74 protein-coding genes and 3 tRNA genes are annotated in these 80,888 nt (G+C 72.3%); 21 read left to right on the forward strand and 56 right to left on the reverse strand.

The genetic code is table 11. The features are described from left to right. Positions 1-221 precede the first annotated feature (221 nt). The 16 genes from dprA to ftsY form a co-directional block, all read right to left on the reverse strand. Complete coding sequence (dprA, locus tag Q0444_RS05975; RefSeq protein WP_291084535.1) at positions 222-1,421, reverse strand: DNA-processing protein DprA; 1,200 nt, start codon at positions 1,419-1,421, stop codon at positions 222-224. Beyond that, a complete protein-coding gene (locus Q0444_RS05980; protein WP_291084577.1) occupies positions 1,421-2,938 on the reverse strand; it encodes a YifB family Mg chelatase-like AAA ATPase in 1,518 nt (505 codons plus the stop codon). The genes dprA and Q0444_RS05980 overlap by 1 nt, the downstream gene beginning before the upstream one ends. A 2-nt stretch (positions 2,939-2,940) precedes the next feature. After that, positions 2,941-3,342: a YraN family protein gene (locus Q0444_RS05985; RefSeq protein WP_291084538.1), complete on the reverse strand. Its 402-nt coding sequence runs from the start codon at positions 3,340-3,342 to the stop codon at positions 2,941-2,943. A gap of 145 nt (positions 3,343-3,487) precedes the next feature. Then, a complete protein-coding gene (locus tag Q0444_RS05990; RefSeq protein ID WP_291084541.1) occupies positions 3,488-3,793 on the reverse strand; it encodes a DUF2469 domain-containing protein in 306 nt (101 codons plus the stop codon). After that, entirely contained in the window at positions 3,790-4,437 is a 648-nt protein-coding gene (locus Q0444_RS05995) for a ribonuclease HII (protein WP_299022128.1), read from the reverse strand. The genes Q0444_RS05990 and Q0444_RS05995 overlap by 4 nt, the downstream gene beginning before the upstream one ends. Positions 4,438-4,463: 26 nt before the next feature. Further along, positions 4,464-5,174, reverse strand: coding sequence for a signal peptidase I (gene lepB / locus Q0444_RS06000; protein ID WP_291084580.1), 711 nt, complete (start codon positions 5,172-5,174; stop codon positions 4,464-4,466). Between the two features lie 137 nt (positions 5,175-5,311). Beyond that, positions 5,312-5,653 carry a 50S ribosomal protein L19 gene (gene rplS / locus Q0444_RS06005; protein ID WP_291084547.1) on the reverse strand — a complete coding sequence of 114 codons (342 nt, stop codon included), beginning with the start codon at positions 5,651-5,653 and terminating at the stop codon, positions 5,312-5,314. Between the two features lie 131 nt (positions 5,654-5,784). Continuing rightward, positions 5,785-6,579 carry a tRNA (guanosine(37)-N1)-methyltransferase TrmD gene (gene trmD, locus Q0444_RS06010; RefSeq protein WP_299022236.1) on the reverse strand — a complete coding sequence of 265 codons (795 nt, stop codon included), beginning with the start codon at positions 6,577-6,579 and terminating at the stop codon, positions 5,785-5,787. A gap of 32 nt (positions 6,580-6,611) precedes the next feature. Further along, positions 6,612-7,145 (reverse strand): ribosome maturation factor RimM, encoded by a 534-nt coding sequence (gene rimM, locus Q0444_RS06015; RefSeq protein WP_291084551.1) that lies wholly within the window; start codon positions 7,143-7,145, stop codon positions 6,612-6,614. Between the two features lie 36 nt (positions 7,146-7,181). Continuing rightward, positions 7,182-7,424, reverse strand: coding sequence for an RNA-binding protein (locus Q0444_RS06020; RefSeq protein ID WP_291084553.1), 243 nt, complete (start codon positions 7,422-7,424; stop codon positions 7,182-7,184). A 5-nt stretch (positions 7,425-7,429) separates the two neighbouring features. Further along, positions 7,430-7,927, reverse strand: a complete 498-nt coding sequence (rpsP, locus tag Q0444_RS06025; protein WP_291084556.1) for a 30S ribosomal protein S16 — start codon at positions 7,925-7,927, stop codon at positions 7,430-7,432. A gap of 209 nt (positions 7,928-8,136) precedes the next feature. Next, positions 8,137-9,687: a signal recognition particle protein gene (gene ffh, locus Q0444_RS06030; RefSeq protein ID WP_291084559.1), complete on the reverse strand. Its 1,551-nt coding sequence runs from the start codon at positions 9,685-9,687 to the stop codon at positions 8,137-8,139. Between the two features lie 63 nt (positions 9,688-9,750). Further along, positions 9,751-12,126, reverse strand: coding sequence for a [protein-PII] uridylyltransferase (locus Q0444_RS06035; protein ID WP_291084562.1), 2,376 nt, complete (start codon positions 12,124-12,126; stop codon positions 9,751-9,753). 179 nt (positions 12,127-12,305) lie between these two features. Further along, on the reverse strand, positions 12,306-12,644 hold the full coding sequence (locus tag Q0444_RS06040) for a P-II family nitrogen regulator (protein WP_291084565.1): 339 nt from the start codon (positions 12,642-12,644) through the stop codon (positions 12,306-12,308). A 28-nt stretch (positions 12,645-12,672) separates the two neighbouring features. Beyond that, a complete protein-coding gene (locus Q0444_RS06045) occupies positions 12,673-13,968 on the reverse strand; it encodes an ammonium transporter (protein WP_291084586.1) in 1,296 nt (431 codons plus the stop codon). Positions 13,969-14,181: 213 nt separating this feature from the next. Continuing rightward, positions 14,182-15,540 (reverse strand): signal recognition particle-docking protein FtsY, encoded by a 1,359-nt coding sequence (gene ftsY, locus Q0444_RS06050; RefSeq protein WP_299022239.1) that lies wholly within the window; start codon positions 15,538-15,540, stop codon positions 14,182-14,184. Between the two features lie 88 nt (positions 15,541-15,628). On the opposite strand from ftsY, the gene Q0444_RS06055 reads away from it, so the two are divergent. The 3 genes from Q0444_RS06055 to Q0444_RS06065 are packed head-to-tail and all read left to right on the forward strand — an operon-like array spanning position 15,629 to position 19,064. Then, entirely contained in the window at positions 15,629-16,351 is a 723-nt protein-coding gene (locus Q0444_RS06055; RefSeq protein WP_291084568.1) for a succinate dehydrogenase cytochrome b subunit, read from the forward strand. Between the two features lie 47 nt (positions 16,352-16,398). Then, positions 16,399-18,324, forward strand: a complete 1,926-nt coding sequence (locus tag Q0444_RS06060) for a fumarate reductase/succinate dehydrogenase flavoprotein subunit (RefSeq protein ID WP_299022242.1) — start codon at positions 16,399-16,401, stop codon at positions 18,322-18,324. Beyond that, entirely contained in the window at positions 18,321-19,064 is a 744-nt protein-coding gene (locus tag Q0444_RS06065) for a succinate dehydrogenase/fumarate reductase iron-sulfur subunit (RefSeq protein ID WP_291080267.1), read from the forward strand. The genes Q0444_RS06060 and Q0444_RS06065 overlap by 4 nt, the downstream gene beginning before the upstream one ends. A gap of 21 nt (positions 19,065-19,085) precedes the next feature. On the opposite strand, the gene smc is transcribed toward Q0444_RS06065, so the two are convergent. The 11 genes from smc to Q0444_RS06120 all read right to left on the reverse strand — a co-directional run bounded on the left by smc (position 19,086) and on the right by Q0444_RS06120 (position 31,667). Then, the gene (gene smc, locus Q0444_RS06070; RefSeq protein WP_299022137.1) at positions 19,086-22,649 is read right to left on the reverse strand and encodes a chromosome segregation protein SMC; all 3,564 of its coding nucleotides are present in this window, start codon (positions 22,647-22,649) and stop codon (positions 19,086-19,088) included. 16 nt (positions 22,650-22,665) lie between these two features. Continuing rightward, a complete protein-coding gene (locus tag Q0444_RS06075) occupies positions 22,666-22,956 on the reverse strand; it encodes an acylphosphatase (protein WP_291080271.1) in 291 nt (96 codons plus the stop codon). Further along, positions 22,953-23,441, reverse strand: coding sequence for an OsmC family protein (locus Q0444_RS06080; protein ID WP_299022139.1), 489 nt, complete (start codon positions 23,439-23,441; stop codon positions 22,953-22,955). The genes Q0444_RS06075 and Q0444_RS06080 overlap by 4 nt, the downstream gene beginning before the upstream one ends. Before the next feature lie 5 nt (positions 23,442-23,446). Further along, positions 23,447-24,355, reverse strand: a complete 909-nt coding sequence (gene mutM / locus Q0444_RS06085; RefSeq protein WP_299022142.1) for a bifunctional DNA-formamidopyrimidine glycosylase/DNA-(apurinic or apyrimidinic site) lyase — start codon at positions 24,353-24,355, stop codon at positions 23,447-23,449. Position 24,356: 1 nt separating this feature from the next. Next, entirely contained in the window at positions 24,357-25,055 is a 699-nt protein-coding gene (gene rnc / locus Q0444_RS06090) for a ribonuclease III (RefSeq protein ID WP_291080256.1), read from the reverse strand. Further along, positions 25,052-25,642 (reverse strand): DUF177 domain-containing protein, encoded by a 591-nt coding sequence (locus Q0444_RS06095; protein ID WP_291080254.1) that lies wholly within the window; start codon positions 25,640-25,642, stop codon positions 25,052-25,054. The genes rnc and Q0444_RS06095 overlap by 4 nt, the downstream gene beginning before the upstream one ends. Positions 25,643-25,665: 23 nt before the next feature. Continuing rightward, positions 25,666-26,457, reverse strand: a complete 792-nt coding sequence (locus Q0444_RS06100) for a DivIVA domain-containing protein (RefSeq protein WP_299022150.1) — start codon at positions 26,455-26,457, stop codon at positions 25,666-25,668. Positions 26,458-26,575: 118 nt separating this feature from the next. After that, complete coding sequence (gene coaD / locus Q0444_RS06105; RefSeq protein ID WP_291080250.1) at positions 26,576-27,049, reverse strand: pantetheine-phosphate adenylyltransferase; 474 nt, start codon at positions 27,047-27,049, stop codon at positions 26,576-26,578. Beyond that, a complete protein-coding gene (gene rsmD, locus Q0444_RS06110) occupies positions 27,046-27,633 on the reverse strand; it encodes a 16S rRNA (guanine(966)-N(2))-methyltransferase RsmD (RefSeq protein WP_291080248.1) in 588 nt (195 codons plus the stop codon). Before rsmD ends, coaD begins: the two co-directional genes overlap by 4 nt. A 30-nt stretch (positions 27,634-27,663) precedes the next feature. After that, positions 27,664-29,943 (reverse strand): ATP-dependent DNA helicase RecG, encoded by a 2,280-nt coding sequence (recG, locus tag Q0444_RS06115; RefSeq protein ID WP_291080246.1) that lies wholly within the window; start codon positions 29,941-29,943, stop codon positions 27,664-27,666. Further along, entirely contained in the window at positions 29,940-31,667 is a 1,728-nt protein-coding gene (locus Q0444_RS06120) for a DAK2 domain-containing protein (RefSeq protein WP_299022153.1), read from the reverse strand. The genes recG and Q0444_RS06120 overlap by 4 nt, the downstream gene beginning before the upstream one ends. A gap of 127 nt (positions 31,668-31,794) precedes the next feature. On the opposite strand from Q0444_RS06120, the gene Q0444_RS06125 reads away from it, so the two are divergent. Next, positions 31,795-32,589: an enoyl-CoA hydratase/isomerase family protein gene (locus tag Q0444_RS06125; RefSeq protein ID WP_291080242.1), complete on the forward strand. Its 795-nt coding sequence runs from the start codon at positions 31,795-31,797 to the stop codon at positions 32,587-32,589. Between the two features lie 20 nt (positions 32,590-32,609). Here the strand turns inward: Q0444_RS06125 and Q0444_RS06130 are convergent, their stop codons facing one another. The 3 genes from Q0444_RS06130 to thiL are packed head-to-tail and all read right to left on the reverse strand — an operon-like array spanning position 32,610 to position 34,861. Continuing rightward, the gene (locus Q0444_RS06130) at positions 32,610-33,305 is read right to left on the reverse strand and encodes a uracil-DNA glycosylase (RefSeq protein ID WP_291080240.1); all 696 of its coding nucleotides are present in this window, start codon (positions 33,303-33,305) and stop codon (positions 32,610-32,612) included. A 4-nt stretch (positions 33,306-33,309) separates the two neighbouring features. Then, entirely contained in the window at positions 33,310-33,831 is a 522-nt protein-coding gene (locus tag Q0444_RS06135; RefSeq protein WP_291080238.1) for a gamma carbonic anhydrase family protein, read from the reverse strand. A gap of 34 nt (positions 33,832-33,865) precedes the next feature. Then, positions 33,866-34,861 carry a thiamine-phosphate kinase gene (thiL, locus tag Q0444_RS06140; protein ID WP_291080236.1) on the reverse strand — a complete coding sequence of 332 codons (996 nt, stop codon included), beginning with the start codon at positions 34,859-34,861 and terminating at the stop codon, positions 33,866-33,868. A gap of 110 nt (positions 34,862-34,971) precedes the next feature. On the opposite strand from thiL, the gene Q0444_RS06145 reads away from it, so the two are divergent. Continuing rightward, positions 34,972-35,553, forward strand: coding sequence for a DUF3515 domain-containing protein (locus Q0444_RS06145; RefSeq protein ID WP_291080234.1), 582 nt, complete (start codon positions 34,972-34,974; stop codon positions 35,551-35,553). 13 nt (positions 35,554-35,566) lie between these two features. On the opposite strand, the gene Q0444_RS06150 is transcribed toward Q0444_RS06145, so the two are convergent. Continuing rightward, complete coding sequence (locus tag Q0444_RS06150) at positions 35,567-36,673, reverse strand: D-alanine--D-alanine ligase family protein (RefSeq protein ID WP_291080232.1); 1,107 nt, start codon at positions 36,671-36,673, stop codon at positions 35,567-35,569. Positions 36,674-36,683: 10 nt separating this feature from the next. After that, positions 36,684-37,682, reverse strand: a complete 999-nt coding sequence (locus Q0444_RS06155) for an NAD(P)H-dependent glycerol-3-phosphate dehydrogenase (RefSeq protein ID WP_291080264.1) — start codon at positions 37,680-37,682, stop codon at positions 36,684-36,686. Between the two features lie 110 nt (positions 37,683-37,792). Between Q0444_RS06155 and cofC the strand changes: the two genes are divergently transcribed. From cofC to Q0444_RS06170, 3 genes are read left to right on the forward strand one after another with little or no spacing between them, the layout of a single operon-like run. Further along, positions 37,793-38,515, forward strand: a complete 723-nt coding sequence (gene cofC, locus Q0444_RS06160) for a 2-phospho-L-lactate guanylyltransferase (protein ID WP_291080230.1) — start codon at positions 37,793-37,795, stop codon at positions 38,513-38,515. Further along, positions 38,512-40,608: an RNA degradosome polyphosphate kinase gene (locus Q0444_RS06165; protein WP_299022162.1), complete on the forward strand. Its 2,097-nt coding sequence runs from the start codon at positions 38,512-38,514 to the stop codon at positions 40,606-40,608. The genes cofC and Q0444_RS06165 overlap by 4 nt, the downstream gene beginning before the upstream one ends. Then, positions 40,605-41,525 (forward strand): NUDIX domain-containing protein, encoded by a 921-nt coding sequence (locus Q0444_RS06170; protein ID WP_291080226.1) that lies wholly within the window; start codon positions 40,605-40,607, stop codon positions 41,523-41,525. The genes Q0444_RS06165 and Q0444_RS06170 overlap by 4 nt, the downstream gene beginning before the upstream one ends. Here the strand turns inward: Q0444_RS06170 and Q0444_RS06175 are convergent. The 3 genes from Q0444_RS06175 to leuC all read right to left on the reverse strand — a co-directional run bounded on the left by Q0444_RS06175 (position 41,511) and on the right by leuC (position 44,122). After that, positions 41,511-41,921 carry an HU family DNA-binding protein gene (locus tag Q0444_RS06175; protein ID WP_349679607.1) on the reverse strand — a complete coding sequence of 137 codons (411 nt, stop codon included), beginning with the start codon at positions 41,919-41,921 and terminating at the stop codon, positions 41,511-41,513. The two genes, Q0444_RS06170 and Q0444_RS06175, sit on opposite strands and share 15 nt — an antisense overlap. Positions 41,922-42,053: 132 nt before the next feature. Beyond that, complete coding sequence (gene leuD / locus Q0444_RS06180) at positions 42,054-42,650, reverse strand: 3-isopropylmalate dehydratase small subunit (protein WP_291080224.1); 597 nt, start codon at positions 42,648-42,650, stop codon at positions 42,054-42,056. 5 nt (positions 42,651-42,655) lie between these two features. After that, positions 42,656-44,122: a 3-isopropylmalate dehydratase large subunit gene (gene leuC, locus Q0444_RS06185; RefSeq protein WP_291080222.1), complete on the reverse strand. Its 1,467-nt coding sequence runs from the start codon at positions 44,120-44,122 to the stop codon at positions 42,656-42,658. Between the two features lie 69 nt (positions 44,123-44,191). Between leuC and Q0444_RS06190 the strand changes: the two genes are divergently transcribed. Continuing rightward, on the forward strand, positions 44,192-44,893 hold the full coding sequence (locus Q0444_RS06190; RefSeq protein WP_291080220.1) for an IclR family transcriptional regulator: 702 nt from the start codon (positions 44,192-44,194) through the stop codon (positions 44,891-44,893). Between the two features lie 16 nt (positions 44,894-44,909). On the opposite strand, the gene Q0444_RS06195 is transcribed toward Q0444_RS06190, so the two are convergent. Genes Q0444_RS06195 through Q0444_RS06215 form a run of 5 tightly spaced genes read right to left on the reverse strand, consistent with a single transcriptional unit; the run spans position 44,910 to position 50,998 of the window. Beyond that, positions 44,910-45,812 (reverse strand): ABC transporter substrate-binding protein, encoded by a 903-nt coding sequence (locus Q0444_RS06195; RefSeq protein ID WP_299022169.1) that lies wholly within the window; start codon positions 45,810-45,812, stop codon positions 44,910-44,912. 51 nt (positions 45,813-45,863) lie between these two features. Next, complete coding sequence (locus Q0444_RS06200; protein ID WP_291080216.1) at positions 45,864-47,234, reverse strand: NAD-dependent succinate-semialdehyde dehydrogenase; 1,371 nt, start codon at positions 47,232-47,234, stop codon at positions 45,864-45,866. Continuing rightward, positions 47,231-48,301 (reverse strand): alcohol dehydrogenase, encoded by a 1,071-nt coding sequence (locus Q0444_RS06205; protein WP_291080214.1) that lies wholly within the window; start codon positions 48,299-48,301, stop codon positions 47,231-47,233. The genes Q0444_RS06200 and Q0444_RS06205 overlap by 4 nt, the downstream gene beginning before the upstream one ends. Positions 48,302-48,341: 40 nt before the next feature. After that, positions 48,342-49,997: an NAD(P)/FAD-dependent oxidoreductase gene (locus tag Q0444_RS06210; RefSeq protein ID WP_299022174.1), complete on the reverse strand. Its 1,656-nt coding sequence runs from the start codon at positions 49,995-49,997 to the stop codon at positions 48,342-48,344. Positions 49,998-50,044: 47 nt separating this feature from the next. Further along, positions 50,045-50,998 (reverse strand): alpha/beta hydrolase, encoded by a 954-nt coding sequence (locus Q0444_RS06215; protein WP_299022176.1) that lies wholly within the window; start codon positions 50,996-50,998, stop codon positions 50,045-50,047. 281 nt (positions 50,999-51,279) lie between these two features. On the opposite strand from Q0444_RS06215, the gene Q0444_RS06220 reads away from it, so the two are divergent. Both Q0444_RS06220 and Q0444_RS06225 read left to right on the forward strand, forming a co-directional pair. Continuing rightward, positions 51,280-51,870, forward strand: coding sequence for a GAF domain-containing protein (locus tag Q0444_RS06220; RefSeq protein ID WP_299022178.1), 591 nt, complete (start codon positions 51,280-51,282; stop codon positions 51,868-51,870). Between the two features lie 107 nt (positions 51,871-51,977). Then, a complete protein-coding gene (locus Q0444_RS06225; RefSeq protein ID WP_299022181.1) occupies positions 51,978-53,021 on the forward strand; it encodes a helix-turn-helix domain-containing protein in 1,044 nt (347 codons plus the stop codon). 37 nt (positions 53,022-53,058) lie between these two features. Here the strand turns inward: Q0444_RS06225 and Q0444_RS06230 are convergent, their stop codons facing one another. Then, on the reverse strand, positions 53,059-53,964 hold the full coding sequence (locus tag Q0444_RS06230; protein ID WP_291080206.1) for a LysR family transcriptional regulator: 906 nt from the start codon (positions 53,962-53,964) through the stop codon (positions 53,059-53,061). A gap of 112 nt (positions 53,965-54,076) precedes the next feature. Between Q0444_RS06230 and Q0444_RS06235 the strand changes: the two genes are divergently transcribed. Genes Q0444_RS06235 through Q0444_RS06250 form a run of 4 tightly spaced genes read left to right on the forward strand, consistent with a single transcriptional unit; the run spans position 54,077 to position 58,048 of the window. Then, positions 54,077-55,252 (forward strand): acyl-CoA dehydrogenase family protein, encoded by a 1,176-nt coding sequence (locus Q0444_RS06235; RefSeq protein WP_299022186.1) that lies wholly within the window; start codon positions 54,077-54,079, stop codon positions 55,250-55,252. Then, positions 55,252-56,466, forward strand: a complete 1,215-nt coding sequence (locus Q0444_RS06240; RefSeq protein ID WP_299022189.1) for a CaiB/BaiF CoA-transferase family protein — start codon at positions 55,252-55,254, stop codon at positions 56,464-56,466. Before Q0444_RS06235 ends, Q0444_RS06240 begins: the two co-directional genes overlap by 1 nt. Further along, complete coding sequence (locus Q0444_RS06245) at positions 56,463-57,209, forward strand: enoyl-CoA hydratase/isomerase family protein (RefSeq protein ID WP_291080203.1); 747 nt, start codon at positions 56,463-56,465, stop codon at positions 57,207-57,209. Before Q0444_RS06240 ends, Q0444_RS06245 begins: the two co-directional genes overlap by 4 nt. Then, positions 57,206-58,048: a 3-hydroxyacyl-CoA dehydrogenase family protein gene (locus Q0444_RS06250; protein ID WP_291080202.1), complete on the forward strand. Its 843-nt coding sequence runs from the start codon at positions 57,206-57,208 to the stop codon at positions 58,046-58,048. The genes Q0444_RS06245 and Q0444_RS06250 overlap by 4 nt, the downstream gene beginning before the upstream one ends. A gap of 62 nt (positions 58,049-58,110) precedes the next feature. On the opposite strand, the gene Q0444_RS06255 is transcribed toward Q0444_RS06250, so the two are convergent. The 4 genes from Q0444_RS06255 to gltX form a co-directional block, all read right to left on the reverse strand. Next, positions 58,111-58,186 (reverse strand) — tRNA-Glu (locus tag Q0444_RS06255). A 160-nt stretch (positions 58,187-58,346) separates the two neighbouring features. After that, positions 58,347-58,419 (reverse strand) — tRNA-Glu (locus Q0444_RS06260). Between the two features lie 58 nt (positions 58,420-58,477). Then, positions 58,478-58,549 (reverse strand) — tRNA-Gln (locus Q0444_RS06265). 79 nt (positions 58,550-58,628) lie between these two features. Beyond that, positions 58,629-60,113 carry a glutamate--tRNA ligase gene (gltX, locus tag Q0444_RS06270; RefSeq protein ID WP_291080200.1) on the reverse strand — a complete coding sequence of 495 codons (1,485 nt, stop codon included), beginning with the start codon at positions 60,111-60,113 and terminating at the stop codon, positions 58,629-58,631. 123 nt (positions 60,114-60,236) lie between these two features. Here gltX and Q0444_RS06275 point away from each other — a divergent pair, with 123 nt between their 5' ends. Beyond that, positions 60,237-61,367 (forward strand): isochorismate synthase MenF, encoded by a 1,131-nt coding sequence (locus Q0444_RS06275; RefSeq protein ID WP_291080198.1) that lies wholly within the window; start codon positions 60,237-60,239, stop codon positions 61,365-61,367. A gap of 8 nt (positions 61,368-61,375) precedes the next feature. Here the strand turns inward: Q0444_RS06275 and Q0444_RS06280 are convergent, their stop codons facing one another. The 5 genes from Q0444_RS06280 to serA all read right to left on the reverse strand — a co-directional run bounded on the left by Q0444_RS06280 (position 61,376) and on the right by serA (position 67,489). Beyond that, the gene (locus Q0444_RS06280; RefSeq protein WP_299022196.1) at positions 61,376-62,170 is read right to left on the reverse strand and encodes a fumarylacetoacetate hydrolase family protein; all 795 of its coding nucleotides are present in this window, start codon (positions 62,168-62,170) and stop codon (positions 61,376-61,378) included. A gap of 10 nt (positions 62,171-62,180) precedes the next feature. After that, on the reverse strand, positions 62,181-62,894 hold the full coding sequence (locus Q0444_RS06285) for an exonuclease domain-containing protein (RefSeq protein ID WP_299022199.1): 714 nt from the start codon (positions 62,892-62,894) through the stop codon (positions 62,181-62,183). After that, positions 62,894-64,756, reverse strand: coding sequence for a DUF294 nucleotidyltransferase-like domain-containing protein (locus tag Q0444_RS06290; protein WP_299022202.1), 1,863 nt, complete (start codon positions 64,754-64,756; stop codon positions 62,894-62,896). The genes Q0444_RS06285 and Q0444_RS06290 overlap by 1 nt, the downstream gene beginning before the upstream one ends. A 99-nt stretch (positions 64,757-64,855) precedes the next feature. Further along, positions 64,856-65,875 carry a 3-isopropylmalate dehydrogenase gene (locus Q0444_RS06295; protein WP_299022205.1) on the reverse strand — a complete coding sequence of 340 codons (1,020 nt, stop codon included), beginning with the start codon at positions 65,873-65,875 and terminating at the stop codon, positions 64,856-64,858. Positions 65,876-65,896: 21 nt separating this feature from the next. Further along, complete coding sequence (gene serA, locus Q0444_RS06300) at positions 65,897-67,489, reverse strand: phosphoglycerate dehydrogenase (protein ID WP_291080186.1); 1,593 nt, start codon at positions 67,487-67,489, stop codon at positions 65,897-65,899. Positions 67,490-67,632: 143 nt separating this feature from the next. On the opposite strand from serA, the gene Q0444_RS06305 reads away from it, so the two are divergent. Together Q0444_RS06305 and Q0444_RS06310 are read left to right on the forward strand one after the other, a co-directional pair. Next, a complete protein-coding gene (locus Q0444_RS06305) occupies positions 67,633-68,214 on the forward strand; it encodes a hypothetical protein (protein ID WP_291080184.1) in 582 nt (193 codons plus the stop codon). Then, entirely contained in the window at positions 68,211-69,698 is a 1,488-nt protein-coding gene (locus Q0444_RS06310) for an NAD(P)/FAD-dependent oxidoreductase (RefSeq protein WP_299022209.1), read from the forward strand. The genes Q0444_RS06305 and Q0444_RS06310 overlap by 4 nt, the downstream gene beginning before the upstream one ends. Here the strand turns inward: Q0444_RS06310 and Q0444_RS06315 are convergent. From Q0444_RS06315 to Q0444_RS06330, 4 genes are all read right to left on the reverse strand, one after another. Further along, positions 69,689-71,305, reverse strand: a complete 1,617-nt coding sequence (locus Q0444_RS06315) for a hypothetical protein (RefSeq protein ID WP_299022212.1) — start codon at positions 71,303-71,305, stop codon at positions 69,689-69,691. The genes Q0444_RS06310 and Q0444_RS06315 overlap by 10 nt on opposite strands. A 73-nt stretch (positions 71,306-71,378) precedes the next feature. Next, entirely contained in the window at positions 71,379-72,392 is a 1,014-nt protein-coding gene (gene ilvC, locus Q0444_RS06320) for a ketol-acid reductoisomerase (RefSeq protein ID WP_299022215.1), read from the reverse strand. Between the two features lie 36 nt (positions 72,393-72,428). Further along, positions 72,429-72,935, reverse strand: coding sequence for an acetolactate synthase small subunit (gene ilvN / locus Q0444_RS06325; protein ID WP_291085315.1), 507 nt, complete (start codon positions 72,933-72,935; stop codon positions 72,429-72,431). Further along, positions 72,932-74,827, reverse strand: a complete 1,896-nt coding sequence (locus tag Q0444_RS06330; RefSeq protein WP_291085318.1) for an acetolactate synthase large subunit — start codon at positions 74,825-74,827, stop codon at positions 72,932-72,934. The genes ilvN and Q0444_RS06330 overlap by 4 nt, the downstream gene beginning before the upstream one ends. A 278-nt stretch (positions 74,828-75,105) precedes the next feature. Between Q0444_RS06330 and Q0444_RS06335 the strand changes: the two genes are divergently transcribed. Further along, positions 75,106-75,525 carry a PH domain-containing protein gene (locus Q0444_RS06335; protein ID WP_299022219.1) on the forward strand — a complete coding sequence of 140 codons (420 nt, stop codon included), beginning with the start codon at positions 75,106-75,108 and terminating at the stop codon, positions 75,523-75,525. On the opposite strand, the gene Q0444_RS06340 is transcribed toward Q0444_RS06335, so the two are convergent. After that, positions 75,433-76,893 (reverse strand): YhgE/Pip domain-containing protein, encoded by a 1,461-nt coding sequence (locus tag Q0444_RS06340; RefSeq protein WP_299022222.1) that lies wholly within the window; start codon positions 76,891-76,893, stop codon positions 75,433-75,435. The genes Q0444_RS06335 and Q0444_RS06340 overlap by 93 nt on opposite strands. A 133-nt stretch (positions 76,894-77,026) precedes the next feature. Here Q0444_RS06340 and ilvD point away from each other — a divergent pair, with 133 nt between their 5' ends. Further along, positions 77,027-78,865, forward strand: coding sequence for a dihydroxy-acid dehydratase (gene ilvD / locus Q0444_RS06345; protein WP_299022225.1), 1,839 nt, complete (start codon positions 77,027-77,029; stop codon positions 78,863-78,865). A 16-nt stretch (positions 78,866-78,881) separates the two neighbouring features. On the opposite strand, the gene Q0444_RS06350 is transcribed toward ilvD, so the two are convergent. Next, the gene (locus tag Q0444_RS06350) at positions 78,882-79,691 is read right to left on the reverse strand and encodes a DoxX family protein (RefSeq protein WP_299022228.1); all 810 of its coding nucleotides are present in this window, start codon (positions 79,689-79,691) and stop codon (positions 78,882-78,884) included. A 66-nt stretch (positions 79,692-79,757) separates the two neighbouring features. On the opposite strand from Q0444_RS06350, the gene Q0444_RS06355 reads away from it, so the two are divergent. Beyond that, positions 79,758-80,783, forward strand: a complete 1,026-nt coding sequence (locus Q0444_RS06355; protein WP_299022231.1) for an oxidoreductase — start codon at positions 79,758-79,760, stop codon at positions 80,781-80,783. Positions 80,784-80,888 lie beyond the last annotated feature (105 nt).

Genomic DNA, 80,888 nt, shown 5'->3' on the forward strand with positions numbered 1-80,888 from the left:
ACCGATCCGGTGCTGCTTGCGGCTTCGGTTCCGGCGCGGCCGGGCGAGGCGGTTCTGGAACTGGGCTCCGGGGCGGGGGGTGCCCGCCTCCTTCTTTGTGCCCGGGGGGCGGGGCTCCCCCCTGGGGGGGCCCAACTTCCGCCCCCCCCTTCCGCCCCTGGCGCACCGTTTCTCAGTTGCGCCCCCGGCCGGCGCAGGCCGGTGGGGGCCGGCCCCGCCGATCAGACCACGGGAATGGTCATCTGCAGCCCCGCATCCCCCGATCTCCGCCACCCCTCCGGACCCCGGATCACCGCGCCGGTCGAGAGCAGTCGCCCGAGGACCGCCCTCGTGGTGGACGGGGCGATCCCGGCCGAGGCGGCTATCTCCGCCGGTGCCGCCCCGCCGGCGGTGGGCATCGCCTCCAGCACGCGCCTGGTCACGTCGTCCAACCCGTCCCACGAGGTCGGTTCCCCCGTGGGAGGCGGTGCCGTCTCCCCCATGTCCCCGGCCAGTTCCACCACGTCGGCGGTCCGGGCGACGAGCACCGCACCCCGGTCCCGCACCAGCAGATGGCACCCCACCGACGCGACCGAGGTCACCGGACCGGGAACGGCGCCGACCGGGCGGTCCAGCGCCGCGGCCCACGCCGCGGTGCTCAGCGCCCCGCTCCGTGCGGCCGCCTCGACCACCACGGTCGCGCGGGTGAGCGCCGCGATGAGTCGGTTCCTGTCGAGGAACCGGTACCGCGTGACCCCGGTCCCCGGTGCCTGCGCCGAGATCACCGCCCCCGACTCCGCCACCGCTCGGAGAAGCCCGTCGTTGCCCCGCGGATAGAGTCGGTCCACCCCTCCGGCGAGGACGGCTATCGTGCACCCTCCCGCGCCGAGCACGGCCCGGTGGGCGGCCGCATCGATTCCGAACGCACCCCCGGACACCACCGTGAACCCCTCACCCGAGACGCCCGCGCCCAGGTCCGCCGTCACCGCGCGCCCGTACGCCGTGGGTGCCCGGGTCCCCACCACGGCCACCGAACGGCCCAGCGACCCGCCGGGATCCGCGGGTCCGCGCCACCACAGCCCGAGGGGACGGAGCGCGATATCCACCCCCGCCCTGCCACCGCGCCGGCGGCGCCTCGGGCGGTCCAGCGGCTCGAGCGCCTCACCGGGCCACCCCGGGTCACCCGGGACGAGAAGGCGGGCTCCGGTGTCCGCCGCGATGTCCATGAGCGCCGCCCCGTCTACCCGAGCCCGACGCGCCTCGGACTGCCGGACGAGTGCGTCGTCGACCCGTCCGGCGCGGATGCGATCGCGCGCCTCGACCGGACCCACCGCATCCACGAGATCCCACAGTTCGGCGGTCGGCCTCTCGGTGACCGCCCCGAGATACGCGTATGCCCGCCGCACCTCCGGGTCCACGTCCCGCTCGCCCGTTCCGTCCATCAGTCCTCTCCCCTCAAGACCATCGCTTCGGCCACGTGGTGCTCACCCGGCACCTCCGCCCCCGCCAGGTCGGCGATCGTCCACGCGATCCGCAGGCAGCGATCCACGCCGCGCGGGGACAACACCCCGTGCGTCAGTGCACGGTTCAACTGGCGCAGAGCGTCCCGGCTCAACCCGGTCGCGCTCCTCAGCACCCGACCGGGGACATCCGCGTTGGCCCGCGCCCCGGCCGCGTCGGGGTACGCGACCCACCTCGCCGCCGCCGCCGCTCTCGCCGCGGCCACCCGCGCCCGCACCGTCGCGCTGTCCTCCACCTCGTCGGCGGCGAACAGCCCCGATCCGAGGGGCAGGGTCCGCGCGGAGATGTCGATCCGGTCCCGGAGCGGCCCGGTCAGCGCCCTGCCGTACCTGCGCCGGGCATCGGGTGTGCACGAGCACTCGACCGGGCGGGCGCTCCCACACGGGCAGTCGTTGGCCGCCATCACCAGCTGGAAGCGGGTCGGGAAGACCGACAGCTCGTCCCGCCGGGCGATCCGCACCTCGCCGTCCTCCAGCAGCGTCCGCAGACTGTCCAGGACCCTGCCCGAGAACTCGGCGCACTCGTCGAGGAACAACACCCCCCGATGGGCCAGCGTCGCCGCCCCCGGCCGGGGGACGTTGTTCCCGCCCCCGACCAGGGAGGCGGCGGAGGCCGAATGGTGTGGCGCCACGAACGGGGGCCGTCGCAGCAGGGGGTCGGGCCCGAGGAGTCGGCCCATCACCGAATGGATGGCCGTGGCCTCGAGTGCTTCCTGCTCCCCCAGGTCCGGAAGCAACCCGGGCAACCGTCGGGCCAACATCGTCTTGCCCGTTCCCGGCGCCCCCCGCAGGATCATCGCGTGCCCACCCGCGGCCGCGACCTCCACGGCACGACGGCAGTCCTCCTGCCCGCGGACCTCCGCCAGGTCCGTCCCGTCGTCGGCACGACCGCCCACGGCGCGGGGGGCCTCGGCGACCAGACTCCCCGACTGCCGCGCCCACGCCGCGATCATGCGTAGCGACTCCGCTCCCGCGGTGTCGATCCCGCCGACCAGCCTCGCCTCCGCCAGGTTCGCCGCGGGCACGATCGCCCGCGTGAGGCCGGCGTCTCGTGCCGCCAGGACCGCCGGCAGGACCCCCCGTACCGGCCGCACACGGCCGTCGAGCGCGAGCTCGCCCATCAGCAGGGTCCCCTCGAACCCGGCGGCCGGTAGTTCACCGGACGCCGTGAGGGTCCCGATCGCGAGCGGGAGATCGAACCCTGACCCCCTCTTGGGCACCGCCGCGGGAGAGAGGGAGAGGACCACCTTCCCCGGCGGCCAGGTCAACCCCGAATTGACCACCGCCGCCCGCATCCGCTCCCGCGACTGCATGACCGCGCCGTCGCCCATCCCCACGATGGAGACGCCCGGCAACCCCCTCCCGACGTCCGCCTCCACCTCGACCATCTGGCCGCCGACACCTTGCAGCGTGACCGCCCACGTCCGTCCGAGCGCCACGGTCACATCACGTCCTCGAACAGCTCGAGGCGCGGCCGGGAGGGGTCCGCGAGGTCGACCCCGATCACGTCGAAGCAGACCTGCCGCCACACACCGGGGTGCGCGGCCAGCCATTCGCCCGCCAGCGTGCGCACTCGCCGCCGCTTGGCCGCGGTGACGGACTCCGCGGGTGTTCCGAATCCGGTTCCCGTCCGGGTCCGGACCTCGACGAACCGGAGCCGCCCGCGGTCGTCGAGGACCACCAGGTCGAGCTCACCGGTCCGGCTCCGCCAGTTCCGGCTGATCACCACGCCCCCCCGCGCTTCGATCAACCCCGCCGCGTGGGCCTCCCCCGTCGCGCCCGTCCGCCGGCGCCGGTCCCCGTCCCCCGCACCGGCGACCGACCGCGCCCCGTCCCCAGCCATCGCGAACCCCTCCCCGGCGACCCGGCCACTCCGGGCCGCCGCGGATCACCCTGCCCGACGACCGCGGCCCGATCCGCGTGCTGCGGACCGGGCCGGTGCCGCCCTGTGGAGGGGGACGGGGCTGTGGAGGACGAGCCGACGGGCTCTAATCGGGGAGTCGGAGTTCGGGCTTGTCGAGCTCCTCGATGTTGACGTCCTTGAAGGTCAGGACGCGAACGTATTTGACGAAACGCGCAGGCCGGTACATGTCCCACACCCACGCATCGGACATCCGGACGTCGAAGTACACCTCACCGTCGGCGGATCGCGGGATCAGCTCGACCGCGTTGGCGAGGTAGAAACGCCGCTCGGTCTCGACGACATAGGTGAACTGGCCGACGATGTCGCGGTACTCGCGATACAGCGAGAGCTCCATCTCGGTCTCGTAGTTCTCCAGATCCTCGGCGCTCATCTAGTGCTGCTCCTCGAGTGCGCCTGCGCGGCGCGACGGACGTTGGCGTACGACATTCTGTGGATGTCGCTGGGACCGAGCTGCTCGATCGCCCTGGCGTGACCCGAGGTGCCGTACCCCTTGTGCGTTGCGAACCCGTACCCCGGGTACCTCGAGTCGAGGTCCACCATAATCCGATCGCGCGTGACCTTTGCGAGGACACTCGCGGCGGCGATGGATGCGACCACCGCGTCACCCCCGATCACCGAGGTGGACTGGCACCCCAGCCCGTCCACCGCGAACCCGTCGGTGAGGACGAATCCCGGTGTCGGGTCCAGCCTCGCCACCGCCCTCCGCATCCCCTCGAGGTTGCACCGGTGGATCCCCCTGGCGTCGATCCTGTCGGGTTCGATCACCACCACGGACGCCGCGACCGCGTGCCGCAGCACGAGATCGTGAAGCCTCTCCCGGGTGGCGGGTGCGAGCCTCTTCGAGTCGTCGAGCTCCGCCAGGTCTGGGTGGAGTCGCTCCCCGAGCACACACGCCGCCACGACGAGCGGACCCGCGCAGGAACCGCGACCGGCCTCGTCGACGCCGGCGACCGGGCCCAGACCCCGACGGCCGAGCGCCGCCTCGAGGGCCAGGCGACCGTCGCGCCGGGTCACGCGGACCCGCCCCGGACGGACCCGGTTCACCCCGCGTGGATGTCCGGGGAGGAGACCGTTCCGATCCGACCGAACGGCAGGATGATCGCCTGGACCTTCCCGATGATGTTCTCCCCAGGGATCGTGCCCTGGAACTCGTCCCCCATGTGGAAGCGGGAGTCGGCCGAGTTGCCCCGGTTGTCCCCCATCACCCAGTAGTTCCCCTCGGGAACGGTCACGGGCCCGAACGCGCAGTCGAGGGGGTTGCGGCCGGTCGAGGGGTCGGCGTTGAGGTAGGGCTCGACGAGGGGTTCACCGTCCACCAGCAGGTCCCCCTCCGGGGAACACCCGCCGACCGTCTGCCCACCCACCGCGATGACCCGCTTGACCAGGTCGTTCTGGTCGGGCGGGACGATGCCGATCACCCCGCCGATGTCCTGCAGCGTGCGCACGACCGGGTTGTCCGACCGGATCGACTGGTAGCCCTGGTTCCAGGAGTCCGGACCCTCGAACACCACCACGTCCCCGGGTTGCGGATCTCCGAACCGGTACGTGATCTTGTCCACGAAGATGCGGTCACCCGTACACCCGGCGCAACCGTGCAGCGTCGGCTCCATCGATTCCGACGGGATCTGGTAGACGCGACCGACGAAGGTCTGGAACACGAACACCAGCACCAGGGCGATCACGATCAGCATCGGTATCTCGATGTACCAGGGCTGACCCTTGCCCCCGCCGTCCCCCGTGCCGCCGCGCACGCCGCGAGCCGGGGCCCCGTCGTGATGGGGCCCCGGCTCGGTGGGGTTCTGTCCAGGTGTTTCGGTGCTGCTCACCCGGACGAGCGTAGTCGATCCGTCACCGCGCGCGGCGGCCGAGTCGGACCGGCTCTAGACGCTCAGCGCTTCTCCTTGATCTTCGCGGCCTTGCCACGGAGATTGCGGAGGTAGTAGAGCTTCGCGCGGCGGACGTCGCCGCGCACCAGGACGTCGATGTGGTCGATGGTCGGCGAGTGCACCGGGAAGGTGCGCTCGACACCGACGCCGAACGAGACCTTGCGGACGGTGAAGGTCTCGCGGACGCCGCCGCCCTGACGACGGATCACGACGCCCTTGAAGACCTGGATGCGCTCCTTGGAGCCCTCGATGACCTTGACGTGGACGTCGAGCGTGTCACCGGCCCGGAACGCCGGGATGTCGTCGCGGAGCGACTTGTTGTCGATGAAGTCGAGAGTGTTCATGATGTTCCTCGGATGTCAGGAATTGAGGACAGAGGACCCTGGCGCCCACCGCGAGGCGGGTCGACCGGTTCGTGCCCCGGATCGGCGCGACCGTCCGCGGGCACAGACGTGCGCCCGAATGGTCAACCTCGCTAGTGTGCCACTCCCGGTGCGCCCGACCCAAATCCCTCGCCGGGCTCCCATCCGTGCGCCGAGAGGGTCTCGAGGTCGCGGGCGCCGAGTTCCACCCGGTCGAGGAGGTCGGGGCGTCGGTCCGCCGTGCGCAGCAGTGACTGGTCGCGCCGCCACCGGTCGATCCGCGCGTGATCGCCGCTCCGGAGCACCGCCGGGGCCGGGCGATCCCGCCACACCTCGGGCCGCGTGTAGCTGGGCCCCTCGAGGAGACCGTCGGAGAACGAGTCCTCCTCGTGGCTGCGCCGGTTGCCGAGCACGCCCGGCAGGAGCCGGACCACCGCCTCCGCCATCACCAGCACGGCCACCTCGCCCCCGATGAGGACGTAGTCGCCGATGCTCACCTCCTCGACGTCCATCCGCTCGGAGGCCTCGTCCACGACCCGCTGGTCGATTCCCTCGTAGCGGCCGCAGGCAAAGACGAGGTGCCGTCGGGCGGCGTAGCGGTGGGCATCCGCCTGGGTGAACGGCCTGCCGGCGGGGGTCGGGACGATCAGCAGCGGGCGCTCGCCCGAGCCGTCCGCCGACTCCGGGACCAGGGCGTCGAGGGCCTCACCCCAGACGGTGGGGCGCATGACCATGCCGGGGCCACCACCGAACGGGGTGTCGTCGACGGCCCGGTGCACGTCGTGGGTCCAGTCACGGAGGTCGTGGACACCCACGTCCAGGATTCCCCGGTCGATGGCGCGGCCGAGAAGCGCCAGGCGGAGCGGGGCCAGGTAGTCGGGAAAGACGGTGACGACGTCGAGACGCATCCGGGGACCGGAATCCGCGACCGACGGATCGGTCACGCCGACCCCAGGCCGAGCAGCCCCTCCGGCGGGTCGATGACGCAGATTCCCGCCCCGAGGTCCACCTCGGGAACGATCGCGGCGACGAACGGCACCAGCGCGTCGCCGCCGTCCGAGAGCCGGACGGCGAGGAGTTCACCCGCCGGCGTGTGGACGACCTCGGTGACCTCACCGACCTCCACCCCGCCGGTGTCGACCACACGGAGCCCCACCAACTGGTGGTCGTGGAACTCGTCGGGATCGCCGGTCTCCGGCAGCGCCTCCGAGTCGATGAGCAGAAGCATCCCGCGGAGCGCGTCCGCCGAGTCCCGGTCCGTCACCCCGGCCAGGCGCACGAGAAGCCGCCCGGAGTGATCACGGGCGGCCTCGATGACGACCTCGCGGTCGGAGACGCTGCTCCCCTTGCCGGTCCGGCCGACGAGCCGGGAGCCTGCCGCGAACCGGTCGTGGGGGGAGTCGGTGCGCACGTCGACCACGAGCTCACCGCGGACCCCGTGCGACTTGACGACGCGTCCCACGACGAGCTCCATGGCGATCCTCCAGGTACGAGTGCGATCCGAACGGGTCTAGCGGTCGGTGTCGACCACGTCGACCCGGACGTCGGGTCCGCCGACGGCGGAGACGATCGTCCTGATCGCGGAGGCGGTGCGTCCGCCGCGACCGATGACGCGACCGAGGTCGTCGGGCGCCACGGCCACGCGGATCACGGTGCCGCGCCGCCCACCACTCGACGTCACGGATACCGCGTCGGGATCCGACACGATGCCGCGCACGAGGTGGTCGACGGCGTCGACGACCATGTCAGTCATCTGTTTCAGGCCTCGGTGGTCTCGGCGTCGGCCGGCGCGGCCTCGGCGGAGTCGGCCTCGGCGGCCTTCTTGGCCGCATCCTCGGCCTGCTTGGCCTCGTCGGCCTTCTTGGCCTTCTCGGCCTTGCGCTTGGCGGTGATGGCCTCGGCGGACGGCTCGCCCTGGGCCTCTTCGAGGGCCTTGTTGAACAGGTCCAGCTTGTTCGGCTTGGGCTCGGCGACCCTCAGGGTGCCCTCGGTGCCCTCGAGGCCCTTGAACTTCTGCCAGTCGCCCGTCACCTTGAGCAGCTGCTCGACGGCCTCGGTCGGCTGGGCGCCCACCCCGAGCCAGTACTGCGCACGCTCGGAGTTGATCTGGATGAAGCTCGGCTCCTCCTTCGGGCGGTAGAGGCCGATGGTCTCGATGGAACGCCCGTCACGACGGGTGCGGGCGTCGGCCACGACGACGCGGTACTGCGGGTTGCGGATCTTGCCGAGGCGGGTGAGCTTGATCTTGACGGCCATGAGGCGTCTCGCTTTCTGTTGCGGGTCACGTGGCGATTCAGCGGCTCCCGCACGTGTAGCGGGGCCCGGTTTCGCCTTCCGGGTGACCGCCGTTCGGCGCGGGGCCCGACACGCGCCTGGCGCAGCGGGTCCTACCGGTGACGGCGTCCAGCGGATCAGTCTAAACGCCCCGCCACCCCTGGTACCAATCGGCTCGCCGGGACCGGAGGTCAGCGCTTGGGGAACTTCAGGTCGTTGAGGTCGATGCCTTCCAACCCGGGCGGGAGCCGGTCGAGCCCGGGCGGCATCTGCGACAGATCCGGCATGCCCGGGGGCATTCCCGGCATGCCACCGGGCAGCATCGCCCGGTTCTTGGACTGCGTGGGGCCCCGCCCCTTGCCCTTGCCCTTCTTCCCCTTGCGCTGGTTCTTGCGCCCGGCCCCGGGCATGCCCATCTGGCCGGCCATCCGGCTCATCATCTTGCGCGCCTCGAAGAACCGGTCCACCAGCTGGTTCACCTCGGTCACGGTGACGCCGGACCCCTTGGCGATCCGCTGGCGTCGAGAACCGTTGATGATCTTGGGATCGGCACGCTCCGCGGGCGTCATGCCCCGGATGATCGCCTGGATGCGGTCCAGGTATTTCTCGTCGATGTCGCCGACGGCCGCCTTCATCTCCTTGCCTCCGGGCAGCATGCCCAGCAGGTTCCCGATGGGCCCCATCTTGCGGATCATGAGCATCTGCTCGAGGAAGTCCTCGAGGGACAGCTCGCCCGACCCGATCTTCGCGGCGGTCTTCTCGGCCTCCTTCGCGTCGAAGACCGTCTCCGCCTGCTCGATGAGCGAGAGGACGTCGCCCATGCCGAGGATCCGGCTGGCCATGCGGTCGGGGTGGAAGACGTCGAAGTCCTCGAGCTTCTCGCCGTCGGAGGCGAACATGATCGGCGTCCCGGTCAGCTCGCGGACGCTCAGCGCGGCTCCGCCGCGCGCGTCACCGTCGAGCTTGGTCAGCACGACACCGGTGAAGCCGACGCCCTCGCGGAAGGCCTCCGCCGTGACGACCGCGTCCTGACCGACCATCGCGTCCAGGACGAAGAAGGTCTCGTTCGGCCGCACGGCGTCGCGGATGCCCCGGGCCTGGGCCATGAGCTCGTCGTCGATGCCCAACCGGCCGGCGGTGTCGACGATCACCACGTCGTGCATCTTGGCGCGCGCGTGCGCGAGTCCGCGCTGGGCCACGGAGACCGGCTCCTGCACGCCCACGACCTCCCCGTCCCCGCCGACCGACGTCCCGGGGTGGGGGGCGAACACCTGGACGCCGGCGCGCTCGCCGACGATCCGGAGCTGGTCGACGGCACCCGGTCGCTGGAGATCACACGCCACCAGGAGGGGGGTGTGACCCTGGCCCCGGAGCCAGTACGCGAGCTTGCCCGCGAGGGTCGTCTTGCCCGCGCCCTGGAGGCCCGCGAGCATGATGACCGTCGGGGGCTGCTTCGCGAACTCGATGCGCCGAGCCTGGCCGCCGAGGATGGCCGTGAGCTCCGCGTCGACGATCTTGACGACCTGCTGGGCGGGGTTCAGGGCCTCGGAGACCTCCGAACTCTTGGCCCGCTCCTTGACCCGCGCGATGAAGGTCCGGACGACGGGAAGCGCGACATCCGCCTCGAGCAGCGCCAGTCGGATCTCCCGGGCCGTCGCGTCGATGTCGGCATCGCTGAGCCGACCCTTTCCGCGCAGGTCCTTGAGCGCACCTGTCAGGCGATCGGACAAGGAATCGAACACGGTGACAGCTCCCTGGGTCGCGGGCCGGGAACGCGAGATCCCGGCGTCGTCGTCGACGACTCCTCACAGGGTATCGGCACGACCTCCGATGGGCGCCGCGGGATCGCGCTGCGGCAGCAGGGCCTCCACCTCGGAGGCCGTGCTGAGGACCGCTCCCGGACCGGACAACGCGAACACGTCCTCGACCGCGGCCCCGCGGGTGCGCACCAGCACCCAGTCGATCCTCGCGCCCGTGCCCAGGATCGCCGCGACGACGGTCGCGAAGAGCCCCGGCCTGTCCTCGGCTCGCACCTCGAGCAGGATCCCGTCCGCATCCGCCCGGCGGTCGACCAGCACCGACGACCTGGCCAGCGGGGGGCCGACGGGATGGGAGGCGCTGCGTTCGAGCGCGGCCCGGAGTGGTCCCGGCAACCCCGAGTCGACCGCCCGCCGCAGGTCCTGTCGGAGGATCCTGGGGTCCACCGGATCGCCGTAGCGCGTGGAGACGGTCATCCTCGCCCGCATCCCCCCGGGGGGACGGAGGTCGATGTCCGCGTCGACGATCTCGAGCCGGTGCGCGGCGAGGACCTCCGCCGTGACGGCGAGCGACCTCCCCCCTCCCGGCACGACGAGGGTCACCACGTGAGTCGTCCCGGTGTCCGCGGGACGCAGGTCCACCACCACATCGGGGGGCCCGTGCGGACGGGTGGCGTCGACGGTCGGCGCCTCCGCCGGCCGACGCCGGCCGCCGATCCGCGCCCGGCACGCGTCGACCAGGGCCGCGTGCGCCCTGGCTCGTCCCTGCGTCCACACGGTCGGCCCGGTGGCCAGGGAGTCGGCCTCGGTGAGCGCGGCCAGGACGTCGAGCGCGATCGCGTCCCCGTCGAGGGCTGCCACCACGGCGTCCGCCGTCGCGGGGTCCGACGGATCGAGTCGGGTCGCGGTGGCCGGCAGCAACAGATGGTGCCTCACGATGCGCACCAGGGAGTCCACGTCGCTCGCGCCGAGTCCCATCCGCCGCGCGATCGGGGCCACGAGTTCGGCTCCGACCTCGCTGTGGTCGCCCTCCCGGCTCTTGCCCAGGTCGTGCAGCAGCGCTGCCAGGAGCAGCAGGTCCGCCCGCGCCACCGACGTGGTGAGCCGGGAGGCCTCCACCGCGGTCTGGACGAGGTGCCGGTCCACCGTGTAGACGTGGGCCCGGTCCCTCGGGGGCAGGTCACGGACCTCCGACCACTCGGGCAGGATGCGCTCCCACAACCCCGTCCGGTCGAGTGCCTCGAGCACCGGCACCTGGGCCTCGCCCGACCCCAGGAGGACGAGGAGATCGGACAGCGCCTCCGCCGGCCAGCGCCCCTGCGGGGTCGGGGACCGCTCCACCAGCACCCCGAGCGTCGAGCCCGCCACCGGCAGGCCGAAGCGTGCGGCGGCCGCCGCCACCCGCAACGGCAGCCAGGGGTCCTCGGCGATCCGCGCGTTCCTCGCCAGTGCCACCTCCCCGGAGTGCTCCACCACGCCGTCGTCCAGGGGGCGGCGGATCGGCGACCTGCGCAGCAGGCCCGTCAGGCCCCGGGAGGACAGGCTCGCGCAGGAGGCACGGATGGCCTGGTCGGCCGTGAACGCGATGGTGCGGGAGGCGTCGCTGAGGGCGCGTGCGAGGTCGAACCGGTCCCCCAGTCCCAGGGCCCGAGCCACCTCGTCGCCGTACTCCGCGTGGAGGACCTCTCGACCCCGACCGCTCACCCGGTGGAGCTCGGTCCGTGCGTCCAGCACGAGGCGGTGCGCGGACGCCATGGCACCGGGGACGACCGGTCGCCCGTCGCTGAGGTGCGCCATCGACAGCGCGGAGACGAGCTGCGCGTCCCGGAGGCCGCCGACGCCGTTCTTGAGATCGGGCTCCGTCCGGTGGGCGATGACCCCCGACCGGTGACGACGCGCGACCGCCGCGGTGACGAGGTCGTCGAATCGTGCGGCGATCTGGTCCCGCCACTGACGTCGGGCCCCGTCGACGACGAGCGCCCCGAGATCCGCGTCCCCGGCGATCACCCGGGCGTCCAGCAGGCTCATCGCCACGGAGACGTCCGCCGACGCCACCGCCAGGCACTGGTCCACGGTGCGCACGCTGTGGTCCAGACCCACACCCGAGTCCCACAGCGGGTACCACAGCGCGTCGGCAAGTTCGCGGACGTCACGGTCCGGTCGCCGTTCGTGGACCAGGACCAGGTCGAGATCGGAGTACGGCAGCATCTCGCGACGGCCGAGTCCCCCGAACGCCACCAGCGCGAATCCCGACCCCGGGCTCACCCCGACCTCCTCCGCGAGGCGCCCCAGTTCGATCTCGTAGAGCTCGCACAGCGCCTCCCGCAGGGCCGCCGCCGGCAGCTGCGTCCGCGTGGCGGAGAGGATGTGGTCGCGCCCGTCCCGCAACGCGCAGGAGCGGCGGTCGTCTGCTGTCGCGGTCATGACCTCCCCTTGTCCGGCCCCTGACTCGGCGCCCTGGTCGTCGGTGTGCCCTCAGCCTGCCCGGGCTGTGTCACCTCCACGGTGCCACCGTGTTTCGTCTCTGTGAACGGGCCCGCGCATGCGACTGCGCGGCCGCCCCCCGGTGTCCGGGGATCGACCGCGCAGTGGCGTCCGGTGGCTCAGATCGCCGCCTCGCCCTCCTCGCCCGTGCGCACTCGGACGATGCTCTCGACCGGGGTCACCCACACCTTGCCGTCGCCGATCTTCCCCGTGCGGGCGGCGTCGACGACCAGCTGGACCACGGTGTCCACGGTGTCGTCGTCGACCACCACCTCCACCCGGATCTTGGGAACGAAGTCCACGGCGTACTCCGCACCGCGGTAGACCTCGGTGTGGCCCTTCTGGCGGCCGTAGCCCTGGACCTCGCTGATGGTCAGTCCGTGGATACCCGCCTGTTCGAGGGCTGCCTTGACGTCGTCGAGCGTGAACGGCTTGACGATCGCTGTGACGAGCTTCATGTCTGGAGTTCCTTTCAGGGGTGTCGGCTCAGCGGATGAGCGCGTTGGTGGAGGCCTCGTACGCGGATTCCGCGTGCTGGGCCGCGTCGATCCCGACCTGCTCGTCGGTCTTGCTGATCCGCCAGCCCAGCGGGCGGCAGATCGCCCACGCGACGGCCGTCATGATGGCGGTGAACACCAGGGCCACCACCGCGATGACGATCTGGACCACCAGCAGTCGCCATCCGTCGGCCGAGTAGAACAGGCCCGCATCGGTCCCGAAGGTGCCGGTGGCGAGCAAGCCGATGGCGATGGTCCCCCACAGCCCGGAGACCAGGTGGACGCCCACCACGTCGAGCGAGTCGTCGTAGCCGAAGCGGTGCTTGAGCCCCACGGCCAGTGCCGACAGGACACCCGCCACGGCTCCCAGGACCAGGGCGCCGAGGGGATGGACCGACCCGGCGGCCGGGGTGATGGCGACCAGACCCGCGACGATGCCGGAGGCCGCGCCGAGGCTGGTGCCGTGGCCGTCACGGATCCGCTCCGTCAGGAGCCATCCGAGCATCGCCGCGGCGGCGGCGGCCGTCGTGTTGACCCAGGCCAGGCCCGCCGAGCCGTTCGCCCCGAAGGCCGAGCCCGCGTTGAACCCGAACCAGCCGAACCACAGCAGGGCCGCGCCCAGCATGACCAGCGGCAGGTTGTGCGGGCGGTAGGCGGTCCGGCCGAAGTCGAGGCGCTTGCCCACGAGCAGGACCAGGACCAGCGCGGCCATGCCGGCGTTGATGTGGACCACGGTGCCGCCGGCGAAGTCGACGGGGGCGACGGCTGCGACCAACCCGCCCTCACCGTCGTCGACGGTCCCGAAGATCTTCGCGGACAGCCCGTTCTCCGAGGCGGACAGCAGCCCGCCGCCCCACACCATGTGGGCGAGCGGGAAGAACGCCAGGGTCACCCAGACGCCCGAGAACGCCAACCAGGTCCCGAACCGCACGCGCTCGGCGATCGCACCCGAGATCAGCGCGACGGTGATGATCGCGAACGTCACCTGGAAGGCCACGTCGACGACCTGCGGGTACGCGCCCAACCCGGAGGTCACCCAGTTGTCGGCGTCCCCGATCACGCCGGACAGGCCGAACAGCTCGAAGGGGTTCGCGAACAGTCCGAGGACCGACTCGCTCCCGTAGGACATCGACCATCCCCACAGCAGGTAGACGACGCCGATGACACCCATGGCGCCGAACGACATCATCATCATGTTGAGGACGGACTTCTGGCGGGACATGCCGCCGTAGAATAACGCCAGCGCGGGCGTCATGAGCAGGACCAGCGACGCAGCCATGAGCATCCAGGCCGTGTCTCCCGCATTGATATCCGTGGTCGCCTCCTGGGCGAGCAACGTGACACTGTCACCTATCACGGTGAGGTCCTCCTCGTCGTCCGTGGTGAGCGACTCTCACTCACCCTCGGGACAAGAGATTTCCGTTCCGCTGTTGCCTCCGAGGTGCGGCGGTGTTTCGGGGAGGTAACGCGGCGCTGTCACAGGTTCCGGTCGTGTGTCCTAGACCCCGAGCAGCGCGTCGACGAACGCCTCCGGGGTGAACGGCGCCAGGTCGTCCGCCCCCTCCCCCAGTCCGACGAGCTTGACCGGCACTCCGAGTTCGTGTTGGACCTGGAAGACGATGCCGCCCTTGGCGGTGCCGTCGAGTTTGGTGAGCACCACGCCGGTGATGTCGACGACCTCCTTGAACACGCGGGCCTGCATGAGTCCGTTCTGTCCGGTGGTCGCGTCGATCACCAGCAGCACCTCGTCGACGGGGGTCTTCTTCTCCACGACCCGCTTGACCTTGCCCAGCTCGTCCATCAGCCCGGTCTTGGTGTGCAGTCGGCCGGCGGTGTCCACCAGCACCGCGTCGACTCCGGTGGCGACGCCCCGGGCCACCGCGTCGAACGCCACCGAAGCGGGGTCCGCGCCCTCCTTGCCGCGGACCACCTCCGCGCCCACCCGTTCGCCCCAGGTCTGCAGCTGGTCCGCGGCCGCGGCGCGGAAGGTGTCCGCGGCGCCCAGGAGGATCCGGCGCCCGTCGGCCACCAGGACGCGGGCGAGCTTGCCGGTGGTGGTGGTCTTGCCCGTCCCGTTGACGCCGACGACGAGGAGGACCGCCGGCGTCCCGTCGCTCGGCAGCGCGCGCAGCGAGCGATCGTATTCCGGGTGGAGGTTGTCCACGAGGACCTGCCGGAGCAGGTCCCGCACCTCGGCCTCGGTGCGGACCTGGCGGGTGGCGATGTCCTCCCGCAACCGGTCGACCACGCGCTGGGTGACGGTGGAGCCGAGGTCCGCCATGATCAGCGTGTCCTCGATCTCCTCCCACGCCTCCTCGTCCAGGTCGCCGGCCCCGAGCAGTCCGAGCAGGCCCTGGCCCACGGTGCTCTGGGAGCGCGCGAGCCGTCCGCGCAGGCGATCGAGGCGACCGGCCGACGGGTCGATCCGCTCGGCGGGCTTGACCGGGGCGGGCTCGACCGGGGCGGGCGGGGCGACCACCGTGTCCTCGCCGGGTCCCGGCGCCGGCTCGGGTTCGGGAGCGGTGACGGGCTCGGGAACGGCGACCGGTTCGGGAACGGCGACGGGTTCGGGAAGCGCGACCGGCGGGGTCGGGGGTTCCGTCGGCGCCACCCGCGGGAGGGGCTCCTTCGGGGGTGCCGCCGTCGCGGTCCCGCCCCCCTCGGTGAAGGAGAATCCCGTGCCGGCCTGGTAGTCACCCGACCGCTCCTCGCGGGTGAGTTCCCTGCGCTCCGCCGGCTTGCTCAGGGAGATCCGCCGTTTCCTGCGCAGCTGCAGCCCCAGGACCAGCGCGAGGAGGGCCAGCAGGAGGACGGCGACGACGGCGACGATGATCCAGGTGGTGTTCACGGTGCCCAGTATGGCCGACGACCGCCGGGGAGATCCCGGTCCCGTGGGCCGGGGACACACCTAGACTGGCGCCCGTTACCTGAGGAGGTGTCCGCGCGTGGCCGAGGTCGCCGCCCCGCCCGTCCCCGCCGAACCGCGGATCCGGCGTGCCCCGCTGCTCCCCACCTGGATCGCCAAGGCCGTCATGGCGGTGACGGGGCTGGTCTTCACCTCCTTCGTCGTGGTGCACATGGTCGGCAACCTCAAGGTGTTCAGCGGCGCCGCGTATTTCGACGGGTACGCGGCCTGGCTGCGCACCCTGCTCGAGCCGCTCGTCCCGCCCGAGGGCGTCCTGTGGGCCCTCCGGGTGGTGCTGGTGGTGAGCCTGGTGGCGCACGTCTGGTGCTCGGTGCTGCTCGTGCGCCGGTCGCGGGCCTCCGCCGGACCGCACCGGCGCCGCACCGGCCTCACCGCCAGCTCGTTCGGCGCCAGGTCGATGCTGCTCACCGGGGTGGTGATGCTGCTCTTCGTGGTCTTCCACGTGCTCGACATGACCACCGGGACGGCACCCGTCGCGACGGACTCCTACGAGTCCGGCTCGGCGTACGCCAACCTCGTGGCGAGCTTCTCGCGGCCATGGGTGGCCGCGTTCTACGGCGTGACCATGCTGCTGCTCGCCGTGCACATCGCGCACGGCGTCCGCACCGCGGCGGGCGATCTCGGCGTGACCGGCATCAAGGGCCGCGCGGTCGCGGCCGTGGTGGGCGGGGTCGCCGCGGTGGCCGTCCTGGTGGGCAACGCCACCATCCCGCTGGCCGTGCAGGCCGGGTGGCTCTCGTGACGTTCACGCCGCCGCCGGTCACCGTCCCCGGCGCCCGCGCCGGGGACGTGCTCTCCCCCGGGACGCCCGACGGCGACCCCGCCACGGCGTGGGCCCGCCGGCGCGACGCCTACCCCCTCGTCTCACCCGGCAACCGGCGGCGATTCCGTGTGGTGGTGGTGGGGACCGGTCTGGCCGGTGCGGGCGCGGCCGCCGCGCTCGGCGAGCTCGGGTCCCGGGTCCGGGCGTTCACCTCCCAGGGCGCCCCCCGTCGCGCCCACTCCGGGGGGGCGCAGGGGGGGATCAACGCGGCGCGCGCCCGCCGGGTCGACGGGGACTCCCTGGCCCGCTTCGTCTCCGACACCGTCAAGGGCGGGGACTTCCGCGGGCGCGAGGCCGAGGCGTTCCGCCTGGGCGAGGAGTCCGTCCGGGTGATCGACCACTTCTCCGCCATCGGCACCCCCTTCGCGCGCGAGTACGGCGGCGTCCTGGCCACCCGGTCGTTCGGCGGCGTCCAGGTCTCCCGCACCTACTACTCCCGGGGTCAGACCGGGCAACAGCTCCAGATCGCCGGCTCCCAGGCCCTGCAGCGACAGATCCGGGCGGGCACCGTGCGTCTGCACACCCGCCACGAGATGCTCGACCTGGTCGTCGACGACTCCGGGTGCCACGGGGTGGTGGTCAGGGACCTCGTCTCCGGCCACATCCGCGCCGAGACAGCGCACGCCGTGGTGCTGGCCACGGGCGGGTACGGCACGGTGTTCCACGACTCCACCCTCGCGATGAACTCCAACGCGTCGGCGGTGTGGCGCGCCCACCAGCGGGGCGCCCTGTTCGCCTCGCCCTCGTTCGTCCAGTTCCATCCCACCGCCCTGCCCAAGGACAACCACTGGCAGGCCAAGACGATCCTCATGAGCGAGTCGCTGCGCAACGACGGCCGCGTGTGGGTGCCGCTGCGCGAGGGCGACGATCGGCCGCCCGTCGACATCCCGGACGCCGAACGCGACTTCTTCCTCGAGCGCCGCTACCCGGCGTTCGGCAACCTGGTCCCCCGGGACGTGGCGTCCCGGGCCATCACCGCCGAGATCCGGGCGGGCCGGGGGGTGGGTCCGCGCCGCAACTCGGTGTACCTGGACTTCCGCGACGCCCTCGCCCGGGACGGCCGGAAGAAGATCGCCGAGCGCTACGGCAACCTGTTCGACATGTACTCCCACGCCACCGGCGAGGACCCGTACACGGTGCCGATGCGGATCGCCCCCACCTGCCACTTCACGATGGGCGGGCTGTGGAGCGACTACGACCTCCAGAGTTCGATCCCGGGCCTGTTCGTGGGCGGCGAGTGCGGGTGGGCGTATCACGGCGCCAACCGGCTGGGCGCGAACTCCCTGCTCAGCGCGAGCGTCGACGGGTGGTTCACGCTGCCGTACTCGGTGCCGGCGCACCTGGCCACGCGACTCGGGGACGAGCTACCCGGCGACGACGACGAGGTGGTGGTCTCCGCCGTGCGCCGCGCCCGGGACCGCGTACGGGCCCTGGTGTCGGTGGGCGGATCGACCGGACCGGAGCACTTCCACCGGGAACTCGGGGAGATCCTCTACACCGGGTGCGGCGTCACGCGCACCGCGGAGGGGCTGACCGAGGCGATCGGCCGAATCCGCGCCCTGAGGACCCGCTTCTGGACCGACCTCCGCGTGACCGGGACCGGGGAACACCTCAACCAGGTTCTCGAGCTGGCGGGGCGCGTGGCCGACTACCTGGAACTGGCGGAGCTCATGTGCGTCGACGCCCTCGACCGCGACGAGTCCTGCGGCGCCCATTTCCGGGACGAGCACCAGACCGCCGAGGGAGAGGCGCTGCGCCGGGACGACACCTGGAGCTTCGCCTCCGCGTGGGGCTCCGACGGCGACGACCGCGGCGGCCCACGCACGTTCATCCGACATGCCGAACCGCTCGACTTCTCCGCGGTCGAGCTCACCACGAGGGACTACCGATGAGGCTGACACTGCGCGTCTGGCGCCAGGCCGGGCCCGAGGACGGCGGGCGCTACGAGGTCTACGAGGTCGCCGACGCCGAGCCCGAGATGAGCGTGCTCGAGCTGCTCGACACCCTCAACGGTCGGCTGGTCGACGAGGGCGTGGAGCCGGTGGCCTTCGACTCCGACTGCCGCGAGGGCATCTGCGGGGCGTGCGGGGTGACGGTCGACGGCCGTCCGCACGGCCCCGCCGAGAACACCCCGTCGTGCCACCAGCGGTTGGGGTCCTACTCGGACGGCGACACGCTCCGGATCGAGCCCCTCCGCGCTGCGGTGTTCCCCGTCATCCGCGACCTGGTGGTGGACCGGTCCGCGCTGGACGGGATCGCCGAGGCCGGGGCCCACGTGTGGATTCCCGCGGGCACCGCACCGGACGCCGACGCGATGCTGCAGGACCACGCCACCGCCGAGGCCGCCCTGGACTTCGCCGCCTGCATCGGCTGCGGCGCGTGCGTGGCCGCGTGCCCCAACGGCTCGGCGAACCTCTTCGTGGGCGCCAAACTGCGCCACCTGGCCCTCATGCCGGTCTCCAGTCTCGACCGTGGTCCCCGCGCCAAGGAGATGATCCGCGAGGCCGATCAGGAGTTCGGCCCCTGCTCGCTCTACGGCGAGTGCTCGCGGGTGTGCCCGGCCGGCATCCCGCTCCGCGCGATCGGCGCGGTCAACCGGGAGCGACTGCGCTCGGTGTTCAGGCGCACCTGACCCGGGGTCGGCGGCGGGGGGTCAGCGCATCCGCTGCGAGATGACCTTCGAGATGCCGTCGCCTTGCATGGAGACCCCGTACAGGACGTCGGAGACGTCCATCGTCGGCTTCTGGTGGGTGATCACGATGAGCTGGCTCGTCTCCCGGAGCTGCTCGAACAGCCCGATGAGCCGCCGGAGGTTGGTGTCGTCCAGCGCGGCCTCGACCTCGTCCATGACGTAGAACGGGCTGGGCCGGGCCTTGAAGATCGCCACCAGCATCGCCACCGCGGTCAAGGACTTCTCCCCACCGGACAGCAGCGACAGGCGCTTGACCCTCTTGCCGGGCGGGCGGGCCTCCACCTCGATCCCGGTGGCGAGCATGTCGTGGGGATCGGTGAGGATCAGCCGGCCCTCGCCGCCGGGGAACAGGGTGGAGAAGACGCCGCGGAACTCGCGTTCGACGTCGACCCACGCCTCGGTGAAGATCTGCTCGATCCGCTCGTCCACGTCGTCGATCACGCCCTCGAGGTCGGCGCGGGCCCTCCTCACGTCGTCGAGCTGGGTGGACAGGAACGCGTACCGCTCCTCGAGCGCGGAGAACTCCTCCAACGCGAGGGGGTTGACCTTGCCCAGGGTGGCCAGGTCCTTCCGGGCCAGCGCGAGTCGCCGCTCCTGCTCCGCGCGCACGAACGGCATGGGCGGGGGCGGGGTGACGTCCTCGCCCCGGTCGCGCGCCGCCTCGTACTCCTGCATCTCCAACGCCGACGGCGGCAGCTCGACCTCCGGCCCGTACTCGGCCACGAGCACCTCGGGCTCGATCCCGTGCCGCTCCACCACCGCGGCCTCCAGCTCGGACACCTTGACCTCGAGCTGCGCGCGGACGATCTCGTCGCGGTGGGCGGCGTCTGTCAACCGGGTGACCTCCGCGTCCGCCGCCGACAGCCCGCCGCGCAGGGAGGCCAGTCGGGTGGTGGCCTCCGACCGGGCGGCGGACAACCGCTCTCGCTCGGCCCCCGCCGGGCCGATCACCTCGTCGAGGCGGGGCAGCAGCCGCACGCTCAGCGCGTGCACCACGCCGGGGGGCTCCGCGCCGCGACGGCGGGCCGCGGCCGCCCGGGCGGCCCGGGCCCTCGACTCCCCCTCCGCCTGCGCGGCCCGGCGCAGCGACGCCGACCTGCCGCGGACCCCGCCCGCGCGTTCCTCCGCCGACCGGTGCGCGAGCCTGGCCTCGAGCTCGGCGGCCCGGGCCGCGACCACCGCCGCCTGCGCGGCGACCCGACCGTCGTCCGCGGGCAGCGTCGCCTCGTCGTCGTCACCCGCGCGGGCGAGCCGGTCGGTGAGCTCGGCGTGCTCGGCCCGGGAGACGTCGAGCTTGTCGACGGCGATCCGCCGCGACTGCTCGATGCGCCGCACCTCCGCCTCCGCGCGACGGCGCCGCTTGCCGATGCGCGCGAGCTCGGCGTAGATCTCCTCGATCGCCGCGTCCGACTCCGAGATCGCCGCCAGGGACTCGGAGAAGCGGTCCGCCCGCGCGACGTCCTCGGCCTCAGCCCCGGCCAGCTCGGCCCGGGTGGTCTCGATCTCCGCGCGCACGGCCTGCCGCTCGGCGACCGCGGCGTCGATCGCGGACTGGATCTCCAGGCCCGTCCGCCCGGCGGCCGACCCACCGACGGTCCAGCCCGCACCCGCGAGCTCGCCGCCCCGGGTCACGGCGCGGACACGCCGGTCGGCCTCGACCTGGGCGTGGGCGGCGGCGAGGTCGTCCACCACCACGACGTCCACCAGCAGGGCGGTGACCGCCGCGACGAGGTCGCCGGGAACCCTGACCACGTCCAGCGCCCAGCGCGCCCCCGTGAGCAGGTCCACGTCGAGGCGGTAGCCCCCGCCGGCGAGCCCGCTCCCCACCAGACCGGCACGTCCGGCATCGGCGTCCCGCAGGGCCTCCAGGACGGAGCGTCGGTCCACACCCGCGTCGACGACCACGGCGTCCACGGCCGGCCCGAGGGCCACGCCCACCGCGCGCTCCCAGCCGCGCTCGACGCCGACGAGCTCACCGACGGTCCCCGCCACGGAATCCGGACCGACGTGGCGGACCACCCAGTCGACACCGTCGCCGGCGCCCTTGTTCTGCTCGAGCGTCTCGATCCGGGCGGCGAGGCTGGCGATCCGGTGATCCGCCTCGCGCTCGATGCCCTGGAGCTCCGCCAGTCGGGCGCGCGCGGCGAGGTGCGCCCGCTCCGCACGGCCCAGGTGCTCGTCGAGGCTCTGCTCGCCCTCCGCGTGCGCCCCGACCCGGGCGTGGACGGCGTCGAACTCGGCCTCCGCGTCCGCCACCGCTCCGCGGGCGTTCTCCGCCTCCGCGTCCAGGCGGGCGATCTCGGCCTGGGTCGACTCCACGCGGGCCGCGAGGGTCTCCACCTTGCCCGCCAGCCGGGCGACCCCCTCGCGGCGGTCGGCGATCGCGCGCACGGCCTTGAGGTGCTCCGCCTCGAGCCCGGCGAGCGTCTCCTCCGCTCTTCTCAGTGCCTCGGTGGCCCGGCGGGCCGCGTCCGCGGCGCTCTCGACCTCGGCGGCGAGCTCCTGTTCGTGCGCCGCGGCCCGCTCGGCCTGGCGGTCCAGCTCGTCGGGGTCGGTGCCGTGGTGGACGGCCGTCTCCGAGGCGAGGGTCCGCGCCCGATCCGCCGCGATCCGCGCGGTCGCGCGGGCCCGCTCGGCCAGGGTCGACAGCGCGAACCACCGCTGCTGGGCCGCGTCCGCCTCGGGCGTCAGCCGGTCGAGCCCGGCCTGGGTGTCGGCCACGGCCCGGGCCAGCTCGTCGCGGCGATCGACGGCCGCGGCCACCTCCCCGGCCAGCCTCGAGCGCACGCTCTCGGCGTCGGCGAGTTCGCCGCGCCGGGTCACCAGGTCGTCGGCGGCCAGCCGGAAGGTCGCATCCCGCAGGTCGGCCTGGATCGTCTGCGCGCGCCGCGCCACCTCGGCCTGCCGTCCCAGCGGCTTGAGCTGACGGCGCAGCTCCCCGGTGAGGTCGCTCAGCCGGTCGAGGTTGCCCTGCATCCCGGCGAGCTTGCGCTGCGCCTTCTCCTTACGACGGCGGTGCTTGAGGATGCCCGCGGCCTCCTCGATGAAGGCCCGGCGCTCCTCGGGCTTGGACTCGAGGATCTCCGCGAGCTTGCCCTGGCCCACGATCACGTGCATCTCCCGGCCGATACCGGAGTCCGAGAGGAGTTCCTGCACGTCCATCAGGCGGGCGCGGTCGCCGTTGATCTCGTATTCGGTCGCACCGTCGCGGAACATCCGCCGTGTCAGCGACACCTCGGCGTAGTCGATCGGCAGCGCGCCGTCGGAGTTGTCCAGGGTGAGCGTGACCTCCGCGCGGCCGAGCGGCGCCTTGCCGGTGGTGCCGGCAAAGATGACGTCCTGCATCTTGCCGCCGCGCAGCGTCTTGGCGCTGTGCTCGCCCATGACCCAGGTCAGAGCGTCCACGACGTTGGACTTGCCCGAGCCGTTCGGTCCGACCACGCAACAGATCCCGGGTTCGAACCTCAGGGTCGTGGGCGCCGCGAAGGACTTGAAGCCCTTGAGCGTCAGCGACTTGAGGTACACGGGTGTCGATCCTAGGTCAGCGCTCCCCGAATCCGTCGAGGCCGCCCCGGGCGGGCTCCCAGGAGTCCACGACCAGATCCACCCGTCCCGGGGTGTCCCCGCCGCGGAGGAGGCCCACCAGGGCCCTGCACCCGTCCTCCGGCCCCTCGGCCACCACGTGGACGCGTCCGTCGGGCTTGTTGGTGGCGTGCCCGGTCAGTCCCAGTTCGAGCGCGCGGCTCCGGGTCCACCAGCGGAAGCCGACGCCCTGGACCCGGCCGTGCACCCAGGCCACCACCCGGACGGGACCCGGGCCCGGACCGCTCACGCCGTGGTCCCCGTCGACCCGGTGTCGAACGCAAGATCGACCTCGGTGCCCGCCGTCAGTGTCCGGCCGACCGTGCACGCCTTGTCCACGGAGCGGCGGATCATGTCGAGCAGGCGATCCCGCATGGCGGGGTCGAGCCCGGAGAGGTCGAGCTGGTAGGTCTCCTCCAGCCGCGGATACCGCTCGGCCTCGCGGTCCGCGGCCCCGGCCACGTGGACGGTGGCGGAGTAGTCGTCGCCGAGCCTGCGGGAGACGGTGAAGTCCGAGGCCATCGCCGTGCACGCGGCGAGCGCGATCTTGAGCAGCTCACCCGGGGTGAACACGCCCTCGACGTCGGCCGAGCCGATCTCCACCCGGGCGCCCCGGCTCGACAGGCCCTGGTAGCGACGGGTGCCCGTCCGGTCCACGCGCAGCTCCGTGGCGGCCGGGGGCGCCTGCCGGGTCGGGGTCGGGTTCGACGGGGGGTTCCGGATCGGCTCTGTCATGCCGGTCATCGTACGACCGCCCGGCGCGCGGCCCGGGCCCGGCGGGGCGCCGGCTGACAGACCGGGCAGAAGTGGGACCCGCGGTTCATGAAGTCCTCCCGCACGACCGGCGACCCGCACCGCGCGCAGGGTCGCCCCGCACGTCCGTAGACGTCGAGCGAGCGGTCGAAATACCCGGACGCCCCGTTGACGTTGACGTACAGCGCGTCGAACGAGGTCCCCCCGGCGTCCAGGGCGTCCGCCATCACCGCACGGGCGTGGTCGAGCAGCCCGGTGACGGCGCGGAGCGTCACCGTGCCGGAGCGACGCCGGCCGTGGATCGCCGACCGCCACAGGGCCTCGTCGGCGTAGATGTTGCCGATCCCCGAGACGACCGTCTGGTCCAGCAGGAGCCTCTTGACCTCGGTGTCGCGGCGCCGGATGGTCCGGGCGGTGGCGAGGGGGTCGAACCCGGGCTCGAACGGGTCCGCCCCGATGTGGGCGGCCGGCGCGGGCAGGAGCACCCCGGTGCCGTCGAGGGCCTCCGCCAGGGGCACGACGGTCCACCCGCCGAACGTCCGCTGGTCCACGAAGCGCAGCTCGCAGCCGTCGTCGAGCCCGGCCCTCGCGTGCAGGTGGCGCACCGGCGGCGCGCCGGCGTCGGTCACCAGCATCTGGCCGCTCATCCCCAGGTGCACGAGGAGGCAGTCCGCGCCGACGGTGTGATCGCCGTCCAGGGTCAGCCACAGGTACTTGCCGCGCCGCCGGGCGCCGCTCACGGTGCGCCCGCCCAGCCGCGCGACGATCTCCGCCGGGCCGCCGGGTTGGCGGCGGGCCGTCCGTGCCCCTGACACCTCGACCCGGTCGATCCTCCGGCCCACCACGTGGGTCTCGAGGCCGCGGCGCACCACCTCGACCTCGGGCAGCTCGGGCATGTCAGCGAGCGGCCCGGTCCAGGGCGGCCCACGCCTGCTCGGCGGCGTTCTGTTCGGCCTCCTTCTTGGTCCGACCGACGCCGTCACCCAGCGGCTCGTCGCCGACGTGGGCGACCGCGGTGAACGTCTTGGCGTGATCCGGCCCCGAGGACGCGATCTCGTACCGCACCCTGGGCCGGCCGAGGGCCGAGCATTTCTCCTGCAGGCTGGTCTTCCAGTCCAGGGCCGCGCCGAGGGTCGGGATCACCCGCAGACGATCGCCGATGATCCCCTCGACGACCGTGCGCGCCACCTCCAACCCGTGGGTGAGGTAGACGGCGCCGAACACCGCCTCGAGGGTGTCGGCGAGGATCGACTGCTTGTCCCGCCCCGCCGTGAGCTCCTCCCCCCGTCCGAGCCTGAGGTGGGCGCCCAGCCCGTCGGGGCCCAGTTCCCGGGCGATGTCGGCGAGGACGTAGGTGTTGACCAGGCTCGCCCGGATCTTGGCGAGGTCGCCCTCCGGCCGGTCCGGGTACGCGAGGTAGAGGTACTCGGTCACGACCAGTTCGAGGACGGCGTCCCCGAGGAACTCCAGCCTCTCGTTGTCCGGGAGCCCCCCGTGTTCGTAGGCGTAGGACCGGTGGGTGAGCGCCTGGAGGGCCAGCTCCGCGGGAAGCTCCACGCCGAGCACCTCGCCGAGGGCGGAGGACGGGTCCGTCACTCGGCTCCCTCGCCGATCTCCGTGGTGCCGAACTTCTCCGCCAGGCCGGCCCAGCGCGGGTCGATGCGCCCCTCCGTGCTGCCGGAGACCCCGTCGGGGGCGGGTGTGTCGGCGTTCACGCACTCGGTGCGCCCGTAGTCGGTACAGGTGGGCGACATCGGGAACTCGAGGCCGAACGCGTCGACGAGCGCGGGCTCCAGGTCCAGCAGGTCGCCGTCGAGGAGGCGAACCTCGTCCTCCTCGGCCGCGTGCGCGGTGTCGGTGCCGTGGCCGGCGTACATCTCCGTGAGCGTGACCCCCACCTCGGTGGTGAACCCGCCCAGGCACCGGGCGCACTCGACGGTGGCGGACCCGGTCACCGACCCGGTCACGAGGACCCCCTCGTCGACGAAGGTCAGGTCGAGGTCGAGCTCGACCTCCGAGCCCTCGGGGATCCGGATCATCTCGACACCGATGTCCGACGGCAGTACGGCGGCGCGCCGCACCTGCGTCATGGCACCGGGGGTTCGGGCGATGCTGCGGGTGTCGAGGACGAGGGAATCGGCGGCCGGGCGGCCTTGGCGGAGCGGGCGTGAGGTGGTGGACACGCCCAGCAGACTACCCGTCGGGGTCAGTAGTTCCCGAAGCCGTCGCCGTAGTGCTCGTCCTCGCGGGTTCCGCGCCGACCGGGTGCGTCACGCCGCGCGGCCGGGGCGACCCCGTGGAGTTCCTCCCGGCCGCGGGCCACCGTCCGCATGGTCGCACCGAGGAACTCCTCGAATCGCGCCATCTTGTCGTCGATGTAGGCGTCGCACTCCTCCCGCCGGCGGTCGCTCTCGGCGTGCGCGGCGTCGCGGACCCGGCCCGCCTCCTCGTCGGCGATCCGGACCACCTCGGACTCCGAGAGCATCCGCTGCTGCTCCTGGCGCGCCTCGGTGATCGTGCGGTCGTAGATGACGTTGGCCTGCTCGACCAGGCGGTCGGACTCGGCCCGGGCCCGGATCGTGGTGGACTCGGCCTCGCGGCGGGACCTGTCGAGCACCTCCGCGGCGTCCGCCCGTGCGTCTCCCACGAGGCCGTCCGCATGAGCGGTCGCCTCGGCGACCATCCGGTCGGCGCGCGCCTTCGCGTCCGCCAGCATCGCGTCGGCGTCCGCCCGCGCCTCGCGCAGCGTGTGATCCGCCTCCGCGTCGGCGGCGGCCACGGTGTCCCGGGCGGTCGCGTCCGCCTCCGCGAGCACCCTGTCCCGCTGGTCCAGGACGTCCTGGGCGTCGTCCAGCTCACCGGGGAACGAGTCCCGGATGTCGTCGAGCAACAGCAGGGACTCGTGCCTGGGCACCATGCAGTTGGCCGTCATCGGCAGACTGCGGGCGTCCTCGATCATCGCGTTCGGCTCGTCGAGGGCCTGGAACACTCTGTACACGCTCGTCCCTTCACCGGTTCGTCACTCTTGCCAGACCAGTGTGCCCGCAACCCGGTCCCGGCCGCCGGTGCGGCGGCGGTGTGTCCGCAGGTCGGGGTCGCGGCGGCCCCCGCGGGACTCAGGCCAGACGGTCCTTCAGCGCGCGCGCGACGGTGTCCGGCAACAGGTGTGAGACGTCGCCGCCCAACCGCGTGACCTCACGGCACAGCGACGAGGAGACGAACGACAGGTCGGACCGGGTGGGCAGGAACACCGTGTCGATCCCGGCGATCGACCGGTTCATGTGGGCCATCGGCAACTCGTAGTCGTAGTCGGTGGAGTCCCGCAGGCCCTTGACCACCGCCGTGGCCCCCCGGTCGCGGCAGTAGTCCACGAGCAGGCCGTAGAAGCTGTCCACCCGCACGCCGGGGATGTCGGCGCACACTTCCCCGATGAGGGCCTTGCGCTCGTCGATGGAGAACGTGCCCTGCTTGTTGGGGTTGGCCACCACGCACACGATCACGTCGTCGAACAGGTCGGCCGAGCGCCGGATGATGTCCAGATGCCCGAGGGTCACCGGATCGAACGAGCCTGGGCACACGACTGTGGTCATGGGGCGACCGTATCAACCGGCCGGGCCATCTCGACGGCGGTCTCCCCGTAGGTCCGGTCGAACACCACCTCGTAGCCGTCGGGCCACCGCACCGCCGGGGACCGCCTGGACCTCTCCCACACCACGAGCGCGTCGCGGGAGAGCCACCCGCCCTCGAGAAGCGCCTCCAGCACCGGCCCGTCGAGATCGCCGGAGGCCTCGTACGGCGGATCCGCCAGGACGAGGTGGAAACCCCCCGCCACGGGGCAGGGACCGGCGACGGCGGTCGGCAGCGCCGCCCGCCTGATGATCGCCTCGACCGAGGGGAGGGACGACGACACGCCCGTCGTGTTGCCCTTGAGGACCGCGGCGGCACGCGGGTTCTCCTCGACGAACCAGGCCACGTCCGCACCCCGCGAGACCGCCTCGAGCCCGAGGGCCCCCGACCCGGCGAAGAGGTCCAGCACCGCGGCCCCCTCCAGGTCCACCCGGCTGACGATCGCACTGAAGAGGGCCTCGCGGACCCGGTCGGTCGTGGGCCGCGTCCCCGCGGGCGGGACGGCGAGCTGCCGCCCACGCAGGCGTCCCGAGATGATTCGCGTCATGGTGCTCTCCAGCGTCGAGGGGTCGGGAGGTCAGTACTTGAACAGGTAGTCCGACTCCTCCGAGCCGGACAGGCGGCGAACCCGTTCGGCCAACGCCGGGTGGGAATCGAGACCGGGATCGGCGTCGAGGATCTCCTCGGCGTGACGCCGGGCGATCTCGATGACCTCCCCGTCGTCGACGATCGACAGCAACCGCAGCGCCGACAACGCGCCGGACTGGGCGTCGCCCAGGACGTCGCCCTCGCGCCGCTGGACCAGATCCAGCTGGGCCAGCAGGAAGCCGTCCGTCGTGGCGGCGACCGCCCCGAGCCGTTCCATCGCCCGTCCCCCCGCCCGGGAGTTGGTGACGAGCAGGCAGAGCCCGGGGAGTCCGCCCCGGCCCACCCGGCCGCGCAGCTGGTGCAGCTGACTCACCCCGAACCGCTCCGCGTCCATCACCACCATCACGGTGGCCTCCGGGACGTCCACCCCGACCTCGATCACCGTCGTCGACACCAGGACGTCGAGTGCGCCCGAGGCGAACGCGGCCATGGTCGCGTCCTTCTCCTCCGGCGGGAGCCGGCCGTGCATGAGACCGATCCGCAGTCCGGCGAGAGGTCCGGTGGACAGGTGATCGTGCAGCTCCACGGCGGCGACCAACGGCGGCCTGTCGTCGCCCTTGTCGTCGTCGTCCTCGACCTTCGGGGAGCCGTCCGGGGCGTCGGCGGTCTCTCCGTCGATGCGGGCGCACACGACGTACGCGCGGTGCCCCGCCTCGACCTCTTCGCGCACCCGCTCCCAGGCCCGCTCGACCCACCTGGGCTTGTCGCGGGCCGGCACGACGGAGGTCGCGATGGGTCTGCGCCCGCCGGGCAGCTCGCCGAGCTCGGAGACCTCCAGGTCGCCGAACACGGTCATCGCGATGGTCCGCGGGATCGGGGTCGCCGTCATGACCAACAGGTGCGGGACCGTCCCGTCGCGGCCCTTGGCCCGCAACCGGTCCCGTTGGCGGACACCGAAGCGGTGCTGCTCGTCGACCACGACCAGCCCCAGGTCGAAGAAGTCCACCGAGTCCTGGATGAGCGCGTGGGTCCCCACGACGATCCCCGCCTCCCCGGTGACGATGTCCAGCAGCGCCGCCCGTCGCTGCGCGGTGGACATCGAGCCGGTGAGCAGGACCACGCGGGTGGCCTGGTCCGCCGCGCCGAACCTGCCCCGCTCCCCCAGATCCCCGAGCATCGCCGACAGCGACCGGTGGTGCTGGCCGGCCAGCACCTCGGTGGGGGCCAGCATCACGCACTGGCGCCCGGCGTCGACCACCTGGAGCATCGCCAACAGCGCGACGATCGTCTTGCCCGAACCGACCTCGCCCTGCAGCAGGCGGTTCATCGGCTCGTCGCGCGCCAGGTCCGCCGAGATTTCGGCCAGGACCGACTTCTGCCCCCCGGTGAGCTCGAACGGCAACCGCGCGTCCATCGCCGCGCGCACGCCGTCCCCGCGCACGGGACTCGCCGGCGCCGGGTCGCGGGCGGCGAACCGCCGCCGGGCCCCCAGGAGCAGCTGCAGCGCGATGGCCTCGTCGAACCGGAGCCGGTAGCCTGCCCTGTCCGCGTCCAGGGTGGTCTCGGGCAGGTGCGCCTTGCGCAGGGCCTCGTCGAGATCCATGAGGCCCGCCGCCCCCCGGACCGTGTCGTCGAGGGGGTCCACCACCGGGACGAGGGCGCGGATCGCGGTGACCACGGCGCCGAGCAGGTCCCAGGAGGTCACTCCCTCCTTGGCCGCGTAGATGGGCAGGAGCGGGCGGTCGAACAGGCTCGGTCCCCCCTCGGCGTCGATCTGGGCCGACAGCCGGGCGAGCGCGGCGAGGTCTCCCGAGCCCCGGAGCTGGCCGCCGGGTCCGGAGACCGATCTCAGGACCAGGAACTCGGGATGCTTGAGGTCGAGCGAGTGGCGGAAACGCGACACGGTGCCGTCGAACATCGCGACGGTCCCGACCGGCAGCAGGAACTTGATCTTCCGCGCGGCGAAGTAGACCACCCGGAAGGCGGTGTCCTCGTCCGTCACGGTGAGCGTGAGCATCTCCCGCGGCTGCCCCTGCTTGGTGCTGTAGGTGCGGGTCGCGGCGGCGGTGACCTTCCCGATGATCGTCACCCGCTCGCCGTCGACGAGCTCTCGCTTGTCGTAGCGCTGTCCGTGCTGGCGGTAGCGGCGGGGCAGGGTGTGGAGCAGGTCCCCGACGGTCCGGTGGCCGAACGCCGCGGTGATCCGCTCGGCCAGGTCCGCGTCGAGGACCTCGGCCAACGGGGTGTCCGTGGTGGCGAGCGGCGTCATTCGACCCCGACGTGTGCGAGAACCCGGCCCGTCCCGGCCGCGTACCCGACGACCTCCACGTTCGGGTGGGCGCTCCGGAGCCGGGACAACGCCGCCTCCCTGGCCGCCTCGTCGTACTCGTCGCCGAGCAGGAGGGTGAGGAGTTCCCCGCCGGAGGAGAGCAACCGGTCCGCGAGGGCGCAGACGGCCTCGACCGGGTCCGTCTGGATGAGCGCGACGTCGTGACCGACCACTCCGAGCAGGTCCCCCGCGGAGCAGCGACCGACCAGGGTCAGGGCGTCCTGCTCCGCCCTGACGAGGTGGGCGTGCCTGGTGGCGGAGGCGGCATCCGCCATCCCGAATCCGTCCAGCGACAGCGTGGTCGAGGGGTCGTGGACGGCGAGCGCCGACAGCCCCTGCACCACCGATCCCGTCGGGAGGATCAGGGCGTGCCCGTCGCCGTCGCGCAGCGCCGCGTCCAGCGCGCCGATCTGGGCTCGGGAGAGCTCACCGTTGGGCAGCACCAGCATCTCGTCCGCGGGCACCGCCAGGACGGCGTCGATCACCCCGCCGGCGTGCTCGCCGGGATCCACCGTCACGGCTCCGGCCTCGGTGAACAGGTCCGCCAGGGGCCCGTCGGCGACGATCGCCACGACCGTCCGCTCGAGGGCCCGGGGGGGATGGCCGGGATCGTCGGCGGGATCGTCCCGTTCCCGATGCCCGTGGCCCCCCGCCGACTGCTCGCCCACCGGGTCGAGCATGTCGGTCACGCGGATCTCGGTGATCCGGCCGAGCGGGAGCGCCACCTCGATCGCCGTCCCGATGTCGTCCGTGTGGACGTGCACGGCCCAGCGCGCGTTGTCCCCCGTGCCCCCGTCGCCCACCACCACCACGCTGTCACCGAGCGTCCGGAGCGCGGATCTGAGCTCGTCCGCGCGCACGTCGTCCGAGTGGGTCAGCGAGTACATGACCTCGTACCGGGTGCCCGCGGAGGCGTCCGTCGCGCCCCCGTCGGAGCCGTCGCACCGCGAGGGGGCGTCGGTGAAGGGGTCGTCGGGAATGAAGTAGTCGGGCCGCTCGGGCGCCTCGCCCACGAGGACCTCGACCATCGTGTCCAGCAACACCAGCAGGCCCCGCCCGCCGGCGTCGACCACCCCGGCGCGCGTCAGCGCGGGAAGCTGGGAGGTCGTGCGGTCGAGCGCCACCGCCCCGGCGTCCGCGGCCGCACGGGCCACCTCGACGAGGCTGGTGGCGGACGACCTGCCCGCCCCGGCCGCGGCCTCGCGCAGGACCGTCACGATGGTGCCCTCGACCGGATCGCTGAGCGCGTGGTCGACCAGGGTGACCGCGGTCCTCAGTGCGCGCCGGTACGTGGAGGCGTCCACGACCGTGAAGGTCGCCGCCTCCCCGACCGCCCGGAGGACCTGGGACAGGATCACGCCCGAGTTCCCCCGGGCACCGTGGACGGCCCCGTGACCGAGCGCCACGGCGATCTCCCGGGCCCCGGCGCTCCCGCCGCCCTCGGAGATCCACGCCTCCTCGCCCTCGGCACGCTCGACCGCGGCGCGCATCGTGTAGAGCAGGTTGGTGCCCGTGTCGGAGTCCGGCACGGGGAAGACGTTGAGGGCGTTGATCTCCTCGCGGTGGGTCGCGAGTTGCTCCACACAGCGTCGCGCCCAGCCCAGCACACCGTGGGCGTCGAGGGCTGTCGGCCGCTCCTCGACGCGCGTCGACTCCTGCGTCATCGCCCCTCCTCGCCGCGCATTCACCCCTACGATCCGACTTCGCGGGTCGGCGCGGCCAAGCCTAGTACCCTCACCTGTCGACACGCGTCGAACAGGCCGAGACGGCTTGCGATCACCAGGAGCCCCGATGACCTCTGACCCGACCACCACCCCCCTCGCCGCCGTGGAGGACGGGGTGCTCACGCTCCCCGTCTCCCTGGAGGGCAAGGGGAACTCGCTCGACTCCGACGCCGTCGACCGGGCCGGCGCCGCCCTGGACGCACTCCTCGCGGGCGAGGTGGACGCCGGCGCGGTCCTGCTGGTGGGCCTGGGCAAGAACTTCTGCGCGGGCGGGAACGTCCCGGGCTTCGCCGCCGCCGAGGATCGGTCGGAGCACGTCCGGGAGCTGGCCGACCGGCTCCACGCGGTCATCCGTCAGCTCGACGAGGTGCCCGTGCCGGTGGTGGCGGCTGTCGCCGGCTGGGCCGCGGGAGCCGGGCTCTCCCTGGCCCTGGCGGCGGACTTCTCCGTCGGCGGCCCGGACACCCGGCTCCTGGCCGCGTACCCCGGGATCGGGTTGTCGCCCGACGGCGGTATGTCGTGGCGCCTGCCCCGGGCGATCGGCCAGTCCGCGGCCCGCGCGTTCATCCTGGGCAACGAGCCCGTCGACGGCGAGCGGGCGTACCGGATGGGCATGATCACCACGTTCGTCGAGGGTGACGTCTCCACCGCGGCGCGTGACCTCGCGGTCCGGCTGGCGGCGGGCCCGCGGGCCTCCCACGCCGCGACAAAGGACCTGCTGCGGCGGTCCGAGGGCGCGACGCTGGCGGAGCAGCTCGACGCCGAGCGCGACTCCATCGCCGCGCTCGCGGTGTCCCCGGACGGGATCGAGGGCGTGGACGCGTTCGTCGCCAAGCGCACCCCGCGGTTCGGGAGCGTCTGACCGGGAGGGGCCGGTCCGCGTCAGTCGGGGAGGCGCCAGTCCACCGGCGCGGCCCCGAGCCGCGCGAGCTCGTGGTCCGCCCGGCTGAACGGCCGGGAACCGAAGAACCCCCGCGACGCCGAGAGCGGCGACGGGTGCGCGGAGGCGATGACGGGGGTCCGCCCGAGCGCGGGCGCGAGCGACTGTGCGTCGCGGCCCCAGAGGATCGCCACCAACGGCCCGTCCCGCTCCACCAGGGCCTCGATCGCGCGCAGCGTGACGGCCTCCCACCCCTTGCCCCGGTGGGAGCCTGACTCGCCGGGGGTCACCGTGAGCACCCGGTTGAGCAGGAGCACTCCGGCGCGCGTCCAGGCGGTGAGGTCGCCGTGCGGTGGCGTGGGAAGTCCGAGGTCGTCGGTGAACTCGCGGTGGATGTTGACCAGGCTGCGCGGCAGCGGGCGGACGTCCCGGTCGACCGAGAAGCTCAGCCCGACGGCGTGCCCCGGGGTCGGGTAGGGGTCCTGCCCCACGATCAACACCCGGACGTCGTCGAACGGTTGGGTGAACGCCCTGAGCACCCTGTCCGCCGCGGGCAGGTATCCGCGGCCCGCGGCGTCCTCCTCGCGCAGGAAGTCGCCCATCCGACGGATCCGGCCCTCGACCGGCGCCAGCGCGCGCGCCCACCCGGGATCGAGTACCTCGCCGGACGACCATGGGTCCGGCTGGTGCGCGTCCACGGGTTCAGTCGAGCCGGCGGAGCTCGGACCGGTAGCGCATCGCGTTGTCGTGGTACATCCGCGTGTTGCCGGCGAGCATCGCCGGGTCCACCTCGTAGCCCTCCCGGATCCGCGCGGGCGCACCCAGGGCCATCCGCCGGGCGGGCAGCTCGAACCGTGGCGGGACGAGGCATCCCGCGGCGACGATCGCCCCGGCGCCGATCACCGCGCCGTTGAGCACGACCGACCCGGAGGAGATCAACGCCCCGTCCCCGATGGTCGCGCCCTCGATGTGGGCGTTGTGCCCGACGATGCAGTGCTCGCCGAGGACCGTCGGCTCCGACTCGGTGCAGTGGATGATCGTGCCGTCCTGGATGTTGGACATCGCACCGACCTCGATCCGCCCGTAATCGCCGCGCAGGACCGCGGTGGGCCAGACCGAGACGCCCGCGCCGAGTCGCACCCTGCCGATCACCACGGCGTCGGGGTGCACCCACGCGTCGGGCGCGATGTCGGGTTCGAGGTCTCCGAGTGCGTAGACAGCCATGGGGTCACCCTAGTTGCCCGTCCCATCCGGTCTCTCAGCGCATCGCGCTCGCGCCGCGCGCGGAATCCCACCCGCCGGGGACCCGCGGCCTCCCGTCGAGCGTCACCTCGCCGGGCTCCCCGGCCCGGATCCTCCCGATCACGGTGAACCCCGGCGGGATGGTCGCGGACGGCGGGAACGTGCCGAGCAGCCCGTGGTCCTCCCCCCCGTCGAGGACCCACTCCAGGACCCGGGCCCCGGGGTCCGGGGCGCCCAGGACCGCGGCCGCCTCGGCGAGGAGCGGATCCACGGGCAGGTCGCGGCGGACGAGGTCGGCCGCGACCCCCGACGCCCGCGCGACGCCCGCGAGGTCGCGCAGCAGTCCGTCGCTGACGTCGGTGAGGGCGGAGGCCCCGGCCAGGCGGGCCGCCCTGCCGGACCCGATCGGGGTCACCGGGACCCGGTAGGTCTGTTGCAGCACCCCGTCGGGGCGGCCCGACAGGATCAGCGCGAGGCCCGCCTCGGACCGGCCGGGCTCGCCGGTGAGCGCCACCCTGTCGCCCGGCGCGGCGCCGTCGATGCGGAGGGGGCGCGCGCCGTCCGGGAGGGTGCCGATCGCCGTCACCCCCACGACGACGAGGTCGGCTCTGGTGAAGTCGCCTCCCACCACCACGGCACCGGATCGGGCCGCCTCGCCGTGGATCCCCTCCGACAAGCGGGCGATCTGCTCCATGCTCGTCTCCCCCGGCACGGCGACCGCCACGAGCACCCGGGAGCAGTCGGCGCCCATCGCCAGGACGTCCGAGACGTTCTGGGCCACGGCCCGGCGACCGATGTCCCCCCACGTGGTGAGGTCTAGCCGGAAGTGGGTTCCCTCGACCACCATGTCGGTCGTCACCACCGTGGCGGCGGACGGACCTAGGACGGCCGCGTCGTCGCCGTTGCCCACGGGGTCGTCGGTGTGCTGCTCCGCCGGGCCGCGCAGCACCTCGAGGACCTCGGCCTCCCCCACCTCCGAGACGGTGGCGGACCGATCCTTCGCACGGGTCATCGATGTCCTCGGTGGTCAGGCGCCGGGCGGGGCGACGCGGGTCTGTAGCGTTGCCGTCAGGCTAGCGGCCGCCGTCCCGGGCGACCGACCCGAGGAGAGGACGACCCGACGTGGGCACCACCGACACCGACACCGGGGACCGCTCGCCGCTCCCCGTCTCCACCTCCGTGGTCGTGGCCGCGGTGGTCATCCCCCTGGTGCTGCTGGTGGTCGTGCTGGTCCTGGTCCGGGATGTCCGCGAGGACGCCGCCGACGCCGCCGCGAGCGAACCCGTCACCGCGGTGACCCTGCCGTCGCCCGGGGCCGGGTCCGCGGAGTGCGCCGCCCTGGTCGGGGGACTGCCGGATTCCCTCGGGGAGGCGAGGAGGGTCGCGTTGACCGAGCCCGCCCCGCCGGGTGCGGCCGCCTATCGGATGCCGGATTCCGCGCCCGTCGTGGTCCGCTGCGGGCTCGACGCCCCGCCCGGCTTCACCGTCGGCACGACCCTGCAGGAGGTCAACGGGGTGCAGTGGTTCAACGAACCCGACCCCGACCCCGCCGTGACCGCGTCGACGTGGGTGGCGGTCGACCGCCCGGAGTACGTGGCGGTCACCCTCCCGGACGGCAGCGGCACCGGCCCGATTCAGGACCTGTCCGACGCGCTCACCGCCACCCTCGACCTGGTCGAACCGCGACCCGCGCCGATCGGATGACCCTCCGGGGTGGTCAGAGCCCGGCGAGCGCGCTCCGCACGAGCGTGTCGAGCAGGGTCGGGTAATCCACCCCGGTCGCCGCCCACATCTGCGGGTACATGGAGATCGGCGTGAAGCCCGGCATGGTGTTGACCTCGTTGATCACCGGACCGCGGTCGGTGACGAAGAAGTCCACCCGGCTCAGCCCGCGGGCGTCCAGGGCGTGGAACGCCTCCACGGCCAGCGCCCGGAGCCGCTCGGTCTCCCCCTCGGGGAGCTCGGCGGGCAGGTCGAAGGTGCACACGTCGTCGAGGTACTTGGTGTCGAAGTCGTAGAAGGCGTCGCCCTCCGTCCGGCCGGGCTCGCCGGTGGGCTCGCCCGGGATGTGGAGCTCGGCCGGCAGGCTCGCCTCCACCCGCCCGTCCGGGTACTGGAGGACCCCGCACTCGACCTCGCGGCCGACGATCGCGGCCTCGACGATCACCTTGGGATCGAAGCGGCGGGCCTCCGCGATCGCGGAGTCCAGATCCTCCGCGCGGGAGACCTTGGTGATGCCGATGGACGAGCCACCACGGGCGGGTTTGACGAACAGCGGAAGTCCCAACCGGTCGCGGTCGGCGTCCGACAGCGTGGCGGTGCCGGGTCGCAGGACGACCTGCCGACCGATCGGCAGACCGGCCGCGCCCAGGACGACCTTGGTGAACTCCTTGTCCATCCCGGCCGCGCTGGCGAACACCCCCGGACCCACGTACGGGATCCCGGACAGCTCGAGCAGCCCCTGGATGGTCCCGTCCTCCGCGTGGGTGCCGTGCATGACGGGGAAGACCACGTCCACCCGGGCCACCTCGTCGCCCGCCCGGTCGCCGTCCGCGTACCGCAGGACGCCGCGATCGTCGGAGGACAGGCCGAGCGCGACCCGCGGTCGCCGCGGATCGACGACCGGCATCGCGCGGTCGATGATCCGCAGGCCCGACACGTCGTCCGGGCCCAGGGTCCACATCCCCGACCCGGTGATCCCGACGGGGATGACCTCGTAGACGGCGGGGTCCAGATGGGACATGACGGCGCCGGCGGACACGCAGCTCACCGAGTGCTCGGTGCTGCGACCGCCGTACAGGACGGCAACGGTGATGCGATTCACCGGGACGAGGCTACTCGGGCTTGGTGCTCCGCCTCATGAGGCGCACCGCCACCTCCACGGCGTCACCCCCCTCGTGACAGATCTCGTGGACGGCCTCGGTGAGCGGCATCTCGACCCCCGCCTGTCGGGACAGCTCACGGATCGACGTGCAGGACTTGACCCCCTCCGCCACCTGGCCGTTGGTCGCCTCCTGGGCCTGCTCGAGGCTCTCGCCCCTGCCGAGCCGCTCCCCGAAGGTCCGGTTCCGGGACAACGGCGAGGTGCACGTCGCCACGAGGTCGCCGAGCCCGGCCAGCCCCGCGAACGTCATCTGGCTGGCCCCCAGGGCCACGCCCAGCCTCGTCGACTCCGCCAGCCCCCGGGTGACGAGGGTGGCCATCGTGTTGTCCCCCAACCCCATCCCGGTGGCGATCCCGCACACCAGGGCGATGACGTTCTTGGTGGCGCCGCCGATCTCACACCCCACGACGTCCGTGTTGGTGTACGGGCGGAAGTACGGGGTGGAGAAGGCGTCCTGGAGTCGTTCGGCGCGCTCGACGTCCGTGCAGGCGATGACCGTCGCCGCGGGCTGTCCCTCCGCGACCTCCCGGGCGAGGTTCGGGCCCGACAGGGCCGCGATCTTGCCCTCCGGGAATCCGGCGACCTCGGCGACGACCTCGCTGATGCGCTTGAGGGTCCCGGTCTCGATGCCCTTCGCCAGGGAGATCACCCCGGCGTCCGGCTCGAACAGGTCGACCCAGGTCTCCAGGTTGCCGCGCAGGCTCTGGGAGGGGACCGCCAGGACGACCTCGTGGGAGCCCGCGAGCACCTCCGCCGGGTCGGTCGAGGCCGTCACGGTCGCGGGCAGGACGATGCCCGGCAGGTACTTGTCGTTGCAGTGCCCCTCGTTGATCCCGCGGGCCACCTCGTCCCTCCGGGCCCACATGATCACCTCGGACCCCGCGTCCGCGAGGACCTTGCCGACCGCGGTCCCCCATGACCCCGCACCCATCACCGCGACCCGCGCCATTTCGCCTCCCGGCTCGTCGTCCACCACCGCCAGCCCACCCGACGTGGATCGTGAGCAAACGCTACCCGGCCGCGGGCGCCTCCGAGGCCGGGCTGGCAGGATGTCCTGCAATGGGAACAGCGGCGGATCTCGAGACCCCGGGCGGCGGGTGGACACTGGTCGTCCCCGTCAAGGCCCTCGGCCGTGCCAAGAGCCGCCTGTCCCGCGCGCTGCCCCCCGCCGGTCGACGGGAGCTCGTCCTGGCCATGGCGACCGACGTCCTGCGGGCCTGCGCCGCCACGCCGGGAGTCTCGCGGGTCAGGGTGGTCACCTCCGACCCCGCCGTGGAGGCACTCGCGCGGCAGCTCGGCCTCGATTTCGTCGCCGAACCCCAGGCCCCCGCCGGGGGACCCGAACTCGACCCGCTCAACACCGCCCTGGCCTCGGCGATCCGCAACCTGCCGGGACCCGTGGGGGTGGTGACCGCCGACCTTCCCGAACTGCGCCCGGATCTCCTCGCGGGCATCCTCGCCGCCGCCGCCCGGCACCCCCACTCGGTGGTCCCCGACCGTCAGGGTGCCGGGACGACGATGGCGTTCTGGACCGGTCCGGCGCGGTTCCGGACCCCCCGCTTCGGTGCGGATTCCGCCGCCCGGCACCTCCGTGAGGGCGGGGCGGTCTCGCTGCGGCACGCCGACCCGACCGGAGCCGCAGGACGGGATGTCGACACCCCCGAGGATCTCGTGGGGCTGACCGGCAGATCCGTGGGCGGGGCCACCGCCACGACTCTGCGGGCGGGGTCCGGGGCACACGATGCCCGCGTCACCGCGGTATCGGCCACAATGGTCCCGTGACCCCAGACGAGCCAGCCCACGAACAGCTCCCCCGGCCCCGTGACCGTTACCTCAACCGAGAACTCAGCTGGCTCGACTTCAACGCCCGCGTCCTGGCGCTGGCCGGCGAGAAGGACCTGCCGCTGCTCGAGCGCGCCAAATTCCTGGCGATCTTCGCCTCGAACCTCGACGAGTTCTACATGGTCCGCGTGGCCGGGCTCAAGCGCCGCGACAAGACGGGCCTGTCGGTCCGGTCGGCCGACGGGCAGACGCCCGCCGAGCAACTCGGCCGGATCAGCGTCCGCACGCGGGAACTGTGCAACGAGCAGACCCGGTTGTTCCACGACGAGATCCGTCCCGAGCTCGAGCGGAACGGGATCCGGATCCTGCCCTGGAGCGACCTCACCGCGGACGAGCGGTTCTCCCTCGCGGAGTTGTTCCGCAACTCGATCTTCCCGGTGCTCACCCCCCTCGCGGTGGACCCGGCGCACCCGTTCCCCTACATCTCCGGCCTGAGCCTCAACCTGGCCGTCATCATCAGGGACATCGGATCGGGGCAGGAGCATTTCGCGCGGGTCAAGATCCCCCACAACGTCCCCCGGTTCGTGAGGGTGGACCGTGGCCACGAGGACGAGTACGCGTTCGTCCCGGCGGAGGAGATCATCGCGGCTCACCTCGGAGATCTCTTCCAGGGCATGGAGATCGTCGAGCACCACGTCTTCCGTGTGACCCGCAACGCGGACATGGAGGTCGAGGAGGATCGTGACGAGGATCTGCTCCAGGCCCTCGAACGTGAGCTCGCCCGGCGCCGCTTCGGTTCCGCGGTGCGCCTGGAGATCGCGGAGAACATGACCCCGCGGATGCTCCGCATCCTGCAGCACGAACTCGACGTCGAGCCGGAGGACGTGATCCGGTTCTCGGGGCTGCTGGACCTCACCGGGCTGTGGCAGGTCCACGGCCTGGACGTTCCCGACCTCAAGGATCCGCCGATGGTCCCGGCCACCCCGCCGGCCTTCGGCGAGCGGGAGACCGCCCGGAGCATCTTCGCCTCGCTGCAGGAGGGGGACGTCCTGGTCGAGCACCCCTATGACTCGTTCGCCACCACCGTGCAGAGGTTCATCGAGCAGGCCGCGGCGGACGAGAACGTGCTGGCCATCAAGCAGACCCTGTACCGGACCTCGGGCGACTCCCCCATCGTCAACGCCCTGGTCGACGCCGCGGCGGCGGGCAAGCAGGTGGTCGCGCTGGTGGAGATCAAGGCCAGATTCGACGAGCAGAACAACATCAGGTGGGCCCGCGAGCTGGAGAAGGCGGGCGTCCACGTGGTGTACGGCCTGCTCGGTCTCAAGACCCACTGCAAGACCTGCCTGGTGGTGCGCAAGGAGGGCGACCGACTCCAGCGGTACGCCCACATCGGCACCGGGAACTACAACCCCAAGACGGCCCGTCTGTACGAGGACGTGGGCCTGTTCACCGCGGACGAGGACGTGGTCTCGGACCTGACGGACCTCTTCAACCATCTCACCGGGTTCTCCAACGTGTCCAAGTACCGACGGCTCCTGGTCGCCCCGGAGGGCATCCGTTCGGGGATCATCGAGCGGATCGACCGCGAGATCGCGTTCGCGGCCGAGGGCCGCCAGGCGGGGATCCGGCTCAAGGCCAACGCCCTGGTCGACGAGCAGATCATCGACGCCCTCTACCGCGCGTCCCAGTCCGGCGTCCCCGTGAACGTGGTGGTCCGCGGCATCTGCGCCCTCCGCGCCGGGGTCGCCGGGCTCAGCGAGAACATCCACGTCCGCTCGATCCTGGGACGGTTCCTCGAGCACTCCCGGATCCTGCATTTCCGTGGCGCCGACGAGGTGCTGATCGGCAGCGCCGACATGATGCACCGGAACCTCGACCGCCGCGTCGAGGTGATGACCACGGTCACCGACCCCCGGCTCAAGGGGCAGGTCCACCGCATCTTCGACTCCGCCCTCGACCCGTCCACCCGGAGTTTCCACCTCCGGCCCGACGCATCGTGGGCGAGGATGCCCGCGGAGGAGTCCTGGGCCGAGTCGGTCGATCACCAGGAACGCATGGCGGCCGTCCACGCGGGGTTCCGGAACCGATGAGCAGGGCGGTGAACGGAGGCAGGCCCCGCGTCCGGGTGGTCCCCGCCGCGGGCGCCGTCCTCTATCGCATGGACGGCGACGCCCCGCGGTGCGCGGTGGTCCACCGACCGCGGTACGACGACTGGTCTCTGCCCAAGGGCAAGGTCGACGCGGGCGAGTCGCTGGCCGTGACGGCCGTGCGGGAGATCGCCGAGGAGACCGGCTTCACGGCCGTCCTGCAGTCCAGGATCGGGACCACCGCGTACCCGCTCAAGGAGAACACCCGGAAGGAGGTGACCTACTGGTCGGCGCTCGCCCGCGGCGGTGCGTTCGAGGCGAACTCCGAGGTGGACGAGATCCGCTGGCTGTCCGTCGAGGAGGCCAAGAGGACCGTGACGTACGCGCTGGATCGGAAGGTCCTCACCCGCTTCGCCGAGGCCCCCCCGGCCCGCTCGGTCCTCCTGCTGGTCCGGCACGCCAAGGCGGGGAGCCGCTCCGAGTGGAGTGGCAACGACGCGCTCCGCCCCCTCGACAAGACGGGGCGGGCCCAGGCGGAGATGCTGGTGCCCATGCTCCGGGCGTTCGGCGCCCGCCGCGTGCACAGCGCGCCCAGGGTGCGGTGCGAGCAGACGCTGGCACCGTTGGCGGAGGAACTCGGCGTGACGATCGCAGTCGAGCCCGCGCTCACCGACGAGGCGTACCTCGACGATCCCGCCGCCGCCCGGGCCCGTCTCATCGACCTCGCCGCCGGAAAGGGCGTCGCGGCGGTGGGCTCGCAGGGGACCGCCATCCCCGGGATGGTCGGCGACCTGGCCGACCTGGCCGGCCTCGACGTGGGGGACACCTCCACCAAGAAGGCCGGCGCGTGGGGGCTGGGGTTCGACGGCGAGACGCTGGTCTACGCCGACTACTACCCGAGCCCGCTACCGCTGCGCTGAACCCGCCACCGCAGAACCCACCACATTCTCGCGATGGTCGACGCCGTTGGCCCGCAGCCCGCCGAAGGCCTGGTGCGAGCTGGACCGCTTGGCCGCGAGACGCCCCTCCGGCAGAGTCTCCGTCCCCTGGACCACGGATTTGAAGTACTGCCCCGGCCGGAACGCGGGAGAATACGTGGGCGGGACGGGGATGGACTCGCCGGTGTGCGGGTTCCGGGCGACCCGGGCCGCGCGGGCTCTCTTCTCGAAGATCCCGAAACCCATGATGGTGATGGACTCCCCCGAGGCCACGGCCCGCACGATGATGTCGAGGGTGTTCTCCAAGGCCTCGGTGGCCAGCTGGTGGTCACCGCCCATCCGGTCCGCCAGTTCTGTGATCAGGTCCGCCTTGTTCACGTGGGGTCCCCTTCCGGGTGGATACACGGACCGGGTCGACGTCCCGGCCACAACCAACATAAGTATACTCCCACGTTGGCCGTATCCCTCGGCGACTGCGGACCATACTCCGCGAATTCACACGAGGACCCCTCAGCGGGGGGTGGTGACCGGCGCGAAGGCCGGTCGTCGCTCCTCGAAGTCCGAGATGGCGTCGGCCTTACGCAGAGTGAGCCCGATGTCGTCGAGCCCCTCCATGAGCCTCCACCGCGTGTAGTCGTCGATGTCGAACGGGACCGTGACGTCGCCGGCGGTCACCGTGCGCGTGCCCAGATCGACGGTCAACTCGATTCCAGGTCGCTCGTCCATGATCTTCCAGAGCAGTTCGACGTCCTGCTGGTCGACCCGGGCGGCCACCAGTCCGGACTTGCCGGAGTTGCCGCGGAAGATGTCGGCGAAGCGGGAGGAGATCACCACGCGGAAGCCGAAGTCCATCAGCGCCCAGACCGCGTGCTCCCGGGACGACCCGGTTCCGAAGTCGGGGCCCGCGACGAGCACCGAGGCGTGGTCGTAGGGCGGGCGGTTGAGCACGAAGTCGGGCTCCTTGGCGCGCCAGGACGAGAACAGACCGTCCTCGAACCCGGTGCGCGTGACGCGCTTGAGGTACTCCGCCGGGATGATCTGGTCGGTGTCCACGTTGGACCGGTGGAGCGGGGCCCCGATGCCGGTGTGGGTGGTGATCGGCTCCATGGTGGTCAGGCCCCCTTCACGGGCTCGAGATCGGCCGGCGAGGCGAGGCGCCCGACGACGGCGGTGGCCGCGGCGACCGCCGGGCTCACGAGATGGGTGCGGGCACCCTTGCCCTGGCGGCCCTCGAAGTTCCTGTTGGAGGTCGAGGCGCAGCGCTGGCCCGGCAGCAGGGAGTCCGGGTTCATCCCGAGACACATGGAGCAGCCCGGCTGGCGCCACTCGGCCCCGAACGCGGTGAAGATCTCGCCCAGGCCCTCCTCCTCCGCCTGCTGCCGCACCCTCATGGATCCGGGCACGACGAGCATCCGGACGCCCTCGGCGACCTCGCGACCCTCGATGACCCGGGCGACGGTCCGCAGGTCCTCGATCCGGCCGTTGGTGCAGGAGCCCACGAACACCACGTCGACGGGGACGTCCCGGAGCGGGGTGCCCGCCTCGAGGCCCATGTAGTCCAGCGCACCCTCGGCGGCGACGCGATCGCTCTCGTCCGTGAAGGAGTCGGGGTGCGGGACCGACGCACCGAGCGGCGCGCCCTGCCCGGGGTTGGTTCCCCAGGTGACGAACGGGGTGAGCGCGGAGCCGTCGATCACGACCTCGGTGTCGAACACCGCGTCGTCGTCGGTCCTCAGGCCGTCCCAGTACTCGACGGCGGCGTCCCACTCCGCGCCGGTCGGCGCGTGCGGACGGCCCTCGAGGTAGTCGTAGGTGGTCTGATCCGGGGCGATCATGCCGGCGCGGGCACCCGCCTCGATGCTCATGTTGCAGATGGTCATCCGGGCCTCCATCGAGAGCTTCTCGATGGCCTCGCCGCGGTACTCGATGATGTGACCCTGCCCGCCGCCCGTCCCGATCTGGGTGATGACCGCGAGGATGAGGTCCTTGGCGGAGACGCCGGGCTGCAGCTCCCCGGTGACCGTCACCGCCATGGTCTTGAACGGCCGGAGCGAGAGCGTCTGGGTGGCCATGACGTGCTCGACCTCGGAGGTGCCGATCCCCATGGCGATGGCGCCGAAGGCGCCGTGCGTGGACGTGTGCGAGTCCCCGCACACCACGGTCATGCCCGGCTGGGTGAGGCCGAGTTGGGGGCCGATGATGTGGACGATCCCCTGCTCCCGGTCGCCCATCGGGTAGAGCCGGACGCCGAACTCCTCGCAGTTGCGCCGCAGGGTCTCGATCTGGGTCCGCGAGACCCGGTCGGCGATGAGGTCCACCGCGCCACCGACGATGTCGGTCGGCACGTTGTGGTCCTCCGTGGCCAGCGTCAGATCGGGCCGGCGGAGGCCGCGGCCCGCCAGCCGGAGCCCGTCGAACGCCTGCGGGCTGGTCACCTCGTGGACCAGGTGGAGATCGATGTAGATGAGGTCCGGTTCGCGGGACTCGCCCTCGCCCTCACCCTTGGCCACCACGTGGTGGTCCCAGACCTTCTCGGCCAGGGTCCGGGGCCGGGCGCCGCCGGTCGCTGTCTCACTCATCACGCCTCCAGTCCACATCCCGGGCCGGAACCGATAGATTCTCAGCATGTAGGACGCTATAGTCGAACTGTGAGACAGTATAGCGGGATCGGGGTCCTCGACAAAGCGATGACGGTGCTCCACGCCGTGGCCGAGCAACCGTGCGTCCTCTCCGAGCTCTGCGAACGCACCGGACTCCCCCGCGCCACCGCCCACCGGCTGGCCGTGGGTCTGGAGATCCACCAGCTCCTCTCCCGTGACGACGCCGGCGTGTGGAGCCTCGGTCCGGGCCTGGCCTCGCTCGCCGCGCACGCGTCGGACTCGCTCGTCGACGCCGCCTCGTCGGTCCTGCCCCGGCTGCGGGAGGCCACCGAGGAGAGCGTTCAGGTCTACCGCCGCGACGGCGACCGGCGGATCTGCGTGGCGTCGGCGGAACCCCTCACGGGACTGCGGGACACCGTCCCCGTGGGCGCGGTCCTGCCCATGACCCGGGGGTCCGGCGCCAAGGTGCTGGCCGCATGGGCCGATGCGGCCACCCAGCGCGCGCTGCTCGTGGACGCCGCGTACACCGAGCGCCAGCTCGCCGAGGTGCGCCGCCGCGGGTGGGCCCAGTCGGTCGCCGAGCGCGAGGCCGGCGTCGCCTCGATCTCGGCACCCATCAGGGATGCGGGAGGCACCGTCGTGGCCGCGATCTCGGTCTCGGGTCCGGTGGACCGGATCGGTCGCCGCCCCGGTGTCCGCTGGGCCGCCGACCTGCTCGCCGCCGCGGAGGCGATCCACAAGCGGTTGTGACGCCCGGTCGCGGATCTCAGGCCGGCCGCCGCCCCTCCACCAGTCGCCCGAGGGCCCACGGCAGGCTGCTCACGCTGGGCTGGCGGACCGCCGCCACGAGGTCCCCGTCGCGCGGATCCACCCGCACCACCTGGACCCCGGAGCGCCGCAGGTCGCGGTACGGCCTCGGGTCGGGGTAGGACACCACGTCGAGTCCCAGCCCGCGGATCTCGCGTCCGAACGGGGACCGTCCGTCGAGCGTGGCCACCGGGGTGTCGGGGAGCGCGCCCGTACCCACGACGACGACGAGGGCCTCCACCCCCAACCTGCGCTGTCCCCGGGTCCACGCGTCGAGCGCCTCCTCGGCGGCCTCCGCCGCCGGGTCCGGATCGCGCCCCACCGCGTCGGCCACCAGATCGAGGTGACGGCGCCATCCCGGCCGGCCGGCGGGGTCCACCATCACGGCCGCGAGCTGTTCGAACCCGCGGAGCTGGGCCTCGGTGGGGTCGGCGGCGGCGAGGGCGAACCCGTCGACCCCGAACGGCAGCAGCGAGCGCAGGCTCGGCAGGCCCGGACCACCCCAGTCGGGTGCGGGCGGTGCGGCGTGGTCCCGCCAGGGCCTGCGCCCCGTCCCGTCCGCCGCCCAGGCGGCCACCGGTTCCCGCCCGAGGGCGAGCAGGACGTCGAGGTCGGCGGACGAGAGCGTGATCACGCGCCGGACCGGCGAGTCGGGGGTGGGGGTACGGATCGGACTGGGGGGCGCGAGCGGGTCGCTCGTCGAGACCGTCGGGCTCGTCGTCGTGGGGTCCCCGCCCGTCCCGCACGCGGTGAGCCCCACGAGACCGAGACCGACCCCGACCGCGGCACGCAGCAGCGTACGGCGGTCAGGGCCGGCGGCGGGGCGGGACGGCCCCGGGGAGGACAGGGGTGACCGCGGCACGGTGTGAGTCTAATCGCGGCCACTCCGGGCCGCGGCCACCCGCCCGGGGGGTCAGACCCGGTGGACCAGCTTCTTGTTGGAGAACTCGTCCAGGCCGAACCGTCCCAACTCCCGCCCGACGCCCGAGGTCTTGACCCCGCCGAAGGGCATGTCGGGAGCGCTCTTGATGGTGGTGTTGATGCCGACCATCCCGGATTCCAGACGCTCCGCCACGTCCTGGACGCGGGCGGGGTCGCCCCCGAACACCGCGGCACCGAGCCCGAACGGGCTGTCGTTGGCGATCTCCACCGCCTCGTCGGCCGAGGCGACGCGGTGCACGACCGCCACCGGGCCGAACAGCTCCTCGCGGTAGGCCCTCATGTCCGGGGTGACGTCGGTGAGGACCGTCGCCGGGTAGTAGGCGCCCTCGCCCTCGGGGACCTCTCCGCCGAGATGGACGGTGGCACCCTTCGCCACCGCGTCCGCCACCTGCTCGGCCAGCTCGGAGCGTGCCTCGGCCGACGACATGGGTCCCATCCGCGTGGCCGGGTCCGCCGGGTCGCCCAGCGTCCACTGCCGGGCCTTGTCGAGGAAGGCCGCCAGGAACTCGTCCCACACGGGGTCCTCGACGAGGATCCGCTTGGACGAGGTGCAGGCCTGGCCGGCGTTGGCGAAGCGCCCGGTGGCGGCCGCGGACGCCGTCGCGGTGACATCCGCGTCCCCGAGCACGATGAGGGGATCCGACCCTCCCAGCTCCAGGACGCACTTCTTGAGGTTCTCCCCCGCCTGCCTGCCCACGGCCTCCCCGGCCTTCTCCGACCCGGTCAGCGAGACGCCCCGGATCGCGGGGTGCGCGATGACCCGGCCCAGCTGCCCGCTGGTGGCGAAGAGGTTCTGGTAGACCCCTACCGGCGCGCCGGCGGCGAGGAGGATCTCCTCCATCACCAGCGCCTCCTGCGGGCAATTGCGGGCGTGCTTGAGCAGGATGGTGTTCCCCAACAACAGGTTCGGGGCGACGAACCGGGCGACCTGGTAGTACGGGAAGTTCCACGGCATGATCCCGAGCAGGGCGCCGATGGCCTCGGTCCGCACCACCGCCCGCCCCGGTCCGGAGATGTCGAGCACCTCCTCCTCGAGGAACCCCCGGGCCGTCGTGGCGTAGTACTCGTAGATCCGTGCGGCCAGGTCGACCTCGCCGAGGGCCTGGGTCACCGGCTTGCCCATCTCGAGGGTCATCAGCTCGGCGAGCTCCTGCTTCCGCTCGCGGTAGAGGTCCGCGACGCGTTGCAGGACCGCCGCGCGCTCGGACACCTCCGTCCGGCGCCAGTCGCGGTAGGCCTCGTCGGCCCGACCGACGGCGGCGTCGACCTCGGCGTCGCTGACCGCGTCGTAGCGGGCGACGATCTCCCCGGTGCGGGGGTCGGTGGTGGCGTATCTGCTCATGTGTCCTGTCCTTTCAGCACGATGCGGCCGGTGACCCCGCCGCGGACCAGTCTGTCGAGGGAGTCGACCACGCCCGCCAGGTCCAGGGCGGCCTCCGTCACCGGGATCCCGGGGATCGCTCCCCGCCGCGCCAGATCGACGGCCTCACGCATCTCGTCGAGGGTTCCCACGAAGCTTCCCTCGATCGTGAGCATCTTCAGGGCCAGCAGCGCCGTGGGGATCGTGATCTCCCCGCCGAACAGACCCACCTGGACCATGTGGCCGCCCTTGGCCAGCACGTCGAAGGCCAGCGAGGCCGTCGGTCCGTTGTTGACGAAGTCGACCACCGCCCCGACCGGTCCGCCGGTGGCCTCGAGGAGCAGGTCGCGGGTGCCGTCACCGTCCGAGCGGACCGTCCCGGTCGCCCCCAGCTCACGCGCGGCGGCGAGGTTCGCGTCCGACACGTCCACCGCCACGATCGCGCGATGCCCCAGGGCGTGGAGCGTGGCCACCGCGGTGAGCCCCACACCGCCGACCCCGATCACCACGACGGGCTCGTCGGCCGGCCGCGGGAGGACCTTCTTCGCCGCGCTGTACGCGGTCAGGCCCGAACACGCGATGGTCGCGGCCCAGCTCGGGTCCAGCCCCTCGACGTCCACCAGGTAGCGCGGATGCGGAACCACGACCTGCTCGGCGTACCCCCCGGAACGGGCGACCCCGATGTTGCGTCCCCGCGGGCAGGCGTTCTCCCGGCCGGCCTCGCAGACCGCGCACTCACCGCACCCCGTCCACGGATAGACCAGCCGTGTCCGCCCGACCTCGGCGCCGCTCGCGTCGGGGCCGACCGCCTCCACCACGCCCACGATCTCGTGACCCATCACGAGCGGGTACGGCACGCCCCTGTCGGTGAGGTGCATCCTCCCCCGGCCACCCAGGTCGTAGTAGCCCTCGCGGAGATGGGTATCGGTGTGGCAGACCCCCGAGCGCAGGACCCGCAACCGGACCTCGGTGCCGGTCGGATCGGGGGTGGGGAGCTCGATGTCCGACAGGGTCGGGTCGCCGGGCTCGGTGATGGCGAACGCTCGCATGGTTCCTCGCTTCTCGGTGGGGGTGGTCGGGGTCGGCGCGTCAGGCGACGGCGGCTCGGGCCGGCTCGGTGATCCGCAGGCCCCGGTAGCCGTTCTCGCGGACGTCCGCCAGGATCTGCCGGTACATGCCGAGGCCGCCCAGGAAGAACATGACGGTCCGCTTCTTGCCCGGGATGTTGGCGCCGAAGATCCACGAGGCCGTCTTGGGGAAGAGCGTCATGTGCGCGATCTCCTCGCAGGTGGCGGTCCACCCCGTCTCCGCCTCGCTCGTCGCCTCGACCACCGCCCGGCCGCGCGCGACGGCGCTCTCGATCAGCTCGGCGACGTACTCCACCTGCGTCTCGATGCTGGGCAGGAGGTTGGTGAAGGGCCCGTTCGGGCCGAGGATCATGAACATGTTCGGGAAGTTCGCGGTCGTGATCCCGAGGTAGCTGGTCGGGGCGTCGGCCCAGTGCTCGTTGATGTGCAGGCCACCGCGGCCCCGCAGGTCCATGGCGCGGTAGTTGCCGTCCACCGCGTCGAAGCCGGTCGCGAACACCAGGATGTCGACCTCGTGCTCGACGCCGTCCGCCGTCCGCACACCCCTCGGGGTGATCCGGACGATCGGGTTCTCCTTCACCGGGACGAGCGAGACGTTGTCCCGGTTGAACGTCTCGTAGTAGCCCTCGTTGCACAGGGGCCGCTTGGCGTAGGGCTCCGTCGGGGTGAGGGCGCGCGCCGTCTCCGGATCCTCGACGATCTCCGCGATCTTCGACCGGATGAACGTCGCCGCCGCCTCGTTCGCCTCGGGGTTCGTGGCGATGTCGCTGAACGTGCCGAACATGAAGTGGAATCCGTTGCCCCGGTCCCACGCCTGCTGGAACACCTGCCGGCGCTGCTCTTCCGTCACGCTTCCGGCCTCGATCGCGCTCTCCTCGAACCCGAACGCGACCGACGAGCCGCGCACCTGGGTCCAGATCGCGTCGAAGTTCTTCTTGGTCTCGGCCACCTCCGCCGGGTCGACGGGGCCGTTGCCCGACGGGACACAGTACTGCGGCGACCGCTGGAACACCGTGAGGTTCTCGGCCGTCTTCGCGGCCGCGATGATGAACTGGGTGCCGGTGGAGCCGGTCCCGATCACACCGACCCTCTTCCCGGCGACGTCCAGGTCCTCGGGCCAGGCGTTGGTGTGGACCAGCCTGCCCTCGAAGTGGTCCATCCCGGGGATGTCCGGCATGTTGGTCTTGGCGAGCAGCCCCAGGCCGTTGACGAGGTACGTGCAGGTGAACTCCTCGCCGGCGGCGGTGCGCACGGTCCAGCGGTCGCGCGACTCGTCCCACGCCGCCCCGGTCACCTCGGTGTCGAGCCGGATGTCCTTCATGAGGTCGTAGCGCTCGACCACATGGTGGATGTACGCGAGGATGTCCTCCTGCTCGAGGTACCGCGTGGTCCAGTCGTACTCGCGCAGCAGGTCGTCGTCGAACGAGTACCGGTAGACAAAGCTCTCGGTGTCGGACTTCGCGCCCGGGTAGCGGTTGAAGAACCAGGTCCCGCCCACCCCGGAGCCCTTCTCCAGGACGCGGACCCGCAGGCCCTGCTCGTTGCGGAGCTTGTGGAGCGAGTAGAGGCCGGCGAAGCCCGCGCCCACCACGACGGCGTCGAAGTCGGTGTCGGTCGGGTCGGCGGTGGGCGCAGCGGCGCGGATCGGGGTGGTCATGGTGTCCTCCTGGGTGGGTCTGGTCTGTGGTGGTCGGTGGTGGGTGGTCAGCGGGCGTACCAGGCGGCGACGGCGGCGATCTCGTCGTCGGCGGCCCGGGTCCTGCCCGCGTTGAAGGGGTAGACGTGCTGCTGGCCCTCGCCGATGGAGAGCGTGGAGTCGACCCTGGCCGCCGTGGCCAGGTCGTGCAGTCGGGTCGCGTTGTCCAGCAGCGACTCGACCGAACCGGCGGTGATGTACAGGCGGGGGAAGCCGGTGAAGTCCGCGTAGAGCGGGTTGGCCAGCGGCGTGGTGGGGTCGACCGAGTCGCCCAGGACGCCGGCGATCATGCCCTCGAGGAGCCCGCGGGTGATGAGCGCGTCGGTGGCGTCGTTGGTCTCCAGGGTCACGCCCTTGTTCTCCATGTCGAGCCACGGGGAGAACGCGATCACCGCGCCGGGCAGCGGGCCACCCCGCTCCTTCAGCGCGAGGGCGGTGGCCACGGCGAGGTTGCCGCCGGCGGAGTCACCGATGGTGGTGATGGCCTGCGGGGAGATGCCGGAGTCGACCAGGCCGTGGAAGACCGAGACTGCGTCCTCGAGCCCGGCGGGATGCGGGTGCTCGGGAGCGAGACGGTAGTCGAGCACGAAGGACTGGACCCCGAGGGCCTTGGCGACGTGGGCCGCGAGCTTGCGGTGGCTCGACGCCGATCCCACGGAGAAGCCACCACCGTGGGTGTACAGCAGGACCTGTCCGGCATCGGAACCGACGGGGCGGCACCAGATGCCGGGGACCCCGCCGACGACGCCCTCCTCGTAGGTGACGTCCGTCGGCTCGGCCGTGGGCTGGTGCCACTCGTCGAAGATGCTGCGGAACAGACGGACGGTGAGGCCCTCGGTGGTGGCGAGGATCTCGGACCAGTCGGTGTAGAGGTCCTTCAGCGGATCGTTCTCGGTGGCGGCCTGTGTGGTGGTGGCCTGCTCGGTGGTTGCCTGCTCGGTGGTTGCCTGCTCGGTGGTCATGGCGGCGTCCTTCCTTCCGGTCCCGGGCACCTCCCGGGGGTGTGATGCAGAACACTAGGATCGGCCGCCGGTCCGAAAGTGTGCCGTTTCGGAACACCGGCCCCGGCTCTGACAACGGGACCGGCCGAAAGCGACGACGTGAGCCACCCCACATGCGGTGATGCCGCGGCCGCAACAATGCCTCCCGATCCGGCAACGGCGGCCTCCCGACACCGGGTGACACCGGTGTGACGGGTGGCACATAATGGCGTCATGGCGAGAACATCAGGGCTGGTCGCGCCATGACGGTCGATCGTCCGGGCGTCAGTGTGGAGGAGATCCGGTCAGCCAAGGAGGCGCTCATCCGCGCCGGGTCCCTCAGCGATGCGGGTCCGGCCCCGGAGTGGCTGCTCGCCGAGATCGACCGCAGCTGGCGCCGGTCGATCAGCGCGGGTGCGGCCCGGGGATCCGGCGAGTTCCTCTACCGCGACGAGGTCGACCCGGACAGTGAGCTCAGACGCGCTGCGCGCCCGATCCTCGACCGACTCGCGTCGACGGTCCAGGATCTGGGAACCGCGATATTCCTGGCGGACGCCGGCGGCCAGGTCGTGGACCGCCGGATCGCCGACCCCGGAGATCGTGGACGCTTCGACCGGGCGTGCGCCGCCGAGGGGTTCCTCTTCTTCGAGACGACCATCGGTACCAACGGGCTGGGTACCCCGATCGAGGAGAACACCTCGGTCTTCGTGCGGGGCCCCGAGCACTTCAACGAGGCACTGGAGGGATTGGCCTGCGCGGGGGTACCGATCCCCCACCCGATCACCGGACGGGCGATGGGCTCACTGTCGCTCGCGGCGCCCGCCGACAGCGCCGAACGGATGATGCTCCCCTGACCCGCGAGGGGGCCCGGGCGATCTCGGAGCAACTGTCCTCGGGCGAGCTCCTGCGGGACTCGGCGCTGGTCGGGGCGTATCGGCGAGCACGCGGCCGTGGCCCCGTCGTGGTGCTCGACGCCGAGACGGTGATCGCCAGCGTCTCGGGGGCGTCCCTCCTCAGCACCGAGGCGCATGCGCAGTTGTGGGAGGCGCTGGTCACCGGTGCCCCCGGCCACGGCCGACGGCTTCTGGAGCTCGAACTCGACGGCTCCCCGATGCGCCTCATCACGCACCCCCTGGGCGACCACGATCGGCCGGCGTTCGCCGTGGAGATCCTCGACCGTGGCGCGCCGCGCCTTCGCGGCCGCCCGGCCTCGCACGGCGCGACCGCCACCGTGTCGCCCGCCGGCCACACGACCGGCCCGGTTCTCGTCACCGGACCCGCCGGGTCGGGGCGGTATCACGCGGCGCGGCAGCTTCTCCGGCACAACGGACACCCCGAGCCCGTGGTGGTGTCCGCCGCGCGGCTCCGAACGGACGGCCCCGAGCTGGGTGCCGCGTTGAGCGGTCTCGACTCCGGTGGTGCCGTGATCGTCAGACGGTTGGAGGAACTGCCGACCGCCGAGCGAGCAGTGCCCGGGCTCCTCCGGGACGCCGCGGAACGTACGCCCGGTGCACGCCTGGTGGCGACCGTCGACCCCGAACGCTCTCCCGACGACCTCGGCGAGGAACTGGGCCGATGGGGCACCCCGCTCGCCGTTCCGGCCCTCTCGTCCCGGCAGGGAGAGCTTCCGCGGCTGGCCGAGGCGATCCTGGGCGAACTCGACGCCCCCCTGAGGCCGGTCCTGTCCGCGGCCACCCACCAGGCGCTACTGCGGTGGCACTGGCCGGGAAACGTCGCGGAGTTCCGCCGCGTGCTCCTCGACCTCGCCGACGAGTTCCCGGGACGGACGGTCGAGCCGTTCCACCTTCCCGAGAGGATGTGGGAGGCCGCAGAACGTCGGCGACTGAGCCGCATCGAGTCCGTGCAACGCACGGAGATCGTCGCGGCCCTGCGCGAGAGCGGCGGCAACCGATCGGCGGCGGCGGCGCTCCTCGGCATCGGCCGCACCACCCTCTATCGCAAGTTGCGCGAACTCCGGATCGACCAGGACAGCCTGTCCGCGTGAGGACTCCCGACCGGTCCCCGGGTCCTGTCGAGCAGGCCTAGCACTCCCCCGTGAGCTCGGAGAGCAGGTCGAGGACGGTCTTCACCGCCGGGTTCGCCTCGCGGCCTCTCCAGGCGGCCCGGAGGTGGACATCGGGCATGACCGCCACCTCGTCCTCCACTGGGGGTACGTAGCGGATGTGGGGATCGACGACCCTGCGCGCCACGGACCCCAGGGTGAGGTGGGCGCCCACCTCGGCGCTCACGAGGGCGAGCGCGGTCTGCGTGTCCGGGGCGACCTGCGCGAAATCCGGGACGACCCGCGCCGCCTGCGCCAACCGGCGCGCCCGATCCACGAGAACGGACCCCTGGTGTTCGGGCAGGGAGATCAACCTCAGGTCCGCCAGCTCGGCAGCGGGCACCTCCGCGTCGCCCGCCAGTCGATGGGTCGCCGGCAGCGCCCAGATGAGCCCGTCGCGCTCCACCACCCGACTGTCCAGGCCTGCCGGGATCACGTCCCAGCGACCCAGGGCCACGTCGACGTCCCCGGACATCAGCAGGCGGAGCGCGGGCTGGGCGTAGGTCTGACTCGCCAGCGCCAGTTCGATCCCGGGCCTGTCCGACCGCACCCGCCGCGCGAGTTCGGCGACCAGCTCGTAGCTCGACACCCCCGCGAACGCGAGTCGAACCCGCCCGGTCTCCCCGCGCGCCGCGGAGCGAGTCGCCTCCTCGGCGCGCCGCAGCGCGCGGAGGACCTCGCGGGCCGGGCCGATCAGGGCGGCTCCGGAGGGGGTGAGCTCCACCGCTCGCGTGCTCCGGTCGAACAGGGTCGTCCCGAGTTCCCTCTCCAGCGCCTGGATCGTCCGGGTGAGCGGTGGTTGGGACATGTGGAGCCGCTCGGCCGCACGCCGGAAGTGCAGCTCCTCGGCCACGGCCAGAAAGGCGCGGATCTGCGCGACGTCCATGGTCGCCTTCCCCTCTCGCTGGCGCAGCCCGCCAGCGGTGATGCCCCCAAGGTATCATCGTCGCGGCAAAAAGTATTGGACTCGTATCAATCCGGTGTGGAGAGTGTCACACATGTACACCGGAAACCCAGCGGTCCCCGACGACGTCTTCGCCGAGGTCCTCAGTCAGATCAGCAACTTCGTCCGCACCCGCGTGGTCCCGCGCGAGTCCGAGATCATGGCGACAGACTCCATCCCCGAGGACCTGCGCGAGCAGGCCGCGGACATGGGTCTGTTCGGCTTCGCGATCCCGGACGAGTGGGGAGGGCTCGGGCTCGACCTCGTCCAGGACGTCGAGCTCGCGATGGAGCTGGGGTACACCAGCCTGTCGTTCCGCTCGATGTTCGGCACCAACAACGGCATCGCCGGCCAGGTTCTGGTGGGATTCGGGACCACCGGGCAGCAGGAGCGGTGGCTCCCGGGGATCGCCTCCGGGGACGTCGTGGCCTCCTTCGCCCTCACCGAGCCGGGTGCGGGCTCCAACCCCGCGGGCCTGCGCACGAGCGCGCGTCCCGACGGCGAGGACTTCGTGATCGACGGCGCGAAGCAGTTCATCACCAACGCCACCATCGCCGACCTCTTCGTCGTCTTCGCCAGGATCCCCGCCACCGACGGGGGCGACGGCACGATCGCGGTCTTCCTCGTTCCCGCCGACGCGCCGGGCGTCGAGGTGGGCCCCAAGGACGCGAAGATGGGCCAGGAGGGCTCCCGGACGGCGACCGTGACCTTCTCGGGTGTGCGGGTCGGCCCGGAGTCCCTCGTGGGCGGCGATGCGGCATCCGGGTACCGGGCCGCGATGACCTCGCTCGCCCGGGGCCGGATCCACGTCGCGGCCCTCGCCGTCGGATGCGCCCAGCGGGCCCTCGACGAGGCCGTCGCCCACGCGGTCACCGCCACCCAGGGCGGAACCGTCGTCGGCGACTTCCAGCTCGTCCAGGCGATGATCGCCGACATCCAGACCGGCGTCATGGCCGGCCGGGCGATGGTGCGGGAGGCGGCCCGGCTGTGGGTCACCGACCAGGACCGGCGCATCGCCCCCTCTGCGGCGAAGCTGTTCTGCACGGAGATGGCCGGCAAGGCCGCCGACCTCGCGGTCCAGGTCCATGGTGGCACCGGCTACATGCGAGATGTGCCCGTCGAGAGGCTCTACCGCGACGTCCGCCTGCTCCGCCTCTACGAGGGGACGAGCGAGATCCAGCGCCTCATCGTGGGCGGCGGGCTGGTCCGGGCCGCGAAGAGGGCGTTGTGATGCTGCCGCTGGAGGGAATCACGGTCGTCGCCTTCGAGCAGGCCGTGGCGGCGCCACTGGCCACCCGGAACCTCGCCGACCTCGGCGCCCGGGTCATCAAGGTGGAGCGGGTCGACGGGGGCGACCTCGCCCGGGGCTACGACCACGTGGTCAACGGGACCGGGGCGCACTTCGTCTGGCTCAACCGGGGCAAGGAGTCCCTGGCCGTCGACCTGAAGAGCGAGGAGGGACGGGACGCGGCCACCCGCCTGGTGGCCGGCGCCGACGTGGTGGTCGAGAACCTCGCACCGGGCGCCGCCACCCGCCTCGGCGTGGACGCCCCGACCCTGAGGGCGGAGCGCCCCGGGTTGATCGTGGCCTCGCTCTCCGGGTACGGATCCGGCGGGCCCCTGGGCTCGCGGAAGGCCTACGACATGCTGATCCAGGCCGATTCGGGCCTCATCTCGCTCACCGGCACCCCCGAGCACCCGGCCAAGACCGGCATCCCCACCGCGGACATCGCCTCCGGGATGTACCTCGCGCAGTCGATTCTCGCAGCCCTGCTGCGCCGGGCGCACACCGGAGAGGGGGCCACCATCGAGGTCTCGATGCTGGAGGCCACGGTCGAGTGGATGGGCCACGCCCTCTACACCCAGCTGGCGACCGGCCGGCAGCCGGAACGACGGGGCGTGGGACACAGCGCGATCGCCCCCTACGACCGCTACCCCACCGCCGACGGCGAGATCCTCATCGGGGTCCAGACCGACTCCGGGTGGCGCTCGCTGGTCACCGAGGTCCTCGGCGCCCCCGGGCTCGCCGTGGACCCACGGTTCCTCACCAACGTCGACCGGGTCGCCCACCGGGCCGAGTGCGACACCGAGGTCGCCCGCCTGACACGACGGTGGTCGACGGCCGACCTGGAGCACCGGCTCTCCGCGGCCGGGGTCCCGGCGGCCAGGCTCCGGGACCTCGCGCACGTCGTGGACCACGAGCAGCTCCGCGCGCGCGACCGCTGGCGGGAGATCCAGATCGAGAACGGAACCGTGCGGGCGCTGCTGCCCCCCGGGACCTTCTCCGACGTCGAGGCCCCGATGGGCGCGGTTCCCGCGCACGGTGAACACACCCGCCGTCTGCTGGCGGAATCCGGCCTGGACGCGGCGGCCGTCGAGTCCGCCCTGGCGAACGGCGTGGCCTTCCAGGCCCACGTCGACGTCCGCCGGGGGGCACGGTCATGACCGGGGGGTTCACCGTCCTCGACGTCGACCTGCTCCCCGACCGGGTGGTGGTCCTACTCGACCGCCCGGAGGCGCGCAACGCCATCGACCAGGCGATGGTCGACGAGCTGCACCGGGTGTGCGACATGCTCGAACGTGACCCTCGCATCCTGCTGCTCGGAGGCAAGGGCGGGGTGTTCGCCGCCGGTGCGGACATCGCCCAGCTTCGCCACCGGCGCCGGGAGGACGCCCTCCGCGGCATCAACTCGGGGTTGTTCGACCGCATCCGGCGGCTGCCGATGCCGGTCATCGGGCTCCTGGACGGCCACGCCCTCGGCGGTGGGGCCGAGCTCGCCTACGCCTGCGACCTCCGGATCGGGACACCCCGGCTGCGGATGGGCAACCCGGAGCCCGGGCTGGGCATCCTCGCGGCCGCGGGGGCGACCTGGCGCCTGGGCGAGCTGGTCGGCGAGCCCCTGGCCAAGGAGATCCTGCTGGCGGGACGCGTCCTCAGCGGCGACGAGGCGTTGGCGATGCGGCTGGTCAGCGAACTCGTGGAACCCGAGGAGCTCCTCGCCGCCGGAGGGCGCTGGGCGGATCGCATCTCCCGGCAGTCCGCGCTGGCGGTGCGGTTGACCAAGGCGGCGTTCCACGCCCCGCGGGAGGCCCACCCCTACATCGACGACCTGACCCAGGCCGTGCTGTTCGAGACCGAGGAGAAGGAGGAGCGGATGACCGCCTTCCTGGAGAAGAGGAAGAAATGACCGTGCCAGAACGCGTCGGCGTCTACGGCGGAGGACGCATGGGAGCAGGTATCGCCTACGCCTTCCTCGCCGCCGGATCCAGGGTGACCGTCATCGAGGCGACGGGAGAGGCCGCCTCGGCCGCACGGGCCCGACTCGCCGCCTCGGTGACCACGGCCTCCGAGCGCGGGCACCTCGACCGCGATCCGGCCGAGCTCCTGGCCCGCGTGGAGGTGTCCGATGACCCCTCGGCGCTGGAAGGATGCGAGCTCGTGGTGGAGGCGGTACCCGAGAGCCCGGCCCTCAAGGCGGGGGTCCTCGCCGCCATCGAGGCCGCCGCGCCCGACGCGTGGATCGGCACCAACACCTCCAGCCTGTCGATCGACGACCTCGCCGGGTCGCTGGCCAGGCCGGAGCGTCTCGTCGGCCTCCACTTCTTCAACCCGGTGCCCGCCAGCGCGCTGGTGGAGATCGTGGTGGGCGGGAAGACCGATCCCGCGCTCGTCGAGCGCGCCCGGACCTGGGTGGGTGGCCTCGGCAAGACGGCCGTCTCGGTGACCGACTCCCCCGGGTTCGCCTCGTCCCGTCTCGGGGTCATGCTGGCGCTGGAGGCCATGCGCATGGTCGAGGAGGGTGTGGCCTCGGCCGGGGACGTCGACACCGCCATGGAGCTGGGTTACCGGCACCCGATGGGCCCGCTGCGCACCACCGACCTCGTCGGACTGGACGTGCGGCTGGCCATCGCGGAGTACCTGGAAGAGCGCCTCGGCCCACGGTTCGCCCCGCCCCGGATCCTGCGGGACAAGGTGGCCGCCGGCGATCTCGGTAAGAAGACCGGCCGGGGATTCTTCTCCTGGTGACCCCGCACCCCGGAGACGACGAGACCCCCCGACTTCGATCGAAGTCGGGGGGTCTCGGTCTGTGGTACCCCCGATGGGATTCGAACCCACGCTACCGCCGTGAGAGGGCGGCGTCCTAGGCCGCTAGACGACGGGGGCCTGTTCGCTCACCCGTGACACGAGAGCCGATCGGGCTCCGCGTTCCGGGCTTCATCACACTAGCCGGTCGTTCCCCAACCCCCAAATCGCGGGTCGGCCGTCGCGCCGGGGCGGAACACGGGAGAAGGCCCGGAGCGGATGCTCCGGGCCTTCTCTGTCGTACCCCCGATGGGATTCGAACCCACGCTACCGCCGTGAGAGGGCGGCGTCCTAGGCCGCTAGACGACGGGGGCCCGAGGACGCGGATCCCCCCGGGGGGATCCACTGTGCGAACGTTCCATGAACGCTCAGCTGGCCTACCAGGACTCGAACCTAGAACGACGGTACCAGAAACCGCTGTGTTGCCAATTACACCATAGGCCACTGTATTCACTTTTCCGCCCCTCGCGGGGCGCCTCGAAGAGACTATCAAATCACCGAGGGTGAATAGCAAATCGCCCTGTCACTCGGCGATCGGAGCGGACCGCAGACGAGCGATCGTGGCCTCGCGGCCAAGCAGTTCGATCGACTCGAACAGCGGCGGGGAAATGTGCGATCCGGTCACCGCGACGCGGACCGGGCCATAGGCCTTCCGCGGCTTGATCCCCAGAGTGTCCACGAGCGCCCCCGACAGCGCCGACTCGATCGCGGGCGTCGTCCACTCCTCCAGCGGCTCCAGTGCCGCGACGGCGGCGTCGACCACCTGGCGGGCCTCCGCCTTGAGGTTCTTGGCCGCCGACTGCGGGTCGACGGAGAACGTGGCCTCGTCGACCACGAGGAAGCGGATGAGGTCCCACGCGTCGGACAGGACCACGATGCGGGTCTGCAGCAACTCCGCCACCACCGCCCAGCGGTCACCGTCCAGGTCCGCCGGGAGCGTCAGCCCGTCCTCGGACGGGTGCTCCACGAGGAACTCCCGAAGGCGCCGCGCGAACTCCTCCGGAGGGAGCTGCCGGATGTGCTCGGCGTTGATCGCGTCGGCCTTCTTCTGGTCGAAACGCGCCGGGTTGGCGTTGACCTTCCGGATGTCGAACGCGGCCACCATCTCCCGGAGGGAGAACACGTCACGGTCGTCGGACAGTCCCCAGCCCAGCAGGGCCAGGTAGTTGAGCAGCCCCTCGGGGAGCATGCCGCGGTCGCGGTGCAGGAAGAGGTCCGACTCGGGGTCCCGCTTGGAGAGCTTCTTGTTGCCGTCTCCCATGACGAACGGCAGGTGGCCGAACTCGGGCACCCTGTCGGCCACGCCGATCCGCATGAGCGCGCGATACAGGGCGATCTGCCGCGGCGTGGAGCTGAGGAGATCCTCGCCACGAAGGACGTGGGTGATCTTCATCAGCGCGTCGTCCACGGGATTGACCAGGGTGTACAGCGGGATCCCGTTGCCGCGGGTGAGCGCGAAGTCCGGGACCGTGCCCGCCTTGAACACCGTCTCCCCGCGGACGAGGTCGTCCCACGCCAGGTCCTCGTCCGGCATCCGCAGGCGGACGACGGCGCCGCGCCCCTCGTCCCGGTAGGCCTGCTTCTGCTCCTCGGTGAGGTCGCGGTCGTAGCCGTCGTACCCGAGCTTGGGATCCCGCCCGGCCGCGCGGTGCCTGGCCTCGACCTCCTCGGCGGTGGAGAAGGACTCGTAGGCCTCCCCCGCCTCCACGAGCTGGCGCACCACCTCGAGGTGTTGGTCGCGGCGCTGCGACTGGCGGTACGGCGCGTAGGGTCCGCCCACCTCGGGCCCCTCGTCCCAGTCCAGCCCCAACCACCGCAGCGCGTCGAGCAGGGCACGGTACGACTCCTCCGAGTCACGGGCCGCGTCGGTGTCCTCGATGCGGAAGACGAACGTCCCTCCCGTGTGCCGGGCGTGGGCCCAGTTGAACAGCGCCGTCCGGACGAGCCCGACGTGGGGCGTGCCGGTGGGAGACGGGCAGAAGCGGACGCGGACGTCTGAGGCGGTCATGGCGACCATCCTAGTGACGGTCCCGCCTCGCACCCCCCACGAGGACCGGCCTAGGATCGGGCGGGTACCCGTGGCCGCGATGCGAGCGCGAGCCACCCCCGTCCGAGCCGAGGGAGGCGAGCCGTGGCGTCAGGGCCCCACCCCGACGCCGCCAGGCCTGTCACCGCACCGGACTTCCTCCTGTCCCGCCACACCGGATCCCTCCGCACGCAGGGCGCCCTCCGGGAGTTCACCGACCCCGCGGACGCCGCCCTGGCGCTGCGGTCCGGGGCCTGCGGACTGGTCGTGGGCGCGATCGGCTTCGAGCCGGACGCGCCCGCCGCCCTGGTCGAGCCGGACATCGTGGTCCGCACGGACGGGCCCCTCGAGCCGCCCGCCTACTTCCGGTCCATCCGTACGCGGGCCCGGGTGGCGGAGGAGATCCCCCCGACCGCCGTCCACCGGGACCGGGTGGCCACCGCCGTCGCCGGGATCCGGGCCGGCGGCCTGGACAAGGTGGTGCTCGCGCGCGCCGTGAGACTGGTCGCCGAGGAGTCGATCGATCCTCACGCGGTCTGCGCGGCGCTCATCGACTCGAGCCCGTCCGCCGACGGCTTCCTGGTCGACCTCTCCCCGGCCGGCGGGGACCACGCCGGCAGGGTCCTGGTGGGGTCGAGCCCCGAACTGCTCGTCCGCCGCCGCGGCGACATCGTGGAATGCCATCCCCTCGCCGGATCCGCACCCCGCGCCGCCGACCCCTCCGCGGACCAGGCGGCCGGTCGCGCCCTGCGGGAGTCGGGCAAGGACGCCTCGGAACACGCCTTCGTGGTGGACGCGCTCGCCGCGGCCCTGGCCCCCCTGTGCCGCGACCTGGAGATTCCCGACCACCCGTCCCTCACGTCCACCCGCGAACTGTGGCACCTGGGAACCCGGATCCGGGGCCGGATCGCCGACCCCCGCACCACCGCGCTCGACCTCGCGCTGGCCGTGCACCCCACTCCCGCCGTCTGCGGCACCCCGACCGACGAGGCCCGGCGGGTGATCGCCGGCCTCGAGGGCGAGCGTGGGTTCTATGCGGGAGCCGTGGGATGGGCGGACTCCCTGGGCGACGGCGACTGGATGGTCACCATCCGCTGCGCCGAGATCGACGCGGACCGCTCCGGTGCGGTGGCGTGGGCGGGCGGAGGGCTGGTCGCCGACTCGGACCCCGACGACGAGGTGGCCGAGACCGCGGCCAAACTCCGCACGGTGCTCCGGGCGTTCAACGCCTCCTGACCGGCCGACTACCTGTCGACGACCGGATTGCTCAGGGCCCCGATCCCCTCGATCTCCACGGTCACGCGGTCGCCGGGGAGCATCGGCCCGACCCCGGCGGGGGTGCCCGTGAGGATCACGTCGCCCGGGAGCAGGGTCATGACCCTGGTGACATACTCGACGATCTCGCCCACGGTGTGCATGAACTGGGAGGTGTTGCCGTCCTGGCGCACCTCCGAGGTGCCGTCCGCGTGGTGGAGCGTGGTGCGCACGTCGAGGCCGTTGGGGTCGAGGTCGGTGACGATCCACGGGCCCAGGGGGCAGAACGTGTCGTACCCCTTGCCGCGGGTCCACTGGCCGTCAGAGAGTTGCTGGTCGCGCGCGGTCACGTCGTTCGCACACGTGTATCCCAGGATCACCTCGTGCGCCCGGGCGGCGGAGACGTCGCGACACGGTTGGCCGATCACCACGGCGAGTTCGCCCTCGTGGTCGACCCTCTCCGAGCTGGGCGGGTACGCGATCGCCGCCTCGGGTCCGACGACCGAGGTGTTGGGCTTGAGGAAGATCAGGGGCTCGGCCGGGGCCTCGGACCCCATCTCCTCGGCGTGGTCGGCATAGTTCTTGCCGACGCACACCACCTTGGAGGCGAGGATCGGGGCGAGCAGCCGGACGTCCGCGAGCGGCCACTCGCGGCCGGTGAACTCCGGTGTCCCGAAGGGATGCTCGGAGATCTCGGCGCAGGTGAGCGCGGAGGGGTCGGAGATGTCCCCGCGGACCTCGACGAAGGCGAATCCCTGGGGGTGGGCGATACGGGCGAGACGCATGACCGCGATCCTAGGCCGTCCGCAGATCCCGGAGCGTCGCCACCCCACGGTCCCGCAACTCGGCCGTCTGGGCCAGGTACAACTCCGCACAGGCGAGTGCATCGACCAGCGCGTCGTGCGCGCGGTAGCGGGGCAGGCCGTACCGCTGTCTCGCCCCCCACAGCCGCAGCTCCCGCGGCGAGGGATCCGGGGCGAAGCCGCGGTCGATTCCCCCGCCGAGCACCCGTCGGTGGAGTTCGAGGGTGTCGACGGCCACGAGCGGCGGGCGCACGCCGTACGCCTCGACGCACAACGCCCCGAGGAAATCCAGCTCTATACGGGTGTAGTGTGCGACGAGGACCCTGCCGGTCAGCGCGTCGAAGATCCCGTCCAGGAACACCTCGACCCCCACCCCCGCCGCCACGGTGTCGTCCGTGAGGCCGTGCAGCGTGGCGCTCTGGCCCACCCCGTCGTCGTCACGGGTCCCGTCCGGCCGCAGAAGCATGGACTCCGCGCCGGCCAGCACGATCCGGTCCCCGTCGATCGGCACCAGCCCCACGGAGAGGACGCGGTCGCGGCGCGGGTCGAGTCCGGTGGTCTCCACGTCCATCGCCAGGAGGGGCAGATCCCCGAGGGGGGTCGCCGGCTCCGGCTGCGGCGTCTCCAGGTAGCGCCGGAGCGGACCGTCGGGAACGCGACGGGCGCTGCGCCGCCGGCGCCCCGCCACGGTGAGTCCGCCGAACATCACATCTGCCCGACGCGGTACTTCAGGGCCACCGAGCCCTGGGCCCCGGCGATGATCCGGAACGCCGCCCGCAGGCGGTTCCGGTCGGCCGAACTCAACATCGACGGGTCGACGTGGTTGTCCTGGGGATCGTCGTCCGCGATCTGGCGCGCGTGGTGTCGGTAGGCCAGGCCGCGGAGGTAGCGGAAGGCCTCCCCCAGGTTCTCGGCGTCGGACCGGCCGATCACGCCCGCTCCCGCCGCGGCGTCCAGTCGGCCGATCGTCGACACCTCCGAGAGCCCGGCGGACAGGGCGTGGAGCCTCGCGAGCTGCACCACCGGCGCGATCCCACCGGCCTTGATGTCCAGGGTGTTGCGGTACTCGCCGCGTCGGGCCACCACGAGCCCCCGGAAGAACCCCAGCGGGGGCTGCCAGTCGCACGCGATCCGCGCGAGGTGGGCGAGGAACCTCGGGCTGCCCACCGACCGCTCGAGCATCTGCGACCGGACGCGGAGGTACAGCGAGGTGTCCCCCACGACGGCGCGGTTGTCGAAGAAGACCTGGGCGTGCAGGACGGCGTCCGCATCCGGGGCCTGCACCCAGTCGCCCACCTGCCTCTCCCATGCCGAACACGTCCGCCTCCATCGCGGATTGGAGGCCATCACGTCGCCGGGGCACAGCGGGAACCCCGCTCCGTCCAGCCCGGCACACACCCGCTCGGCGAGCGCCGCGAAGTACTCGTCCGCTCCCGGGGTGGTGTCCGCGGCGTCGTCGAGGATCAGGGCGTTGTCCTGGTCACTGGCCACCCCGAGTTCGCCGCGGGCCTGGGAACCCAGGCCGACCCAGCAGTAGGGCACGGGCGCGGGCCCCAGGTCGGCCTCGGCCAACTCGATCAGCCGTCGGGTGGCGGCGTCCGCCGTCGCGGTGATCACGCGGCCGATGTCCTGCGGGGCGGTTCCCCGACGGACGAACTCCCCCACCAGCGGCAGCAGCCGGGCGGCACGCTCGGCCACCCCGGACGCGTCCGGGGCGCGGGAGATCCGGGCGGCCAGGTAGACGGGGTCGGTCTGCGCGAGCCGGAGCAGGTCACCGGTCGTCACCATGCCCACGGGAGCCCCGTCCTCGACCACCGGCAGGTGGTGGACCCCGCGCTCGATCTGCAGGAGGGTCGCGTCGAACGTCCGCGTCCGGGACTCGACCGTCACCGGGTCCGGGGTCATGATGGTCGAGACCGCCGCGCTCGTGTCCCCGCCGGTGGCGACCACCTTGGACCGGATGTCCCGGTCGGTGAGGATGCCCACGACCCGGCCGGACTCCACCACGAGCAGCGCCGAGACGCGGTGGTCGGTCATGATCCCGGCGGCCTCACGTACGGAGGTGTCCGGCGTGGCCGTCACCGCGTCCCGCGACAGCAGCTCGCCCACCGGGGGGCCGAGCGCGTCCCCGCCGGCCGCGGCGAGCCGGGCCGACGCGAGGTCCTCGCGGATCCGGTCGCTGCGTTCTCCGAAGAAGTCCCGGAAGCCCGGGTGCGCCGCGGCGATCTCGTCGAAGACCCCCTTGGACATCTCCAGCAGCAGGGTGTCGGCGACCGCCACCATCCGGTAACGGGAGGGCCCGGTGTAGGCCAGGGTCGAGTAGCCGAAGCAGTCGCCCTCGTCCCGCGCCTCGAGCAACGTACCGTCCGGGTCGCACACCTCCACGGCACCGGTGCGGATCACGTGCAGGGTGTCGTTCGGCGCCCCCGCCTCGATGATCACCGTCCCGCGGCGGTGGTACCGCTGGGTGAGCCGCGCCGGGATCCGGTCGAGCTGCTCGACGGGCAGCTGGTCGAAGGGAGCGCAGCGGGCGAGGAAGTCCCTCACCTCGGCAAGTTCGACGTCCATGCCCCCACTCTGGACGCCCGCGGCCCGCGGTGTGATCCGCTTCACGCGATTCACACCCGCGGGCCGCGGGTCGCCGGGGCGACCGGGGTGCCGCCGGGCCTAGCCGCTCACCGCTGCGACGATCCTGTCGCCCACGTCGGACGTGACCACCGGGGCGTCACCCCGCGTTCCCAGGTCGGCCTCGACGGCCGCCTCGACCCGCTCGGCCTCGGTCACCCTGCCCACGTGGCGCAGCAGCAGCGCCACCGAGAGGATGGCGGCGGTCGGATCGGCCTTGCCCTGGCCGGCGATATCCGGCGCCGACCCGTGGACCGGCTCGAACATCGACGGGGTGGTGCCGGAGGCGTCGATGTTGCCCGACGCCGCGGTCCCGATCCCGCCGGTGACGGCGGCCGCGAGGTCGGTGATGATGTCGCCGAAGAGGTTGTCGGTGACGATCACGTCGAAGCGCGACGGGTCGGTGACCATGTAGATGGTCGCGGCGTCGATGTGGCAGTAGTCCACCGCGACGTCGGGGAACTCGGTGGCCACCTCGTCCACGGTGCGCTGCCACAGCCCGCCGGCGTTGACCAGGACGTTGGTTTTGTGGACCAGCGTGAGCTTGCCGCGGCGAGCCGTGGCGCGGGCGAACGCGTCGCGGACCACGCGCTCCACTCCGAAGCGGGTGTTGACCGAGGTCTCGGTGCCGATCTCGTGCGGGGTGCCCACCCGGATCGCGCCGCCGTTACCGGTGTAGAGGCCCTCGGTCCCCTCGCGGACCACCACGAAGTCGATCTCCCCGGGGTTCTTCAGCGGGGTGGCCGAGCCCGGGAAGAGCCGCGACGGGCGCAGGTTGACGTGGTGGTCGAGCGCGAACCGCAGCGGGAGCAGCATGCCCCGCTCGAGGATTCCTGCCGGCACGCTCCGCGGGTCGCCGATCGCGCCCAGCAGAATCGCGTCGTGGCCCTTGAGGCTCTCGATGTCCGCGTCGGTGAGGGTCTCACCGTTGCGGAGGTAGCGCCGCGCGCCGAGGTCGTACTCGGTCTTCTCCACCCCGGGCACCAGGGCGTCGAGCACCCTGAGGGCCTGGTCCGTGACCTCGACGCCGATGCCGTCGCCGGGGATGACTGCGAGTTTCATGATCTGTCGCGTCCTCTTCGGTCAGGCCAGTGAGATCTGGGTGGCGGTGGCGTCGAGCTCGGAGATGATCCGGTCGACGGTCGGCTCGGCCACCGCGCGGTCCACGCGCAGGATCAGCGACGCGCCCTCGCCGTGGGCGTCCTGGCTCAGGGCCGCGGCCTGGATGTCGATGCCCTCGCCCCCGAGGATGGATCCCACCTTGCCGAGCACGCCCGGCCGGTCGGCGTAGTGGACGAAGAGGTTGTGCCCCTCCGCGCGCATGTCGAACCCGCGCTCGTTGATCCGGACGATCTTCTGGACCTGGTCCAGCCCGGAGAGCGTCCCCGTGACGGTGGCGGAGGCGCCGTCGGCCGCCACGGCCGTCACCGAGACCGTGCTCCGGTAGGACTTGGACTCGCTCCGGGTCTCCACGGTGTGCGAGACGCCGCGCTGCTCGGCCATCTGACCCACGTTGACGAAGGTCGCCGGCTCGTCGGTGATCGCGGAGAACATCCCGCGGAGGGCCGCCAGGCCCAGGACGTCGACCTGCTCGGCGGCGAGCTCGCCGGCGACCTCGACCCGCACCGCGGTGGGCACGCCCGGGCACAGGTGGCCGGCCATGAGACCGACCTTGCGGACCAGGTCGAGCCAGGGCGCGACCTCGTCGCCCACGGGGCCCCCGGAGACGTTGACGGCGTCCGGCACGAACTCGCCGCGCAGGGCGAGCAGGACGCTGCGCGCGACGTCGGTCCCGGCCCGGTCCTGGGCCTCGCTGGTGGAGGCACCCAGGTGCGGGGTGACCACGGTGTTCTCGAGGTCGAAGAGCGGCGAGTCGGTGCAGGGCTCGGTGTCGAACACGTCGAGCGCCGCCGACCGGACCTTGCCGGACCTCAGGGCGTCGACGAGCGCCGACTCCACGATCAGTCCACCGCGCGCGGCGTTGACGATCACGACGCCGTCCTTGGCGCGGGCCAGGCGCTCGGCGTCGAACAGGCCGGCGGTCTCCTTGGTCTTGGGCAGGTGCATCGTGATGATGTCGGCCCGCGAGACCAGCTCGTCGATGTCCACCAGCTCGATGCCCAGCTGCGCGGCGCGCGCGGCGGGGAGGTAGGGGTCGTAGGCGACGAGGTGGGTGTCGAATGCCGCGAGCCGCTGGGCCACGAGCTGTCCGATGCGTCCCAGGCCCACCACGCCGACGGTCTTGCCGAGCAGCTCGACACCGTTGAAGGAGCTGCGCTTCCAGGTGTGCTCGCGCAGCGTGCGGTCGGCCGCCGGGATCTGACGGCAGGCGGACAGGAGCAGCGCGACGGCGTGCTCGGCGGCCGAGTGGATGTTGGAGGTGGGGGCGTTGACCACCATGACGCCGCGCGCGGTGGCGGCGGGGATCTCCACGTTGTCGAGTCCGACGCCCGCGCGGCCGATGATCTTGAGCCTGGGGGCTGCGGCGAGCACCTCGGCGTCGACCGTCGTGGCCGACCGGACGAGGATCGCGTCGGCCTCGGCCACCGCCTCGAGGAGCTTGGGGCGATCCGGGCCGTCGACCCAGCGGACCTCCACGGCGTCGCCGAGCGCGTCGACGGTCGACTGGGCGAGCTTGTCGGCGATGAGGACGACGGGACGTCCGGATGCTGTCACAGTGGGATCTCCTCGGTGTCAAAATAGGCACCGCCAGTCTAGGCCACCGCGCGGGGCCCACGACCAGTGGCCGGGGGGTCGTCGGAGGCCTACCGTGGCGGATGTCACCGCTGGACCCATCGACGCCGACGAACGGACCACGTATGCCGCGCCCCTCCCTGCCGACCGGGTTCCCCGGCCGTCTGCCCAGCCCCTGGCTGCCCGTTCTCGCGCCCGCGCGGGGACCGACGGCGGTGGCCACCTACCTGCGGGCCCACCTGTACGGAGCGGCGGTCGGCCGCAGCATCCTCGACCGGTGCATCAGCGCGGTGGACGAGCGGGACCGGGCCCGTCTGGCCCCGCTTCGTGCGCAGTTCGATCAGGAGATCGCCACCGCCATCCGGCTGCTGTCCCGGCTGTCGCCGATCGGCACCCCGGGCCGACGCCTGGTCCGGCTCTCCTCGGCCATCACCCTGTCGGCCCTCCCCGTGGGTCCGGTGCTCTCCGATCCCCTGGCCCGGCTCGGGATCCTCGAGACCCTGCGGACGCTGGTGGTGGCCAAGCGGAGCATGTGGGAACTCCTCGCCGAGTCGTGGGTCGCGGACGGGCCGCCCGTGGGGGACGACGACGAGGTGGGCGGCACCCCCACCGGCCACCTCCTGCGGGGCCTGGCCGACCAGGCCGCGGGTCAGGAGCGGCTGCTGGAGGACCTGCGCCGGACCTACGGCCTGGCGGTCTTCGAGTGAGCCCGTCCGCGCCGGTGCGCGCCGATGTGGTGGTGGTGGGGTCCGGCCCGAACGGTCTCGCGGCCGCTCTGCTCTGCGCCCGGGCCGGCCGGAGCGTGGTGGTCCTCGAGGCCGAGGACACCGTCGGCGGCGGCTGCCGCACGCTCCCCATGGACGGGATGCCCGGCGACCTCGGCACCGAGCTCATGGTGGACCCCTGTTCCGCCGTCCACCCCATGGCGGGCGCCTCGCCGTTCTTCCTGGGGTTCGACCTGTCCGCGCACGGCGTCGAGCTGGTCACGCCCCCGGTCCAGCTCGCCCACGCGCTCCCGGGCAGGGACGCGATCGTGGTGCCGTCGGCGCCCGGGCCGGGGTCCCTCGCCGACGGCCTGGGGTCGGACGCCGAGGCCCGCGCCTGGTCGCGGCTCATGGGTCCGCTCGCCACCCGGACGCACGACGTGGTGGCCGCCGCGCTGTCCGATCAGCGGTCGGTCCCCCCCGTCGCCGCGACCGCCGCGCTCGGGGTGGCCTTCGCGCGCGCGCATCCGCGGGGGGCGCTCGGGGACCCGCTGGGCCCGGACGGCCGCACCCTGCTGTCCGGGATCTCGGCGCACGCGATCACACCGCTGTCGTCCCCCGCCGCGACCGGCGTCGGACTCGTGCTGGGGTCCCTGCTGCACTCCCCGCGCGGATGGGCCCTGCCGGTCGGGGGCAGCGGAGCGCTCACCGCGGCGCTGTCCGACGCCCTGCGCGAGGCGGGCGGCGAGATCCGGACCGGCTTCCGGGTGGGTTCGCTCGCGCAGGTCGACGCCCGCGACGTGGTCTTCAACACCTCCTCCCGGATCCTCGGCCGGATCCTCCTGGAGTCCTCGCCCTCGCCGGCGGTCGCCCGGCGCGCGCGGGCGCTCACCGACGCGCCGGTCGGCGGCGCGGCCGCCAAGGTCGATCTGGTGCTCTCCGGCCCGGTGCCGTGGCGCGATGCGCGCCTGGCCGGAGCCGGCACCGTGCACCTCGGTGGGGATTCCGCGCAGATCGCGGCGGCGGAGCGGGAGGTCGCGGCGGGTCGTCACGCGGACCGGCCGGTGGTGCTCGTATCGCAACCGTGGGTGACCGATCCGGCTCGCGTCGCCCCCGACGGACGACGCCCCCTGTGGACCTACGCGCACGTGCCCGCGTTCTCCGAGGTCGACCAGACGGAACGGGTGCTCGCCGCCATGGAGGAGGTCGCCCCCGGCGTCCGCGACGTCGTGGTGGCGGCCCGGTGCACCCCCGCGGCGAGGATGGGAGACCACAACGCCAACTACGCCGGCGGGGACATCGCGGCGGGCCGGGTCGATCTCCGGGGACTGGTGGCCCGCCCGGTCCCCCGCACGGACCCCTTCGCCACGGGCGTGCCGGGGCTCTGGCACGCCTCCGGCTCGACGCCGCCCGGTCCGGGCGTCCACGGGATGGCCGGGCAGCACGTGGCCCGGCGGATCCTCGGAGGGCTACCGGCTCACTGGTAGGACACGAACCACGGCCGCGGCTCGACGGCCATCGTCTGCTCGGCGGTGAAGGTCGGCGTGTCCTCGTCGTAGAAGTTCTTCCACGCCATCCGGATGTCGGGCGACAGCCCCTGGCGCAGGACGCCCCACGTCTCCATCTTGAGACCCGGGGTTCCGTGGCCGTCCGCGTGCAACGCGATCGCGAGTTCGGGACGGGACGTGTCGATCCGGTCGCGGTTGCTGATCATCTCCGTGCTGAACTGGTGGAGGATGAGGAGCTTCTGCGGGCCGCCGGAGTCCCGGGTGAGGTCGGCCAACCAGTGGATGACCCGGTTGATCTCCTCGGCGTCGGCCGTGCCGATCTGCGCGCCCGGCTGCTGACCGGGCCTGAGCTTCCACTCCGGATCCAGGGCCAGTCCGACCCCGGGACGCCTGAGCAGGTCCTCGAAGATCGTCGCCTGGTCCAGCAGGTCCGCCATCCCGGGCTGGAGGTCGATCACCGCGTATCCGCCCGCAGCGGTGATCGCGTCGACGAGCGGGACGAACACCTGCGGGTCCCACTCGTTGGTGAAGTTCCCGTCGGCTCCGGGACCTCCGGCGGCGACGGTGCCGATGATCTCGAAGGCCGGGATCACCGGTTCCGGGGAGAACGGCTGGTACTCCTCCACGAGCTGCCGCACCCGCGCCACGCTCTCCTCGGGCCCCTGCTCGCCGAGGATCCCGAGGACCGGTGTGATGGGCGAGCCGTAGGCCGCCACGAACCGCCGACCGGGGAACAGCAGCTGGCCCCCGCCCGGGAGCTCGGGGACGGTCCGCGCCTGCTCGATCCGGTCGGCCAGGTCCAGCTCGGTCCCCCAGCCGGGTCCGAGCGCGTACACCGCGTCGGCGTCCCTCACCGCCTCGACCGCACCGCCGTCCACCCGCGGGTCCGGGGCCCGGAGGTGGGAGACCGCGGCGCCGGAGGCGACGGCGGTGGCGATCGCCGCCACGGGTGTGCCGTCATGGACGAGGACCCTCGGGGCGTCGTCACCGTCCCACGCCGGATCGGCGGCCGCGAACGGTTCGGAGGCGGCACCGGCGTCGCCGCCGGCGGTGAACTCCCCCACCACCATCAGCGACGGCCTCCCGGGGACCTGGTGCACCGCGACCTCGTCCACGCGGTCCGCCGGTAGCGGCAGTTCGGAGTCGAAGGTGATGCCCGTGAGTTCCTCGAGTTCCGCCCGTCCCGCCGGGGCGTCGACCACCTCGCCGTCGTCAGGGGTGAAGGTCACCGTGCCGACCCGGAGCACCCGCTCGGCACCGAGCCGCCCCACCTCGTCGGTCAGCGCGGCCTCGCCTCCGGGCACCGCGGTGAGCATCGGGGCGCGCAGCCCCACCGCGACCGAGGCGGCACGCGCCTGGGCGGCCGGGTCCGGCGCCGACACCACGACCACCGGTGCCGACTCCACCAGCAGGCCCGTGGTCTCCACGCCGGAGCCGTCGGCGTCGACCGCCACCTTCGCCCCCTCCGCCCGGTACGCCTCGATCCCCGGGCCGCCGTCCCCGGAGCCCGAGGAACACGCGACGGTGGTGGCGGTCAGGGAAATGGCGAGGACCGCCGCACCCACACCTCTGTTGAAGTGGCGCACGGCGGTCCTCCTGGCGGTCGGGGAACGATCCCGGTGGACCCTACAGGGTCACCCGGGGCTCATCCCGGGACACTCAGGCCGTCTCCGTGATCGGACGATCGACCCAGCTCATGAGGTCGCGCAGCTTCTGGCCGGTGACCTCGATCGGGTGCTCGGCGTTGGCCTTGCGCAGTGCCTCGAGCTCCTTGTTGCCGCCCTCGACGTTGGCGACCAGGCGCTTGGTGAAGGTGCCGTCCTGGATGTCGGACAGGATCGCCTTCATCCGCTCCTTGGTGCCGGCGTCGATCACGCGCGGGCCGGAGAGGTAGCCGCCGAACTCGGCGGTGTCGGACACCGAGTAGTTCATGCGGGCGATGCCGCCCTCGTACATGAGGTCCACGATGAGCTTGAGCTCGTGGAGCACCTCGAAGTAGGCGAGCTCGGGCTCGTAGCCGGCCTCGACCATGACCTCGAAGCCCGTCTTGACGAGCTCCTCGGTGCCGCCGCAGAGCACGGCCTGCTCGCCGAAGAGGTCGGTCTCGGTCTCGTCCTTGAAGGTGGTCTTGATGACGCCGGCGCGGGTGCCGCCGATCGCCTTGGCGTAGGACAGCGCGAGCGCCTGGCCCTCGCCCTTGGGGTCCTGCTCCACGGCGATGAGCGCCGGGACGCCCTTGCCGTCGACGAACTGGCGACGCACCAGGTGGCCGGGGCCCTTGGGGGCGACCATCGCGATGGTGATGTTCGCGGCCGGCTTGATGAGGCCGAAGTGGATGTTGAGGCCGTGGCCGAAGAACAGCGCGTCGCCGTCGCCGAGGTTGGGCTCGATGTCCTCGGTGAAGATCTGCGCCTGCGAGGTGTCGGGGGCGAGCAGCATGATGACGTCGGCCCACTTCGCCGCCTCGGCGGCGGTCTTGACGGTGAGGCCGGCCTCCTCCGCCTTGGCGCGGGACTTGGAGCCCTCCCGCAGGCCGATGACGACCTCCACACCGGAGTCGCGCAGGCTCAGCGAGTGCGCGTGACCCTGCGAGCCGTAACCGATCACGGCGACCTTCCGGCCCTGGATCAGCGACAGATCAGCCGCATCGTCGTAGAACATCTCCACTGCCATGGTGGATTCCCTTCGTGTTGGTGATAGAAGTCGAGACTATCGAGTGGTGTTGATGGACTTGGGACCGCGTCCCAGCGCGACCATCCCGGACTGCACGATCTCGCGGATCCCGTAGCCGTCGAGCATGCGCAGGAGCGCGTCGAGCTTGTCCGGGGTGCCGGTGGCCTCGAGCGTGACCGATTCGGGCGAGACGTCCACGACGTGCGCTCGGAACAGGCTCGCGATCTCGACGATCTGGCCGCGGTTGGTGGCGTCGGCGCGGACCTTGACCAGGGTGAGTTCGCGCGAGACCGAGCCCGCCGGGTCCTGCTCGACGATCTTGATGACGTTGACCAGCTTGTTGAGCTGCTTGGTCACCTGTTCGAGCGGGAAGTCCTCGACGTTCACGACGATCGTCATGCGAGACAACCCGTCGGTCTCCGTGGGTCCCACGGCCAGCGACTCGATGTTGAACCCGCGTCGGGAGAACAGGGACGCCACGCGCGCGAGCACGCCCGGCTTGTCCTCCACCAGGACGCTCAGGGTGTGGGAGCGAGCGGTCACTTGTCCTCCTCCTGCTGGGCGAGCACCGCGGCGTCGATCCGCTCGGTCGCCTCGTGGATCTCCGCCGGGTCGTCCGCGGCGGATTCCGAGTCGTCGAACAGCGGTCGGATGTCCCGGGCCGCCATGATCTCGTCGTTGGACGTGCCGGCGGCGACCATCGGCCACACCTGCGCGTCCTTGCCCACGATGAAGTCGATGAGCACCGGGCGGTCGTTGATCTCGCGGGCCTTGGCGATCACCTCGTCGACGTCCTCCGCGCGCTCACAGCGGAACGCCACACAGCCGAGGGCCTCGCCGAGCTTGACGAAGTCGGGGATGTGCATGGAGTGGGTCGACAGGTCCGTCTGCGAGTACCGCTTGTCGTAGAAGAGCGTCTGCCACTGGCGGACCATGCCGAGGTTGCCGTTGTTGATCAGGGCCACCTTGATGGGCGCGCCCTCGATCGCACAGGTGGCGAGCTCCTGATTGGTCATCTGGAAGCACCCGTCGCCGTCGATGGACCACACCTCGGCGTCCGGTCGGCCGAACTTCGCGCCCATGGCCGCGGGCACCGAGTACCCCATGGTCCCGAGGCCGCCCGAGTTCAACCAGGTCCGCGGCTTCTCGTAATGGACGAACTGCGCGGCCCACATCTGGTGCTGACCCACGCCGGCGCAGTAGATGGCGTCCGGGCCGGCCGCCGCACTCAGGCGCTCGATGACGTACTCGGGCGAGAGCGACCCGTCCGACTGCGGGCCGTACCCGAGCGGGTACTCGGCCCGGATCTCGTCCAGGTGCCCCACCCACGCGGCGGGTTCCGTGAGGACGCCGGAGTCGCGGTCGCCGCGCATCGTCTCGACGAGCTCGACCAGCACCTCCTTGATGTCCCCGACGATCGGCACGTCGACGGTGCGGTTCTTCCCGATCTCCGCCGGGTCGATGTCCGCGTGGATCACCTTGGCGTCCGGGGCGAACGTGTCGAGCCGGCCGGTCACCCGGTCGTCGAAGCGGGCACCCAGGGTGATGAGCAGATCCGAACGCTGGAGCGCCGCCACCGCGGCGACCGTGCCGTGCATCCCCGGCATGCCGTAGTGCAGGCGGTGCGAATCGGGGAACGCCCCACGCGCCATGAGCGTGGTGACCACGGGGATGCCCGACAGCTCGGCGAGCGCCAGCAGCTCCTGCGAGGCATCGGCCTTGATCACGCCGCCGCCCACGTACAGCACGGGCTGCTTGGCCTTGGCGATGAGCCGGGCCGCCTCGCGGATCTGCTTGCCGTGCGGTTTGGTCACCGGACGGTATCCGGGGAGCTTCATCTCCGGCGGCCACGAGAAGGTCATCTCGGCCTGGAGGACGTCCTTCGGGATGTCCACCAGGACCGCACCCGGTCGGCCGGTCTGGGCGATGTGGAACGCCTCGGCGATCATCCGCGGGATGTCCTCCCCGTGGGAGACCAGGAAGTTGTGCTTGGTGATCGGCATCGTGATGCCGGAGATGTCGGCCTCCTGGAAACCGTCCGTCCCGATGAGCGCGGTACCCACCTGGCCGGTGATGGCCACGATGGGGACCGAGTCCATCTGCGCGTCCGCGAGCGGGGTCACCAGGTTGGTGGCCCCGGGACCCGACGTGGCCATGCAGACACCGACCTTGCCGGTGGCCTGGGCGTACCCGGTGGCGGCGTGTCCCGCGCCCTGCTCGTGCCGGACCAGCACGTGGCGGACCTTGACCGAGTCGTAGAGCGGATCGTAGACGGGCAGGATCGCCCCGCCGGGGATGCCGAAGACGACCTCGACGCCGATCTCCTCCAACGATCTCACGACCGCCTGGGCGCCCGTCATCCTCTCGGGGGCCGCGGGTCGGGCCTTCTGCTCTGCACCCGGACGCGGTCCGGGCTGTGCCGTTGGTGCGCTCACTTCAACTGTCCTTCATGCTGGTCGTGGAGCTGTCAATCGTCGCCTTCAGGGGCCCGGTGGGACCGCTGGAACCCGGCAACAAAAAACCCCCGACGGCCACGGGGGCCGGCGAGGGTGCGCGTCGACGGAAAGCCAGGTGACGGCTCAGGCGTCGACGCGCCGGCCGAGTACTAGACCGTTCCAGGTGTTCACGGGGCCAGCGTAGGTCGCGCCCGGTGGGATCGTCAACTCGTGGAACGTCCATCCCACATAGTGGACCGTGAGACACTGGGACGACCATGAGCGCCCCATTCACAGCCCCCCTCCCGGAGTCGACGCCCAAGGACCGCGCACTCTTCCGGGTCAATCCCATGTCCTATCTCGTGATCGGGATCGTCGTGATGGCGATCCTCTGGCCCGTCACCGCCTATCCCGCCACCCTCGGATGGCTCGTCCTGCTGCCGATCGGTTTCGGGTGGTGGGTCGCCCGGACCAACACGCGACTCGACGAGGACGGCGTCCACCTGACCACGTGGCGGACCCGGAGGTCCGTGCCGTGGGCGGAGGTGAAGGGCGTGATGTTCCCCAAGAACGGGTTCGCCCGGCTGATCACCACCTCGGAGGACTCATACCCGATGGGCGGGGTCTCCTTCCACGACCTCCCCCGGCTCTCCGAGGCCAGCCGCGGGCGCATCCGCGACCCCTACGACGCCTCCTGACCGACCGCCACCCGACCTCCGGCCGGCCGGCACCCGCTCGGCGACCGCCTGGCGGCGCATCCCCATCCGCTCGTAGGCCAGGGTGACCGCGATACCCAGCACGATCCCGGCCACCGCCCAGCCGGACAGGACCCAGACCGCGTGCCCGAGCCCCGCCTCCCAGCTCGAGTCGAAGAACATGATCGAGCGCAGCCCGAGGTACGCCTGGTGCATCGGCTGGAAGGACCCGATCGTCACGAACACCGGGGGAAGCATCTGGGTCGGGGTGGCGCCTCCCGAGGTGGGGATCCCCAGCACGACGAACAGGACGAGGTTCACCAGGAGTCCGGCGTTCCCGATGGCCGCGATGATCGTGTGCGCGCACACCCCGACCGCGACGATCACCAGGTTCGAGAACCAGAACATGTCCCACGGGTCGTAGCCCGTGAGCCCGACGATGTCGGCGACGAGAAGGGTCAGCCCGGACACCAGCGGAGCGGTCACCGCGGTCACCACCCACTTGCGCACCAGCGTCTGGAGCCGCCCGAACGGCGCCACGTGCACGTTGAGGGCGAGGGGTCCGATCTCCAGGGGGATGAACCCGAGCCGGGCGTCCAGGAGCGCGGAGATGATCATCGCCCCGGTGAAGCCGGCGAGCACGACGATCAGCGCGTAGAACATCGGGAGTGAGGCGTTGGACACCCCGTCCGGGAGCGGGTTCCACGCCACGACGTCGACCCGCACGGGATCCCCGAGCGCCAGGGCCGCCGCCGCACCGACCGTCCTGCCCTCGGCCTCGGCGAGCAGCCGTGAGTCGGACAGGATCGTGCTCCCCATCCGATCGTGGAACGAGGTCCGTATCGCCTCGGCCATGGTCTGCATGACCTGACCCGAGACGATCGACACCCGCGGCGAGTACTCGAGGGTGATCCGGGCAGGGGCCGGAGGTTCCCCGCGGTCCCCCGCCTCGGTGGCTGCGGCCTCCACGAGCTCGACCACCCGCTGGCTGAGGTCGGGGGGCATCCGCACCGCGCCGAAGTAGGACCCGTCGCGGAGTCCCTCCTCGGCCGCGGCGGCGTCCACCACGTGCAGTCGGATCCGCGTCCAGTCGTTGTTCTGGAGCAGCCCCGCCGTGATCTGCGTGCCCACGTCGAGCTGCCGTGGGCCGATCGGCGTCTCGAGTGACGCGCCCCGGTCCTCGTCCACCACGGCGACCGGGATGTGGCGGGCATGGGACTGGGGATCCGCGGTCCCGCCCAGGTACATGAACGCCAGGAGGAAGAACAGGCCGCACACGAGGACGACCGCCCCGGCCGAGTGCGAGGCGAACTCCCGGAAGCCTCCCGTGTGTCCGGAATCGACCGGTCGCCGCGATGCCGGGTCTGTCATGTGCAACCTCGCTCCACTGGGCCGGGCGGCCCACCGTGACGAGGGTAGCGCCACGGCGGGGCGTATCGTGGGGAGGTCACGGCGTCGTCGACCCCGGTCCGCCGCCATCCCCGCCACGTCGGATCGAGGTCCCATGCCGCCCCTGAGGTCACGCACCAGCACCGCCGGACGCAACGCCGCGGGGGCCCGCGCCCTCTGGCGTGCGACCGGCATGACCGACTCGGACTTCGGCAAGCCGATCATCGCGATCGCCAACTCGTACACCCAGTTCGTCCCCGGTCACGTGCACCTCAAGAACGTCGGCGAGATCGTCGCCGAGCAGATCGCCGCGGCCGGCGGCGTGGCCCGCGAGTTCCACACCATCGCGGTGGACGACGGGATCGCGATGGGCCATGCCGGCATGCTCTACTCGCTGCCGAGCCGCGAGATCATCGCCGACTCGGTCGAGTACATGGTCAACGCCCACACCGCGGACGCGCTGGTGTGCATCTCCAACTGCGACAAGATCACCCCGGGCATGCTCAACGCCGCCATGCGCCTGAACATCCCGACCGTGTTCGTCTCCGGCGGCCCCATGGAGTCCGGCTTCTCCGTGGTGGTCGACGGCGTGGTCAAGGCGGGGTCCGACCTCATCACCGCGATCTCCGCCTCTGCCAACTCCGCGATCGACGACAAGGGATTGGACGAGATCGAGCGGTCCGCCTGCCCGACCTGCGGCTCCTGCTCCGGCATGTTCACGGCCAACTCCATGAACTGCCTCACCGAGGCCCTGGGCCTGTCGCTGCCGGGCAACGGCTCGACCCTGGCCACCCACAGCGCCCGCCGCGAGCTGTTCGCCGAGGCCGGCCGCGTGATCGTGGACCTGTGCACCCGCTACTACCGGGACGGGGACGAGTCGATCCTGCCCCGGTCGGTGGCCGGCAAGGAGGCCTTCACCAACGCCATGACCCTCGACGTGGCGATGGGCGGCTCCACCAACACCGTGCTGCACATCCTCGCCGCCGCCCGGGAGGGCGAGGTGGACTTCGATCTCCACGACATCGAGCGGATCTCCCGCCGCGTGCCGTGCCTGGCCAAGGTCGCGCCGAACTCGGACTACTACATGGAGCACGTCCACCGGGCCGGCGGGATCCCGGCGATCCTGGGCGAGCTGTACCGCGGCGGCCTGCTGGAGACGGACGTCCGCTCGGTCCACTCGCCGTCGCTCGAGCAGTACATCGCCGACTGGGACATCCGCAGCGGCACGGCCACGGAGAAGGCGATCGAGCTGTTCCACGCGGCCCCGGGCGGGGTGCGCACGATCGAGCCGTTCTCCACGGACAACCGGTGGGAGTCGCTCGACACCGACGCAGTGAACGGCTGCATCCACTCCGTCGAGCATCCGGCGACCGCCGAGGGCGGGCTCGCGGTGCTCCGCGGCAACATCGCCCCCGACGGATCGGTGTTCAAGACCGCCGGCGTCTCGGAGGAGAACTTCCACTTCTCCGGCCCGGCCCGCGTGGTCGAGTCCCAGGAGGAGGCCGTGTCGGTGATCCTCGACAAGACCCTGCAGGCGGGCGAGGTCCTGGTGGTGCTCTACGAGGGCCCCGCCGGCGGTCCGGGCATGCAGGAGATGCTGCACCCCACCGCGTTCATCAAGGGCGCGGGCCTCGGCGCCAAGTGCGCGCTCATCACCGACGGCCGCTTCTCCGGCGGCTCCTCGGGCCTGTCCATCGGCCACATCGCGCCCGAGGCCGCCGCCGGCGGCCCCATCGGTCTGATCCGGGACGGCGACGTGGTGACGATCGACGTCACCACGCGGTCCATCTCGGTGGATGTCGACGACGACGAGTTGGCGCGTCGCCGGGCCGAGAAGGGCGCCCTCCCGTGGCGCCCCGAGCACAGGGACCGGAAGGTCTCGGCCGCCCTGCGGGCCTACGCCTCGATGGCGTCCTCGGCGGACAAGGGCGCCGTCCGCATCCTGCCCGACTGAGACCCTGCCCGGGCCCTCAGCCCGCGCTGACCGGGGCGCTGTCGGCGGTCGACACCAACGGGTTGGTCCCGTTGAAGAAGTACCAGACCAGTCCGGCGGCGACCGCGGCGATCACCAGCCAGACGACCCCGCTGAAACGGGGTCGGTGGGACCAGCGCCACCGGCGGTCGGCGGACCAACGACCCGGCCCCGCGAAGAGCAGCGCCGCGAGGGCGGCGGCGTACAGGATCGACGTCTCGAGGCCGCGCGTGGTGTCCCCGAGCAGCGGTACGGCCTCGGCACCGGTCAACCGGATCGCGATGCCCACACCCACCAGCGCGAGCAGTCCGGCCGCGGCGACGGGCGTGGCCAGCCCCACGACGAGCATCACCCCCGCGACCAGTTCGACGGCGCCGCCGGTGATCGCGAGGATCCGGGCCTGCTCGAAGCCCGACGCGGTGAGGATCTCGGTGAGACCGTCGATCCCGGGGCCGCCGAACAGCCCGAAGAGCTTCTGGAGTCCGCGCATCGCCAGCAGGACGCCGACGGCGACCCGCAGCAGGAGGAGGCCGAGGTCGGTCGTGCCGCGTCGGGAGATCTCGTCCCCGGGTGCGGGTGCGACGGTGGTCGAGGTGTCGCCGAACGGGAGCGGGGTGGACGCGTCGTAGCCTCCGGACTCGACGAACGGCGTGTAGTCCGCGCGACCGGCGGAGGGGAACGCCGTGGTGGCGGAGTCCGTCTTCCCCGCGCCCGCCCCGGAGCCCGTCGCCTCGGGGACGTCGAGCGGGTAGTCCACGTCGTGGATGATCTCGGTTCGGGCGTCGTCTCCGGGCGTTGAGGAAGTCACGCACCGACCATAGGCCGATCTGCGGGTGTCCGCATCGAGGACACGGCGCACCGTACTCTGGTCGGCATGAGATCGCTCGCACTCCTGCTGGTCATGGCCCTCGCCGCGACCGGCTGCGCGAGGTTCGACGATCGCCTCTACGACCCCTTCACCCCAGCACCGGGCCCGGGCATGGGCGCCGCCCCGCCGTCCACCCCACCCGGCAGCCCTCCGCCGTCCCCGACGCCGCGCTCCGGTCAGCCGGAGCCCACCCCGGAGTCCGGGCCGTGCGTCGACCCGGACCCGGCCGTCATCGCGACCTGCCTCGACCCCGCCGTCGCGGTCGCGGGGGTGGGACAGCGCGCGCTGGTCGCGCAGTCCTCGGGTCGGGTCACGATCGTCTCGGTCGACGCGCAGCCCGAGGAGTTCGGGCGCGTCGACGTCCGGGGTGGCCGGGTGGCCGCCGTCGCGCCGTCCCCCGACTTCGCCCAGGACCGGCTGGTGTACCTCCTCGTCGTCGGAGACGGCCCCTCCAGGGTCGACCGCCTCGCGCGCGGGGACGCCCCGCGGACCGTGACCGAGCTCGCGCCCGCGGACAGCGGCGGAATGGCGTTCGTCGACGGGGTCCTCACCGTGGGGGTCGGACCCGAGCTGGTGAGGTTCCCCGGGTTCACCGGGATCGGGCGCGCGACGGAGCCCGAGGTGGTGGCCAAGAACCTGGGCGGGATCCGGGCCCTGTGCACGCACGAACGGGACCTCTACCTCTCGGCCGTCACCGACCGGGGCGCGGTGGTCCGGACAGCGGATCGGGTCGTCTGGACCTGGCCCGACCAGCGCGACGCCGGCGGGGGGTTGGGCCCCGCGGATTCCCTCCCCCCCGCCCCCCCCGTCCCCGGACGCCCCCCCGTCCTGCCTCTCGTCGGGCGGGGCGCGCGGTGGCACCCGACGCAGCTCGCGCAGGGCCGTTACGGACGACTCACCGGGCTCGCGGTGATCGGGGAGGGACTGCTGCTCGCCGGCACCACCAACAAGCTGGGCGGTTCGCCCGTGCCGACCGACGACCGCGCGGTCCTGCTTCCCGAGTCCGGCGGCGGCGCAGACGCCCGCGTCTGACCGGTCGCGCTCCCCGCACTTTCTCGCTATTCGAACTCTTGCGCTACCGCCGGGGTGGCGGTAGACTCGTACACACATTCGAGACAGGTGACGCGCGGGAGGGGG

Origin of the sequence: uncultured Dietzia sp. (assembly GCF_937873725.1) — a bacterium.
In the GTDB taxonomy this organism is placed as follows: Bacteria; Actinomycetota; Actinomycetes; order Mycobacteriales; family Mycobacteriaceae; genus Dietzia.

What these genes read in the sequence shown, in the direction of transcription:
- dprA (WP_291084535.1), bottom strand. Translation starts at nt 1,421, where the DNA reads ATGGACGGAACGGGCGAGCGGGACGTGGACCCGGAGGTGCGGCGGGCA.
- Q0444_RS05985 (WP_291084538.1), bottom strand. Translation starts at nt 3,342, where the DNA reads ATGGCTGGGGACGGGGCGCGGTCGGTCGCCGGTGCGGGGGACGGGGAC.
- Q0444_RS05990 (WP_291084541.1), bottom strand. Translation starts at nt 3,793, where the DNA reads ATGAGCGCCGAGGATCTGGAGAACTACGAGACCGAGATGGAGCTCTCG.
- rplS (WP_291084547.1), bottom strand. Translation starts at nt 5,653, where the DNA reads ATGAACACTCTCGACTTCATCGACAACAAGTCGCTCCGCGACGACATC.
- trmD (WP_299022236.1), bottom strand. Translation starts at nt 6,579, where the DNA reads ATGCGTCTCGACGTCGTCACCGTCTTTCCCGACTACCTGGCCCCGCTC.
- rimM (WP_291084551.1), bottom strand. Translation starts at nt 7,145, where the DNA reads ATGGAGCTCGTCGTGGGACGCGTCGTCAAGTCGCACGGGGTCCGCGGT.
- Q0444_RS06020 (WP_291084553.1), bottom strand. Translation starts at nt 7,424, where the DNA reads ATGACTGACATGGTCGTCGACGCCGTCGACCACCTCGTGCGCGGCATC.
- rpsP (WP_291084556.1), bottom strand. Translation starts at nt 7,927, where the DNA reads ATGGCCGTCAAGATCAAGCTCACCCGCCTCGGCAAGATCCGCAACCCG.
- Q0444_RS06035 (WP_291084562.1), bottom strand. Translation starts at nt 12,126, where the DNA reads ATGACCGCGACAGCAGACGACCGCCGCTCCTGCGCGTTGCGGGACGGG.
- Q0444_RS06040 (WP_291084565.1), bottom strand. Translation starts at nt 12,644, where the DNA reads ATGAAGCTCGTCACAGCGATCGTCAAGCCGTTCACGCTCGACGACGTC.
- Q0444_RS06045 (WP_291084586.1), bottom strand. Translation starts at nt 13,968, where the DNA reads ATGCTCATGGCTGCGTCGCTGGTCCTGCTCATGACGCCCGCGCTGGCG.
- Q0444_RS06065 (WP_291080267.1), top strand. Translation starts at nt 18,321, where the DNA reads ATGAGGCTGACACTGCGCGTCTGGCGCCAGGCCGGGCCCGAGGACGGC.
- Q0444_RS06080 (WP_299022139.1), bottom strand. Translation starts at nt 23,441, where the DNA reads ATGACAGAGCCGATCCGGAACCCCCCGTCGAACCCGACCCCGACCCGG.
- mutM (WP_299022142.1), bottom strand. Translation starts at nt 24,355, where the DNA reads ATGCCCGAGCTGCCCGAGGTCGAGGTGGTGCGCCGCGGCCTCGAGACC.
- coaD (WP_291080250.1), bottom strand. Translation starts at nt 27,049, where the DNA reads ATGACCACAGTCGTGTGCCCAGGCTCGTTCGATCCGGTGACCCTCGGG.
- rsmD (WP_291080248.1), bottom strand. Translation starts at nt 27,633, where the DNA reads ATGACGCGAATCATCTCGGGACGCCTGCGTGGGCGGCAGCTCGCCGTC.
- recG (WP_291080246.1), bottom strand. Translation starts at nt 29,943, where the DNA reads ATGACGCCGCTCGCCACCACGGACACCCCGTTGGCCGAGGTCCTCGAC.
- Q0444_RS06120 (WP_299022153.1), bottom strand. Translation starts at nt 31,667, where the DNA reads ATGACGCAGGAGTCGACGCGCGTCGAGGAGCGGCCGACAGCCCTCGAC.
- Q0444_RS06125 (WP_291080242.1), top strand. Translation starts at nt 31,795, where the DNA reads ATGACCTCTGACCCGACCACCACCCCCCTCGCCGCCGTGGAGGACGGG.
- Q0444_RS06135 (WP_291080238.1), bottom strand. Translation starts at nt 33,831, where the DNA reads ATGGCTGTCTACGCACTCGGAGACCTCGAACCCGACATCGCGCCCGAC.
- thiL (WP_291080236.1), bottom strand. Translation starts at nt 34,861, where the DNA reads ATGACCCGTGCGAAGGATCGGTCCGCCACCGTCTCGGAGGTGGGGGAG.
- Q0444_RS06155 (WP_291080264.1), bottom strand. Translation starts at nt 37,682, where the DNA reads ATGGCGCGGGTCGCGGTGATGGGTGCGGGGTCATGGGGGACCGCGGTC.
- cofC (WP_291080230.1), top strand. Translation starts at nt 37,793, where the DNA reads ATGGGAACAGCGGCGGATCTCGAGACCCCGGGCGGCGGGTGGACACTG.
- Q0444_RS06170 (WP_291080226.1), top strand. Translation starts at nt 40,605, where the DNA reads ATGAGCAGGGCGGTGAACGGAGGCAGGCCCCGCGTCCGGGTGGTCCCC.
- leuD (WP_291080224.1), bottom strand. Translation starts at nt 42,650, where the DNA reads ATGGAGCCGATCACCACCCACACCGGCATCGGGGCCCCGCTCCACCGG.
- leuC (WP_291080222.1), bottom strand. Translation starts at nt 44,122, where the DNA reads ATGAGTGAGACAGCGACCGGCGGCGCCCGGCCCCGGACCCTGGCCGAG.
- Q0444_RS06200 (WP_291080216.1), bottom strand. Translation starts at nt 47,234, where the DNA reads ATGAGCAGATACGCCACCACCGACCCCCGCACCGGGGAGATCGTCGCC.
- Q0444_RS06205 (WP_291080214.1), bottom strand. Translation starts at nt 48,301, where the DNA reads ATGCGAGCGTTCGCCATCACCGAGCCCGGCGACCCGACCCTGTCGGAC.
- Q0444_RS06210 (WP_299022174.1), bottom strand. Translation starts at nt 49,997, where the DNA reads ATGACCACCCCGATCCGCGCCGCTGCGCCCACCGCCGACCCGACCGAC.
- Q0444_RS06215 (WP_299022176.1), bottom strand. Translation starts at nt 50,998, where the DNA reads ATGACCACCGAGCAGGCAACCACCGAGCAGGCAACCACCGAGCAGGCC.
- Q0444_RS06220 (WP_299022178.1), top strand. Translation starts at nt 51,280, where the DNA reads ATGACGGTCGATCGTCCGGGCGTCAGTGTGGAGGAGATCCGGTCAGCC.
- Q0444_RS06230 (WP_291080206.1), bottom strand. Translation starts at nt 53,964, where the DNA reads ATGGACGTCGCGCAGATCCGCGCCTTTCTGGCCGTGGCCGAGGAGCTG.
- Q0444_RS06235 (WP_299022186.1), top strand. Translation starts at nt 54,077, where the DNA reads ATGTACACCGGAAACCCAGCGGTCCCCGACGACGTCTTCGCCGAGGTC.
- Q0444_RS06240 (WP_299022189.1), top strand. Translation starts at nt 55,252, where the DNA reads ATGCTGCCGCTGGAGGGAATCACGGTCGTCGCCTTCGAGCAGGCCGTG.
- Q0444_RS06245 (WP_291080203.1), top strand. Translation starts at nt 56,463, where the DNA reads ATGACCGGGGGGTTCACCGTCCTCGACGTCGACCTGCTCCCCGACCGG.
- Q0444_RS06250 (WP_291080202.1), top strand. Translation starts at nt 57,206, where the DNA reads ATGACCGTGCCAGAACGCGTCGGCGTCTACGGCGGAGGACGCATGGGA.
- gltX (WP_291080200.1), bottom strand. Translation starts at nt 60,113, where the DNA reads ATGACCGCCTCAGACGTCCGCGTCCGCTTCTGCCCGTCTCCCACCGGC.
- Q0444_RS06280 (WP_299022196.1), bottom strand. Translation starts at nt 62,170, where the DNA reads ATGCGTCTCGCCCGTATCGCCCACCCCCAGGGATTCGCCTTCGTCGAG.
- Q0444_RS06285 (WP_299022199.1), bottom strand. Translation starts at nt 62,894, where the DNA reads ATGTTCGGCGGACTCACCGTGGCGGGGCGCCGGCGGCGCAGCGCCCGT.
- Q0444_RS06290 (WP_299022202.1), bottom strand. Translation starts at nt 64,756, where the DNA reads ATGGACGTCGAACTTGCCGAGGTGAGGGACTTCCTCGCCCGCTGCGCT.
- Q0444_RS06295 (WP_299022205.1), bottom strand. Translation starts at nt 65,875, where the DNA reads ATGAAACTCGCAGTCATCCCCGGCGACGGCATCGGCGTCGAGGTCACG.
- Q0444_RS06305 (WP_291080184.1), top strand. Translation starts at nt 67,633, where the DNA reads ATGCCGCGCCCCTCCCTGCCGACCGGGTTCCCCGGCCGTCTGCCCAGC.
- ilvC (WP_299022215.1), bottom strand. Translation starts at nt 72,392, where the DNA reads ATGGCAGTGGAGATGTTCTACGACGATGCGGCTGATCTGTCGCTGATC.
- Q0444_RS06335 (WP_299022219.1), top strand. Translation starts at nt 75,106, where the DNA reads ATGAGCGCCCCATTCACAGCCCCCCTCCCGGAGTCGACGCCCAAGGAC.
- Q0444_RS06340 (WP_299022222.1), bottom strand. Translation starts at nt 76,893, where the DNA reads ATGACAGACCCGGCATCGCGGCGACCGGTCGATTCCGGACACACGGGA.
- ilvD (WP_299022225.1), top strand. Translation starts at nt 77,027, where the DNA reads ATGCCGCCCCTGAGGTCACGCACCAGCACCGCCGGACGCAACGCCGCG.
- Q0444_RS06355 (WP_299022231.1), top strand. Translation starts at nt 79,758, where the DNA reads ATGAGATCGCTCGCACTCCTGCTGGTCATGGCCCTCGCCGCGACCGGC.